The organism is Marinobacter gelidimuriae, assembly GCF_000372805.1.
In the GTDB taxonomy this organism is placed as follows: Bacteria; Pseudomonadota; Gammaproteobacteria; order Pseudomonadales; family Oleiphilaceae; genus Marinobacter; species Marinobacter gelidimuriae.
This window is the reverse complement of sequence record NZ_KB889897.1, coordinates 1-115,040: the sequence shown is the minus strand read 5'-3', so window position 1 is coordinate 115,040 and position 115,040 is coordinate 1. Positions and strand designations below refer to the sequence as shown.

Annotated in this window: 102 protein-coding genes and 3 pseudogenes; 57 read left to right on the top strand and 48 right to left on the bottom strand. The window is 55.0% G+C overall.

Annotation, left to right across the window (positions count from 1 at the left end; all coding sequences use genetic code 11):
* Window positions 1–173: 173 nt before the first annotated feature.
* Entirely contained in the window at window positions 174–635 is a 462-nt protein-coding gene (locus tag A3OI_RS0112205) for a universal stress protein (protein WP_018404554.1), read from the top strand.
* Window positions 636–696: 61 nt separating this feature from the next.
* The gene (locus tag A3OI_RS0112200) at window positions 697–2,196 is read left to right on the top strand and encodes an MFS transporter (RefSeq protein WP_018404553.1); all 1,500 of its coding nucleotides are present in this window, start codon (window positions 697–699) and stop codon (window positions 2,194–2,196) included.
* Between the two features lie 109 nt (window positions 2,197–2,305).
* On the opposite strand, the gene cysQ is transcribed toward A3OI_RS0112200, so the two are convergent.
* From cysQ to dctP, 5 genes are all read right to left on the bottom strand, one after another.
* Entirely contained in the window at window positions 2,306–3,091 is a 786-nt protein-coding gene (gene cysQ, locus A3OI_RS0112195) for a 3'(2'),5'-bisphosphate nucleotidase CysQ (protein ID WP_018404552.1), read from the bottom strand.
* Window positions 3,092–3,128: 37 nt separating this feature from the next.
* Window positions 3,129–3,818 carry a nitroreductase gene (locus tag A3OI_RS0112190; protein ID WP_018404551.1) on the bottom strand — a complete coding sequence of 230 codons (690 nt, stop codon included), beginning with the start codon at window positions 3,816–3,818 and terminating at the stop codon, window positions 3,129–3,131.
* Window positions 3,819–3,947: 129 nt separating this feature from the next.
* Window positions 3,948–5,258, bottom strand: a complete 1,311-nt coding sequence (locus A3OI_RS0112185) for a TRAP transporter large permease (protein ID WP_018404550.1) — start codon at window positions 5,256–5,258, stop codon at window positions 3,948–3,950.
* Window positions 5,255–5,800, bottom strand: coding sequence for a TRAP transporter small permease subunit (locus tag A3OI_RS0112180; protein ID WP_018404549.1), 546 nt, complete (start codon window positions 5,798–5,800; stop codon window positions 5,255–5,257). Before A3OI_RS0112180 ends, A3OI_RS0112185 begins: the two co-directional genes overlap by 4 nt.
* 90 nt (window positions 5,801–5,890) lie before the next feature.
* Window positions 5,891–6,937, bottom strand: coding sequence for a TRAP transporter substrate-binding protein DctP (gene dctP / locus A3OI_RS0112175; RefSeq protein WP_026224173.1), 1,047 nt, complete (start codon window positions 6,935–6,937; stop codon window positions 5,891–5,893).
* A 165-nt stretch (window positions 6,938–7,102) separates the two neighbouring features.
* Here dctP and A3OI_RS0112170 point away from each other — a divergent pair, with 165 nt between their 5' ends.
* Window positions 7,103–7,843: an enoyl-CoA hydratase/isomerase family protein gene (locus tag A3OI_RS0112170; protein WP_018404547.1), complete on the top strand. Its 741-nt coding sequence runs from the start codon at window positions 7,103–7,105 to the stop codon at window positions 7,841–7,843.
* Between the two features lie 6 nt (window positions 7,844–7,849).
* Here A3OI_RS0112170 and A3OI_RS0112165 read toward each other — a convergent pair whose 3' ends face one another.
* Complete coding sequence (locus A3OI_RS0112165) at window positions 7,850–9,451, bottom strand: class I adenylate-forming enzyme family protein (protein ID WP_018404546.1); 1,602 nt, start codon at window positions 9,449–9,451, stop codon at window positions 7,850–7,852.
* 157 nt (window positions 9,452–9,608) lie between these two features.
* Between A3OI_RS0112165 and A3OI_RS0112160 the strand changes: the two genes are divergently transcribed.
* The 8 genes from A3OI_RS0112160 (at window position 9,609) to A3OI_RS0112125 (ending at window position 17,507) form a co-directional block, all read left to right on the top strand.
* A complete protein-coding gene (locus A3OI_RS0112160) occupies window positions 9,609–10,403 on the top strand; it encodes an SDR family NAD(P)-dependent oxidoreductase (RefSeq protein ID WP_018404545.1) in 795 nt (264 codons plus the stop codon).
* Window positions 10,403–10,858: a PaaI family thioesterase gene (locus A3OI_RS0112155; RefSeq protein ID WP_018404544.1), complete on the top strand. Its 456-nt coding sequence runs from the start codon at window positions 10,403–10,405 to the stop codon at window positions 10,856–10,858. The genes A3OI_RS0112160 and A3OI_RS0112155 overlap by 1 nt, the downstream gene beginning before the upstream one ends.
* A 75-nt stretch (window positions 10,859–10,933) precedes the next feature.
* Window positions 10,934–12,136, top strand: coding sequence for an acyl-CoA dehydrogenase family protein (locus tag A3OI_RS0112150; RefSeq protein ID WP_018404543.1), 1,203 nt, complete (start codon window positions 10,934–10,936; stop codon window positions 12,134–12,136).
* 67 nt (window positions 12,137–12,203) lie between these two features.
* Window positions 12,204–12,971 carry an SDR family NAD(P)-dependent oxidoreductase gene (locus tag A3OI_RS0112145; protein WP_018404542.1) on the top strand — a complete coding sequence of 256 codons (768 nt, stop codon included), beginning with the start codon at window positions 12,204–12,206 and terminating at the stop codon, window positions 12,969–12,971.
* A 67-nt stretch (window positions 12,972–13,038) separates the two neighbouring features.
* A complete protein-coding gene (locus tag A3OI_RS0112140) occupies window positions 13,039–14,103 on the top strand; it encodes a phosphotransferase (protein WP_026224172.1) in 1,065 nt (354 codons plus the stop codon).
* Window positions 14,100–14,879, top strand: a complete 780-nt coding sequence (gene surE, locus A3OI_RS0112135) for a 5'/3'-nucleotidase SurE (protein ID WP_018404540.1) — start codon at window positions 14,100–14,102, stop codon at window positions 14,877–14,879. Before A3OI_RS0112140 ends, surE begins: the two co-directional genes overlap by 4 nt.
* A 25-nt stretch (window positions 14,880–14,904) precedes the next feature.
* Window positions 14,905–16,569, top strand: a complete 1,665-nt coding sequence (locus A3OI_RS0112130; RefSeq protein ID WP_018404539.1) for a long-chain fatty acid--CoA ligase — start codon at window positions 14,905–14,907, stop codon at window positions 16,567–16,569.
* Between the two features lie 2 nt (window positions 16,570–16,571).
* Entirely contained in the window at window positions 16,572–17,507 is a 936-nt protein-coding gene (locus tag A3OI_RS0112125) for a ketopantoate reductase family protein (protein ID WP_026224171.1), read from the top strand.
* 76 nt (window positions 17,508–17,583) lie between these two features.
* Here A3OI_RS0112125 and A3OI_RS0112120 read toward each other — a convergent pair whose 3' ends face one another.
* The 4 genes and pseudogenes from A3OI_RS0112120 to A3OI_RS0112105 form a co-directional block, all read right to left on the bottom strand.
* Window positions 17,584–18,039: a MaoC family dehydratase gene (locus tag A3OI_RS0112120; RefSeq protein WP_018404537.1), complete on the bottom strand. Its 456-nt coding sequence runs from the start codon at window positions 18,037–18,039 to the stop codon at window positions 17,584–17,586.
* A 12-nt stretch (window positions 18,040–18,051) separates the two neighbouring features.
* A pseudogene (locus A3OI_RS24455) lies at window positions 18,052–18,291 on the bottom strand (class II aldolase/adducin family protein); the annotation flags it as partial.
* 18 nt (window positions 18,292–18,309) lie between these two features.
* Window positions 18,310–19,452, bottom strand: a complete 1,143-nt coding sequence (locus A3OI_RS0112110; RefSeq protein ID WP_018404535.1) for an acyl-CoA dehydrogenase family protein — start codon at window positions 19,450–19,452, stop codon at window positions 18,310–18,312.
* 10 nt (window positions 19,453–19,462) lie between these two features.
* Window positions 19,463–20,659, bottom strand: coding sequence for an acyl-CoA dehydrogenase family protein (locus A3OI_RS0112105; RefSeq protein ID WP_018404534.1), 1,197 nt, complete (start codon window positions 20,657–20,659; stop codon window positions 19,463–19,465).
* A 327-nt stretch (window positions 20,660–20,986) separates the two neighbouring features.
* Between A3OI_RS0112105 and A3OI_RS0112100 the strand changes: the two genes are divergently transcribed.
* Window positions 20,987–22,111: a TAXI family TRAP transporter solute-binding subunit gene (locus A3OI_RS0112100; RefSeq protein WP_228702963.1), complete on the top strand. Its 1,125-nt coding sequence runs from the start codon at window positions 20,987–20,989 to the stop codon at window positions 22,109–22,111.
* A 98-nt stretch (window positions 22,112–22,209) separates the two neighbouring features.
* Complete coding sequence (locus tag A3OI_RS0112095; RefSeq protein ID WP_018404532.1) at window positions 22,210–24,195, top strand: TRAP transporter permease; 1,986 nt, start codon at window positions 22,210–22,212, stop codon at window positions 24,193–24,195.
* Between the two features lie 82 nt (window positions 24,196–24,277).
* Here the strand turns inward: A3OI_RS0112095 and A3OI_RS0112090 are convergent, their stop codons facing one another.
* Window positions 24,278–25,444 carry an acyl-CoA dehydrogenase gene (locus A3OI_RS0112090; protein WP_018404531.1) on the bottom strand — a complete coding sequence of 389 codons (1,167 nt, stop codon included), beginning with the start codon at window positions 25,442–25,444 and terminating at the stop codon, window positions 24,278–24,280.
* A gap of 21 nt (window positions 25,445–25,465) precedes the next feature.
* On the bottom strand, window positions 25,466–26,671 hold the full coding sequence (locus A3OI_RS0112085; RefSeq protein WP_018404530.1) for a 3-oxoadipyl-CoA thiolase: 1,206 nt from the start codon (window positions 26,669–26,671) through the stop codon (window positions 25,466–25,468).
* Between the two features lie 209 nt (window positions 26,672–26,880).
* On the opposite strand from A3OI_RS0112085, the gene A3OI_RS0112080 reads away from it, so the two are divergent.
* The 6 genes and pseudogenes from A3OI_RS0112080 to A3OI_RS0112055 all read left to right on the top strand — a co-directional run bounded on the left by A3OI_RS0112080 (window position 26,881) and on the right by A3OI_RS0112055 (window position 35,960).
* Window positions 26,881–28,242 (top strand): hypothetical protein, encoded by a 1,362-nt coding sequence (locus tag A3OI_RS0112080; protein WP_018404529.1) that lies wholly within the window; start codon window positions 26,881–26,883, stop codon window positions 28,240–28,242.
* A 243-nt stretch (window positions 28,243–28,485) separates the two neighbouring features.
* A pseudogene (locus tag A3OI_RS20030) lies at window positions 28,486–29,313 on the top strand (IclR family transcriptional regulator).
* A gap of 180 nt (window positions 29,314–29,493) precedes the next feature.
* Complete coding sequence (locus A3OI_RS0112070) at window positions 29,494–31,587, top strand: 3-hydroxyacyl-CoA dehydrogenase NAD-binding domain-containing protein (RefSeq protein ID WP_018404526.1); 2,094 nt, start codon at window positions 29,494–29,496, stop codon at window positions 31,585–31,587.
* A gap of 211 nt (window positions 31,588–31,798) precedes the next feature.
* Window positions 31,799–32,983, top strand: a complete 1,185-nt coding sequence (locus tag A3OI_RS0112065) for an acetyl-CoA C-acyltransferase (protein ID WP_018404525.1) — start codon at window positions 31,799–31,801, stop codon at window positions 32,981–32,983.
* Between the two features lie 60 nt (window positions 32,984–33,043).
* On the top strand, window positions 33,044–34,846 hold the full coding sequence (locus A3OI_RS0112060; RefSeq protein ID WP_018404524.1) for an acyl-CoA dehydrogenase: 1,803 nt from the start codon (window positions 33,044–33,046) through the stop codon (window positions 34,844–34,846).
* 133 nt (window positions 34,847–34,979) lie between these two features.
* Entirely contained in the window at window positions 34,980–35,960 is a 981-nt protein-coding gene (locus tag A3OI_RS0112055; protein WP_018404523.1) for an NAD(P)H-dependent flavin oxidoreductase, read from the top strand.
* Window positions 35,961–36,120: 160 nt separating this feature from the next.
* Here the strand turns inward: A3OI_RS0112055 and A3OI_RS0112050 are convergent, their stop codons facing one another.
* Window positions 36,121–37,713, bottom strand: coding sequence for an MFS transporter (locus A3OI_RS0112050; protein ID WP_018404522.1), 1,593 nt, complete (start codon window positions 37,711–37,713; stop codon window positions 36,121–36,123).
* 229 nt (window positions 37,714–37,942) lie between these two features.
* Window positions 37,943–39,097 (bottom strand): NnrS family protein, encoded by a 1,155-nt coding sequence (locus tag A3OI_RS0112045; protein WP_018404521.1) that lies wholly within the window; start codon window positions 39,095–39,097, stop codon window positions 37,943–37,945.
* A 166-nt stretch (window positions 39,098–39,263) separates the two neighbouring features.
* Here A3OI_RS0112045 and A3OI_RS0112040 point away from each other — a divergent pair, with 166 nt between their 5' ends.
* Both A3OI_RS0112040 and A3OI_RS0112035 read left to right on the top strand, forming a co-directional pair.
* Entirely contained in the window at window positions 39,264–40,226 is a 963-nt protein-coding gene (locus A3OI_RS0112040; protein WP_018404520.1) for a 2-hydroxyacid dehydrogenase, read from the top strand.
* A 142-nt stretch (window positions 40,227–40,368) separates the two neighbouring features.
* Window positions 40,369–40,932 (top strand): YIP1 family protein, encoded by a 564-nt coding sequence (locus tag A3OI_RS0112035; RefSeq protein WP_018404519.1) that lies wholly within the window; start codon window positions 40,369–40,371, stop codon window positions 40,930–40,932.
* 24 nt (window positions 40,933–40,956) lie between these two features.
* On the opposite strand, the gene A3OI_RS0112030 is transcribed toward A3OI_RS0112035, so the two are convergent.
* The gene (locus A3OI_RS0112030) at window positions 40,957–41,670 is read right to left on the bottom strand and encodes a Crp/Fnr family transcriptional regulator (protein WP_018404518.1); all 714 of its coding nucleotides are present in this window, start codon (window positions 41,668–41,670) and stop codon (window positions 40,957–40,959) included.
* A gap of 228 nt (window positions 41,671–41,898) precedes the next feature.
* Between A3OI_RS0112030 and A3OI_RS0112025 the strand changes: the two genes are divergently transcribed.
* On the top strand, window positions 41,899–42,816 hold the full coding sequence (locus tag A3OI_RS0112025; RefSeq protein WP_018404517.1) for an AEC family transporter: 918 nt from the start codon (window positions 41,899–41,901) through the stop codon (window positions 42,814–42,816).
* Here the strand turns inward: A3OI_RS0112025 and A3OI_RS0112020 are convergent.
* The gene (locus A3OI_RS0112020) at window positions 42,813–43,778 is read right to left on the bottom strand and encodes a cation diffusion facilitator family transporter (RefSeq protein WP_018404516.1); all 966 of its coding nucleotides are present in this window, start codon (window positions 43,776–43,778) and stop codon (window positions 42,813–42,815) included. The two genes, A3OI_RS0112025 and A3OI_RS0112020, sit on opposite strands and share 4 nt — an antisense overlap.
* 156 nt (window positions 43,779–43,934) lie before the next feature.
* Between A3OI_RS0112020 and A3OI_RS0112015 the strand changes: the two genes are divergently transcribed.
* Complete coding sequence (locus tag A3OI_RS0112015; RefSeq protein WP_018404515.1) at window positions 43,935–45,536, top strand: BCCT family transporter; 1,602 nt, start codon at window positions 43,935–43,937, stop codon at window positions 45,534–45,536.
* Window positions 45,526–46,017, top strand: a complete 492-nt coding sequence (locus tag A3OI_RS0112010) for a universal stress protein (RefSeq protein ID WP_018404514.1) — start codon at window positions 45,526–45,528, stop codon at window positions 46,015–46,017. The genes A3OI_RS0112015 and A3OI_RS0112010 overlap by 11 nt, the downstream gene beginning before the upstream one ends.
* Window positions 46,018–46,061: 44 nt before the next feature.
* Here the strand turns inward: A3OI_RS0112010 and A3OI_RS0112005 are convergent, their stop codons facing one another.
* Window positions 46,062–46,679 carry an SCO family protein gene (locus A3OI_RS0112005; RefSeq protein WP_018404513.1) on the bottom strand — a complete coding sequence of 206 codons (618 nt, stop codon included), beginning with the start codon at window positions 46,677–46,679 and terminating at the stop codon, window positions 46,062–46,064.
* Window positions 46,680–46,694: 15 nt separating this feature from the next.
* On the bottom strand, window positions 46,695–47,549 hold the full coding sequence (locus tag A3OI_RS0112000) for a cytochrome c oxidase assembly protein (RefSeq protein WP_018404512.1): 855 nt from the start codon (window positions 47,547–47,549) through the stop codon (window positions 46,695–46,697).
* A gap of 207 nt (window positions 47,550–47,756) precedes the next feature.
* On the opposite strand from A3OI_RS0112000, the gene A3OI_RS0111995 reads away from it, so the two are divergent.
* Complete coding sequence (locus A3OI_RS0111995) at window positions 47,757–48,545, top strand: CbbQ/NirQ/NorQ/GpvN family protein (protein ID WP_018404511.1); 789 nt, start codon at window positions 47,757–47,759, stop codon at window positions 48,543–48,545.
* Between the two features lie 28 nt (window positions 48,546–48,573).
* Entirely contained in the window at window positions 48,574–48,885 is a 312-nt protein-coding gene (locus A3OI_RS0111990; RefSeq protein WP_228702962.1) for a hypothetical protein, read from the top strand.
* 1 nt (window position 48,886) lies between these two features.
* Here the strand turns inward: A3OI_RS0111990 and A3OI_RS22000 are convergent, their stop codons facing one another.
* The 7 genes from A3OI_RS22000 to cadR all read right to left on the bottom strand — a co-directional run bounded on the left by A3OI_RS22000 (window position 48,887) and on the right by cadR (window position 55,174).
* Window positions 48,887–49,057 carry a hypothetical protein gene (locus A3OI_RS22000; RefSeq protein WP_018404509.1) on the bottom strand — a complete coding sequence of 57 codons (171 nt, stop codon included), beginning with the start codon at window positions 49,055–49,057 and terminating at the stop codon, window positions 48,887–48,889.
* Window position 49,058: 1 nt separating this feature from the next.
* Window positions 49,059–50,882, bottom strand: coding sequence for a nitric oxide reductase activation protein NorD (locus A3OI_RS0111980; protein WP_018404508.1), 1,824 nt, complete (start codon window positions 50,880–50,882; stop codon window positions 49,059–49,061).
* 27 nt (window positions 50,883–50,909) lie between these two features.
* Window positions 50,910–51,860, bottom strand: coding sequence for a 4Fe-4S binding protein (locus tag A3OI_RS0111975; protein ID WP_018404507.1), 951 nt, complete (start codon window positions 51,858–51,860; stop codon window positions 50,910–50,912).
* A 78-nt stretch (window positions 51,861–51,938) separates the two neighbouring features.
* Window positions 51,939–53,354, bottom strand: a complete 1,416-nt coding sequence (locus A3OI_RS0111970) for a cbb3-type cytochrome c oxidase subunit I (protein ID WP_018404506.1) — start codon at window positions 53,352–53,354, stop codon at window positions 51,939–51,941.
* Between the two features lie 10 nt (window positions 53,355–53,364).
* Entirely contained in the window at window positions 53,365–53,814 is a 450-nt protein-coding gene (locus A3OI_RS0111965) for a c-type cytochrome (protein ID WP_018404505.1), read from the bottom strand.
* Window positions 53,815–53,974: 160 nt separating this feature from the next.
* Window positions 53,975–54,622, bottom strand: coding sequence for a cation diffusion facilitator family transporter (locus A3OI_RS0111960; protein WP_018404504.1), 648 nt, complete (start codon window positions 54,620–54,622; stop codon window positions 53,975–53,977).
* An 87-nt stretch (window positions 54,623–54,709) separates the two neighbouring features.
* Window positions 54,710–55,174 carry a Cd(II)/Pb(II)-responsive transcriptional regulator gene (gene cadR / locus A3OI_RS0111955; RefSeq protein WP_018404503.1) on the bottom strand — a complete coding sequence of 155 codons (465 nt, stop codon included), beginning with the start codon at window positions 55,172–55,174 and terminating at the stop codon, window positions 54,710–54,712.
* Between the two features lie 200 nt (window positions 55,175–55,374).
* On the opposite strand from cadR, the gene hemN reads away from it, so the two are divergent.
* The 3 genes from hemN (at window position 55,375) to A3OI_RS0111940 (ending at window position 58,883) form a co-directional block, all read left to right on the top strand.
* Window positions 55,375–56,796, top strand: coding sequence for an oxygen-independent coproporphyrinogen III oxidase (gene hemN / locus A3OI_RS0111950; RefSeq protein WP_026224169.1), 1,422 nt, complete (start codon window positions 55,375–55,377; stop codon window positions 56,794–56,796).
* A gap of 187 nt (window positions 56,797–56,983) precedes the next feature.
* The gene (gene ubiU, locus A3OI_RS0111945) at window positions 56,984–57,979 is read left to right on the top strand and encodes a ubiquinone anaerobic biosynthesis protein UbiU (protein WP_018404501.1); all 996 of its coding nucleotides are present in this window, start codon (window positions 56,984–56,986) and stop codon (window positions 57,977–57,979) included.
* A gap of 13 nt (window positions 57,980–57,992) precedes the next feature.
* The gene (locus tag A3OI_RS0111940) at window positions 57,993–58,883 is read left to right on the top strand and encodes a U32 family peptidase (protein WP_026224168.1); all 891 of its coding nucleotides are present in this window, start codon (window positions 57,993–57,995) and stop codon (window positions 58,881–58,883) included.
* Here the strand turns inward: A3OI_RS0111940 and ubiT are convergent.
* From ubiT to A3OI_RS0111925, 3 genes are all read right to left on the bottom strand, one after another.
* Complete coding sequence (gene ubiT, locus A3OI_RS0111935; protein ID WP_018404499.1) at window positions 58,880–59,428, bottom strand: ubiquinone anaerobic biosynthesis accessory factor UbiT; 549 nt, start codon at window positions 59,426–59,428, stop codon at window positions 58,880–58,882. The two genes, A3OI_RS0111940 and ubiT, sit on opposite strands and share 4 nt — an antisense overlap.
* Window positions 59,429–59,520: 92 nt before the next feature.
* Entirely contained in the window at window positions 59,521–60,180 is a 660-nt protein-coding gene (narL, locus tag A3OI_RS0111930; RefSeq protein ID WP_018404498.1) for a two-component system response regulator NarL, read from the bottom strand.
* Window positions 60,181–60,206: 26 nt separating this feature from the next.
* Window positions 60,207–62,093 (bottom strand): histidine kinase, encoded by a 1,887-nt coding sequence (locus A3OI_RS0111925; RefSeq protein WP_026224167.1) that lies wholly within the window; start codon window positions 62,091–62,093, stop codon window positions 60,207–60,209.
* Window positions 62,094–62,249: 156 nt separating this feature from the next.
* Here A3OI_RS0111925 and A3OI_RS0111920 point away from each other — a divergent pair, with 156 nt between their 5' ends.
* The 14 genes from A3OI_RS0111920 to A3OI_RS0111855 all read left to right on the top strand — a co-directional run bounded on the left by A3OI_RS0111920 (window position 62,250) and on the right by A3OI_RS0111855 (window position 80,758).
* Window positions 62,250–63,575: an MFS transporter gene (locus tag A3OI_RS0111920; RefSeq protein ID WP_018404496.1), complete on the top strand. Its 1,326-nt coding sequence runs from the start codon at window positions 62,250–62,252 to the stop codon at window positions 63,573–63,575.
* Window positions 63,576–63,700: 125 nt separating this feature from the next.
* Window positions 63,701–67,444, top strand: coding sequence for a nitrate reductase subunit alpha (locus A3OI_RS0111915; RefSeq protein ID WP_018404495.1), 3,744 nt, complete (start codon window positions 63,701–63,703; stop codon window positions 67,442–67,444).
* Window positions 67,441–69,000, top strand: coding sequence for a nitrate reductase subunit beta (gene narH / locus A3OI_RS0111910; protein ID WP_018404494.1), 1,560 nt, complete (start codon window positions 67,441–67,443; stop codon window positions 68,998–69,000). Before A3OI_RS0111915 ends, narH begins: the two co-directional genes overlap by 4 nt.
* Window positions 69,001–69,010: 10 nt before the next feature.
* Window positions 69,011–69,763 (top strand): nitrate reductase molybdenum cofactor assembly chaperone, encoded by a 753-nt coding sequence (gene narJ / locus A3OI_RS0111905; RefSeq protein ID WP_018404493.1) that lies wholly within the window; start codon window positions 69,011–69,013, stop codon window positions 69,761–69,763.
* A 20-nt stretch (window positions 69,764–69,783) separates the two neighbouring features.
* Window positions 69,784–70,461 (top strand): respiratory nitrate reductase subunit gamma, encoded by a 678-nt coding sequence (narI, locus tag A3OI_RS0111900; protein WP_018404492.1) that lies wholly within the window; start codon window positions 69,784–69,786, stop codon window positions 70,459–70,461.
* Between the two features lie 24 nt (window positions 70,462–70,485).
* Entirely contained in the window at window positions 70,486–71,292 is an 807-nt protein-coding gene (locus A3OI_RS0111895) for a peptidylprolyl isomerase (protein ID WP_018404491.1), read from the top strand.
* Window positions 71,293–71,396: 104 nt separating this feature from the next.
* Window positions 71,397–72,149, top strand: a complete 753-nt coding sequence (locus A3OI_RS0111890; RefSeq protein ID WP_040475043.1) for a Crp/Fnr family transcriptional regulator — start codon at window positions 71,397–71,399, stop codon at window positions 72,147–72,149.
* A 25-nt stretch (window positions 72,150–72,174) separates the two neighbouring features.
* Complete coding sequence (locus A3OI_RS0111885) at window positions 72,175–72,576, top strand: hypothetical protein (RefSeq protein WP_018404489.1); 402 nt, start codon at window positions 72,175–72,177, stop codon at window positions 72,574–72,576.
* Between the two features lie 111 nt (window positions 72,577–72,687).
* Window positions 72,688–74,853 carry a transcriptional regulator NosR gene (nosR, locus tag A3OI_RS0111880; RefSeq protein WP_018404488.1) on the top strand — a complete coding sequence of 722 codons (2,166 nt, stop codon included), beginning with the start codon at window positions 72,688–72,690 and terminating at the stop codon, window positions 74,851–74,853.
* Between the two features lie 59 nt (window positions 74,854–74,912).
* Window positions 74,913–76,811 (top strand): TAT-dependent nitrous-oxide reductase, encoded by a 1,899-nt coding sequence (gene nosZ / locus A3OI_RS0111875; protein ID WP_040475047.1) that lies wholly within the window; start codon window positions 74,913–74,915, stop codon window positions 76,809–76,811.
* Window positions 76,812–77,024: 213 nt separating this feature from the next.
* The gene (locus tag A3OI_RS0111870) at window positions 77,025–78,323 is read left to right on the top strand and encodes a nitrous oxide reductase family maturation protein NosD (RefSeq protein ID WP_018404486.1); all 1,299 of its coding nucleotides are present in this window, start codon (window positions 77,025–77,027) and stop codon (window positions 78,321–78,323) included.
* Window positions 78,320–79,252, top strand: a complete 933-nt coding sequence (locus A3OI_RS0111865) for an ABC transporter ATP-binding protein (protein WP_018404485.1) — start codon at window positions 78,320–78,322, stop codon at window positions 79,250–79,252. The genes A3OI_RS0111870 and A3OI_RS0111865 overlap by 4 nt, the downstream gene beginning before the upstream one ends.
* Window positions 79,249–80,079, top strand: a complete 831-nt coding sequence (locus tag A3OI_RS0111860) for an ABC transporter permease (protein ID WP_018404484.1) — start codon at window positions 79,249–79,251, stop codon at window positions 80,077–80,079. Before A3OI_RS0111865 ends, A3OI_RS0111860 begins: the two co-directional genes overlap by 4 nt.
* A 91-nt stretch (window positions 80,080–80,170) precedes the next feature.
* The gene (locus A3OI_RS0111855; RefSeq protein ID WP_018404483.1) at window positions 80,171–80,758 is read left to right on the top strand and encodes a nitrous oxide reductase accessory protein NosL; all 588 of its coding nucleotides are present in this window, start codon (window positions 80,171–80,173) and stop codon (window positions 80,756–80,758) included.
* Window positions 80,759–81,128: 370 nt separating this feature from the next.
* On the opposite strand, the gene moaA is transcribed toward A3OI_RS0111855, so the two are convergent.
* Window positions 81,129–82,121, bottom strand: coding sequence for a GTP 3',8-cyclase MoaA (moaA, locus tag A3OI_RS0111850; RefSeq protein ID WP_018404482.1), 993 nt, complete (start codon window positions 82,119–82,121; stop codon window positions 81,129–81,131).
* 213 nt (window positions 82,122–82,334) lie between these two features.
* Between moaA and A3OI_RS0111845 the strand changes: the two genes are divergently transcribed.
* The 3 genes from A3OI_RS0111845 to A3OI_RS0111835 all read left to right on the top strand — a co-directional run bounded on the left by A3OI_RS0111845 (window position 82,335) and on the right by A3OI_RS0111835 (window position 83,327).
* On the top strand, window positions 82,335–82,550 hold the full coding sequence (locus A3OI_RS0111845; RefSeq protein ID WP_018404481.1) for a hypothetical protein: 216 nt from the start codon (window positions 82,335–82,337) through the stop codon (window positions 82,548–82,550).
* A gap of 73 nt (window positions 82,551–82,623) precedes the next feature.
* A complete protein-coding gene (locus A3OI_RS20025) occupies window positions 82,624–82,866 on the top strand; it encodes a DUF454 family protein (RefSeq protein ID WP_228702964.1) in 243 nt (80 codons plus the stop codon).
* 23 nt (window positions 82,867–82,889) lie between these two features.
* Window positions 82,890–83,327, top strand: coding sequence for an RrF2 family transcriptional regulator (locus A3OI_RS0111835; protein WP_018404479.1), 438 nt, complete (start codon window positions 82,890–82,892; stop codon window positions 83,325–83,327).
* Here the strand turns inward: A3OI_RS0111835 and A3OI_RS0111830 are convergent.
* The 5 genes from A3OI_RS0111830 to tmpT all read right to left on the bottom strand — a co-directional run bounded on the left by A3OI_RS0111830 (window position 83,320) and on the right by tmpT (window position 90,656).
* The gene (locus tag A3OI_RS0111830) at window positions 83,320–84,789 is read right to left on the bottom strand and encodes a WS/DGAT/MGAT family O-acyltransferase (protein WP_018404478.1); all 1,470 of its coding nucleotides are present in this window, start codon (window positions 84,787–84,789) and stop codon (window positions 83,320–83,322) included. The two genes, A3OI_RS0111835 and A3OI_RS0111830, sit on opposite strands and share 8 nt — an antisense overlap.
* A 132-nt stretch (window positions 84,790–84,921) precedes the next feature.
* Window positions 84,922–86,493 (bottom strand): SpoVR family protein, encoded by a 1,572-nt coding sequence (locus A3OI_RS0111825; RefSeq protein WP_018404477.1) that lies wholly within the window; start codon window positions 86,491–86,493, stop codon window positions 84,922–84,924.
* Window positions 86,490–87,785 (bottom strand): YeaH/YhbH family protein, encoded by a 1,296-nt coding sequence (locus A3OI_RS0111820; RefSeq protein WP_018404476.1) that lies wholly within the window; start codon window positions 87,783–87,785, stop codon window positions 86,490–86,492. Before A3OI_RS0111820 ends, A3OI_RS0111825 begins: the two co-directional genes overlap by 4 nt.
* Before the next feature lie 58 nt (window positions 87,786–87,843).
* Window positions 87,844–89,766, bottom strand: coding sequence for a PrkA family serine protein kinase (locus A3OI_RS0111815; RefSeq protein WP_018404475.1), 1,923 nt, complete (start codon window positions 89,764–89,766; stop codon window positions 87,844–87,846).
* A 230-nt stretch (window positions 89,767–89,996) separates the two neighbouring features.
* Window positions 89,997–90,656 (bottom strand): thiopurine S-methyltransferase, encoded by a 660-nt coding sequence (tmpT, locus tag A3OI_RS0111810; RefSeq protein ID WP_018404474.1) that lies wholly within the window; start codon window positions 90,654–90,656, stop codon window positions 89,997–89,999.
* Window positions 90,657–90,787: 131 nt separating this feature from the next.
* On the opposite strand from tmpT, the gene A3OI_RS0111805 reads away from it, so the two are divergent.
* The 4 genes from A3OI_RS0111805 to A3OI_RS0111790 all read left to right on the top strand — a co-directional run bounded on the left by A3OI_RS0111805 (window position 90,788) and on the right by A3OI_RS0111790 (window position 94,847).
* A complete protein-coding gene (locus A3OI_RS0111805) occupies window positions 90,788–92,287 on the top strand; it encodes a COG3014 family protein (RefSeq protein WP_018404473.1) in 1,500 nt (499 codons plus the stop codon).
* Between the two features lie 49 nt (window positions 92,288–92,336).
* Window positions 92,337–92,741, top strand: a complete 405-nt coding sequence (locus tag A3OI_RS0111800; protein ID WP_018404472.1) for a YcfL family protein — start codon at window positions 92,337–92,339, stop codon at window positions 92,739–92,741.
* Window positions 92,742–92,750: 9 nt separating this feature from the next.
* Entirely contained in the window at window positions 92,751–93,353 is a 603-nt protein-coding gene (gene lpoB / locus A3OI_RS0111795; RefSeq protein ID WP_018404471.1) for a penicillin-binding protein activator LpoB, read from the top strand.
* Window positions 93,354–93,509: 156 nt separating this feature from the next.
* A complete protein-coding gene (locus A3OI_RS0111790) occupies window positions 93,510–94,847 on the top strand; it encodes a YihY/virulence factor BrkB family protein (protein WP_018404470.1) in 1,338 nt (445 codons plus the stop codon).
* An 88-nt stretch (window positions 94,848–94,935) separates the two neighbouring features.
* Here A3OI_RS0111790 and A3OI_RS0111785 read toward each other — a convergent pair whose 3' ends face one another.
* The 3 genes from A3OI_RS0111785 to A3OI_RS0111775 form a co-directional block, all read right to left on the bottom strand.
* A complete protein-coding gene (locus A3OI_RS0111785; RefSeq protein WP_018404469.1) occupies window positions 94,936–96,165 on the bottom strand; it encodes a DUF445 domain-containing protein in 1,230 nt (409 codons plus the stop codon).
* A 117-nt stretch (window positions 96,166–96,282) separates the two neighbouring features.
* Window positions 96,283–97,017 carry a 16S rRNA (uracil(1498)-N(3))-methyltransferase gene (locus A3OI_RS0111780; RefSeq protein ID WP_018404468.1) on the bottom strand — a complete coding sequence of 245 codons (735 nt, stop codon included), beginning with the start codon at window positions 97,015–97,017 and terminating at the stop codon, window positions 96,283–96,285.
* A gap of 24 nt (window positions 97,018–97,041) precedes the next feature.
* Complete coding sequence (locus tag A3OI_RS0111775) at window positions 97,042–98,391, bottom strand: adenosylmethionine--8-amino-7-oxononanoate transaminase (RefSeq protein WP_018404467.1); 1,350 nt, start codon at window positions 98,389–98,391, stop codon at window positions 97,042–97,044.
* Window positions 98,392–98,596: 205 nt separating this feature from the next.
* Between A3OI_RS0111775 and A3OI_RS0111770 the strand changes: the two genes are divergently transcribed.
* Window positions 98,597–98,887, top strand: a complete 291-nt coding sequence (locus A3OI_RS0111770; RefSeq protein ID WP_018404466.1) for a type VI secretion system PAAR protein — start codon at window positions 98,597–98,599, stop codon at window positions 98,885–98,887.
* 45 nt (window positions 98,888–98,932) lie between these two features.
* On the opposite strand, the gene A3OI_RS0111765 is transcribed toward A3OI_RS0111770, so the two are convergent.
* The 9 genes from A3OI_RS0111765 to A3OI_RS0111725 all read right to left on the bottom strand — a co-directional run bounded on the left by A3OI_RS0111765 (window position 98,933) and on the right by A3OI_RS0111725 (window position 107,016).
* Window positions 98,933–99,307, bottom strand: a complete 375-nt coding sequence (locus A3OI_RS0111765) for a type II toxin-antitoxin system VapC family toxin (protein ID WP_018404465.1) — start codon at window positions 99,305–99,307, stop codon at window positions 98,933–98,935.
* A complete protein-coding gene (locus tag A3OI_RS0111760) occupies window positions 99,304–99,510 on the bottom strand; it encodes a type II toxin-antitoxin system VapB family antitoxin (RefSeq protein WP_018404464.1) in 207 nt (68 codons plus the stop codon). Before A3OI_RS0111760 ends, A3OI_RS0111765 begins: the two co-directional genes overlap by 4 nt.
* Window positions 99,511–99,712: 202 nt before the next feature.
* The gene (locus A3OI_RS0111755) at window positions 99,713–100,459 is read right to left on the bottom strand and encodes an amino acid ABC transporter ATP-binding protein (protein WP_018404463.1); all 747 of its coding nucleotides are present in this window, start codon (window positions 100,457–100,459) and stop codon (window positions 99,713–99,715) included.
* Between the two features lie 13 nt (window positions 100,460–100,472).
* Window positions 100,473–101,144, bottom strand: coding sequence for an amino acid ABC transporter permease (locus A3OI_RS0111750; protein WP_018404462.1), 672 nt, complete (start codon window positions 101,142–101,144; stop codon window positions 100,473–100,475).
* A gap of 85 nt (window positions 101,145–101,229) precedes the next feature.
* On the bottom strand, window positions 101,230–101,988 hold the full coding sequence (locus A3OI_RS0111745) for a transporter substrate-binding domain-containing protein (protein WP_018404461.1): 759 nt from the start codon (window positions 101,986–101,988) through the stop codon (window positions 101,230–101,232).
* 294 nt (window positions 101,989–102,282) lie between these two features.
* Complete coding sequence (metF, locus tag A3OI_RS0111740; protein WP_026224163.1) at window positions 102,283–103,152, bottom strand: methylenetetrahydrofolate reductase [NAD(P)H]; 870 nt, start codon at window positions 103,150–103,152, stop codon at window positions 102,283–102,285.
* A gap of 110 nt (window positions 103,153–103,262) precedes the next feature.
* Window positions 103,263–104,657, bottom strand: a complete 1,395-nt coding sequence (gene ahcY / locus A3OI_RS0111735; protein WP_018404459.1) for an adenosylhomocysteinase — start codon at window positions 104,655–104,657, stop codon at window positions 103,263–103,265.
* 26 nt (window positions 104,658–104,683) lie between these two features.
* A complete protein-coding gene (metK, locus tag A3OI_RS0111730) occupies window positions 104,684–105,874 on the bottom strand; it encodes a methionine adenosyltransferase (protein ID WP_018404458.1) in 1,191 nt (396 codons plus the stop codon).
* Window positions 105,875–106,014: 140 nt separating this feature from the next.
* Window positions 106,015–107,016, bottom strand: a complete 1,002-nt coding sequence (locus A3OI_RS0111725; protein ID WP_018404457.1) for a metalloregulator ArsR/SmtB family transcription factor — start codon at window positions 107,014–107,016, stop codon at window positions 106,015–106,017.
* Window positions 107,017–107,263: 247 nt separating this feature from the next.
* Between A3OI_RS0111725 and tkt the strand changes: the two genes are divergently transcribed.
* The 6 genes from tkt (at window position 107,264) to A3OI_RS22780 (ending at window position 113,789) form a co-directional block, all read left to right on the top strand.
* On the top strand, window positions 107,264–109,264 hold the full coding sequence (tkt, locus tag A3OI_RS0111720; protein ID WP_026224162.1) for a transketolase: 2,001 nt from the start codon (window positions 107,264–107,266) through the stop codon (window positions 109,262–109,264).
* Window positions 109,264–110,295, top strand: a complete 1,032-nt coding sequence (locus tag A3OI_RS0111715) for a type I glyceraldehyde-3-phosphate dehydrogenase (RefSeq protein ID WP_018404455.1) — start codon at window positions 109,264–109,266, stop codon at window positions 110,293–110,295. Before tkt ends, A3OI_RS0111715 begins: the two co-directional genes overlap by 1 nt.
* 77 nt (window positions 110,296–110,372) lie before the next feature.
* Window positions 110,373–111,539 (top strand): phosphoglycerate kinase, encoded by a 1,167-nt coding sequence (locus A3OI_RS0111710; RefSeq protein WP_018404454.1) that lies wholly within the window; start codon window positions 110,373–110,375, stop codon window positions 111,537–111,539.
* Window positions 111,540–111,581: 42 nt separating this feature from the next.
* Window positions 111,582–112,646, top strand: coding sequence for a class II fructose-bisphosphate aldolase (fba, locus tag A3OI_RS0111705; RefSeq protein WP_018404453.1), 1,065 nt, complete (start codon window positions 111,582–111,584; stop codon window positions 112,644–112,646).
* Window positions 112,647–112,805: 159 nt separating this feature from the next.
* On the top strand, window positions 112,806–112,979 hold the full coding sequence (locus tag A3OI_RS23185) for a hypothetical protein (protein ID WP_018404452.1): 174 nt from the start codon (window positions 112,806–112,808) through the stop codon (window positions 112,977–112,979).
* A gap of 180 nt (window positions 112,980–113,159) precedes the next feature.
* Window positions 113,160–113,789, top strand: a complete 630-nt coding sequence (locus A3OI_RS22780) for a PDDEXK family nuclease (protein ID WP_155903113.1) — start codon at window positions 113,160–113,162, stop codon at window positions 113,787–113,789.
* Here A3OI_RS22780 and A3OI_RS20020 read toward each other — a convergent pair.
* Both A3OI_RS20020 and A3OI_RS21995 read right to left on the bottom strand, forming a co-directional pair.
* Entirely contained in the window at window positions 113,757–114,581 is an 825-nt protein-coding gene (locus tag A3OI_RS20020) for an IS30 family transposase (RefSeq protein WP_018404451.1), read from the bottom strand. The genes A3OI_RS22780 and A3OI_RS20020 overlap by 33 nt on opposite strands.
* Window positions 114,582–114,587: 6 nt before the next feature.
* Window positions 114,588–114,812, bottom strand: a pseudogene (locus tag A3OI_RS21995) (transposase domain-containing protein); the annotation flags it as partial.
* Between the last annotated feature and the right edge of the window lie 228 nt (window positions 114,813–115,040).

Genomic DNA, 115,040 nt, shown 5'->3' with positions numbered 1-115,040 from the left:
GGCTTTTGCGTGGCAACAGGTGCAGGGGGGATAGAGTCTTGATTTCTCTGGTGGGGTAGGCGCCATTAACGTTGATACACGTCAATTATAAGCGCTGTTAAGTGTGGGCTAATGCACTCATAGACCACCGCAACGCCTGTAACGGTGCCGATGAATTCGCCGGGAAACTCCCTATGAAAATAATGATCGCCTACGATGGTTCGCGCAACGCCAAACTGGCACTGGCACAAACCATCACCATGTTTCACGAGCTCAAACCTACCCTCAGCCTGGTTGCCGTGGCCGAGAACCCGCGGGATATAACCGCAAGCAACGAGGACTTGTTTCAGGAAGAGCTGGCCAGTTTAAAAAAGGCCCTGCAAGACGCTTTGGAAATGTGCATCAAGGAAGGCATCAGCGCCGACTCCCTGTTACTGGAAGGAGATGCACGCAAGATGTTGCTCTACGCAGCCGAAAATAAAGTGCAGCCAAACATGTTGGTGATTGCTCGCCACAGTGAAGAGCCCGACGGCGGTTTTATCGCCCGTTCACTGACTTATTTCGTGGATGAGCTGGATTACATGACATTCGGTAAGGTCAGTTCGTTTCTGGCGCGCCGGGTGCAATGCCCATTGCTTATTCTGCCTAGCTGCTGATGGCCGCTGGTGCCCTGGCAACTGACAGAACTGTAAGAACTAAAAGCCCCCGGAGGCTTAAATGAAAGTCGCAGCTATATTCGGTTTTAAAAATCCAGAGATCAAAGCGCTGCACCTGACCTGGATTGCGTTCTTTATCACATTTTACGTGTGGTTCAACATGGCGCCGTTGGCGTCGAGCATGCTGAAAAGCGTGAACTGGCTGACCGCCGATGACTTGCGCCTGTTTGCCATCTGTAACGTGGCGTTAACCATACCCGCACGAATTATTGTGGGTATGGCACTGGACCGCTTCGGCCCCCGCCGGGTGTTTTCGATTTTGATGGTGCTGATGTCGATACCGGCGCTGACCTTCGCCTTCGGCAATACCATGACCCAGCTGCTAGTCAGCCGTTTGGTGCTCAGTTCTATCGGTGCCAGCTTCGTGGTGGGTATTCACATGACCGCCATGTGGTTCAAGCCCCGCGATATCGGCTTTGCCGAGGGCTTCTACGCCGGTTGGGGCAACTTTGGCTCGGCCGCTGCCGCGCTGACGCTGCCGACCATAGCCCTGCAAATGTACGGTGGTGATGATGGCTGGCGCTGGGCCATTGCCCAGAGTGCCATCGTGATGGCGCTGTATGGCGTGTACTACTGGTTTGCGGTTACCGATGGCCCGGTGGGAACCGTACATCGCAAGCCGCGTAAATCGAGTGCGATGGAAGTCAGTACCTGGGGCGACATGGTCAAACTGATTCTGTGGACCATTCCGTTGATTGGTGTGTTGGCTATTCTGGTGTGGCGTATTCAGAACATGGGTTACCTGAGCGTGACCGGTGCGGTAGTGGCCTATGTGGTGATCTGCGCCATCGTTTGCTATCAGATTGTGCAGATTCTGCGGGTTAACGTTCCTATCCTGAAAAAGGGCGTACCGGAAGACGACAAGTACCCGTTTAACAGCGTCGCCGCATTGAACAGCACCTATTTTGCCAACTTTGGTGCGGAACTTGCAGTGGTGTCCATGCTGCCGATGTTCTTTGAGGAAACCTGGGGCCTGGGCGCTGCCACTGCCGGATTGGCGGCTGCCTCTTTCGCCGTTGTGAACCTGGTTGCCCGGCCTATGGGTGGCATGGTGTCGGACCGCATGGGTAACCGCCGTTTTGTAATGCTGAGTTATATGTTTGGTATTGCGGTGGGCTTTGTGCTGATGGGCATGCTGAATTCTAGCTGGCCGCTGGTTATTGCCGTGGTTGTTACCGTGTTTACCTCGTTCTTTGTGCAGGGTGCAGAAGGCGCTACCTTCGGCATTCTCCCGTCCATAAAGCGCCGCCTGACCGGGCAGATTTCCGGTATGGCCGGAGCTTACGGCAACGTAGGTGCGGTGGTTTATCTGACGATCTTCACCTTTGTGACCCCCTCCCAGTTCTTCTACATTATCGCCGCTGGTGCGTTTGTAAGCTGGGTCCTGTGCTTTATGTGGCTGAAAGAGCCGGAATCGGGTTTCGCCGATGAATACGCAGTGTCGTCAGTGGACTTGCAGATCGAGGAAGAGGATCGAGTGCGCAAGGCTCCTCTTAGCTGAGACAGCCTGGCGCAAAGAAAAACCCCGCTGGGAGCGATTTCAGCGGGGTTTTTTTGGGGATAAGGGGCAAGGGTAGGGGACAGATTTGAAATCTGTCCCCGGTTTCCGTCTAAGATCTGTCCCCAGCCTTCAAGCCCCAGGCTGAAAAGTGCGGGTTGGCAAAGTTTGGCTTGCCGTACACCATGGGCTTGTTGTCCAGGGTAATCAGTCGGCCACCGGCTGCACGCAGCACAGCGTCACCGGCAGCAATGTCCCATTCCATAGTGGGCCCCAGTCGCGGATACACATCCGCTTCACCGGCGGCCAGCAGGCACAGCTTTAGTGAAGAGCCCGCACTGGTCTGGCTGGCCACCCTGGCACCGGCTAAAAAGCGCGCCAGAGCGGCCTCGTCGCCATGGGAGCGGCTGGCGACAACGGTTAACCCGGCCGCTGGCACCGGGCGGCACTGAATGGCCTTGCGCTCGCCGTTTTCCTCTATAAAAGCACCTAGCCCGCGGCCACCGGCGAACAGCCGCTTCAGAGCCGGCGCCAGAACCACGCCCAGTACCGGCACGCCGTTCTCAATCAGCGCAATGTTAACGGTGAACTCGCCGTTGCGGTTGATGAATTCTTTTGTGCCGTCCAGGGGGTCTACCAGCCAGAAGCGGTCGCCGGTTTTTGGTGTATTGCCGGCGGCAGCCTGCTCTTCCGCGACAATAGGAATTCTTCTGTCCAGTGCCTGCAGCGCCGGCAAAATGAGAGCTTCGGCCAGCTCGTCGGCTTCTGTTACTGGCGATGCATCGCTCTTCGTACGCACGTCAATATCGCCGGCGTAAATGCTCATTATGGCGTCGCCTGCTTGGTGCACGATGGGTAGAAGCTTTTCAAGCAAGGATGCGTAAGCGTCGTTCTTCATTGGTGTTTCGCCCGTTAAATTAAGTGATAATTTTAAGTTAACGATCTTTAAATATCGCCGTTTCACTGAGCGGTACGCGGGAAGTTCGCGTGTTATTTGCCTTGATTTCCGGATCCTCATAACCAAAACAGATACCAAACACCACGCCGATGTTTTCCGCCAGTCCGAATGCATCACGAACCAGGTCAGGATGGGATCGCAAACTACCCATAGCACAGGAACTGATGCCTTGTGCAGTCATTGCCAGCATCAGGGTTTGGGCATAAATGCCGACATCGACTGCGATGGTGGCACCAAAAGAGCGATCCATGCAAAGAAAGGCTACATGTGGCGCATCAAAGAACTCGAAGTTGCGCAGAGCCGCTCGGCTGCGACCGACTTTGTCGTCGCGGGCAATTTCCATTTCTCCGTACAGTGCTGCGGCGCAGTCAACTTGCCTGCCGCGATAAACGCCCTCAAATTTGCTGACGTAGCTAAAATCAGGTTCAGAGGGTGCCCCCGCCATTGCGCGACCGATAAACTGATCTCGCAATGAGTTACGTAGATCGCCCGAAGCAACCACGACATACCACGGTTGAGTGTTGCAGTTTGACGGTGCTTGCTGTGCCTGTTCGAACACGTTGCGCATGGTTTCTTCAGGAACCGTTTTTGGCAAAAAACCACGGACGGAGCGCCGCTGAAAAATTGCATCTACCAGAGACATCGCAGGCTTGCTGATTGCATTCATAGGAAGTTCCGAAATAATGAGTACGCGGTGTTGTTTTTTAGCCGTTTTAATTTTTTTATAACGTCGGTGTTTATGAACATCACGTCCAGACACAGTCAGAACGTGATGTTGAGCTCATGATTGAGCGGATCAGAAGAACACGTTTGGAAGCCAGGTAGCGATTTTCGGAAAGACCATAATGATGCCAATGGCTATGATTTCGATGATTACGAACGGAACGACGGAGGTGTAGATGTCCTTCATGGTAATGCCTGGCGGTACGACACCTTTCAGATAGAACAGGTTAAATCCGAAGGGCGGAGTCTTATAGCCGATTTCCATGTTGATCACGAACAATATGCCGAACCAGATCGGATCGAAGCCAAGGGATTTCACGATGGGCATGAACACCGGCAGAGTGATCAGCATGATGCCAACCGGGTCGAGCACCATGGCCAGGAAGAATATAATCACCATCATTGCAATGATGATGCCCCACGGACCGCCGGGAATGTGCTGCATCATGCCTTCTATCAGATCTTGAGCTCCCATGCTTTGGTATGCCGCGCTAAACGCGTGAGCGGCAAATAGGATCCACATGATCATGCCCGTAAGCTTGAAGGTACGGATAGCGGCTTCCTGCAGGATACTCCACTTAAACTGGCGATAGACGGCCGCCGAAATCAGCGAACCAAGAACACCCATGGCGGCTGCTTCCGTTGGCGTGGTAATGCCACCGATTATGGAACCTAAAACCATGAAAACAACGCCAATGGGCAGCAGCACGGCTCTTAATGCACGGAGCTTCTCAGGCCAGGTGCCACGTTCTTCTGGAGGCAGGGCCGGTGCCAGGTGCGGCTGGAGGGTAGAGCGCACGAGGATGTAAGTAACGGTCATTACCATCAGCAGAACGCCAGGCATGATGCCGGCAGCAAACATCTGGCCTACGGATACCCCGGTAATCAGCGCGTAGATAATCATCAGAATGCTGGGTGGTATCAGAATGCCCCAACCACCACCTGTATTGATGACACCCAGCGCCATTTTTCGATCATAGCCCCGTTCCAGCATGGAAGGCAGTGCGATGGTTCCCATTGCAACCACTGCTGCGCCACTGATGCCGACCATGGCCGCAAATACGGCGCAAATAACCAAAGTTCCTATAGCCAGGCCGCCGCGAAGGCCACCAAACCACAGCTGCATCATCCGATACAAATCCTTTGCGACACCGGTTCGCTCCAGCACCATGGCCATGAAAACAAACAGGGGTATGGCAACCAGGGTAAAGCTGCCCATGGTGCCCAAGATCTGCGTGGCCACCATATAGAAGGAATCGAATCCCCAGGTAAAATAAAGAAAGATCACAGAAACGCCACCGAGGACAAAAGCCAGCGGCAAACCCAGTAGCAATAAGAACAGCAGCGAACCAAAAAACAGCAGGGTCAGGACTTCAATACTCACGACTGCTCTCCTTCAGAAGCGCTGTGATCCGGGCGGTAGTAATCCAGGTTGAATGCAATGGCAATGTCTTCAAGGAGTTTTGCCAAGCCCTGCAGTACCAGCAGTCCTGTTCCGACAGGAATGGCAAGCTTGACCGGCCAGACCGGCGGGTTCCAGGCAGAGTAAGAAGTCTCCCAGCCGGCTATGGATTCGCTGGCCATATCAATACCAAACCACAGCAGGGCAAGAGTAAAAATGAAAAATATCAATGAGGTGACGATGTCCATAAACGCCCGCTTGCGAGGCGATAGCTGCGAGTGCAGAAGATCGACATTGACGTGGCCCCGATGAGCCATGATGTAGCCTCCGGACATCACCGCATAAACGCCGAACAGCATTTGAGTAAGCTCGTTGGTCCAGACTGTGGGTGCGTCAAGCAGATAACGGAAGCCCACTTCCAGCAGCAGGAACGCGAACATGGCAAAAACGAGCAGGGCTATCCAGCGCCCGACAAAATCATTAAGACGGGTAACCCCTCTTATGAATGCGGTCAGCACACTCATTGCATTCTCCAGGAGGATGTTGGGTTTTTCAGGGATAAAAAAGCCGGACGTCAAAGACTCCGGCCTGTATCACTTATTTAAACTCGCGGATCAGAGGTAGCCGAGCTCGGCCAGGTAGCCTTTCAGCATGTCCAGCGCCTTTTTGGCGTTGGGGCTACGCTCGCCTTCCTCGTCCCACATTGCCTGTGCGGCCTTTACCAGCTTGTCCTGAACTTCATCTGGCAGAACGTTCACCTGTACACCCTGTTCGGCGATGACCTTGGCCAGAGTTATGCGCTCCTTATAAAGGTACTCGTTGGTACGGATCCAGAATTGCTCGTCGAGCGCATCCTTGACGATCTTCTGCATGTCTTCCGGCAACTTGTTCAGCGCCTTCATGCTGACAATGATGACGTCAGTTCCCGCGATGTTCAGGGCCGGTTGAACGTGGTACTTGGCCACTTCATACAGGGCCATGCTGGCGGCACCCTGAGCTGCACCCCAATGGGCACCGTCAACGATGCCGGAGTCCAGTGCCGAGTAAAGCTCGCTGCCTGGAATATAAGACGCTGCAGCACCCGCTTCGGTCAGGAACCTTTGCAGAACACCGGAGGAGCGAATCTTCAGGCTGGTGAAATCTTCCCAGTTTTTGATGGGCTTTTTGACCACCATCTCGGTGGGATAAACCTTGTCGGTCGCCCAGTAAACGTCGTGCTCTGCCGCTTCGTCACGCAACATCTGCTCAAAGCCCATGCCCTGATGGAAGTATGCAGCTTCCCATACGTTACGGAATGCAAAGGGCAGGCCGGAGGCAATGCCAGCAAGGGAAACTTTGTCTTGAGCGTAGGCTGGAGAAATTGTGCCCATTTCCAGGATGCCGCGACTTACGGCGTTGAACGTGTCTTGGGCCTTGAAGAGCGCGCCGGCTTCATAAAGCTTAAGTTTCAGGCGCCCATCGGTGCGCTCGTCCAAAATTCGCTGAAGCCGGACCAGGCTATCTGTGTAAGAGCTGCTGGCACCTGGCCAGTGTGACTGCACTTTCCACGTAAACGTTTCTTGGGCCGCGGCAGGTGTGGCGGCAAGAGCGGCTGATAAACCAAGAGTAATGGCTGAAGCGTAAGTGGTTATGGTCTTACGTGTTTTGGCAAAGAGATTCATGACGGTGCCTCGTTCGTTGTTGTAATGGTACTTCTCTTCATTTCGCTCTGCAGAACTTACGGTTGCATGGCGAATTAACTGTACATGAAATCTATCACAAAAGCGGGCTTTTGCAATAGGATGTTCGATGTCAAAATAACAGAACATTCGTGAGGAAACAGTCCAATGATTGAAAGCCATCAGTTACAAGGTCTTGTACATCTCGTTATCAACCGTCCCGGGAAAAGAAATGCTCTCACCCGATCCATGTATCAGCAGCTCACTGACGCCATTACAAGCGCCAATCTTGATGAGACAGTAAACGCCATCGTTATCTCAGGAGCGGGAAACGTATTTACCGCTGGCAATGATCTGGACGATTTTCGCGCTCGCGCTACGGATGATCAGCCGAAGCCCTCGGCTGGGCTGGCATTTATTGAGGCGCTGATGAACTGTGACACGCCGGTCATAGCTGCGGTGGAAGGCATGGCAATCGGTATCGGCACGACTCTGTTGTTACACGTGGATGTCGTGGTGGCTGCAGAAAGTGCGAAATTCAAGACGGCGTTTGTGGATCTCGGGCTGGTGCCGGAGGCCGCTTCTACGGTCACCATGCCCCTGCATTTGGGTACTCGCAAAGCCACGGATCTCCTGCTCCTGGGTGAGGTGATCAGTGGCAGTGATGCCAGGGAATGTGGGCTGGTAAGCCGGATTGTGGATGATGGGCAGGCGTTGTCCGCAGCGTTGGCGCTTGCAGAGAGCTTGGCAAACAAACCCCGTGAAGCCCTGCGGGCCAGCAAGCGATTGATCCGCGCTCCCTGGCGTGAGCAGATAGAACAGGCGCTGGAGCGGGAGCGTAAGGTGTTTTCCGAGCGGCTTCGGTCGGAGGATTGCCGGGCCGCTCTGGACAAGCTGACCCGCCGCTGATCGGGATCAACGCGCGATCTTTTCCCAATAAGGTTCGCGCAGCTCCCGCTTCAGAACTTTGCCTATGGTGGAGCGGGGGAGCTCCTCGCGAAGCTCGATAGCGGAGATACGCTGGCTTTTGCCCAGCTGGCCGTTAGCCCATTCGAGTATCGTAAGCCTGGAATCCTGGTGCCCGGGTTTGAGAACCACCAGGCCCAGAGGCGTTTCACCCCAATGTTCGCTGGGAATGCCAATAATCGCTGCATCGTCCACAGCAGGGTGTGCCAGCAGCGCCTTCTCAAGATCGACCGCGTAAATGTTGAATCCACCAGAAATAATCATGTCCTTGCGACGATCGAGAATATGGATAAATCCGTCCTCGTCGATTCGCCCCATATCTCCGCTGCGATAAAACACGTCGCCCTCAGGGCTTTCCCACAGTATTTCTCGGGTCTGTTCAGGCCGGTTCACGTAGCCTCGCATCATCGAAATGGCGCGGCCCACCAGTTCGCCGGTTTCGCCTCTCGGAAGTTCACGACCATCTTCGTCGATCACGCGCACTTCCGCACCTTCTGTTGGTATGCCTACCGAGCTCCATTTGTTTGGGTGCGCGGCACAGTCGAGACTGGTAGAGATGCCGCCCTCTGTGAGGCCGTAAACCTCCCGTATGTTGCCTGGCCAGCGTGCCATGGCATCGGCTATCACGTCTGGTCTAAGGGGTGCGCTGGTGCAGAGTTTTAGCTTGAAGCTGGAGAGATCAAAGCGGTCAAATTCCGCGTCAGCCAGAATCCTCTGGTACTGCACTGGTACCAGCATGGCGTGGGTCACACGGTGTGTTTCGGCCAGCTCCAGAAACCGCCGGGCGTCGAACTTTGCCATGATTACCAGCGTGCCACCGTGGAACAGCGTGGGTAACACCGAGACCAGTGTGGTGTTGGAGTACAGCGGCGTTGAGACCAGGTTAATGGCATTGCAGTCCAGCCCATAAAGGCTCATGCGTTCCATCTGCCGCTGGCGGAATCGGTAATCGTGGAGAATGCCCTTCGGAGTGCCGGTGGTGCCGGAGCTGTAGATGATGTTAAAGGCGTCATCCAGCGATACGTCCGCTGGGCGGGCCCTGACTGAGGCATCGCCAAGCCAGTCTCTCAGAGTCTGGCCAATCCCTTCGCCGTCTTCATCCAGGGCAACAATACGGTCGTCCGGTAACCCCTGCAGCCCGGGCTGGAAGCTGTGAAGGAGGTCCCCATTTTTCTGCGACACAAACAGGAACTTTGCACGGCAATCGGACAGCATAAGACTCAGCGTTTCGGCGCTGGCCATACCTGAAAGCGGCACCATGCAGCCGCCGGCAGTAAGCACACCAAGATACAGAGCGACATAGTCAGCGCTGTTCTCCGACAGAGCTGCAACTGAGTCGCCCGGCTCAAGCCCCGCATCTCGCAGGCGGTTGGCGATCCGGTTAGTCTGATCCAGCAGGTCTCTCCAGCTCACCGTACCCTGTTTACTGATCAATGCCGGGTGGTCCGCACGGGTGATTGTAAACCTCTGTATCCGGTGGCCAATGGCCTCCATGGGTTCGTTCGGGGTCATGGGTGCGTACACCGGCATTTCGCTCAGGTTATTTTTCATTTTTGTGCCTTATGCTGCTATTGTGTTTTGACTAGTGAAATTTACTTCCGATTATATTGACTCAAAAGTAGAAGGCGTGACAAATTAATGCGAAAGCAAAACCGTTAGTGCTAATAAAACCCGCAATAATAAAACCAGAGACACAAGGAGCAGCGGAATGGGGCGTTTTGATGGCCAGGTGGCTATTGTTACCGGAGTAGGCAGCGGTATAGGTCGAGCAACCGCCTTGCGACTGGCGCGTGAGGGTGCCCAGGTAGTTATGGCTGATACTTCGGAGGCGGGTCTGGTTGAAACCGGGAATCTGATGCCCGAGGGCGCTGAGCACCTCCGCCGCCTTGTCAACGTTGCCGATGAGGCTCAGATCAAAGATTTGGTGAGCGACGCTATAAGCGCTTTTGGGAAAATCGACATCTTGTGCAACATCGCTGGCATTGCCAGTACAGGGAACGGCTATCCACCGGTAACCGAAAACGAGCGAGACGAGTGGGACACGGTGTTGGCGGTTAATCTGGTTGGCACCATGCTGCTCATCAAGCATGTCGCGCCGCACATGCAAGTTCGCAAACTCGGTTCCATTGTCAATACAGCCTCGGTTGCTGGTCTCCGCTCGGGCGCAGGAGGCAATGCCTATAGCGCCTCGAAGGCTGGAGTGATCAACCTTACCATGACCGCTGCGTGTGATCTTGGCGATCACAATATCCGGGTGAACGCTGTCTGCCCGGGCCTGGTTGAGACCGGTATGACACGAGTGGTGTTTGATTACGCCCGCGCCCATGAAAAAGCCCACAAGCTAGGCGGTCGCTGCGAACTGCGCCGCTACGGCGAGCCGGAAGAGATCGCAGCGGCTATTCTGTTTTTTGCCAGTGACGATGCCAGCTATATCACCGGTCAGGCGCTGCCTGTGGATGGCGGCAATACCGCGTCTTTGAATCTGCCAGGAATGAAGGTGTAATGAGCAAGCAAGAATCCCCTTATGTTGATGGCACATGCGTCGATGGTACAGAGCTGCCGGGCTTTCATAACCTGCTCGGCTACCGTCAGGCTCACTGGGAGGAAAATGAAGCGGTCATTGAGCTGAAGCTGCAGCCAAGGCATCTCAACCTTGGTGGTGTCATTCACGGCGGCGTGCTGACGTCGCTGCTTGATATTGCTATGGCCCAGGCCGGCACACACTGTGCCTTTCCGGGGCGGATGCGTAGAGCCATAACTTTGTCTTTGACCACGACGTTCACCGGCCAATGCTCCGGTGGCACCATTCGTGTGACGGGGCGCAAGCGGGCCGGTGGTGCGCGAATTTTTAACAGCACCGGCGAAGTTCATGACGATAAAGGCAATCTGCTTGCCATCGCCGAAGGCACGTTCCGAATCCGGTCTGGCAGTGACAAGCCGGAAGGCGTCCCTATCTGATTTTCGATGCATAAAACAAAAACCTGATTGGCTGCGAAGGCCGGTCAACGATTCAACAGTAAAGAGGAAGTCGACATGTTCAAGTTGTCTGACAAAGCAAAAAAACTGCAAGCGCAGTTAAACGAGTTCATGGATGCGCACATTTATCCTAACGAATCCATGCACCACCAACAGATTGAAAAGGCAGAAAATCGCTGGGCGCCGGTACCCATTACAGAAGAGCTTAAGGCGAAGGCAAAAGCCGAGGGACTCTGGAACCTGTTCCTGCCGGAAAGCAATTTGGGAGCCGGCCTGATCAACTTTGAGTACGCCCACCTTTGCGAAATCATGGGCCGTTCTGAAATGGCCCCGGAAGTGTTCAACTGCTCCGCGCCGGATACCGGCAACATGGAAACCATCGCTCGATACGGTAACCAAGAGCAGCAGGATCAGTGGTTGAAGCCTTTGCTGGCAGGCGAGATACGCTCCTGCTTTTCCATGACAGAACCGGATGTGGCGTCCTCTGATGCCACCAACATTGCCTGCGAGATTCGTCGTGAGGGCGATGAGTATGTGATTAACGGCAAAAAATGGTGGTCCTCCGGTGCCATGACCACCACCTGTAAAATTGCCATCGTAATGGGCAAGACCGATCCTACCGCGCCCAAGCATCAGCAGCAGTCGATGATTCTGGTGCCATTAGATGCGCCCGGTGTGAAATTAGTCCGCTCATTGACCGTGTTTGGTTACGACCACGCGCCCCACGGCCACGCGGAGATTCATTACGAAAACGTACGGGTTCCCGTTAGCAGCATTCTGTTGGGTGAGGGACGTGGTTTTGAAATCGCGCAGGGTCGTCTCGGGCCAGGCCGCATTCACCATTGCATGCGGACCATTGGCGTTGCGGAACGTGCGCTGGAGTTGATGTGTAAGCGTGCCAACGAGCGCGAGGCATTCGGCAAGCCGTTATCCAGCTTTGATTCTATTCGCAAGGACATCGCCCGCAGCCGAATCGAGATTGAACAGGCGCGGCTGTTAACTCTGAAAGCGGCGTACATGATGGATACCGTTGGTAATAAGGTAGCCCGTCAAGAAATCGCCATGATAAAGGTGATTGCTCCGAGCATGGCGCTGAAGGTGCTTGACCGTGCCATACAAGTGCACGGTGGAGCCGGCGTAAGTCAGGACACCTTCCTTGCGTCAGCCTGGGCCAAAGTACGGACGTTGCGGTTGGCGGATGGCCCGGATGAGGTGCATCTGGATTCCGTCGCCAAGATTGAACTGCGTCAGTATCGCTAATTAGGGCTAAGCCACGGGTGGACGCACTTTCCGCCCGCACCCAATCTTTGAGTATAAGGACCGAGTTATGAACAACCCACTTTTTGATATGACCGGTAAGGTGGCCCTGATCACGGGTTCCACTAAAGGCATTGGCCTGTCAATCGCCGAAGAAATGGCCCGTCTGGGCGCGAAAGTTGTTATCTCCAGCCGCAAGGTCGACGCCTGCGAGCAGGTGGCGAATGAACTGAAAGCCAAAGGCTATGAAGCCATCGCCATACCCTGCCACGTCGGCAAAAAAGACGACCTGCAGAACCTGGTGAACAAAACCAACGAAGCCTGGGGCAGCATCGACGTGCTCGTATGCAACGCCGCCACTAACCCCGTCTATGGCCCCACCTCCGAAATGACCGACGAGGCCTGGGATAAGATCATGGACACCAACGTTAAAGGCACCTTCTGGCTAACCAACATGGTGCTGCCGCAGATGGCAGAGAAAGGCGAGGGCGCCGTTGTATTGCTCTCCAGCATTGCCGGAATCCGCGGTAACACCACCATCGGTACCTACGGTGTATCCAAAGCAGCAGAAGCCGCACTGGCCCGAAACCTGGCCGTGGAATGGGGCCCAAAAGGTATCCGCGTCAACAGCATCGCCCCCGGCCTGATCAAAACCGACTTTGCCCGCACACTCTGGGAAGATCCGGTACGCGTGAAACGCGCAGAAGACAAAACCCCACTAAGAAGAATCGGCGACCCGGTCGACATCGCCGGCCTGGCCGTATTCCTGTCAACCAAAGCCAGCGCCTACATAACCGGCCAAACCATAGTAGCCGATGGTGGCGAAACCATCTGTTGAAGCACCCCCTCCCACAGACCGCCGCGCCCAACACAAGGCCGCCACCAAAAATGAAGGCAACAGAAAAATGAGCATAACCCCAGAGCTGGTAGACGCTCTCCCAGCCCACAAATTCGACGAAGCCAAGCTCCTGTCCTGGCTCCAGAAAGCCATGCCGGGTTTTGGTAGCCGCCTTGAGGTAAAACAGTTCCAGGGCGGCCAATCCAACCCCACATTCCTGCTGGATACCGACAGTGGTCGCTACGTTCTGCGTAAAAAACCACCCGGAAAAACCCTGCCTTCCGCTCATATGGTCGAGCGTGAATACAAGGTCATCCGTGCGCTCTCAGACAACACCTCCTTGCCCGTGCCCAAAGCCCGGGTGCTGTGCGAAGACAGCGACATTATTGGTACACCCTTTTACGTGATGGACTTTCTGGAAGGCCGCATCGTCAGCCACTCAGCCTTGCGAGCGCTGGATCGCAAAGAAAGATTGCCTGCCCACCACTCCGCCATCGACACCTTGGCAGAGCTGCATTCTGTTGATGTGAATGCAGTAGGCCTGGGGGACTACGGTCGCCCGGAGGGCTACGTGGCACGCCAGGTTTCGCGCTGGAGTAAACAGTACCTGGCGGCCAAAACCGACGAAATGCCTGCCATGGACAAGCTTATGGCATGGCTGCCCGAAAACCTGCCTTCGACCGATGAGTGTGCTATTGCCCACGGTGACTACCGCTTCGGCAACCTGATGCTGGCGCCGGACAAGCCCGAGGTGATCGCCATTCTGGATTGGGAGCTTTCTACGCTTGGGCACCCGCTGGCGGATCTGGCCTATTATTGTCTGCCATATTACCTGCCATCGGACATGCCGGGCATGCGCGGACTGCAGGGAGAAGACCTTGAAGCACTGGGCATCCCGGATGAGCAAGAAACCATTGCTCGTTACTGCGCCAAAACAGGCCGTGAAGGCATTACCGACTGGCACGTGTATCTCGCCTTTTCTCTATTTCGGCTAGCCTCTATCGTTCAGGGTGTCTACAAGCGCGCGCTGGATGGTAATGCCGCCAATGCCAATGCCCTGGAAGTGGGTAAGCGCGCCAGCTTGCTGGCCGAAACTGGCTGGAAAATCGCCAGTGCAGGAGAGCAGACATGACAGCACCCATCGTTCGGCGCATCCTCATTACCAACGACGACGGCATTAACGCCCCGGGGCTGGCGCGGCTGGAAAAGATTGCCCGTAACCTGGCGGAAGAAGTTTGGGTTGTTGCTCCTGAGCATGACCGCAGCGGTGCGGGCCAGAGCATCTCCATACATGATCCGTTACGTGTCTACGAAACCGGGGAAAAGCGCTATGCGGTTTCTGGTACTCCGGCCGACTGCGTGCTTTTCTCTCTCGCCCACTGGTTTAATGAAACGCCTCCGGATCTTGTGTTGTCTGGTGTCAATTGCGGTGCCAATATCAGCGATTCTGTGCAGTATTCGGGCACGGTTGGGGCGGTACTCAGCGCGCAGCACATGAACATTGCCGCTATTGCCTTGAGCCAGGCTTTTTTGTCGAGGGACGGTATTCAATGGGCGCCCGTCGAGCGTTTTGGTGAAGTAATAATACGCAGGTTGTGGCAACCGGGTGAAACACGGGCCTGGAACGTGAATTTCCCAGCGTGCGAAGTGGGGGAAATTAACTCTGCTCGCTGGTGTAAACAATCGAGCGGTTCTATTCAGCAAGCCAGCCTGCAGGCAGGCAGGGACGCCCGAAGCCTGCCTTATTGGTGGCTGGGATTTGATCGCAGTTCCAAGCACATCATAGCACCGGATTCCGATGTGGCCGTGCTGAGAGACAGGGCGATTGCCATTGCACCCTTGCGACACGAAGGTCCCCTGCCCGGGGATACCAAAGAATTTGATCTGTTCGCGATGTTGGCAGACTGATTTACACCTGGAGAGAACAATAATTATGTTCACACGCCACTATGCGGTCTGGCCGAAAGAGTTGCCCAAGACCATGACTCTGCCGAAAACCAGTGTTTTTACCAATCTGGAAATATCGGCCCTGCGCTATCCCGACCACACAGCCATCATTTTCTACGATGCATTCATCACATACCGTCAGCTGCTGGCGGAAGTAGAAGCTATAGCAGGCTACCTGCAGGCGCAGGGTGTGAGAAAGGGTGATCGGGTGTTGCTGTATATGCAGAACTCGCCGCAGTATGTGATCTCCTACTACGCGATTCTGCGGGCGGATGCCGTGGTGATTCCGATAAACCCGATGAACCGGGCCGCAGAGCTGGAACACTACATTGCGGATACGGGCTCGGCGGTATGCCTGGCGGGCCAGGAACTGGCTGAATACATTACGCCGCTGTTGGGAAACACCGATCTGGAACAGATCGTGGTGGCTTCCTACAACACCTACATCAAGCCTGATACCGACCTGGATCTGCCTGCAGAAGTCGCAAGCCCGGCCTGGTCAGGCGATGCTCCGGGCGTAGTGAGCTGGGAAAGCGCTATGGCGGCAGGCCTTAGCCCTCAAGAACACACCGCAGGCCCGGAAGACCTGGCAGTGATCCCCTATAGTTCGGGTACAACCGGCGCCCCAAAAGGCTGTATGCACACGCATCGCTCGGTGATGGCAACGGCGGTACACCGTGTGTTCTGGAATCTGAGCACTTCCGACAGCGTGCAGCTGGCCACCCTGCCATTTTTCCATGTGACCGGCATGACCGGCTCCATGAACGGGCCTATTTTCGCTGGCTCCACATCGGTGATTATGACGCGCTGGGATCGCACCACCGCATCAAGGCTCATTGAACGCTACAAGGTCACTGGCTGGACTAACATCGTTACTATGGCAGTGGACTTTCTCTCCAATCCGGATATAGGCAAATACGACTTCTCCAGCCTCAACATGATTGGTGGCGGAGGTGCCGCCATGCCCGGCGCCGTTGCGGAAAAGCTGAAAAGGCTGACGGGGCTCGACTACATTGAGGGCTATGGCTTGTCAGAAACCATGGCTGCAACCCACATCAATCCCAACGCGAAACCCAAAGCCCAGTGTTTGGGTATCCCCGTGTTTGATGTGGACAGCCGGATTATTGATGTTGATACCCTGGAAGAGAAAGGGCCGGGTGAAACCGGTGAGATCGTTTCCTGTGGCCCGCAGGTAACCATCGGCTACTGGAACCGGCCGGCGGAAACCGATGCGGCGTTCGTCGAAATTGATGGCAAGCGTTTCTTCCGCACCGGCGATCTCGCGTATTACGACGAAGAGGGTTACTTCTTCATGGTCGATCGCCTTAAGCGAATGATCAACGCATCCGGATTCAAAGTATGGCCTTCGGAAGTTGAGGGCATGATGTACCGACACCCTGCCATTCATGAGCTGTGTATTATCTCGGCCCCGGATCCCAAACGTGGTGAGACGGTGAAGGCCTGTATCGTGCTCACACCTGAAGCGGAAGGCAACACCAGCGTTGAGGACATTACGGGTTGGTGCAAGGAACAGATGGCGGCCTATAAAGTACCCGCCATTGTTGAATTTGTGAGTGTCTTGCCAAAGTCCCCCTCGGGCAAGTTGATGTGGCGAGCGCTTCAGGAAGAAGAATGGAAAGGAAGGGAGTGATCATGAATAATAAACCCAGTATTCTGATTGTGGGTGCCGGAGCTATTGGTAGCTTCTATGGTGCCATTCTAAAGAAAGCTGGTTGTTCCGTGAGCACCGTGTTGCGCTCAGACTATGACGCGGTCAGAGTCCAGGGTATTCGCATCACAAGCCCGCTCGGAGACCTGTCCTACGAGCCGGATCATGTCTACCGTGATGGTGACTTGCCTGAAGAAACGCCAGACTTTTTGATTCTGTGCGTGAAAGTTCTGCCCGGTGTGGATCGGGTTGCACTGGTTGCGCCCTGGATGGGGGAGAAGACCTGTCTGGTACTGATCGAAAACGGTCTGGATATCGAAAAAGAGCTGGCCGATGCCTATCCGCAGAGCTCTCTTATAAGCTGCTTGGCCTTCATTGCCGCAAGTCGCACAGAATCCGGTGTCGTTGAGCACAAAGCCTACGGCAAGTTAGTGATGGGGCGTTATCCGGACGGTGTTGATGAGAGCTGCCGCGTTTTGTCTCAACTGTTTATAGAGGGCGGTATCAAGATTGATTTGACTGAGCGTGTTGTAGGCGAGCGCTGGCGCAAATGCCTCTGGAATACTCCATTCAACCCATTGTCTGTTGTTGCCAACGGTGCGGATACCCGAACCATTCTGGATACTACGGGCGGCGAAGAGCTGATCCGGGCCATGATGCGCGAGGTGATGGCAGTGGCTGCGGCAGAAGGGTATCCAATGGATGAGGGGTTGATCGATCAGAACATTGAGGGCACCCGCAAAATGCCTGCCTACAAAAACAGCATGGCGCTGGATTATCTGAATGATCGCCCCATTGAACGGGAGGCCGTCTTGGGCAACGTGGTAGCGATAGCCAAGCGCCGGGGCATCGCAGTACCTCACCTGAATACCGTATTGGTTACTCTAAAGATGCGCGCAGCGCTGGAAGGGCGGGAATAGTGTTTAGAGGGTATTTAGAAGGTTTTTAGAGACTATTCAGGGTCCGCTTTCCGGGCCCTGAATAAAACAGTCTTGTTCAGATCACGTACATAGCGAGGTTTTCTGCTACACAGGCCGGTTTGTCCTGGCCCTTTATTTCTACCGTGGTTTTGTAAGTCGCCAAGATTCTTTTGTCGTCCACCGGTGTAACATCCACCAGTTCGACTTTCGTGCGGATATCCGAACCCACCGGCACTGCCGCTGGAAACCGCAGTTTGTTCAGCCCGTAATTGATAGTGGCCTTGGTGCCCGTTACCCGCAGAGCCTGAGGGTTGAGCCGGGAGATCAGGGACACTGTCAAATATCCATGGGCGACCGGGCATTTCCAGGGCGACTCGCATTTTGCCCGCTCTACGTCCACGTGAATCCACTGGTGATCGCCCGTGGCATCAGCAAACGCTCCGATCATGTTCTGGGTGATGGTAAGCCAGGGGCTGTAGCAACAAAGGCTCCCTTTATGGTCTGCCAGCTCATCAAATTGTATTTCCACCATAGTGAGCCCTTCTTATACCGCGTAACCGGGGTTTTTGCTATCGAGAAGCCGCAGCAGCGCCGGCCAGGTAAGCGCCGCTGCGCTACCTAGGGTTTTTGACTGTTCTGCAGTTGTTCGGATAGCTTGCTCGGAGGGCATATACACCGGGCCGCAACTCTGTGCTTTAACCTGTATCTCGCAGGCTTTCATCAAGAAGTACAGGTACGTGAAGGTTTCCGGTACGTCTTTGCCAGCGGTCAGAACACCGTGATTGCTTACTCATTAAGGAGTTTAGCTTGCCTGTAAAAGAAACGCATAGCGTTCCAGGTGGAAGTCATCATCACCGAGCTGGTGGTTGATCATGATCAAACGCTTGGCGTAATGGGCAAAATTGTATTCCCATGTCATGCCAATACCACCATGGGATTGTATGCCTTGTTCTGAAATGAACTGCCCACTGCGGCCAATGACATTTTTAGCAGCGGACAAAACGCGACGGCGCTCATTGCTTTGTTCTTCGTCTGCCACGCTGGCAGCCAGAATAGACATCGATCGGGCTTGCTCAAGTTCGGACATCATGTCGACCATGCGATGCTGTAGCACCTGAAACTTACCAATGGGGACGCCAAACTGTTTACGCTGTTTGAGGTAATCGAGGGTAAGCTCGTTGGCCACGTCCATAACACCGACTGCTTCTGCACATAATGCCGCAATTGCGCGACCTGCCTGGTACTCTATTATTTCGCTGGCGCCGCCTTCTTCGCCCAGCAGGGCGTTAGCGCCCACTTGAACATTGCGCAGCGTAATATCACAGCCTTTCGAACCGTCAATGGTCGGGTAAACACGGCGCTCAATGCCTGCCGTATCTGGATTTAAAGCAAACAGGCTGATGCCGTTAGCATCGCGGGCGTCGCCCGAGGTGCGAGCGGATACCACAATGAGCTCAGCACAGTGCCCGCCAATCACAACGGCCTTGTGTCCATTAAGCACAAAACCGCCATCTTTTTTCTCAGCGCGGGTTTGTACATCGTTCAGGTCGTAAAAACTTTGAGGCTCTTGTAATGCGACTGCCGCTTGCAATTCGCCGCTGGCAATACCGCTTAACCAAGCTTCTTTCTGGCTATCATTTCCGGCCTGGTTAATGAGGCCGCCGCCAAAAACAACCGATTGCAGGTATGGCTCAAGGCACAGGCCACGGCCCAGTTCGGTCATAACCGACTGTATTTCTACCCCGCCACCGCCGAAGCCGCCGAGCTCCTCGGGAAATGAAACCGCTGTTAATCCCAGGTCACTGAGTTGCTTCCAAAAATCCACGCTGAAGCCAGCTTCGGTTTCACTGAATGTCAGGCGCTTTTCAAAACTGTACTCACCGCGCACCAGGCGGGCTACGGTGTCCTGTAGCATCTGCTGCTCTTCATTGAGTTGAAAATCCATGGTCGCCTCCTTAAAGCCCGAGAATCATTTTCGACACGATATTTTTCTGGATCTCGTTGGATCCGCCGAAAATCGAGAGCTTACGGTTGTTAAAGTACTGCGCCGACAGTGGCGCAGCATTCTCGTCTGACAAGAACTCGCCTTCATAATCAAGGTTCAGCTCTTCTTCCACAAGGGGAATGGCATAAGGCCCAATGGCTCTGCGTGCAAGGTCGTTTATAGCCTGACGAATTTCTGTGCCCTTTACTTTCAGCATGGAACTTTCCGCACCGGGCATACCGCCGCCCTCAACCGCAGCAATAATGCGCAAGTTGCTGATGGTCGCCGCAGTCAGGTCAATTTCAACCTTGGCAATACGCTGGCTGAACGATGTGTCTTCAATCAGCGGGTGGCCATTTTTGATGCAACGCGATGCCAGGTGCTTCAAGTGAGACAACGCGGCTTTGGATAAGCCGATGCCGGCCAGGCCGGTGCGCTCATACGTCAGCAGGAACTTGGCGTAAGTCCAGCCTTTGTCTTCCTCTCCTACCCGATTTTCAACCGGCACTTTCACGTCTTGAAAGAAGACTTCGTTCACTTCGTGCTCGCCGTCAAGGGTAATGATCGGGCGCACGGTGATACCTGGCGTGTTCATGTCGATCAGCAGGAAGGAAATGCCTTCCTGTGCCTTCACCTCGGTATTGGTGCGCACCAGGCAAAAAATCATGTTGGCGTACTGGCCAAGCGTGGTCCAGGTTTTCTGGCCGTTCACAACGTAGTGGTCGCCTTCGCGCACTGCGCGGGTTTTCAGCGAGGCCAGGTCAGAGCCGGCGCCGGGCTCGGAATAGCCCTGGCACCACCAGTCTTCTCCGCTAAGGATGCGCGGCAGGTAAGTCTGCTTCTGCTCTTCGTTGCCAAACTTGATAATAACGGGCGCCACCATGTTCACGCCGAACGGAACAGAGCGGGGCACACCGTAGTGGCAGGATTCTTCATCCCAGATATGCTTTTGAACCGGTGTCCATTTCACACCGCCGTACTCTTCTGGCCAGTGCGTGGCGTACCAACCTTGTTTGCAGAGAATCTGCTGCCAGCGCTGGTGATCTTCTTTAGTCAGGTGACGGAAACCCTTCACTTTGGCGGCAATGTCTGCCGGTAGCGCCTGGTCCAGAAAAGCCCGGACGTCATCCCGGAAGGCGAGCTCCTCCGGCGTGTAGTTAATGTTCATGGGACAACCTCTCTGTTCGTTCTAGCGAAAACGCATACCGCATAGCAGAATAGGGTAAGAGTGAATGATCTGCCCTTTTCTGTCAATTCCTTGTAATTTGGTTAAATCACTCGTTTTTACGACGTTTGGCAGAATTTAGTTTTATAAGGTTGTTGTATTGAGTGACATTGCCTATATTCGTTCTACGGAAACTAATGTTGCAATGCGTAATGTAAAAAATATCAATACCGCAGTGCGAAATTACAGTTGCCGTTAATTAACAATCACAACGCGAGGTCTTCAGTGATAAAAACAACAATTTTCACAAAACGTCTGCTCATCGGTGTTTTGAGTACTGCCCCATTTTTTGCCCACAGCGCCGAGAACATTGACCTGCCCGGTACATTGGCCATGACGGCCTACGGTACCGGCTCTGCCGGTTACACCCAGATGGTGTCCATCGGCAACCTGCTGCAAAACGAATACGGTACCTCGGTGCGCATTTTGCCCGGTGAAAATGATGTATCCCGCATGACGCCGTTGCGGATGGGTCGGGTTCCTCTTTGCGCCTGCGGTATTTCCAGTTATTACGGTTTTGAAGGCGTATTTCTGTTTGCCGACCCGCAGTGGGGCCCTCAGTCTATTCGCCTGATAAGCACCTCTACGGCCAATTTTGGCCTGGGCGTCGCGGTTGCTGGTGATATCAATGTAAAAACGCCAGCGGATTTGAAAGGCAAGCGGGTGGCTTACATCCGTGGTGATGACGCGCTTAATGTTGGCACCGAAGCCTTTTTGGCTTTTGGAGGCCTGACTTGGGATGACGTTGAACGGGTCGAATTTCCGGGCTACGGTCGTTCTTTTGAGGGCATTGTGGCCAACCAGGCTGACGCCGCGTTTACCATGAGCGTGGCGCCGCCAGCGCAGCAAATGGCCGCCAGTCCAAGGGGTATCGTGTGGCCGGAGCTGGACCCAGCAGATAAAGAAGGCTGGCAACGGCTTCAGGCCGTGGCGCCGTATTTTCAGCCCCACAAAGTGACGTCTGCCGCCGGTGAGAACTATGGCAAGGACAGCCCGTGGATCGGCGCCACCTACCCGTATCCCATATTGGTCGGCGGTGAGAGCCTGGACGATAAAACCGCCAGAAATCTGGTCCGTGTGCTGATCGAGGACCACGATAAGTACAAAGACGCTGCTCCTGGCAATGCTGGTTACTCGCTAGAAAATCAGAACATGCAGTGGGTGATTCCTTATCACGATGCAGTTATTGAGTATTACAAGGAAATCGGGCATTGGACCGGTGCCATGCAGGCGCACCAGGATGGATTGGTCAAACGCCAGAAGCTCCTGAAAACCACGTGGGAAAGCTTTATGGACGCCAATCCACCGGAAGACAGGGACGCGTTTCGTAGCGGCTGGATGGAAGCCCGAGCCAAAGCGCTTGAAGCAGAAGGAATGAAGTCGGTTTTCCGTTAAGACCTGATCCATTACTCCGGCGTATTGTGAGTGTCTCGATAAACAATACGCCGGCGGTTTCCGTTTTCTATCATTATTGCGCCGGAATCTACGATCCTATGAGCTTGCCTCAGAAACAGCCCGTTAGTACGGGCGAAATATCCGGTATCCGCCAGTTGTCGGGCTTTTGGCTATGGGTGCCCCGAGTGGCGACTCTGGCGCTGACACTGCTGGCAATTGATTACCTGTTTAATCTTGGTCTGTTCACTGCGGTGACGTCGGTGGAAAGCCAGTTCTTCTATACCGTGGTAGCACTGATGCTGCCGCTGGTTTTTGTGCTTTGGCCAGCCTTTGGCAAAGCGTCGCGTACAAAAGTGCCTTGGTACGACGTGGCGCTGTTTTTGTTTGCGGTCGCGGTATGCGGCTTTTTCGTGTTTAACGCGGAACAGATTCTCGACCGGGGCTGGGAGTACGACGCGCCAGACTACGCCGTGGTAATGAGTTTCCTTTTTTGGGGCGTAGTGCTCGAGGCGGCGCGACGGGCCGGCGGTTGGCCGATCGGTCTTATTGTCGCGGTTGCAGGTCTTTATCCGATTTTCGCCGATGTCATGCCGGGGCCAGTTCAGGGTTTTCCGTCATCACCTTCCCAAACGGCCATTTACCATGCCATGAGCCGTGAGAGCGTCATGGGCATTCCGCTACAGGCGTTCGCCAATCTGGTGATCGGCTTTTTGTTGTTCGGCGTTGCGCTACAACAAACCGGCGGTGGCAAGTTTTTTATCAATCTGGCGTTTGCCCTGCTCGGTCATGTGCGGGGTGGCCCGGCCAAGGTTGCGGTATTCTCCAGCGGCCTGATGGGGTCTATGAGCGGCAGCGTGATCACCAACGTGCTGACCACCGGTGTACTGTCTATCCCGGCTATGCGGCGGGTGGGTTTTGGGCGGTCTTACGCCGCCGGTGTTGAAGCTTGTGCGTCTACAGGTGGCGTACTGATGCCGCCGGTGATGGGCGCGACGGCGTTTATTATGGCCAGCTTTCTGAATATTTCTTACGGCACGATTGCGCTGGCGGCAGCGGTTCCGTCATTCCTGTATTTCATGGGTCTGTTTATTCAAATTGACGCTTACGCTGCGCGCCACGAACTCAAAGGTTTGCCAGCGAATGAGCTGCCTTCCCTGCGCCAGACCTTAAAAGAAGGCTGGTACTTCATCTTTGTCTTTGCGCTGCTGATCTGGCTGTTGTTTTTCCTGCGGCGGGAAGCGATTGCGCCTTTCTACGCCACGGCGTTGCTGCTGGTGATCAATCAGGTGTTGCCATACCAACGTTGGGGCTGGGAGGATGTGAAAGGCTTTTTCTCCAGCGCCGGTAAGTTGTTTGCGGAACTGATTGCCATTCTGGCGGGCGTGGGCCTGTTGGTGGGAGCGCTGTCGGTAACCGGCATGTCTGGCACCATCGCCAATGATCTGATTTTCCTGGCCGGTGGCAATACCCTCGTACTGCTATTTATGGGGGCAGCGACCAGTTTTATCCTGGGCATCGGAATGACCGTCACGGCGGCCTATATTTTCCTGGCAGTGGCCCTGGCTCCGGCGTTGATTAACGGCGGTGGTATGGACCCGTTGGCGGTGCACCTGTTCATCCTGTATTGGGGCATGCTGAGCTTCATCACACCACCGGTGGCACTGGGTGCCTTTGCTGCTGCCACGGTGGCGGGTGCTCGGCCAATGGAAACCGGCTTTCAGGCCATGAAGCTGGGTAGCGTGATTTACTTTATTCCGTTCCTGTTCGTGTTGAACCCGGCGTTGATACTCCAGGGCTCCTGGGATGAAATCCTGGTGGTGCTGCCTCAGGCCATTGTAGGTGTGGCGCTGATTGCGGGCGGTATGCAGGGTTACCTGCTGGGCATTGGCAACCTTTCGCTTTATCGGGTGCTTCAGTGGCCTATCCGTCTGTCGTTGATTGCCGGCGGTATGTTATTGGCGATCCCCGGGGGCGGCCCGATACCCTTCACCAATCTGGAGTTGACGCTGATCAGTGCGGTGCTGATTGTGCCAGCTCTTGCGCTTGTGTGGTGGTCTAACCGGGTCGAGACAGTGGGGGTATAAAGGAAGCTTCTATATCGGGCGGATATAAAAAAGGCAGGGCCATGGAGCCCTGCCTTTTTTTGTTTCATCGTAAACGTCGGTGTTAACCGAAAGCGGCAATGCCGGTCTGTCCGCGGCCTAGAATCAGGGCGTGGATATCGTGAGTACCTTCATAAGTATTGACCGCTTCCAGATTCATCACGTGGCGGATGACATGGTATTCGTCTGAAATACCGTTGCCTCCGTGCATGTCACGGGCGACCCGCGCTATGTCCAATGACTTGCCGCAGTTGTTGCGCTTCAGCAGGGAAATTGCATCCGGAGACGCTTCACCTACGTCCATCAGGCGGCCAAGTTGCAACGCACCTTGCAGGCCAAGGGCAATGTCGGTCTGCATGTCTACCAGCTTTTTCTGGATAAGCTGGTTCGCGGCTAATGGCTTACCAAACTGCTTGCGCTCCAGGGTGTAATTGCGGGCCGCATGCCAGCAAAATTCCGCTGCGCCGAGAGAGCCCCAACTGATGCCATAGCGAGCTTTGTTGAGACAACTGAACGGACCTTTCAGGCCTTCTACGTCCAGTTTGTTCTCGTCAGGGCAGAACGCATCGTCCATAAAGATGGAGCCGGTTTCGGACGCACGTAAGGAAAACTTGCCTTCAATTTTTGGGGTATCCAGACCTTTGGCGCCGCGCTCCAATACAAAGCCGGTGACCTTACCGTCAAGTTTGGCCCAAATCACGAAGACATCCGCAATGGGGGAGTTGGTAATCCAGGTTTTGGAGCCGCTGACCAGATAGCCGCCATCAACTTTCTTGGCGCGGGTTTCCATGCCGCCAGGGTCAGAGCCGTGGTCGGGCTCGGTCAAACCGAAACAGCCAACCAGTTCACCGGAGGCCAGTTTTGGCAGCACACGCTTTTTCAGTGCTTCTTGGCCAAATGAGTAAATCGGGTGCATAACCAGCGAGGACTGAACGCTCAGAGCCGAGCGGTAGGCGGAATCCACACGCTCCACTTCCCGGGCAATCAGGCCATAACACACATGGTTCAGGCCAGCGCCGCCGTATTCTTCCGGTAAGGTAGCGCCGAGCATGCCCAGCTCTCCCATATCAGTGAATATGGAACGGTCGAATTTTTCGTGTCGGTTGGCCTCAATGATCCCGGGCATCAGGCGTTGGTCACAGAAACTGCGGATGCTGTCCCGAACCTGACGTTCGGTTTCATCCAGTTGCTTGTCAAACTGCAGCAGGTCATCCCACGGTGCGGAAGCCATGTTGTTTCTCCTCATTGAAAATCAGTTGTTAACTCGTTCAATCACAGCTGCAATGCCTTGGCCAACGCCAATGCACAGGCTGATAAGGGCGTAGCGCCCGCCGCTGCATTCCAGCTGACGGGTGGCGGTAAGTGCAATCCTTGCGCCGGATGCGCCAAGCGGGTGGCCAATTGCAATGGCCCCTCCGTTCGGGTTCAGCCGGGAGTCAGTGGGGTCTATACCCAGTTTAGTAGTACAACCGAGAACCTGGGCTGCAAACGCCTCATTAATCTCGATGACATCCATATCGTTAAGCGTCAGGCCAGCGCGAGCCAGGGCTTTTTCGCAGGCCAGAACTGGGCCCAGACCCATTACCCGTGGCGAAACACCTGCAATGGCGGCCGACACAATGCGGGCGCGGGGCTTTATTCCAGCGCGTTCGCCGGCTTCCCGGGAGCCGATGATCAGGGCAGCTGCACCGTCGTTAATGCCGGAAGCATTGCCCGCCGTCACTACGCCGCCTTCAACTAAGGGGCGGAGTCCTGCGAGCACCTCGGCGTTTGACTGGGGGCGTGGGTGTTCGTCTTCGCGGACTGTAAACGGGGGTTTTTTGCGGCCATTAGGCACATCAATACTCAGGATCTCGTCTTTATAGAAACCTGTGCGGCGGGCCTCTTCATAACGAGCCTGGCTCTGGGCAGCAAACTGATCTGTCAGCTCGCGGCTCAGGCCAAGATCGCGAGCAATGTTATTGGCGGTTTCAGGCATGGTGTCCGCGCCGAAAGCGCTTTCAATAAGCGGGTTCGGGAAACGTGCGCCAATGGTGCTGTCGAAGGCACGTAAATCCCTGCTGAAAGGAGTCTCTCCCTTGGCGATCACAAAAGGGGCGCGGCTCATGCTCTCGGTGCCGCCGGCCACAAACAATTCACCTTCGCCGCAGCGAACCGCCCGGGCAGCGTCTATGATGGCCGCCAGTCCGGAGCCACAAAGCCGGTTAATGGTCAGTCCGCCTGTCTCGACTGGAAGGCCTGCCAGCAGTCCAGCGTGACGTGCCACGTTGCGCGCATCTTCGCCCGCTTGGTTGGTACAGCCTGCAATGACGTCTTCATAGGCTTCCGGGGCGAACGCATTGCGCTCAACCAGTGCCCGGATAACGCTTGCCAGCAAGTCATCGGGCCGGACCCGGGAAAGAGAGCCCGCATGGCGGCCAAAAGCAGTTCTGAGACCATCGTAGATAAATGCACTCATCGTTCTTCCTCTGTGACATGCCAAGGTTCTCGGGTTAACCTTCGGCCCCGAGGGTAAAAGATCCCGGTCTGTCTTGTCATTTGTGCTAATATAGTTTCATCAAGCGAAACTGTGTTTTGTATTGGACTCGAAAAGACTAATCGGGGTGTGTGTGAAATGCAAGCAGAGACCGTCTCTGCTTGCGTGACTCTAACAAGGACAAAGCAGGTATGAGTGCTGCAGATCGCTGGCTATTGCCTTTGGCGGTTTTGATTGAGCTGATTGCTATATGCATGTCCAGCACTCAGCTCAGTGCAATCTCGGGCGTGTTATTTATTTTCTGTTTTCTGTGGGCGGGCGATCATCTTCAGACGTATGCCCGCACTCTGATGCTGGTTTCTCTGGCCGTCGCTGCGTGGTTTTCTGTCCGTGGCGAACTGGGCACGGACCGGTTGATCAAAGCTTCTGCTGATGCTGCATTTTATGCCGCATTTCTGGGAAGCCTTGGGATGATGCAGTGTCTGGTCAGGCGCTTTGAGGTGCTGCGTCGGATTCACGATGTCCTATTGGGTGGTCGTGCAGTCTGGCTGTATCCGAAGTATGCCCTGGTTAGCTGTAGCATAGCCTCTGTACTGAGCTTCGGCATGATGAACCTGCTGTGTGGCAGTCTTTCAGAGACTCTGCGAGAGCGTGGAATTTCCGGCGAGTCCCGCTTGCAGTGGCTGCGCAGTGTTCTGATCAGTACGCTTCGCGGTTTCGCTCTTGTTCCTCTGGTGGCGCCAACCAGTGTCGCCGTAGCCATACTGACCCGGGAGCTGCCCCAGTTAAGCTGGTCTATGCTTTTGCCCTACGGCCTTGCGGCGTCAGTGGTTCTGGTTGTGGTTGGCTGGATGCTGGAGCAGCATCGATTTCGGCAGGTCAGTAGCGAGCGTGTGGCCCTGGAACAGTGGCCGTCGGGTTCTTTGCAGCTGCTTGGGTTGGTCTTAGTTGTCTTTGTCGTAATGGCTGTTATCGTCGCCTTGACCGACTTCAAAGTGTCGGTTGCCGCCATGATGGCCGTGCCATCTGTTACTCTTCTTTATACGATGTGGCAGGAACGATCGTTCGGGGTGGTGCTCAAGGAGAGCGTGACTCAGGTTTCAGCCATGAATAATGAAATGGCAATTTTTGCCGCATCGGCGATTCTGGGGGTGTCCATTTCCAGCGTTATTCCAGAGGATGCCTTAAGTGGTCTTGCAACCTCCGCTGGTGGAATGTGGGTACTCGCTGTAGTCGGTATGCTGAGTCTGCCGCTGCTGTCAGCCATTGGGATTATCCCGATTACGGTGCTTAGCGTTCAAGCGGGTCTTCTGCCGCAGCTCATTGCGGAAGGCATGGATCCGCTTCTGATATCTGTAGCTATGGTTATCGGCTTTTCCTTGGCGATGATGCTTTCGCCGTTCGGGCCGGCTGTCATGCTGCTGTCGCGCTTTGGTCAGGTGTCGCGCTGGGTAGTGGCATTTCGCTGGAATGGCGTTTTTGTCTTAATAGTAGTGCCCCTATTGCTGGCGCTTCTGGCTTTAGAGATCGTCGTCTTGCCAGCAATTCTGTGAGGGAAGCTTTCGAGCGTTGCTTACCCTGTCAGGTAGAACGACATACCAATTATTCTTCATAGCTGGCAATTTCCCGAGTTTATGATGCTGCGTGAAAGGCAAGTGTTTCATTTCTGATGCGAGTTTTGATCTGAGTTTGTGGTACTTGCATTCATCAACGTTTAAAATGTCTTACACATTATATATATAGAATTTATAGCTCGGAAAACTGCAGCTAGTGACGTTGTTGGGGGACGCCAGATTATGTCAAAAGAAAAAGCTGCGTTACCGGAGCACATAGCTGCTTCCGGTGGCGACGGACCGGTGAAGCCGGAGAAAGATCGTAAGTTCGTCGAGGCGCTGTCTCGGGGTCTGGACGTGTTGCGTGCTTTTAGCTAAGGCTCTGTGATTCTTGGCAATCAGGATATTGCACGTCTTACAGGCCTGCCTAAGCCAACGATATCCCGCATGACTTACACTCTGACCCAACTGGGATATCTTAGCTACAATACTCAGCTGGAAAAATATCAGCTCAGTTCCGGTGTACTGGCGCTGGGTTATGCTTATGTATCCAATTTGAAGGTCCGTCAGTTAGCCAGACCTTACCTGGACGAGTTTGCGCGTCAGACTAATATGTCGGTTGGACTTACTTGCCGTGATCGTTTGCACATGATTTATGTCGAAAACCGGTTACCTCCTGAAGCGTCTTTACTGCGTATGGATATTGGCCTCAAGCTACCGATGGCAACAACCTCTGCTGGTCGCGCGTACTATTGTGCCATATCGGATAAAGGGCGCAAGGTTGTTGAAGATGCCATGGAAGTAAAGTACGGCGACGATTCCTGGCCCCAGAAAAAGGAAGGGTTAGACCGTGCCATGGAGGATTATAAAAAGTATGGCTTCTGCCTTTCCATCGGCGAATGGGATCGCAATATTAACTCTGCAGGTGTGCCTGTTCACTTGCAGGATGGCACGATCATGGCATTGACCTGTGCAGCGCCTTCTTATTTAGTACCCGCCGAAAGACTTCGAGAATCCATTGCTCGCCAACTGGCAATGCTGGCAAGCGATATTGAGTCTTTGGGCGTTTAGGCTCGTCCCGAGAAGCTGCAATAGCCAGCTTCATTGGCATTTCATTGAAACCGCAGGATTTGTTCTGCGGTTTTTTTGTCCAATTTTAAATGGTGGTTGAAACCCGGAGAAAATGCGTATTAAATCGGAGTTGCGTTTCGCTTGTTAAAATTAAATTCCATATAAATTGATGGAGGGTGTATGTCTGAGGTCGTAACTTACAGTCGTGAAGGCAATATTGGCGTTATTACAGTGAACTATCCGCCAGTTAATGCCCTCAGCCATGCGGTGCGCTCAGGCTTGATCGCCGCGCTGGAGCAAGGCCAGGAAGACTCCGAAGCCAAGGTGCTTTTGCTGGTGTGTGAAGGCCGTACCTTTATTGCGGGTGCAGACATCCGTGAGTTTGGCAAGCCCATGCAGAAACCGGGGTTGCCCGCAGTAGTCGAACAATTTGAAAACAGTGACAAGCCTCTTGTTGCAGCGATCCATGGCACGGCGCTGGGTGGCGGGCTGGAAATGGCTCTTGGTTGTCATTATCGGGTTGCACTAAACAGTGCCAAAGTTGGCCTGCCAGAGGTAAAGCTTGGCCTGTTACCAGGTGCCGGCGGTACTCAGCGCTTGCCTCGCCTGACCGGAGCGCAAATAGCGCTGGAAATGATTACCTCAGGTGAGTTTGTTGGTGCTAAAGACGCTTTTGCGTTTGGCATCGTAGATGCCGTTGACGACGGTAATGACGTGAAAGCTGCAGGCCTTGTCTACGCACAGCAGATTGCCGATGAGGGTAAGCCGGTACGCCGGGTTCGTGATTTGACGGACAAGATCGCGGCCGATAAAGGCAGCGACGTGTTTGAGCAGTTCCGTGCGGTGTTGCAAAAGAAAGCTCGTGGTCAGTTTTCTCCGTTCAAGTGTGTAGATGCCATTGAAACGGCGTTTAACTTGCCTTTCGCTGACGGCATGAAGCGCGAGCGTGAGTTGTTTATGGAGTGCATGGACTCTCCCCAGCGCGATGGTCTGATTCATTCGTTCTTTGCCGAACGTGAAGTTTCCAAAGTAAAAGGTCTGTCGAAGGATACGCCGGTACGCGATGTGAACAGCGTCGGTGTCATCGGCGCGGGTACCATGGGCGGTGGTATTGCCATGAACTTTGCCAACGTCGGTATCCCCGTCACCATCGTGGAGATGAAGCAGGCAGCCTTGGACAAGGGGCTGGGCATTATTCGTAAGAACTACGAAAACTCTGCGAAAAAGGGGCGCATCACTCAGCAGCAGGTCGAAGACCGGATAGCGCTGATCACCGGCAGTCTGAGCTATGACGATTTTAAAAGCGTGGATCTGGTGATTGAGGCTGTGTTTGAAAACATGGCGGTCAAAAAAGAGATCTTCGCAAAACTGGACGGTGTCTGTAAGCCCGGGGCCATTCTGGCCTCCAACACCTCTACTCTGGACATTGACGAAATCGCGTCCGCGACTAAGCGTCCGGAAGATGTTGTGGGTATGCACTTTTTCAGTCCGGCCAACGTGATGAGATTGCTGGAGAACGTTCGCGGCAGTAAAACCTCTGATGAGGTGAAAGCCACGGTGATGGCGGTCGCCAAGAAGATAAAGAAGGTGGGTGTGCTGGTTGGCAATTGCCACGGCTTTGTTGGCAACCGCATGCTGCACAGGCGTGGTGCTGAAGCCATGACTCTGGTCAATGAAGGCGCTACACCGCAACAGGTAGACAAGGTGCTGACGGATCTGGGCTATCCCATGGGGCAGTTTGCGATGTCTGATCTGGCGGGTATCGATGTGGGTTATCGGATCCGCGAAGAACGCCGCAATGCCGGTGAACAGGTAGCGCCTAGCTGGATGGATAAGCTTGCCGAGCAGAATCGCCTTGGTCAGAAAACGATGGCGGGTGTTTACAAGTATGAGGAGGGCAGCCGCAAGCCTGTTCCGGATCCTGAGGTGGAGCGGATCATTGAGGATTTCCGCAAGGAGCAGGGCATCAGGTCCCGGAAGATTACTGACCAGGAAATTCTTGAACGCTGCATGTATGTCATGGTGAATGAGGCAGCCAAGATTCTGAATGAGGGTGTTGCTGACAGGTCTCTGGACATTGATGTGGTCTGGATTTACGGCTATGGCTTCCCGGCTTATCGTGGTGGCCCGATGTTCTGGGCGGATCAGGTGGGTCTGGATGTGATTCTGGCTGCTGTGGAGAAGTATCACGGTGATGTGGGTGGAGAGCAGTGGAAACCTGCTGATTTGCTGAAGCAGTTGGTTGCTGATGGGAAGAAGTTCGGCGACTTGTAAGGCCGTTATTGGCTGGCCTCTTTTGCCTGATGCATAGGGGGCTGGCCCGATATGGGTCGCTTTTTCTTCTGGAAAAAACAACTCGCTTTGCTCAGACATCTTTTTTGGCAGAAAAGACCACCCGCACCAAGCCGGCTTAGCTACTGTATTTTCTTTCTTGCCATATTGCGGTGAGGGGTAAGTACTCCATCTTTATTTCGAGGCAATTTTTATGTCAGACGCCGTTATTGTATCTACCGCACGAACCGGTCTTGGGAAGTCTTACCGGGGCGCTTTGAATAACACCCACAGTGTGGATCTTGCCGGGCATGTGATCAAACACGCTGTTGCGCGTGCGGGTATTGATCCCGCTATCGTTGAGGATGTGATTCTCGGCGCAAGCTTTCAAGAAGGCGCACAGGGCAGGAATATGGCTCGTCTAGCGGCTATTCGTGGCGGTTTGCCGGTGACGACTGCAGGGTTGTCGATCAACCGTTTTTGCAGCTCTGGCCTTCAGTCTATTGCTATTGCGGCGCAGCGTGTGGTTTCGGAGAAGGTGCCGGCGATGGTGGCTGGTGGTGTGGAGTCTATTTCTTTGGTTCAGAACGATAAGTTCAACAGCTTTCATGCGACCAACGAATGGCTGATGAAGCATAAGCCTGAGCTGTACATGGCGATGATTGAAACGGCGGATATCGTAGCCCAGCGCTATAACGTGAGTCGTGAGTCTCAGGACGAATACGCTCTGATCTCCCAGCAGCGTACGGCTGCCGCGCAGGAAGCAGGCAGGTTTGACGATGAGATCGTGCCGTTCGACGCGACGATGCTGGTGAAGGACAAGGAAACCGGCGAAGTGAGTAAGAAAGACGTCACTCTCACGCGCGACGAGTGCAACCGCCCGAGCACGACGCTTGAAGCGCTTCAGGGTTTGAATGCGGTGCGTGGTGAGGGCAATTTTGTCACGGCAGGTAATGCCAGCCAGTTGTCTGACGGTGCGTCTGTGTGCACGGTGATGAACAGCACCTATGCCGAGAAAAATAATATCGAGCCTATGGGTATTTTCCGTGGTTTTGCAGTAGCAGGGTGTGAGCCGGACGAGATGGGTATTGGCCCGGTGTTTGCCATTCCGCGTCTGCTGGAGCGTAACGGCCTGACCATGGATGACATCGACCTTTGGGAGCTTAACGAAGCATTCGCGTCCCAGGTTGTGTACTGCCGTGATCGTTTAGGCATTCCGATGGAAAAACTGAATGTTAACGGTGGCTCTATTTCTATCGGTCACCCTTACGGTGTCACTGGTTCTCGTCTTGCCGGCCACGCCTTGATTGAAGGTAAACGTCGCGGCGCCAAATACGTTGTGGTGACCATGTGCATTGGTGGGGGCCAGGGTGCTGCAGGTTTGTTTGAAGTGGTTTGACGGCAAACAGCGCCCGATAGCTAACCGTCAAAACAATAAGCATTACGAGGGTGTCAAAACGTGCAGCAAAAGATCATCAACCCACAGGACTTGGCGTTCCAGCTCTACGAACTTCATAACGTAGAGCAGTTTCTAGTCTTTGCTCGCTATTCTGATCACAGCCGTGAAACCCTTCAGGCCGCGCTTGAGCTGGCATTAAAGGTTGCCGTAGAGGAGTTTGCTCCCCATGCGCGCCTGGTTGACGAGGAAGAGCCGCGCTTTGAAAACGGCCGGGTGAAGATGCGCCCGGAAGTGAAAAAAGCGTTGGGCGTGTTGAGAGACACCGGGTTGATGGCGGCTGGCCAGGATTACCAACGTGGTGGCATGCAGCTGCCGGCGGCCGTGGCTCAGATGTGTGTGGGGTTGCTGAAAGGCGCTAACGTTGGCACTCAAGGCTATGCCGGCCTGACAATTGCTGCGGCTAATCTGATTATGGTGCAGGGCTCGCGGGAACAGCAGGCCTGTTTCGCTGAGCCGATGATGGCCGGTCGGTTCTTTGGGACTATGTGCCTGACAGAACCTCAAGCGGGCTCTTCTCTCGGAGACCTGTGCACCCGCGCGGAGCCTCAGCCGGACGGAACCTATCGCCTGTTTGGCAACAAGATCTACATCTCCGGTGGCGACCACGAATTAAGCGAGAACATCATTCACATGGTGCTCGCTCGTTTGCCGGGCGCGCCCTTGGGTGTTAAGGGCATTTCCCTGTTTCTGGTGCCGAAAATTCTGGTTAATGAAGACGGCAGCCTCGGTGAGCGGAATGACGTTGCGCTGGCGGGTCTGATTCACAAGATGGGGTACCGGGGCACCACCTCCACCATGCTCAACTTTGGTGAAAAGGACGGTGCGGTCGGCTACCTGGTGGGCGAGGCCAACAACGGCCTGGCGGCTATGTTCCATATGATGAATGAGGCCCGCATTGGTGTTGGCTTAGGCTCTGTCATGCTCGGCTACACCGGTTATCTGCACGCGTTGGAATATGCTCGAGAGCGTCGTCAGGGCAGGCCCATCGGGGAAAAAGACCCGAGCGCACCGCAGGTGCCATTGATTCGCCACCCGGATATCCGCCGCATGCTGCTGGCTCAGAAAGCTTACGTGGAAGGCGGGCTGGCCTTATGCCTGCAGGGTGCGATGCTGGTGGATGAGAAAAAATTAGCCGCCACCGATGATCAGCGTAACCTGGCTGCAGGCCTGCTCGACTTACTGACTCCGGTGATCAAGTCCTGGCCTTCGCGCTATTGCCTGGAGGCCAACAGCCTGGCGATTCAGGTACACGGTGGTTATGGCTACACCCGGGAATACCCTGTGGAACAATTTTACCGGGATAACCGCCTGAACCCAATCCACGAAGGGACCCACGGTATTCAGGGCATTGATCTGTTAGGCAGGAAGGTTTCCATGGCTGGCGGCCGGTTTTATAAGGAACTGATGGCGCGCCTCGAAGCAACCATTGCTGCAGCCTGCCAGGAATCGCGGCTTGCAGAATCTGCTGATCGTCTTGAACAGGCGATGAAAGCAATAACGGAAGCCACAGACGTTATCAACGGCGAGAAAACCAATGGCGACAAAGAGAAGGCTCTGGCGAATGCCACGCTTTATCTCGATGCCTTTGGCCAAGTTGTGGTTGGTTGGCTCTGGCTTCGACAAGGGCTCACAGCCATTGCCGGGTTGGCTGGCCAAGGTGAGCAAACGGCTGCGTTTTGCGAAGGTAAAATTAAAACCTGCGAGGACTTCGCCCGCTACGAACTACCCGGTGTATTGAGTGCCGCAGAACTGCTGAAAGCGGTTGATACAACTGCGCTGGAGATTCTTGAAGATCAGTTCTAGATACCTGAACGGGATAATGGGAAAAAGCAGAAACTGTGGTCTGCCGGTCAAGATAGGTCGAAAAAAGCTGCCGGTAGAGTGAGCATCGGACCGGAGTTTAAATCCACTCTAACGACAAAAGAGGAAACCCGCTATGAAGACCCGAATCACTGAATTGTTTGGTATTCGCTACCCCATCATCCAGGGTGGTATGCACCATGTAGGTTATGCCGAGCTGGCCTCGGCTGTCTCCAATGCCGGTGGCCTGGGTATGATTACCGGATTGACGCAGCCTACGCCGGAAGATTTAGCGCGGGAGATTGCTCGCTGTCATCAGATGACGGATATGCCTTTTGGCGTAAACCTGACCTTTCTACCCTCATTTAACGCTCCTCCTTATCTGGAGTATATCGACGCTATTATTCAAGGTGGTGTAACGGCCGTTGAAACAGCAGGGCGTAGTCCAGAACAGTATATGCCTCAGCTTAAGGCTGCCGGGATTAAGGTTATCCACAAATGCACCTCTGTGCGGCATTCACTGAAAGCAGAAAAAATTGGCTGTGATGCTGTCAGTGTCGATGGTTTTGAATGCGGCGGGCATCCTGGAGAGGACGATATACCGAACTTTATCCTGCTACCCCGGGCAGCCGACGAACTGACCATTCCGTTTGTCGCTTCAGGCGGCATGGCCGACGGGCGAAGCCTGGTAGCTGCGATGGCTTTGGGGGCTGAAGGCATGAATATGGGCACCCGCTTTTTGGCGACCAAAGAAGCCCCAATTCACGATAACGTCAAGCGAGCGATTGTTGAAGCTGATGAGCTTCAAACCCGCCTGATTATGCGTAATCTGCGCAATACGGAAAGGGTCATGAACAATGCCGCTGTGCAGGAAATTGAGCGGATTGAAAAAGAAAAGGGCGAGTCTGAAACCATTGATGATATCCGTCATTTGGTGACCGGAGCCAAAGGTCGCTTGGTTCTTCAGGAGGGCCGGATGGATGAGGCGGCCTGGAGCTGCGGTATGGTTGCTGGACTGATTCACGATGTTCCGAGCTGTGATGAGCTGATTCAACGCATCATAGCAGAAACAGAGTCGATCGTGCGCCAGCGGCTAACCCGGTTCCTGGACAATTGAATGTGAGTGACTTGGAGAAATCGGCCTGATATCCCCGAAGACGGAGTTTTAACTCTGTAGAGTAAAGAAGTTTGCCCCCAGTCTAGGAAGTCTGCCTTATCGTTAAATAAGCGTTTCGACCTGTGGGGGCAACATCTGTTTTCGCTAAAAACAATCACATTTAAGGATTCTTGATATAAGCGTCCTTGCGCAAGTAGAACCACCAGTTCACCACCAGGCAAAGGGTATAGAACACCGCGAAGCCGTACATGGCGTACTCTGGGGTACCAGCCTGAATCTGCTGACCCAATAGCTTGGGCGCAATGAAGGCACCGTAGGCGGCGATCGCGCTGGTCCAACCCAGTACCGGGCCTTTCTGCTGCTGGTCGAAAATGTAGCCGATGCTGCGGAAGGTAGAGCCGTTGCCGATGCCGCTGGAGGCGAAGATCACCACGAACAGAATCATAAAGATCGCGAACAGGCTGTTGGGATCGGTGGAGTTGTAGGCCAGCATCATCACGTAACCGGTGGCCACGGATGCAATCACCATAATCACCGAGATGATCTGGGTAACAATGGAACCTCCGACCTTGTCGGAAATCCAGCCGCCCACCGGGCGAATTAACGCGCCTACCAGCGGGCCAATCCACGCCCAGGTAAGTGCACTTGGTGCATCAGGATTCACAATGCGAGTAACGGTGCCGTCTGCGGCCACATCCATCATATTGCCGAAGATGACGCTGATAGACAGGGGCAATGCGGCAGAAAAGCCGATGAAGGTGCCAAAAGTCAGGATGTACAGAACGGTCATTGACCATGTGTGCTTGTTACTGAAAATCGCGAACTGATTTTTGATGCTGGGCTTGATATCGCCCGGGATCAGTCGCAGCAGCACAACGGTCAGCACAATGGTCAGCGGCAGTGCCAGCCACATATTCATTACGCTCAACGCCCATACGCCCGCCACGGAGGTGGCCAAACCTACGCCATACAGGCCCAGAATTTTGCCAAAGGCAGACAGTGGCGAGCCCGGGTTTGGGGTAACCACCTTCAGGTTGTTCATGCCAAACCAGCCCAAAAACGCCAGCGGAACCAGAAACACCAGCCAGATAAAGCCGGCGTTCTGAATCCAGGTATCGGTGCCGGCCTCAATGCGGCCAATCAGCGTGCCGCTAGGGTTCTGCAGCGCCAAAGGGTCGCCGGCCAAGGCGCCAAAAATGCCCACGGTCATGACCAGCGGAATCACCACCTGCATGGTGGTTACACCAAAGTTACCCAGGCCGGCGTTCATGCCCAGGCCGTAGCCCTGCTTGCTTTTGGGATAGAAGGTACTGATGTTGCTCATCGAGCAGGCGAAGTTACCGCCGCCAATACCGGATAGCAGCGCCAATGCCTGAAACACAATGAACGGCGTATCCGGGTTCATCAGTGCAAGCCCGGTGCCGGCCGCCGGAATCATCAGCAGCGCGGTGGTCAGAAACACCGTGTTTCGGCCACCGGCAATCTTGATCATGAACGAGGCCGGAATGCGCAGTGTCGCGCCGGCCAGGCCGGCGATGGCCGTCAGGGTGAAGAGCTGGTCGATGGTAAAGGGGAAACCCAGGTTTTTCATCTGGGTGGTGATCATGCCCCACATCAGCCACACCGCAAAACCCATTATCAAGCTGGGGATAGAGATCCACAGGTTGCGCGAAGCAACGCTCTTGCCAGTCTGTTCCCAGAAGGTTTCGTTTTCGACATCCCAGTGTTCAATGTCGCCGTTGAGTTTGCCCATAATCGTGCTCCTTATGATACCCGGCCTGACGGCGCGCAAAAGCGCTAGCAGGTTACTTGGCACTATTGTGCAGAGAGCGGTGGGTAGTCAGACTTGAGAAAAATCAAGGATGAGGATCGGTATTCCGAGGGGTGTTTTCAAGAGACTTTTCAAGCCTGTTGGTGACCATTTTAGTGCATATAAATCATAGACTTGAAAGAGTAATACCTAGCGTTAGGTAGTTGCTGGGTCACGCTGGCGCAGTAGAGGTAGCCACTCGTTGCCGGGCCATTTTGCCCAGTCGCAGCAGTTCAAACGCCATCAGCAGCCATACTCCGGCCCACAAAGCAGCCGACCACCACAGTATCTGTGGATGACTGAAGGGTTCGGTACCAGCCGCAAAACGCAGTAAGGTGGCTGCGGCGATAGCAATAGCCAATGGCACTGTGCGGTTCGCTGGCGGCAATTGGCGACAGGCGCGCTGCCAGGCCAATTTCAGCATTACGCTGCCAGCCAGTGTGCCCAGCGCGCCAATGGTAATCAGGTGTAGGCGGGCGCTCATCGGGCGCCCGCTCAATAGCGCAATACCGGAGAGCAGGCCGCCGACCACCAACCAGCTGTAACCAACTGCGAACACCATCAGATCGGGCCGTTCCAGGCAGCGCCAGAGCTTCCAGCGTGCGAGCCTGACGGCGGTGATCAGGGCCGCTGCAACCAACAAGGCCCCGGCCGCGTGCCACAGCGGAGGTATCAGGGAAAAAGGCAAGGCTGCGGCCAACAGAATAATTAACGTGCCTTCCACCCGCGGTTGCAGGCGAGCACTCAAGGCAACGCCTTTTTTATCCAGTGTGTTGGCCACCGACGGCGCCAATATGCGACCGCCCATAAACGTCATCAGCAATAGCAGGCCAATAATGGCCGCGTGCATGATGCGAAATGGGCCAACCTCCGCTATTTCACTTTGCCAGATAGCGGTGCGGCTCAGGCCGAATGCAACCGCCATGATTGCCAGCGTGCCGATCAGTGGCCCTACCATTTTGTTGCGCCATTTTTTGGCGGCACGAAACCGCGGCAGCACCACCGCAGCCAGAGCCAGGGCAAACGCCGGGCTGAGTGTATTGGCTAACAGAGTACCTGGCATAAACCACCAACTGATTCTTGCCGCCAGCCACAAGGCAAACAACAGATACAGGCGCTCCGACGATTGCGGCCCCAAGGTGTAGCCGGCAATCAATGCCAGGGCAAAGCCAAAAATCATTTCGTGGCCATGGCCGGTATTCAGAAGCCCCGCAGGCCAGCCACCGCCGCCCAGCACCGCCCATACCGATAGCGGCACCGCGGCAGCGGCCAGAAGCGCTGCGGCAGGAAAAAACAGCCAGAAAGCCTGGGGGCGAAGGGTTGGCATTGGAACATCCACAAAGTATTTGGGAGCAAGTGCTAAGGTTACTAAAATTGAGCCGTTGTAGTCGAACTATCCGCCAAGTTGCTACTAGTCAGTAGGATAGGCGCAATGTTGCAGCCTCACTCTCCGCGGCTGATAATTCACGTTCTAACTTTTCAGGTATTCAACCATGTCTGCATTTAACGCGGTTTTTCTTGATGTTACATCTCTGAACCAGAACGATCTTGACCTGGAGCCTTTGCGCGCTGTGTTTTCAAAGCTTGAGTGTTACGAGCACACATCTTCCGCCGAAATCGTTCCGCGCCTGCAGGGCGCGCAAGTCGCGATTGTGAATAAAGTGGTTCTCAGTGCCGATGTGTTGAAGGCTTGCCCGGGTCTGAAACTGATTCTGGTGGCGGCCACGGGTTTGAATAATGTGGATTTGCAAGCCGCAGAAGAAGCCGGCGTTACGGTGTGTAATTGCCAGGGCTATGGCACCGCCACCGTTGCCCAGCACACCCTGATGTTGCTGCTGGCGATGGCGACACGCCTGCCGGACTATCAGAGCGCAGTTCGAGAGGGGCGTTGGCAAACGTCTACCCATTTCTGCTTTCTGGATTTTCCGATTGTGGAGCTGGATGGAAAAACCCTGGGTGTTCTGGGCAGCGGTGAGATTGGCAGCGCGGTCGCGCGCCTGGGCGAAGCTTTGGGTATGCGGGTGATTGCCGCCAATCTACCCGGCCGTCCGCCAAAAGCAGGACGGGTAAGCCTGGATGAGTTACTGCAGCAGGCCGATGCCATTACGCTGCATTGCCCGTTGAATGAAAACACCCGGCACCTGATCGGCGAGGCAGAGCTGGCGAAGATGAAGCCCCACGCATTCATTGTGAACACCGCCCGCGGCGGTTTGATTGACGAGCAGGCCTTGGCTGCCGCGCTGCGCCGGGGCCACCTGGGTGGAGCGGCAACGGATGTGCTGGTCCAAGAGCCCCCGGTGGATGGCAACGTGTTACTGGCGCAGGATATTCCACGGCTGATTGTGACACCGCACACTGCCTGGGGTAGCCAGGAGGCGCGGCAGCGGATCGTGGGTCAGGTGGCAGAAAATGCGTCAGCGTTTCGTTCCGGGAAGCCTGTGCGGCAGGTGGTTTAAGGGTTTATCGGTAATTATAGAAACGGGTGTCAGAGTAGGCGACTTGATCTAGGTCATCTCAGTGCCTTGCTGACAGCCGGTATACGGGTCTACATATATCTCAGATGCATCATACTTTGATGCGGTCACACGGAGATATCCCATGAACCTGACCATGCTTTTGCAGTTACCCTTTCACGGCAATGGCGCCTGGCATGAACTGCAGTGCCGTCAGCTATCCATTCCACTGTTGGCTTGGGCCTTGGTGCTGCCTTTATCCCTGTTGCCACCGGTGCTGCTGTATTACGCCGGCAGCCACTACGACGAACATTTTATGGCCGGCTTTGCCGGTAAAGAATGGCGCTTCATCACCACTATCCTGTTTCTTGCCGAGCTGCTGACCTTTTTCGTAATGGGCTGGCTGATTCATTCTGTCGTCGCCGGTAAAGACACGGCTATCAATTACGCAGACGCGTATCTGATCGCAGCCATTGCGCCTGTGCCCCTTTGGCTGTCTTCCCTGGCTTTACTGGTGCCGTCTCTGGCATTCAACGTGGTGGTCGTATTTATCGCGATGGGATTATCGTGCACGTTGATCTACCACGGGTTGAACGCACTGAGTAACCGTCCGGATACAGACGTCGAAGCCATGTCGGCTGCCTATACGGTGATGGCAGCGTCGTTTTTGGCTTGGGCGTTGTTGATGGTTATGGTGTGGGCTTTCTGATTGAACCAGCCGCGGTGATGTGCTCTAGCTGTTTTTACGGTGACCTGACGCCGCGCTTTTCAGGCGCGAGAAGGTAGCGGGTACAACCCCGAGCCAGGCAGCCAACTGGTTGTCTGGCACCCGTTTTGTGAGCTCCGGGTACTCTTCCTGCATCAGCGCATAGCGCTCGATTGCGGGCATGGTGTGTTTTCGAAACTCGCGCATACTGGTTAATTCGGCCAGTTCTTCTGTCAGTGCCAGCGCAAATTTGGGCCATTGGCCCTCACCGTGACTTTGCACTTCCGAGCGGAATGCGGCGAAATCTGCCACCCATGCGGTGACGGGAATACTGCTGTTCAGGCATAAGGTATTTCGCACGGTGCGGCTGCGACCGAACACCGGCCAAATAATATCGCCCTCCGAGAAAAAGTGATGAATGGCTACCTTGCCGCTCGCGGTTTCGCGAAACATACGCACCACGCCATGCTGAATCAGGTAAACATTGGCCCAAGGGCGGTTGTGTTTTTCCATCACAGTTTCAGCATCGATTCTGCGCACGGTGAATAAGCGGGCCAAATCACTCAGAAGCAGGCTTTCTGGCGCCGTCTTATTGTCACTCAGGCGGATACCAAAAACCCGGCTCAAGCTGTTAAGCAAAATCGTTTCAGGGGGCGAGTGCGGCAGCTTAGCCATATCCGGATGTTGCTCCGACAACAGACAAGGCGATGAGGACACATCAGGCCGAAAAATACTGTTCATGGCGTTGCCTCCTCCTCATTGATGTAATTACTCAAATAGCCTAACAGAAAACGTGTATTCAAAATGACTCTGATCATTAACGTTCGGTGATGCCATTTTGCTATTAATAATGATGTCTTAAATACGTAAAAATCCGCTAATAGTTCAGCTATGCATTGCTTTTCCGAGCTGTCTTGAGGTGCATGCGGTGCTAGACTTGCGCGCTTTACGAATCGGGATGAAACTTTCATGGCAGCGGCGTTGGCGCTTTTCTTCAAATTGACACCGCTCTACGTCACAGTGGTGCTGGGCTGGCTGGCCGGGCGCTATTTACAAGCCAGTGGCCGTCACATTGCCGGCATCATGTTGTATATCGTAACGCCATCTATCGTGTTTTCCGGCGTGATGGCGGCACCCTTGGCCCCCGAAATCATTTTGTTACCGTTTCTGGTGTTTGGTTTTTGCAGTTTTCTGGGCATTACCCACCAGGCATTGGCCCGGCGCTGGATTGGCGACAGCAGCGCCGCGATTATGCCGTTGTGTGTGGGCAGCCCCAACGCCGGCTATTTTGGCGTGCCGGTGGCCCTGCTGTTATTCGGCGAGGAAGGGCTGGCAATCTATATTGTGTGCATGCTGGGTACATCGCTGTACGAAAGCTCGGTTGGCTTTTATCTGGCGGCCCGCGGCCGTTACAGCGTGCCCGACGCGCTCAAACGGGTGGCGCGGTTGCCGTCTATGTATGCTTTTGCGCTGGCGGTAACGCTGAATCTGTCGGACGTTGGAATCCCGCAGGTGTTCGAACCGCTGTTTGATAATTTACGCGGCACCTACAGTATTTTGGGGATGATGATTATCGGCATGAGCATATCCAGCTTTCGCGGGCTGGCGGGCAATCTGCGCTTCACCGCTCTGGCCTTTTTCGGTAAGTTTGTATCCTGGCCGTTGCTGGCCAGTGCATTCTGGTGGCTGGATGTGACCCATATGGGCGTCTATTCAGATGCCGTGCATAAAGCCATTTTTCTGATTTCCATCACTCCGATTGCGGCCAATACGGTGGTAATCGCCACCATGCTGGACACATCGGTAAAACAGGCCGCCGGCACAGTGCTGTTGTCTACGGTAGTGGCCCTGGTAACCATTCCGCTAATGGTGGCGCTGGCGTTTTAGGCGTTGACGTCAACGTTTACGTTACTGACGCCGCCGCCATCAATGTCAACCTCGTTGGGGCAGCGGCTGTGGTTGCGTTCCCATTGAATGGTAACGTGAGCAATATTGAAATCCTGCGTCAGCATGCGGTTGGCTTGTTGGATGATATCGTCATCGTCGAGACTGTCGGGTTTTACCAGGTGCACAGTCAGCGCGTTTTCGGTGGTGCTTAAAGCCCATATGTGCAGATGGTGCGCAGACTCTACGCCGGGTAATTGGCTGAGCGCGTTTGCCACGTCGGCAGGGTTTATAGTCCGCGGAACGGCGTCTATGGCCAGACTGATAGAATCCTTCAGCAGTTGCCAGGTGCCAATGAAGATCACCGCGGCAATCACCAGGCTGACCACCGGGTCAATCCAGTTTGCGCCGGTCGCCATAATCAGCACGCCCGCAACCACCACGCCTACAGATACCACGGTATCTGCTGCCATGTGCAAAAACGCGGCACGTATATTCAGGTCGCCTTTCTGGCCCTTCAGAAACAGCAGCATGGTCACGCCGTTAATCAGCACGCCAATGCCCGCCACAACGATGACGGTCATGCCAGCCACTTCGGCCGGGTCGCCAAAGCGGCGTATGGCCTCCCAGGCTATACCGCCCACTGCAGCAATCAGAAACAGGGCGTTGAACAGGGCCGCCAGAATGGTGGTTTTCTTCAAACCATAGGTGTTGCGTTCGGTTGTTTTACGCCCGGCCAGCCAACTGGCGATCCAGGCCATGAGCAAACCCAGCACGTCACTCAGGTTGTGCCCGGCGTCCGCCAGCAAGGCCAGTGACCCCGACAGCACGCCAAATACCACCTCGATAATCACAAACCCCAGATTCAGCGCAACGGCTATGGCGAAGGCGCGATTGTGAGTGTTGAAATGGTCGGCGTGGCTGTGGCCATGACTGTGGCTGTGCGCATGATTGTGATTGTGCATGAAGTAGCTCTGTCGGTTGTGGGTAAGCCGATTGACGTGAGGTTATGGCAACACAGGTCCAGAGCCCTCAGGGGCAAGCAGCACTGGAGCTTTACACCTACTAGTCTATGGTAGGGTAGCTAGCAAAGCTTTGCACACGCCATAAGGAGAAACATCGTGCTAAACCGGCTGCAGCGCCTGCTGGGATTGCAGACCATTCCGGGGGTGTTCTTTACCTCGGCGGGTATTGCCGTGTTGTTTGTGGCTTTGGCTATTCCTTTTGATGAGGCGGTGGCCGGTTTCTTTGGCGGCCTGACGGCCTGGGTTGCGCGCAATCTGGGTTGGTTTTACATCGCCACCGTCAGTTTTTTGCTGGTGTTTCTGCTGGGTCTGGCGTTTAGCCGCTTCGGCTCGATTCGGCTAGGTGCAGACGACTCGCGGCCGGATTACTCCAATCTGACCTGGTTTACCATGCTGTTTGCCGCCGGTATCGGCACCATTTTGATGTTCTGGGGCGTGGCCGAGCCGGTGTCGCATTTTGCCAACCCGCCATTTTCGGATGTGCTCCCCGGCAGTGACCGTGCCGCCCGCGATGCGATGACCCTATCTTTGTACCACTTCGGGCTTCACACCTGGACGATTTTCGCCATGCCCGGTCTCGCCATCGCCTATTTTGCTTACCGCCATCACTTACCCATGCGCATCAGCAGTCTGTTCTATCCGGTTTTAGGTGATCGAATAAATGGACCTTTGGGCTGGGCAGTGGATGTAATTGCGGTGCTGGGCACTTTGTTCGGGGTAGCGACGTCGCTAGGCCTGGGTACGTTGCAGTTGAACAGCGGTTTGAATTATTTGTTGGGCGTGCCGGTATCCGGTTCTGTGCAGGTGATGTTAATTGCGATTATCGCCAGTATTGCCGCGGTGTCGGTGGCCTTGGGGCTGGATAAGGGTGTACGTCGCCTGTCGCAGCTGAATATCATACTGGCGGGTGTTCTGGTTGCGTTTGTGGCGCTAGTCGGCCCAACGGTGTTTATCGCCGAAGGCATGGTGCAAGGGGTAGGTGACTATTTAGACGCTTTGCCATGGCTGGCGTTCTGGACCCAAACCTTCAGTGAAACCGACTGGCAGCGCAAGTGGACTCTGTTTTACTGGGCCTGGACCATTTCCTGGGCGCCCTATGTGGGCATCTTTATTGCGCGAATTTCCCGCGGCCGCACCATCCGCGAATTTATTGCGGGTGTGTTGCTCGCCCCCACGGTGTTCACCCTGGTGTGGTTTGGGGTGTTTGGTTTGTCGGCCATCCACGTAGAGATGAACGGCCAGGTCGCGTTGGCTGCGCAGGTTGAGCAAAACCCTGCCGTGGCTATTTTTGCCTTTTTGCAGGCGCTGCCCCTTGCGCAGTTTTCATCATCGCTGAGCATCATCATCATCGTGATTTTTTTCACCACCTCGTCAGATTCCGCGTCGCTGGTGATTGACATGCTGACCCGCCGTGACGATCAGCCATCACTGGTGCGCCAGCGCATATTCTGGGCTGCAGCCCAAGGCGTGGTGGCAGCAAGCCTACTGCTGGCCGGGGGGTTAGATGCGTTGCAGAATGTGATTACGGCGCTGGGATTGCCGTTCTGCATTTTGCTGATTTTTATGGCGGTGTCGCTGTTCAGAGCGTTGCGCGCAGACAGCCGCGGTTATTCGGTTGATAAACTGGTGCAAGGCCGTGCCTACGACACAGTGTCATCTACCAAAGACGTTAAACAGGAGCATCACGATGTTTCATAAAATATTGTTGGCGATTGACACCGAAGACGACGACGAAGCCAAACGCACTCTGGCTGAAGGCGTTCGCTTGCTGGCTGAGGGCGGCGAGCTGCACCTGGCCAGCGTTTTCAGCCCGGGCGGGTCAGGCTTCTTTCCCCACGTGAGTGACGATACACCGGAAGACCGCGAGAAGGTGGTGCGGGACAAGTTGAACCTGCTGGCGCGTAAATATCTGCCGATGAACCAGGCAGCGCACTTACATGTGATGTGCGGCACACCCTCGGAAAAGCTGGTGGCCCTGGCGGCACAGGCTGAGGTTGATTTGTTGCTATTGGTATCTCGCGGCCCGGGGGGACTCTGGCCGCTGCGCCGGGCGACGGTGGAATACGTTACCGTGAATGCGCCCTGCGCAGTGCTGGTCATGCCGTTTGTAGCTGTGGCGGAAAGCGCCGGGGCCAACAATACCCCGTCTGGCAATGAAGAGGCTGAAGAAAACCGCTGAGCCTGTGTTTCAGAGCGCTTTTGGGGCCTGTTTCAGGCGCAGCTTCAGGACCGGCGCTCCTGGGCCAGGGCGCTAATGTCGTCACGAATCTGCGCCGCGGTCAGGTCGGGCCTTAGCAACAGCCGCGCCTTACCACGAGTATCGAATACATACACACCGGCGCTGTGAGACACATTATAGTTGTTGTTCTCATCCGGCTCGTCGTAACCGAAGGTGGTGCGATAGCGCTTTACCAGCTGTCGTAGCTGGGGTTCGCTGCCGGTCATGCCGGCAATCCGGTCACCGTAGAAACGGGTGTAGGCGGCAATCTGTTCAGGTGTGTCCCGGTTGGGGTCTACGCTGACAAACATTATGGTCACCCGTTCACGCTCGTTTTCCGGTAGCTTGCCTACGGCTTGGGATAGCCGTGCCAGCGTGGTGGGGCAAATGTCCGGGCAATGGGTGAAGCCAAAAAACACCAATCGCACCTGGCCGTCAGAGTCGCTGGCGTTGACAGCCTCGCCCTGGGTGTTTATAAGCTCGAATTCCAAAGGCGGCATTAAACCGCTGATGTCTTTGCCATGCCATTCACGGTCGCTCTGATCACAGCCCACCAGCGCAAAGGTAGCGAGCAATAGCGCGATTAGAGCGGCGGTTCTTGTGCCTGAAATAAAAGTCGGCATAACGGTGCGTTCCTCTCAGGTGTTCATGTGCCCGGATGGTTGGGCCAGCGCTGCGGCCTGTTTTGGGTAACGGCCATCTTCGTACATGGCCCGCCGTAAAATAATCAGAATACCCAGCACGCTCATCATCGCCGGCGGAATCCAGGTCAGCAAGCCGCCAAGTAGCTGGTCGGTCTCTGGCGCCAGCGGCCAAGCGCGGCCGCACACCTCGTAAACGTCGTACACCATGTCCCGTGAAAACACGATCCAGGCGCCTAGCAGCATTTGCGGAACCGCCACCAACGCCAGCAGCAGCATTCGTTTGCCGTAGCCCAGAGCGTTGGTTATGTAAGGGGAACGGGGATCGAGTATCAGCCACCAGAACAGCAGGCCATCTAACAGCATGCTCCAGTTCATGACCCAGTACAGCTGGCGGCTTAGCATGGCGTCGAAGTGAATGCTGGGCGACAGCCAGAAATAAACCAGGCCCACGAACAACACTGGCGCTACGACCGGATGTTGTAAAACGCGGTAGCTCAGCCGCACGGGCGCTAGCCACGGCAGCGCGCTGCGGGGGATTTTTCGGCCCCAGAAACGCATTACCGGTAACGGGTTAGACAGGGCGATCAGAAACGGGCCCAGGTGGTGCAGAATCAGATGCTGGCCCCGATGTACAAAAAACATGTATTGGGAATAGTAGTCGAAAGCGGTTTGCATCACCGCGTAACACAACATCACGCCGACCACGAAGGTGACAATGCGCCCGGGGCCAGGACGTTCGCTATCGGGCATGCGCAGAAGCGCCACGCCATAAAGCGCCAACACTAGCGCATAACTGGCGATGGTCAGGGGTGAAAAATCGTAAGGCAGCAGGGCTTTGACGCCGTTCATAAGTGCTACTCGAAATGGATCTGTTGCAAGCGCTGGCGCGAATTCGTTGTTTTCCTAGGTAGATTGTTGATCGCCGTTGTTTTTAATTCAAGTAGGCAGCCTACCTAACCTTAGGTATCACCAAAAATAGGTTGTGAAGAGCGGGCTTTTAAACCAATATTCAACATGAATTTTATAAATTGCGCCAGCCGCCAAGGATTTCTGCAGATGACGTTTTACCACCCTGTAGGTAGTGAAATTGAACTCTTCCACGCCGCCGCGAATAACGGCCTGCCGGTTCTGATCAAAGGTCCGACAGGCTGCGGCAAAACCCGCTTTGTTCGTTACATGGCCGAACAACTGAACCGACCGATTTATACCGTTGCCTGCCACGACGATCTGACGGCAGCTGACTTGGTTGGGCGGCACCTGATCGGCCCGCAAGGCACCTACTGGCAAGACGGGCCCTTGACCCGCGCGGTTCGTGAAGGCGGCATTTGTTACCTGGATGAAGTAGTAGAAGCGCGCAAAGACACCACGGTTGTACTGCATCCGCTGGCGGATGACCGCCGCGAGCTGCCGATTGAGCGCACCGGTGAGCTGCTGACGGCAGCACCGGGCTTTATGCTGGTGGTTTCCTACAACCCGGGTTATCAAAGTCTGCTGAAAGGCATGAAACCAAGCACCCGCCAACGATTTGTATCGCTGCGGTTTGATTACCCTTCGGCGGAGATAGAGCAAGCCATCGTGATGGAAGAATCCGGTTGCGACCGCGATCTTGCAAAGCAATTGGTTCGTTTGGCAACAGCGCTGCGCAACCTGAAAGACCACGATCTGGAAGAAGCCGCATCCACGCGGTTGCTGATTCACACAGCTCTGCTGATACGCGCAGGTTTGCCAACAGCGGTAGCTTGTCGCGCGGGCATGATCGAGCCGCTTTCAGACGACGAAGCAACAGTCAGTTCATTGATGGAGGTGGTATATGCAGTATTCGGGCGCCCAGACGAAACCCGCTAGCGGAGCGGTTGTACCGGTTATCTGGTACTTGCTGAATTTATTGGCAATGCCGGTTATCGGGTTTGTGATCTTGCTCTGGATGTATGTCGGAAGTTCCGGGGTTAACGAACTGCGCCGTGCTCACACGCGAGCTGCTCTTTATATGTCACTGATTGGTTTTATTTTGATCAGTTCGGGCGTTGCTATCGGCTGGATGTTCTTCGCCGATGTAGGGCATTTCGGAACCTTTGCCCTGGTGTGGGCCATCGCCTTGCATACTGGCTTTGTGCTCTGGGGAATGATTTCATTGGCGCAAGCCATGTCTGATAAGAGGCCTTTGTTTCCGGCTCGGTGGCTCTGACTCAGGAGCTGGAGGCGTCAGGGAAGGTGGCTGGGTCGAGACTGCGGGCGACGGCAAAACCGATGAGCATGATTCCGAATACCGCCAGCTCGGCGAAAATGAATAGCCATACGGCGATATCGCCGGGAAGCTGGTGTGGACGGGGCTCCGGCTCAAGAGTCAGGTCTGTCATATCACTGTGTCAGTTTCAGGTAGAGTTTGGGGAGCTGCAACGGCAGCTGTGCCGGGTCACGAATCACCACATAATTATTGCTACCGAAAACGTAAGGTAAGTACTCGCTAGCCTCGTCATCAATGGTGACACAAAACGGCGTCAGGCCAGCTTTAATGGCTTCCTGCACCGCCATGCGCGTGTCTTCAACGCCGTAGCGGCCTTCATAGATATCCAGGTCATTCGGTTTGCCATCGGTCAGCAGCAGCAGGACTTTTTGTTGTTCGTGGCGCGCCTCCAGCAATTTGGTGGCTTGGCGAATGGCGGCGCCCATGCGGGTATAAAAACCCGGTTCCAGCGCCTGAATCCGGCCCCGAATGGTGCTGGTATAGGCTTCATCAAAACCCTTCAGGTGATGGAAGCGCACGTGGTCACGCCGTCGTGATGAAAATGCAAACAGGGCGAAGGGGTCGCGGCTGGCCTGTAGGGCTTCGCTGAGCAGTTGCAGGCCGTCCCGGGCAATGTCGATGACTCGCTGATGGTTGTTTATATAGGTCTCGGTTGAGAGCGACACATCCGCCAGCACCAGGCAGGCAAGGTCGCGCTGGCTTTGTTGGCAGCGGCGAAACAGCTTCTGATCAATCGCCCCCTGGCCGCGCCGGTTCTGAACCTCCCGTTCCAGGCAGGCGTCCAGATCCAGCTCGTCTCCGTCCAGTTGCCTTTTTTGCCACTGCTTGAGGGGCTTTAGCGCGCTGAACTGGCGCTGCAGACGTTTGGCGGGTCGGCGCAGTGCTTCCGGAAGCTCCGCGGGCTCAGCGTCTTTTGCCAGCATAGGTTGCACGCAGCAGAAGGCTTCCCGGTAGCTCTGGCTGCGCCAGTCCCACTCCGGCAAATGAATACCCGGGCCAAGGCGCAGGTCGTCGTGTTCTTCCGAGGGCAGATCCAGGTCAAACTTGATAGACGACGACGTCTCCTTGCGGTCATTGGACACGGAGATCATGTCCATATCGTCTGCAACTGCCTCGGCATCTTCCTCTTTGGTGTCGTCCCCTGCTCGGTCAACCGGAATGAAGTCGGTCCAGGAAAACAGACTTTCCAGGCGGAAAATCATCAGCCCCTGATCGCGGTCGAAGGCTTCCACGCGCTCTGCCTGGCGGCGCTTGTTTTTCTTGGTCAGCCCCCCGGGGCTGGATTGAGTGTCCTCATCGCCGGTTACCGGTCCGTTAGCTTTTCCTTGTTCCAGAGCCGGGTATAACCAAAGAATGACCGGCCAGGGATCAGTTCCAGCGGAGGGCAGGGCAGGAACACTGCCCGGATGGATAAGCGCCTGGCGGATCGCCTGTTCACGGATGGCTTCCCCGGCCGAGAGGCCTTCTGGATCGGGACGCCAGCGCAGAACCTGTTGCACCAGGCGCTGGTAAACACGTTCCAGCCCCGGCCAACGCGCGATCACATCCTGAACCAGCGCCTGATTGCCGGTAAACCAGTCACAATCAGCCGGAGCCGGGTTAGCTGCGAGTGCGGCCAGCCATATATAGAGTTCCCGGTTCAGGCGTTTGGAAGGGAATTTAGCCACTTTTTCGGGCAGGCGCAGATTTTGTTCATCCCGCCAGGCCAGCTCAAATTTACGGTGTGTTCCGGCGATTTTGTGCAAAAACCGTCGGCGCAGTCGAAAGTGCCTGGGTTCTGCCGTCACCAGGCTGAGCGCCGGATCACCGCCGAAGGCGCGGAACACAATGCCGAGGCTGCGGGCTTCGTCTTTTAGATAAACGGCGTGCTCGGGGAATTCCCCCAGAGCCTGGCGGGTAATGTATTCGTGCCACTTGTAGCCGACCCACTCTTCCATCGTAAGTTTCTCTTATCTCAGACGCTGTTAAGCCCGCTGTCTGGCGGGTTTGCTGTCAAGCTGGTGGCTGGGAATCAGAACAGTCTGCCGGCTGGGCTCGCCCGGTTGCCAGTGCAACAGGCTGCCTTCTGGGTTGTTTTTTTGCACCTCACGGCAGGCGCTCACGCATTGCAGGCACTGGGTGCAGGAAAACTTTGCGCGTTTATGGCTGCGAGTAGGCAGGCGCATAGGGCAAGCCTCGTCGCAGGCTTTTGTGCAGTCGCGGCAGGCCTCGGCGCGGCTGGTGTCAAAGGTCACTAGCTGCCCGCGGCCATGGGCCATCCAGGCAATACTCTGTACGACGCCGAACACGCAACCGTATTTGCAAAAAAGATGGCGGGCAAACAGAAAGTCCAGCGTGAAAGCCGTGGTTGCTGCGGCGAGAAAAATGCTCGGGTAAAACGCCAGGTTGCCAGTGATCAAGTCCGTATATAACGGAATGGGTGGCAATAGGTAAGAAAGCAGAGCGAGGGCCCAAGAAAAACCAATCAGACCGCAAACTAGTGACAAGCCCGCCCAGTGTATGACCTTGCCGCGGCGGCCTTTTTTAAGGGCTTCCCAGAGTGTCGGGCGGCCGGTAATACGTGTCATCAATTGGTTGATGGTTTCCACTACAGAGAAATGCGGGCACAGCCAGCCGCAGTATATTCGTCCCCACTTCCAGGCAACCCAGAGTACAAGGGGAACCAGCACCAGAATGGGAAGAATGAACCACAGCAGTATCTGGCTGGCGACGTCCACAGGAGAACTTTGCACCACCCAGTCGAGATTCAGATTGAACGAGAGCGGAAAACCAAGTAATACAAACCGGGTCTCCGTCAGGTCATAGCGAAAGATATTCAGCACCGGTGCCAGCAGGAATAACCCGAAGAAAGCAGCACGGGTGATCAGCCGCTTGTCCTGAAGTGTGTCTTTGGGATTCGCTTGCTGCACGGTCACAATTGCGTTCCGGATAAGCAGGGCCGGAAACGTGTTCCGGCCCTATGGATTTACCCTATGGGTTTCAGGGTGGCGGGCTTACGCGTCCTGAAGTGCGGGGCCACGAACTTCGTCGTCAAAGGATGCCTGTCCCTTGATAAAGAAGCTGCAGAAGTACACCACCAAACCGCCTGAAAAGAAGCAGCCAGCGATCAGGCGCGCCCAGTAAAACACCGCGATCTTGTCCTGGGTGGCCATAAACGACAGTGCTTCACCGCTTTCTGGCATACGTTGCAGCCAGATTTGCAGGATGCCTGCACCCGTCAGGAACAGGGTGATGAACACCATGGAGATGGTCATCAACCAGAACCCCCACATTTCCACCACCTGGGCCTTGTTGCTGTTGCCGTAAGGCCGGCCCCGCATGATCGGCATGGCGTAGGAAATGATGGTGAGCACGATCATCACATAGGCGCCGTAGAACGCCATATGGCCATGGGCCGCCGTGATCTGACTGCCGTGGGTGTAGTAGTTTACCGGTGCCAGCGTATGCAGAAAGCCCCACACGCCTGCGCCCAGAAAAGCCATCACAGCAGTACCCATAGCCCACAGAGTCGCGGCCTTATTGGGGTGATTACGTTTGCGCCGATTGATCATAGTGAAGGCAAACAACACCATCATAAAGAACGGCAGGGGTTCCAGTGCCCCAAACACAGAGCCCAGCCACAACCAATACTCGGGTGGTCCGATCCAGAAGAAGTGGTGACCGGTGCCGATGATGCCGGTAATCAGCGCCATGGCAATGATGACGTACAGCCACTTCTCGATGACTTCGCGATCTACGCCGGTGATTTTAATCAGCACGAAGGCCAGGATGGCGCCCATGATCAGTTCCCATACGCCTTCAACCCACAGGTGTATGACGAACCACCAGTAATACTTGTCGGTGGTCAGATTTTCGGGGTTGTAGAAGGAGAACATCCAGAGCACGGTCAGGCCGATCAGGCCGGTGATCAGTATAATATTGACCACGGTTTTGCGGCCTTTGAGGGCGGTCATCAGGATATTGAACAAAAACCCGATGAACACCAGGGCCAGGCCTATTTTGGTAATCGTGGGTTGTTCCAGAAACTCCCGGCCCATAGTGGGCCACAGTTTGTTCATGGTGACTTCCGCCAGCGTGGCGTAATCCACAAACAGGTAACCCAGAATGGTCAGTGTGCCGGCAACCGCAAACACCCAGAACAGAATCCACGCAAGCAGCGGGCTGTATAGCTCGGTTTGCGCTTCTTCCGGTACCAGATAATAGGTTGCGCCCATAAAACCGAACAACAGCCAGACGATCAACAGGTTGGTGTGAACCATCCGGGCAACGTTGAAGGGTATTTCCGGGAACAGAAAATCACCCACCACGTATTGCAGGCCCAGAATCAGGCCGAACACGATTTGGCCGGCAAACAGAATCAAGGCAAAGATGAAGTAGGGCATGGCGACCCGTTGAGACTCGTATTTCATGTTTTCTCCCTTAGCCTTCGATGTTGGGTGGCCAGCCGTTATCGTCGATCTTGGACGTCCACTCGAGGAACGATGCGAGATCTTCGATTTCCTGGTCGGTCAGGTTGAATTGCGGCATTTGCCTGCGACCGGGCACGTTTGTGGGCATGGCGTTCATCCAGGCGTTCATGTACGCCTTGAACACGTCGCTGTTGCCGGCGCCGCGGCGGTCGAATACGTTGGCAAGCTCTGGTGCAAAATAAGCACCTTCACCCATAATGGAGTGGCAGCCGACGCAGTTGTTGTTTTCCCAAATGTGTTTGCCATTAACAACCTGCTTGGTGAGCTGGTCCCGGTTATCCCGCTCGGGCATCGCCCGCGATTGAGTGTCAAAAGTCAGAATCAGAAACAGCAGGATGAAGAAAGTGCTTCCCCCCAGATAGATGTTTCTGGCCATGCTTTTGGTAAAGCGTTCGGCCATTGGAATGCTCCCTTGGTTGATTTGAAATACCTGACGAGCTCACTAACGAGTCAATAAGGTGTATCAGTAATGAATATTATCGGTCGTTGTGGGGTTTTATGCCAGCAGGCAGGGGAGTTACCTCTAAAGAGGTATGCGGCAGGATTGATGGGTTTTTCGGTTAGCGGAACACCGTCTTTACTTCGGTGCCAACGGGGCTTTTGGCCTCAGAAATATCCATTCGAGCATGGCGCACAACGCTGATGCCGGCCGATATCGCCAGGGTGCCCATAATGGCGGCAACACTTAGGTCCGGCCAGGCGCTTCCCGTTCCGAACACGCCCAGAGCGGCTGCCATCACAGCCAGGTTGCCGATGGCGTCATTCCGGCTGCATAGCCAGACCGAGCGCATATCAGAGTCGCCATCCCGAAACCGAAAAAGCACAAATGTAACGCCTACGTTGGCAATCAGAGCCAGCAGCCCAATGGTGCCCATGGTAAACGGTTCGGGGGTAACGCCCTGTTCCATCACCCAAAGCGCACGGGCCCACACCACAATGCCGAACATCACCATGGTAATACCTTTCACCATGGCCGCGCGCCCGCGCCAGAGCATGCCGAGGGACAGAACGGAAAGTGACAGAATGTAGTTGGCGCTATCGCCAAAGAAGTCGATGGCGTCCGCCATCAGGGAAACGGAGCCAGATTGCAAACTGGCAGCACCTTCCACAAAAAACATGGCCAGATTAACCCAAAGGGCAATCCACAGTGCGCGACGAAAACCCGGAGCCGGGGATTTTAGTACTGGACCAGAGCAACCGCACGCCATAAACACCTCCTTTTATCAGGTAGGTGTGTATTAGAAACCCTGTAGTTACTACAGGGTCAATGTCCGGCAAGCTGTTTGGGCAAATTTTTAGTGGTTACCCGGTTTGTGGGTTCCGGGCACGTGATTGGGCTGGTCTGTGTTGTTGCCAGACAGGTCGCCCAGCTCTGAACTCAGGCCCCCCATAATGCCGCACTGCTCAACGGTGCCTGTCTTTGAGCAGGCCTGTTGCAGTTGCTGCAGAGCCGTTTCAAGATTCGCGAGTTCATTCAACCGGTCGCGCACGTGGCTCAAATGTCGGGCCAGAAGGGCGTCAACTTCATGGCAGTCTGCTTCGGGATTTTCGGACAGCCGAATTAACTCGCGGATTTCGTCCTGAGTCATATCAAGGTTACGACAGCGCTTGATGAACAAAAGACGGTTCAAGTGTGCGTTACGATAAACACGGTAACCGCTGGCGTCTCGATCCGGCTTTAGCAGCAAACCGATTTTTTCATAGTAGCGAATCGTTTCGACGGGAACGGATGCGTGCCCGGATACCTCACCAATTTTCATCGCATCGGGTTTCCTGACAGGGTGATTGTCCCAAAAGGAGTAGACAATATACGCAACAAGCGCAACAGCTGTGTTAGATCTGCCTTGATATACTGTTGCCTGGTTCACAGATGATTCGAATCAAGATGGCTGCGCTGAAACACGGTTACGATGCCGGTTTACAGCCTGCTCCATATTCAAGGCGCCCAGAGTTTTTAATTATGGCTTCCACAACCGCAGTTCCGTCTTCTGACACCATTATTCTGCCCGAGTTTACCTGGGATGACGCGCTGATTCGCCGCTACGATCTGAGCGGCCCGCGCTATACCTCTTACCCTACGGCGGTGGAATTCAATCAGACGTATCCGATTAACGATATGGTGCAGGCGGCCGCACGCAGCAAGGCCACCGGCCGACCGCTGTCGTTGTACACCCACATCCCGTTTTGTGCGCATCTGTGCTACTACTGCGCGTGCAACAAAGTGATCACCAAAAAGCGTAATAATGCCCAGCCTTATGTGCAACGCCTGCTGAAAGAAGCGGCCATGCAAGCCGAATTGTTCGGTGCAGACCGGCCGGTGAAACAGTTGCACCTGGGCGGCGGAACGCCAACGTTCCTGCCCCGCGATGTGATGCGCGAATTGATGCACGGCTACGGCGAACTGTTCAATCTGCAAACCGATGGCAGCCACGACTACAGTATTGAAATCGACCCGCGGGAAGTTGACCAAGACACCTTGTCCACCCTGTGGGAGTTGGGCTTTAACCGCATCAGCCTGGGCGTGCAGGATGTAAATCCCCAGGTGCAAAAAGCGGTCAACCGCATACAGCCTAAGGAAATGACCCGCGGGGTGTTGGATGAAGCGCGCCGCCTGGGCTTTGGTTCCATTAACCTGGACCTGATTTACGGACTGCCGTATCAGACCCCGGACAGCTTTGCGGCAACACTGGAAGAAGTGATCGACATGTCGCCAGACCGGCTGTCGGTGTTCAGTTACGCCCATCTGCCAGAGCGGTTCTACCCGCAAACACGGCTCAAGGGTGACACCATGCCCACGCCGCAGCAAAAGCTGAGCATTTTGCACAACACCATTAATAGACTGCTGGATGCCGGCTATGAATACATCGGTATGGACCACTTTGCCAAGCCGGATGACAGCCTGGCGCTAGCCCAGCGCGCCGGTCGCCTGCATCGCAATTTCCAGGGTTACACCACCCACTCGGATTGCGATCTGGTGTCGCTGGGTGTGTCGGCCATCGGCCAGACCGATGACGCATACTTCCAGAACAACCACGACCTGCCATCCTGGGAGGCCGCGATAGATTCAGGCCAGCTGGCGATCACCAAAGGCGTGAACCTGACCCGTGACGACCGTCTGCGGCGCTGGGTAATAGGCCAGCTGATCTGCCAGTTCCGTCTGGACCGTCAGCAATTTGCCGCCGAATGGAACGAAGACTTTGACCAGTATTTTGCCGATGAGCTGGCGCGCCTGAAGTCGATGATAGCCGACGAGTTGATTGCAGATAACGGCCGCGTGCTTCAGGTGCAGCCCGCCGGACGGCTGCTGATTCGTGCTATTTGCCAGATTTTTGATGCCTATCGCAAAGAAGGCGCCACTCAGCGGTTTTCGCGTATTATCTGATGTCTATCGGGGCAATTCTGCTCTGATAGGCCTGTTCTGATTCCCGCTAAAGCAATCTGGAACATTCTAGTTTCGTAATAGTACGCAGAGTATCTAGTCAGAAGTATTCGCTGAACCCCTGACAAAGGTCAATGCACTGCAGATTGCACGGCGTATGGTTTCGTAACTCTATGTATGGAAGACGTTTATGGAACTTGTATGTCCGGCTGGCAGCTTGCCGGCGCTTAAAGCAGCGGTGGATAACGGCGCCAACGCGGTTTACCTTGGCTTTAAAGACAGCACCAATGCTCGCCAGTTTAAAGGTTTGAATTTTAACGACAAACGCGCAGCAGAGGGTATTGAGTATGCCCACAAAAACGGCGCGCGGGTGTTCTGTGCAATCAACACATTTCCTCAGCCTCAGGGCTGGAAAACCTGGACTGCCGCGGTAGACCGAGCCGCAACGCTGGGCATAGACGCGATGATACTGGCAGACATGGGATTGTTGGATTATGCCGCCAGTCGCTACCCCCAAATAGACAGACATTTGTCTGTGCAGGGGTCAGCCACCAGCTACGAAGCTTTACGCTTTTATAAAGACAACTTTGGCATTCGCCGTGCGGTGTTGCCGCGGGTGCTATCGCTGGACCAGATTCGCGGCCTGGCGAAGCACAGCCCGGTAGAGCTTGAAGTATTCGCCTTTGGCAGCCTGTGTATTATGGCCGAAGGCCGCTGTTACTTGTCTTCTTATATCACCGATGAATCTCCTAACACCCGCGGTGCCTGCTCGCCGGCCAAAGCCGTGCGCTGGCAGGAAACTTCCCAGGGATTGGAATCGCGGCTTAATGGCATCTTGATTGACCGCTACGGCAAGGGCGAATCCGCTGGTTACCCAACCCTGTGCAAAGGACGCTTTGAAGTAGAAGGCAGCGTTTACCATGCCATAGAAGAACCGGTCAGCCTGAACACCATAGACCTGCTGCCGCAGTTGCAGGAACTGGGCATCAGCGCGGTGAAAATTGAAGGCCGCCAGCGCAGTCCTGCTTATATCGCCGACGTGGCCCGCACCTGGCGCCAGGCTCTGGACAGGCTTGAAAATAGCGCCGCTGAATTTGCGGTAGACCCGGCCTGGAATGCCACCCTGGCAGGTTTGTCAGAAGGCGGACTGACCACCATCGGCGCCTATCACCGCAAATGGAAATAAGGTGAAATATTCTATGCTCAAACTCTCATTAGGCCCTGTACTTTGGTTTTGGTCACGGCAAACTGTGTTTGATTTCTACGCCAACGCTGCGGAATGGCCGGTAGATACGGTGTACCTGGGTGAAACCGTATGCGCCCGCCGCCGCGAACTGAAACTCGCCGACTGGCTAGAAATCGCGGGCGTGCTGAAAGACGCCGGCAAGCAGGTGGTGTTGTCCACCCAAACCCTGATTGAATCCGAAGCTGATCTGCGCCTGCTGCGCCGCATTTGCAGCCAACAGGATTACCTGATTGAAGCCAATGACCAGAGCGCGCTTCAGCTGGCCAGCAACAACAATCTGCCCTTCGTAACGGGGCCGGGCCTGAACATTTACAACGTTGCGACGCTGAAGGTGCTCGCAAAGCGGGGCTTGAAGGGATGGAGCCTGCCCGTGGAGCTGGGCCGTGAAACTCTGATCGAGCTGATTGCAGAGTTAAAAGCCGAAGGCCTGGATCTGCCGGCAGAAGTGTTTGCCTGGGGTTTTTTACCTTTGGCCTGGTCGTCGCGCTGCTTTACCGCACGCTATTACAACCTGCCAAAAGACAACTGTGAATTTCGCTGCCTGCAGCATCCGGATGGTTTGGAACTGCGGTCCCGTGAAGCCCAGGAGCTGTTTCGCCTGAACGGCACATCGACCTTGTCTGGCGCCCGTTATGATTTGTTGCGAGAGCTTCCGGATATGGTCGCCATGGGTGTTGATACCGTGCGTTTGAGTCCGGAACACCAAGGTATGGCCGAGGTGGTGCAGCGTTTTGATCAGGTACGTCGGGGTGAAATACCCTATAGCGATCCATTAACCGTGAGGGAAGCGCCGCCGTGCAACGGCTACTGGTATGGTCAACCGGGTATGGATCAGCGGGCTTAGCCGCTGACGCCGATGCTCCACTCAAGGCTGTCCAGCAGGTTTTTCAGTGCCAGGCCCAGTTCAGTGTCACCCTCAATCACAATGCGGCGCTGGAAAAACAGCTGGTCTGGATCCTGACCCTGTTCGGCCAGAGTTTTGAAAGCGCTCAGAGAACCCCGAATGGTAGCCTCACCTGGGCCGTCTACAATGCGCAGCCTGCCCGCCCAGAACCCAAAGGTGACACCGGGCTGACCGCCATTCAGTTCCAGGCGAATTCTGCGCCCTTCAAAATCATCAAACTCGCCGTCGGTAATGGCCTCGGCAAACAAGCCATTCAGCGGCGCTTCGATGATCAACTGCTTCAACACCAGCGGAATTCGATGATCAATAGCGGCCAATAACGGAGAAGGCGAGGGCAGATACTCGTCCAGCAGCGCCAGCGAATTGGTCATTAACGGATTGGCGGTTAATTTCTGACTTACGGCCTGCATGCGTGACATGCCTGGCAGCGTATGAAATGCGGGTAGCGAAAGACGCGGCAAAAAAGTGGGCACGTGCAGGGCCATGAGTGTCTCCGTTGGTGATCAAACACGCCGCTAAGGGCGCGTCTGGAAACACCTACATTAACCAAGGCTGGCTCGTGCCGCGTTGATATAGCTCAGCTCTTGTGCAGACCCTCTTCCACCGCCCACACCGCGACTTCCACCCGCGAGCGTAAATTGAGCTTTTTCAGCAAGTGTTTTACGTGCACTTTTACGGTGCCGTCGCTGATGTCCAGCTTGCGGCCGATCATCTTATTAGACAGGCCTTCAGCGATGAGCTTCAGAATGTCTTTTTCCCTCGGAGTCAGGCTATCGAAGTCTGGCCGTGAAGGTTGTTGTTGTTTGTTGTTGCGCAGAGCTTCAGCTAGCAAGGAGGTAAGGCGTTCGCTAATAACGAGTTTGCCTACGGCTGCCTGGTGCAGCTGGTTAATCATATCCTCCGGTTCCATATCCTTTAGAAGATAGCCGTCGGCACCGGCGCGCAATGCTTCAACCACGTCGTCTTGCTGGTCTGACACCGTGAACATAATAATGCGCGAGCTGATGTTGTGGGCCCTTAACTGGCGCAAGGCTTCAATACCGCTCACATCCGGCATGTTCAAATCCATCAGGATTAGGTCTGGCTCCAGTTCCAGGGCAATGCGCACACCGTCTGTCGCGTTGCTGGCCTCGCCTGCTATCTCAAGATCTGGTTCCATTTCGATCAGTTGCTTGATGCCCTTGCGCAATAAAGGGTGATCATCTATCAACAATATGCTTGCAGGTGTATCAGACATGGCTCTCTCTTTATGGGGGTAAACCGTCAATTGGAATCCGCGGTTTGCGGATTATTGGCCGGTTTAACCGGGATTAGATTCCTGGCGTGGGGAATAAAATGCAAGCTTACTTCCACTCCTCCTTGCGGATGATTAGCGACCGTTAGCTGGCCGCCCAGTGAGCGGGCGCGGTCTTGCATAATGATCATGCCGTAATGGTTCTCTGGCTGACCTGAATCGGGTAGCCCGCGACCGTTGTCACGGATTTTAGCCTTAACCTGCGGAGACTCGAAACTGACGTCGACCCACACCGCTTCGGCTTTGCTGTGCTTTACCGCGTTGGCCAGCGCTTCGCGCACAACTTGAAGCGTGTGAATTTCTTCGTTCGGCGAAAGCGTTTGTGCGGGCAACTTGTACTCCAGATGAACGGGTTTGGCCATGCGTTCAGCAAATTCGTGCACGGTCTGGCGTAGTGCAGCGCCAAGGTCTGGTGTGTCCAGTTTCAAACGGAAGGTTGCTAACAGTTCCCGCAACTGACGATAGGCACTGCTTAGCCCCGTGCTTAGTTCGTCTAATACCGCGTCGTACCCCGTTTTTTGTGGGCCGTCCATGTTCATTCTGCGCAATCGAGTAACCTGGATTTTAAGGTATGACAAAGACTGGGCCAAAGAGTCATGAAGTTCGCGGGCAATAACGGTACGTTCTTCGGCCAGCGTGCGCTGCTGTTCCTCGGTAATTTGCCGTTCCAGAAATATGGCCGTGGCCAGCTGGTCGCTTAGAGTTTCCAACAGCCGTCGTGAGGTTTTGGACAAATCCTGTGAGGCCGGGTACCAGACTTCCAGAGTGCCCAGCAGTTGGCCAGGGGTGCGAATGGGTAGCAGCAAACGGCGGCCGTCATTGCCGGGCATTGGCAGCTCGTCGTGTTCCTCTTCGGTCACCAGGCAGGCGTTACAGCTGTGATCGCGGCAGTAAAATGGGCGTACTGTGGTGGCAGTGGTGACGGCTTGAATCGGCTCTGCAGAGGCTTTGTCGTGCAGGTACAGATTGATAGGGCCTATGCCGAGCATCTGCTCCAGCTGCTTCAACATGGGCACTGCACCATCGCACAAGCTGTGATTCGCAAACAGAGTGCGGCTGGACGAATGCAGTAATTCGAGCGCAGCGTGGCTTTTCTCCAGCTCTTCGGTTTTGGCTTTGACCTTGTTTTCGAGTTCGTAGTAGGTAAGCGCCAATTCGCTGGTCATTTGGTCAAACGCGGCCCCTAGCTGCGCCAGTTCATCAGAGCCGCTCAGCCCGGCCCTGTGGGAGAAATCCTGCTTGCTGACGGACTCTGCAATGGTGACCAGTTTTCGTAGCGGCCGCAGAACGCGGTTTTTCAAGTCCAGAAACAGCGCCAACACAATCAGAATAGCGAACACCAAGCTGATCACCTGCATCAGGTGAAGCAGACTGATACGGGCTTCGGTACGGTTTTCAAGCATAGACACCAGCACATCGACATTGTCTACGTAGCTTTGGGTGGTGTTAATCATAGAGCCGGTTAGCGAGTTTCCGGGCTGGTGTTGTGCCAGCATGGGGCCAACGCTGGAGTTCCACTGGTTGACTACGTCGCGGTAGCGTTGCGCCAGCGGGTGATCGGTTGTAAGTGGTAATGACTGGATAATATCAGCATGGACCAGGCGCTGATCGTAGCGGCTTATCATCTGGTTCAGGGCCTGGCGCGTATTGGCGGTATTCTGGTCTTCCAGTCGCGCTACCTGCGCCAGCAACTGAAACGCGCCCATACGCAAGGTGCCAGCCAGGTTAATGGCGGTGGCGTTACCGGCAATGCTTTGTGACACCCCCAAGGTGACCCCCATACTGACAATGGCGGTGAGTACCACCGCACTAACGGCGATTGCAATCCGGTTAACGAGTGAGCTTTTGGAGGTCATAGGGTATTTGTTAGGTGGCGAGTGGGTATCGATGAATGCCATCTACCTCTTTACGGATAGACAGCTACCCACGAGGTTATTAAGCCATCATAGTCTTTGACCGCCAGACAGGCAAAGTAAGACACTCAAAGGCACGTCTGCCAACAGGATAAAGCCATGAGTGTGGGGCCAGGGCCGTCCGAAATCCGAGCTTTACAGCTATCGGCCGACAGCACCGAACCGGATGACGAACGGGGCGAAGAGCGCTATGCATCGCTGTTGATAGTGTTACCACTAGCGCTGGCTGGATTCATTATTGCGGCCGCCTGCTGGACTCTATTTGCAGTGGTTGGCGTGACTCTGCGCAGCGATTTTCAGCTGAGCGAACTTCAGTTTGGCTTGTTGCTGGCAATGCCGATGGCGGTGAGCGCATTGCTAGCGGTCCCGGCAGGACTATTTGCGGGCATGTGGGGAACCAGAAAAGTCATGTTGTGGTGCCTCACAGGCCTGGCGTTAAGTATGGCGCTGGTGTTCTTTGCCGATAGTTTTGCTGGTTATATTCTCGCCGCTGGTGGTTTGGGCCTGGCCGGTGGTTTCTACAGTGCGGGCCTGCAATTTGTAACCATTCATTGCCGACCGCAACGGCTGGGGCTGGTGTTGGGTGTGTTTGGTGCGGGTATTACCGGCGCCGGTTTCAATTATTACCTGGTGCCGCTTCTGCACCGGGCCTACTCCTGGCAAGGCGTTCCTCTGGCTTATGTCATTGTGCTGCTGTTGATATTGGCACTGTTTCTGATGCTCACCGAACCCGACGACCAAACCGCATCCTTTGCGAGCAATGCCGCGGCCTGGCGCAAATGCTGTGCGCCAGGGGTTTGGCCTTTGTGTGGTTATTTTTCCGTTATTGCCGGTAGTTTTTTCGCACTGGCCTTGTGGTTGCCGGATTACCTGTCAGCCCGCTCGGGCCTGCCGGTAGGCTTGGGTGCGCATCAGGCCTTGTGGTTTGTAGTGCCGGGCGCTCTGGCACAAATTACCGGCGGTGCGCTGGCCGATCGTTTGGGTAGCAGTAGAGTGGTTATACGGGCTTTATTGTTGGCGCTGGCGGCGCTATTTGTGCTGTCGTACCCACCGATGACGCTCTCGGTTCAGGGTGTGGGGCGCTCTTACCATCTAGAGCTTTTTCTGCCGCGGGTGTGGGAAGGAGGAGTGATGATCGTGTTGGGAGCCGCGCTCGGCGCTGCAATGGGCGCGCTGCAACGGATGATTATTTTGGAAAGTCGTGAAACGGCTGCTGTCATGGCGGGAGTTTTACTGCTGGGTGCGTTCGCTGTGGCGTTCGTTTTACCCATTGTATTCGCCGCCATCAACGCCTGGCTGAATGTGCGCTCTGCCGTATTCATGTTGTTATTCGTGATGCTGGCGGTCTGTGTTTTATTGTTTGCCCGACAAAGCCGGCGACGTGAGCACCGGATACTCTCGTCTGCAAAGCCTAGGGCAGTCTGAGTGCCGTCTACCCCCCCTGGTGGTAGGGGCTGGTTAAGAGGTAGTAACCACGCTGCTTTCAGCATTAGGTTGTCACACAATAGTCTCAAATCGTTAACGCGATCCGGCAAACGGAGAGAGAGACCATGAGTCATTTGATCGACAAGCTGAGCTACTTCAGCAAAAAGCGTGAATCCTTTTCTGGCGACCACGGTGAAACCCATACCGAAAACCGTGACTGGGAAGACAGCTATCGCCAGCGCTGGCAGCACGACAAAGTTGTGCGTTCCACCCACGGCGTAAACTGCACCGGCTCTTGCAGCTGGAAAATCTACGTTAAAAACGGTCTGGTCACCTGGGAAACCCAGCAAACCGATTACCCCCGTACCCGCCCGGATCTGCCGAACCACGAGCCCCGTGGTTGCCCTCGTGGCGCGAGCTATTCCTGGTACATGTACAGCGCTAACCGCCTGAAATATCCGCTGATGCGTAAGCATCTGATGCAGCTCTGGCGCGCCGCCCGCATTCAGTTCAACGACCCGGTCGACGCCTGGGCTTCCATTGTCGAAGACCCGAAGAAAACCGCAGAGTACAAACCCCGCCGCGGTATGGGCGGTTTTGTGCGTTCAGACTGGAACGAAGTCAACGAACTGATTGGTGCGGCTAACGTTTACACCGCCAAAAAGCATGGCCCGGATCGCATCATTGGCTTCTCGCCCATCCCCGCAATGTCCATGATTTCTTACGCGGCCGGTAGCCGTTATCTGTCGCTGATTGGCGGCGTGAACCTGAGCTTCTACGACTGGTACTGCGACTTGCCGCCGGCTTCTCCGCAGGTTTGGGGTGAACAGACCGACGTTCCTGAATCTGCAGACTGGTACAACTCCAGCTACATCATTGCCTGGGGCTCCAACGTTCCACAAACCCGTACTCCGGATGCCCACTTCTTTACCGAAGTGCGTTACAAAGGCACCAAAACCGTTGCCATTACCCCGGATTACGCGGAAGTTGCCAAGTTGTCTGATGAGTGGCTGAACCCCAAGCAGGGCACGGATGCGGCTCTTGGCATGGCCATGGGCCACGTAATTCTGAAAGAGTTCCACATTGACAACCCCAGCCCTTACTTCACCGATTACGTGCGCCGTTACTCGGACATGCCGTACCTGGTGAAGCTCGACAAAATGGAAGATGGCCGCTACGTACCGGGCCGGTTCCTGCGCGCCAGCGATCTGGTGGGTGGGCTGGGTGAGGAAAACAACCCGGAATGGAAAACCATAGCTATTGATGAAACCACTAACCAGCTGACCGCGCCTAACGGCTCTGTCGGTTATCGCTGGGGCGAAAAGGGCAAGTGGAACCTGAAGCAGACTGCCAAAACTGAAGACGTGAATCTGCAATTGTCGATGGTGGAAAAGCACGACGAAATTGTAGATGTTGCCTTCCCGTACTTTGGCGGCATCAAGCACGAACACTTCAAATCCGTTGAAATCAGCGACACCCTGACCCACAAACTGGGCAGCCGTAAAATTGAACTGGCAGACGGCGAAGAAGCTTTAGTCGTCACCGTGTACGACCTGATGATCGCCAACTACGGCATCAGCCGTGGCCTGGGTGAAGACGACGGCGCTACCGACTACGACCAGATCAAGCCGTACACACCTGCCTGGCAGGAAAAGATCACCGGCGTACCCGCCCACAAAGTGACCCGCATTGCCCGTGAATTCGCCGAGACTGCCCACAAAACCAACGGCCGTTCCATGATCATCGTCGGTGCCGGTATGAATCACTGGTACCACATGGACATGAACTACCGTGCGCTGATCAATATGCTGATCATGTGCGGTTGTGTCGGCCAGAGCGGTGGCGGTTGGGCCCACTATGTAGGCCAGGAAAAACTGCGCCCACAGACCGGCTGGCAGCCGCTGGCGTTTGGCCTGGATTGGCAGCGCCCGCCACGCCAGATGAACGGTACATCCTTCTTCTACGCCCACTCTGGCCAGTGGCGCTACGAGAAACTGGATGTGAGCGAAATCTTGTCGCCGCTGGCGGACAAGTCCAAATTCGGTGGCAGCCTGATCGACTACAACGTACGCGCCGAGCGTATGGGGTGGTTGCCGTCTGCGCCGCAGTTCAACCGTAACCCGCTGGGCATTGCCGCCGAAGCGGAAAGCGCCGGTATGGACGTGCCAGCGTACGTGACTCAGTCCTTGAAGGACGGCTCACTGGCGTTTGCCTCGGAAGATCCGGAAGCCCCGGAAAACCACCCGCGCAATATGTTCATCTGGCGTTCCAACCTGTTGGGTTCTTCCGGCAAGGGCCACGAGTACATGCTGAAGTACCTGCTGGGTACGACGAGTGGTTTGCAGGGCAAAGACCTGGGTCACGATGGCGGCGTCAAACCGCAGGAAGTGAAATGGCACGACGAAGCGCCGCAAGGCAAGCTGGACCTGCTGGTGACGCTGGACTTCCGCATGTCCACCACCTGCCTGTATTCCGACATCGTTCTACCTACCGCCACCTGGTATGAAAAAGACGATCTGAATACCTCAGACATGCACCCGTTCATTCACCCACTGACTGCGGCTACGGATCCGGCGTGGGAATCCCGCAGTGATTGGGAAATCTACAAAGGCATTGCCAAGGCGTTCTCCAAGGCGTCTGAAGGCCACCTGGGTATCGAGAAAGACGTGGTTACGGTGCCGTTGTTGCACGACGCGCCCGCCGAGCTGGGCCAGCCGTTTGATGTAAAAGACTGGAAGCGCGGTGAGTGCGAGTTAATTCCGGGCAAAACTGCGCCTAACTTCATGACCGTTGAGCGGGATTACCCGAACACTTACGCGCGCTTTACGTCCCTTGGCCCCCTGTTGGACAAGCTGGGTAACGGTGGCAAAGGCATCAACTGGAACACCGAAAAAGAAGTGGCGTTCCTGGGTGAGCTGAACCACAAGCACCTTGACGGCGCCAATACGGGTCGGCCGAAAATTGACACGGCCATTGATGCCTGTGAAGTGATTCTGAGCCTGGCTCCGGAAACCAATGGCCAGGTCGCTGTGAAAGCCTGGGCTGCGCTGTCTGAATTCACCGGGCTGGATCACACGCACCTGGCACTGAACAAAGAAGACGAAAAAATCCGCTTCCGCGACATAGTGGCGCAGCCGCGCAAAATCATCTCCAGCCCGACCTGGTCTGGCCTGGAAGACGAGCATGTGTCCTACAGCGCCGGCTACACCAACGTGCACGAGCTGATTCCCTGGCGCACGCTGACCGGCCGCCAGCAGTTCTACCTGGATCACGAATGGATGCGCGCCTTTGGTGAAAGCCTGCTGGTGTATCGCCCGCCCATCAACACCAAAGCGGCGGCACCGCTGCTGAACGCCAAGCCCAACGGCAACCCGGAGAAGGCGTTGAACTTCCTTACACCGCACCAGAAGTGGGGTATACACAGTACCTACAGCGACAACCTGCTGATGCTGACCCTGTCTCGTGGCGGCCCCATTGTGTGGCTGAGTGAAGACGACGCCCGCGATATAGGTGTGGAAGACAACGACTGGATAGAAGTGTTCAACGCCAACGGTTCCTTGTCAGCGCGGGCGGTGGTTAGCCAGCGGGTGATGCCGGGCATGGTGATGATGTACCACGCTCAGGAGCGCATTGTGAATATTCCCGGCTCGGAAATTACCGGCAGCCGCGGTGGTATTCACAACTCGGTTACCCGAGCGTGCCCGAAGCCCACTCACATGATTGGTGGCTATGCCCAGTTCTCGTACGGCTTCAACTACTACGGCACCGTGGGTTCCAACCGCGACGAGTTCGTTGTAGTGCGCAAAATGAAGAACGTTGACTGGCTTGATGGCGAGGGCAGCGACACGGTTCAGGAGAGTGTGAAATGAAAATCCGTTCCCAAGTAGGCATGGTGCTGAACCTGGACAAGTGCATTGGTTGCCACACCTGTTCAGTGACCTGTAAAAACGTATGGACCAGCCGTGAAGGCATGGAGTACGCCTGGTTCAACAACGTCGAAACCAAACCCGGTATCGGCTACCCGAAAGAGTGGGAAAACCAGGACAAGTGGAAAGGCGGCTGGCTGCGCGACCCCAGCGGTAAAATCCGCCCCCGCATCGGTGGCAAGTTCCGGGTGTTGGCGAACATTTTCGCCAACCCGGATCTGCCGGAAATTGACGACTACTACGAACCGTTCGATTTCGACTATCAGCACCTGCACACCGCTGGCGACAGCAAACACCAGCCGGTTGCACGGCCGCGCTCGCTGATCACCGGCAAACGCATGGACAAAATCGAGTGGGGCCCGAACTGGGAAGACATCTTGGGCACCGAGTTTGCCAAGCGTCGCAAGGACAAAAACTTCGACCAGATTCAGGCCGACATTTACGGCCAGTTCGAAAGCACGTTCATGATGTACCTGCCGCGCCTGTGCGAGCACTGTCTGAACCCCACCTGTGTAGCCAGCTGCCCCAGCGGTGCTATCTACAAGCGGGAAGAAGACGGCATCGTGCTGATCGACCAGGACAAGTGCCGCGGCTGGCGCATGTGTGTATCAGGCTGCCCGTACAAGAAAATCTACTTCAACTGGAAAACCGGTAAATCCGAGAAGTGCATCTTCTGCTATCCGCGGATTGAAGCCGGTATGCCCACCGTGTGTTCGGAAACCTGCGTAGGCCGCATTCGCTACCTGGGTGTGTTGCTGTACGACGCCGATCGCATCGAAGAAGTGGCCAGCACCCCGGGCGAGCACGAGCTTTACGAGAAGCAGCTGGAAATCTTCCTCGACCCATTTGACCCCGAAGTGATTGCCCAGGCAACCAAAGACGGCGTGCCGATGAACGTGATCGACGCGGCCCAGCGCAGCCCGGTCTACAAAATGGCGGTGGACTGGAAACTGGCCCTGCCGCTGCACCCGGAATACCGCACCCTGCCCATGGTGTGGTACGTGCCGCCCCTGAGCCCGATTCAGTCAGCCGCCGAAGCCGGCCAGGTCGAGTTTGACGGCGTACTGCCGAAAATCGAAAGCCTGCGCATTCCGGTGAAGTACCTGGCTAACCTGCTCACCGCCGGTGACGAAAAGCCCATCGTACGTGCGCTAAAACGCATCATGGCCATGCGCTTGTACAAGCGTGCTGAAACCGTAGACGGCGTGGAAGACCTGCGGGCACTGGAAGAAGTCGGGTTGACCAAAGCCCAAGCCGATGAAATGTACCGCTACTTGGCCATTGCCAATTACGAAGACCGTTTCGTGATTCCTACCGGTCATCGCGAAATGGCGAAAGAAGCCTTTCCCGAGCGTGGCGGCTGTGGTTTCAGCTTTGGTGACGGCTGTAGCAGCAGCACCAGTGAATTCAACATGTTCGGCGGCAAAAGCCAGACCACCACCATGGTGCAAAAACTGACCACGGTGAAGCAGGTTGACCCGAAACAGCTGCAGGATTGAGGAGCAGATTATGAAAATTCTAAAAGTGATGGCGCTGTTGCTGGAATACCCGAACGCCGACCTGCAGCGTGGCCGCGATGAGCTGACGGCTGCGGTGCTGGAAGACAGCCGCTTGCCGCGCAAAAACAAAGAGCAGTTGCTGCGCTGCATTGACATGCTCTGCGACGGCAATCTGCTGGACTTGCAGGAAAGCTACGTAGCCACCTTTGACAGGGGCCGCGCTACCTCCCTGCTGTTGTTCGAGCACGTGCACGGCGAATCCCGCGATCGTGGGCAGGCGATGGTAGACCTGATGGAGCAATACAAAACCAACGGTCTGGAGATTGATGCTCGCGAACTGCCGGATTATCTGCCGCTGTTTATGGAGTATTTGTCTACCCGGCCATGGGAAGAAATCAAAAACTGGCTGGAAGATATTCACCACATTCTGGGCTTGCTGGGTGAGCGTCTGTACCAGCGTGAAAGCGTGTACCACGGAATAATGGATGCGCTACTGGAGCTATCCGGCCGCAAAACCGACCGCAAAGAGCTGGCGAAAATTGTGGCGTCAGAAGAGCGCGACGACACCCCCGAAGCGCTGGATAAAGTGTGGGAAGAGGAAATGGTGAAGTTTGTGGATGATCAGGGCAGCTCCTGCAGCACCGGTGGTGTGATAGGTCAGCGCCGCCGTGAGCTGGAGCAAACCCAGACCATTCACTTGAGCGACCAGCTGATGGCGGATGTCACACCTCGCCCGGCTCAACAACCGGTGAGCAACGCCTGAGCGCGTAGGAGGAGAGAACAATGTCCTATTTAAATACACTGGTGTTCGGGATTTATCCTTACATTGCCATTCTGATTATGTTGGTTGGTACCTGGGCCCGCTACGATAACAGCCAGTTTACCTGGCGCGCCCAGTCCAGCCAGATTTTAAGCAAGAAAAACATGGTGTGGGCCAGCGTGATGTTCCACGTGGGCGTATTGGTGATCTTCTTTGGCCACTTCGTGGGCTTGCTGACGCCGCACTTTGTGTATGAGCCCTTTATGAGCGCCGGCACCAAACAGGTAATGGCGATTGTCGTGGGCGGCATCGCCGGAATCATGGCGTTGATCGGTGGTGTCGCGTTGGCGGTTCGCCGCCTGACCAATCCGCGGGTTCAAGCTAGCAGTACTTTCTCTGACAATATGATCATTGTGATACTGATGGTTCAGGTTGCGCTGGGCATGCTGACCATTTACCCCACATTGGGCCATCTGGATGGCAGCACCATGTTGCTACTGGCGTCCTGGGCGCAGGGTATTCTGACCTTCCAGGGTGATGCCGCATCGCATATTGCCGGTGTGCACTGGATCTACAAGACTCATATTTTCCTGGGTCTGACCATCTTTGTGCTGTTCCCGTTTACCCGTCTGGTGCACATGCTAAGCGTGCCACTGGAGTATTTCGGCCGCAAGTACCAAGTGGTGCGTAAGCGGGTTTAGGTCCATCGTGAAGAGGGTAATACCATGCAATTGATTCCTATTGGTGATGCTGAACAACCCAGAAACCGGTTCCCGCCGGTCTACGTTGGCGACACGCTGATCAACGAAGACGATATAGCGCGGGAAATGCAGTATCACCCCGCCGAAGAAGCCGCGACGGCCTGGCACGACGCGGCCAAAAGCCTGGTAATAAGGCAGTTGCTGCTGGATCAGGCCAGGCTGTTGAAACTGCCTGAAGAGCTGGATGAAGAAGACCGTATCGCCAAAGTGCTTGAATCAGAGCTGGGTGTTCCAGACCCGACAGAGCAGGACTGCGAGCGCTTCTTTAACGCCAATCCCAGGCGGTTTTGCAGCCCGGTGGTAATGGCCGTGAGCCACATATTGCTGGCGGCGGCACCGGATGACGTGGCCGAGCTTATGCGCCAGGAAGAAGTAGGGGATCAGTTGCTGAAAGTGCTGTTTGAAGGTCGTTCACGGTTTGATGACCTGGCCAAGCAGTATTCAGCCTGCGAATCCCGCCACCAGAGCGGTAGCCTCGGGCAGATCAGTAAAGGCCAGACTGTAGACGAGTTTGAGCGCCCGGTGCTGAATTTGAAGGAAGGCCTGCATTCCGAGCTGATCGAAACCCGGTACGGCTACCACATTGTGCGCGTAGACCAGCGCATTGATGGCCAGCCATTGCCTTACGAGCATGTAAAACCAAAAATCCGCCAGTACCTGAGCGAAAGTGTGACCCGCCGCGCTTGCCGCCAGTACTTGCAGGTGTTAGCGGCCGAAGCCGGTGTTAAAGGGGTTGATCTGGAACTGCCGGATTCACCGCTGATGCAGTAATGGCTAATGGGTTACCTCCTAAGAGGGAGCGATTTTTGCAGTCGATCCCTCTAGTATTCATACATTGATTATGAATGCATGAACATGCCAAAGAGGACTTCATCATGGCGATGATACAGGCTGCCGATACCCCCATGAACTATGCCAAACCGGTTCTGATGGCGGTCAAATCCAGTGACCAAAAAGACAGCCTGACGCTGTTGCGCAACCACGCCATGTTCAGCGCTCTGGAAGAAGACGACCTGCAAGAACTTCTGCATCATGCCCGCCGCTTGCGGTTGGGCCATCACCAGTTGCTGTATCGCCAGGACATGCCGGCCCACCATTTCTTCTTTGTGTTGTCGGGCCGTTTGCGCTTGTACCGGCTGGATGCATCAGGCATCGACCGCACTCTGGACAGCATCGCGCCAGGCGACTGCATTGCCGAAGTGATGATATACGCCGATCCGGCCCGCTACGCCTGTTACGCCGAAGCCCTGAAAACCAGCGAAGTGCTGATGATTCCGGTGAAAGCGTATCAGGACTTGCTGGACACCAATCACAGCTATACCCAGGCCGTCTTGCGCCACTACGCGATGCGCGCGGTGACCCGTTTTCACGATCTTGAAATCATGACCGTGCAAAGCGCCCGCGATCGGTTGATTCGCTATCTGATGGATTTGTTGCCAGAAGGCAGCGAGCAGGGTGGTGAAGTGGAATTGCCACTGCCCAAATGCCTGGTGGCGTCGCGCCTTGCCATGCAGCCGGAAACTTTCTCACGTATTCTGGCGGAGCTGAAAGCCAACGGCTTAGTGCGGGTAAATCGCAGCCGGGTGTTTATTTCCGACCCGAGCAAGCTGATTCAGATAAGCCAATAGTCACCATTTTATAAGGATTTATGAAATGATCAGCAATTACCGCGAATTGATTGCCGCTACCGGGCAGGAACACGAACCCCAGCGCCTTTTGTTTGTGTTTTGCCGCGCCGAATTGCCAGACTCGGCCTCTGCAGAGGAGCTCGCAGCTTTTGAGCGGGGCGAGGGCGGCGCACTTACGCCGGTGGTCTGCGTGGATAAAACCCCTGCCGAAGTCGCAGATTTCAGTCAGCTGGTGGACGAGTCCCGCAACACGGGTCAGAACTGGGACGTTGTATTCGTGGCGGCTATGTCTGGCCGTGGCGGCGTGCCCCCGTCCAGCGACGAAGCACAGCAGCCCATGACCATGATGGTCGAAAGCATTCGCATGGGCCACGTCGGCAATTATCTGCCTTTAGACGTCAGCGGCGAAGCGGTTAGCCTCGGCTAATCAGAGATAGAGGAGGTATCAATAGCCTCCTAGGTGTATCCAGTAAGGGGTATTTTAATTACTTTTAAATAATCTAATCTGTGCAGCACCTATCGTCAGCGGGGACATGTTGTGAGTATCCGTTTCAGCAATACCGTAAATCTGATTGTAATGGCGTTGGTACTGGCACTGCTCGCAGGCGTCACCCATGTAAAAGCCGATCCTGTTGACCAATACCAGCCGGTTGCCGGTCGCCAAGTGATCACGCAAAACCTGCCCCAGGTAACCGAAGTGCGCCTCCGCGATAGCAATCGCGCCATTGGCGAGCTCTTCGCCGGCGAAGAGCTGGTGGGCTACACCTACCAAAGCCTCGATTTCGTGCAAACGCCCGCCTATTCGGGCAAACCCCTGAACATTCAGGTATTGATGAATACCGACGGCGAAATCCTTAAAACCCGCGTGATTCATCACTCCGAGCCGATTTTGCTGGTCGGTATCCCCGAGTACAAACTGCACGACTTTACTGACCAGTACACCGGTCTGAAAGCTGATCAGCGGGTTACTGTGGGCGGCAACACGAACGAGCGCAAAGTGGCAGTAGACGGCCTGTCCGGCGCGACCGTTACGGTGATGGTGGTGAACGAAGTCATCATGCGTACGGCCCACAGAGTCGGCGTAGAACTTGGCTTGGTGGAAGATGCGGGCGTAAAGCGACCACCCATTGCGGCGGTTAATAACGAGCAGTTTCAGCAAGCCAACTGGCAGCAACTGACGGACGATGGCTCCATTCGCCGCCTGCTGCTGACCCGTGGCCAAGTGGATGACTCGTTTAAAGGCACCGACGCGGAAGGCGTAGAGGCCGCCGCTCCCGATCAGCGTGAAGACGCATTGATAGACCTGTATACAGCCTATCTGGACGCCCCCACCATTGGCCGCAATCTGCTGGGTGAAAGCCAGTACGAATGGCTGAATTCTCTACTGAAAGAAGGCGAACACGCTATTGCGGTGATGGCCAGCGGCTCCTATTCGTTCAAGGGCTCCGGCTATGTGCGCGGCGGTATTTTCGACCGCATTCAGATTCGCCAGTTTGGTGACACCTTCAACTTCCGCGATCTCGATTTTTATCGTTTAAGCGATGTGTACAGCGAGGGAATGCCCGAATTTTCCGAAATGGCGATCTTCATTATCCGCCAACAGTACAACTTTGACCCGGGCACGCCCTGGACCCTCGAACTGACCGTAAAGCGCCAGACCGGCCCGCTGGACAGCAAATTCCAGGTGTTCCCGCTGGAGTACCAGCTACCCGAGCAGTATTACACCCGTGCGGACGTTGTGGTCAGCCAGGAAGAATGGCTGGAAACCCAACCCATGTGGGTGCAGGTGTGGTACCAGAAACAGTTCCAGATTGTGGTGTTGGGCGCGGGCATATTGGTGCTGCTGTTTGTCCTGTTTTTTCAGGACTGGCTGGTAAAGCGGCCCAATTTAACCCGCTGGATTCGCCACGGCTTTCTTACCTACACCCTGTTCTTTATTGGCTGGTACGCCTTGGGCCAGTTGTCCATCGTGAACGTGCTGACCTTTGTGCACAGCTTCATGTCTGGCTTTAGCTGGCAGACGTTCCTGATTGACCCGATCATGTTCATATTGTGGGCCGTGGTGGCGGGCATTGTGTTGCTCTGGGGGCGCGCGGTCTATTGCGGTTGGCTGTGCCCGTTTGGTGCGCTGCAAGAGTTGCTGAATGAAATCGCCCGCAAGCTAAAAATACCCCAGTACAACGTGCCGTTTGCCGTGCACGAACGCCTTTGGGCCATCAAGTACATCATTCTTCTGGTGCTTTTCGGGGTGTCGCTGGAATCCATGGCGATGGCCGAAAGACTGGCGGAAATCGAACCTTTCAAAACCTCCATTACCTTACATTTCGCCCGCACCTGGCCGTTTGTGCTCTACGCGGTGGTGTTGCTGGTGATCAACCTGTTCACCCGCAAGGTATATTGCCGCTACCTGTGCCCGCTGGGCGCCGCGCTGGCGCTGCCCACCAAGCTGCGGGTATTCGACTGGCTCAAGCGTCGCAAGGAATGTGGCACCCCCTGCCGTCTGTGCGAAAAAGAATGCGAGGTACAGGCCATTCACCCAGACGGCACCATCAATTTCATGGAATGCCACTACTGCCTTGACTGCCAGGTGACTTATTTCGACGACAACAAGTGCCCGCCGTTGATTGTGAAGCACCGCGGCAAGCGCCGTGGCCAAAATTCGCCGGGGCGCCCGGAACAGATTCCAGTCGTCGAAGTGAAATGAAAAGCAGTGCCATAACGAAAAAAGAACAACCCCCCAAAACTGAAACGGAGTTGAGCATCATGAGCAAAGACCATGAGCAAGGTCATAAAGAACTGGCGAAAACGGAACATCTCGGCCTGAGTCGCCGGCGTTTTCTGGGTGCCACCGCGGTGGCTGGCGTAGCCGGTGTGGCCGGTCTGGGCGGCGCAGTCATGAGCCGTGAGGCTTTTGCGGCCGCCGCCAAAGAAGCACGCAATAACATTGACGTGGGTCCGGGCGAGCTGGATGAGTACTACGGTTTCTGGAGTGGTGGTCAGTCCGGTGAAGTCCGGGTAATGGGCGTACCGTCGATGCGCGAGCTTATTCGCATTCCTGTTTTTAATCTGGACGGCGCCATTGGTTGGGGTATTACCAACGAGAGTAAAGATGTGTTGGGACATGACAACACATTGCTGAACGGCGATTCCCACCACCCGCATATTTCCATGACGGATGGCCGTTACGACGGCAAATATCTGTTCATTAATGACAAGGCAAACTCCCGCGTAGCGCGTATTCGCCTGGACATTATGCGCTGTGACAAAATCACAACTGTTCCTAACGTGCAGGCTATTCACGGCTTGCGTTTGCAGAAAGTGCCCTATACCAAGTACGTATTCTGCAACGCCGAATTCGTGATTCCGCATCCGAACGACGGCAGTGATTTCTCGCTGGAAAACAGCTTCACCATGTTTAACGCGCTAGACGCGGAGACCATGGAAATGGCCTGGCAGGTGATTGTTGACGGCAACCTGGACAACACCGACGCTGACTATACCGGTAAATACGCGGCATCTACATGCTACAACTCGGAAAAAGCCGGGGATTTGGCCGGTACCATGCGCAACGACCGCGACTGGGTGGTAGTGTTTAACGTTGAGCGTATTGAGCAAGCGGTTAAAAACGGCGAGTTCAAAACTCTGGGCGATTCCAAAGTGCCCGTGGTGGATGGCCGCGGTAAATCCAAGCTGACCCGATACATTCCGGTGCCGAAGAACCCGCACGGCGTGAATACCTCACCGGATGGCAAGTACTTCATTGCCGCCGGCAAGCTGTCGCCAACCTGTTCGGTGATTGCCATCGACAAGCTGGACGATGTGTTTAACGACAAAATCGAGCTGCGTGACGTGATTGTCGCAGAACCGGAGCTGGGTCTTGGGCCTCTGCACACCACGTACGACGGCCGTGGCAACGCCTACACCACGTTGTTTATTGATAGCCAGATCGTTAAGTGGAACATTGCCGACGCGATCAAGTACTATAATGGTGAAGACGTAAACTACCTGCGTCAGAAGCTAGACGTGCATTACCAGCCAGGCCATAACCACGCATCGCTGACCGAAACCCGCGATGCGGATGGTAAGTGGTTGGTGGTACTGTCGAAGTTCTCCAAAGACCGGTTCTTGCCAGTAGGGCCATTGCACCCAGAAAACGATCAGCTGATTGATATTTCCGGGGATGAAATGAAGTTGGTTCACGACGGCCCCGCGTACGCTGAGCCGCACGATTGCATTCTTGTGCGTCGCGATCAGATCAAAACCCAGAAAATCTACAGCCGCGATGACCCTTTCTTTGCCAGTGCCCGCGAGCAGGCGAAGAAAGACGGTGTCACGCTGGAAGGCGATAACAAGATAATCCGCGACGGTAATAAGGTTCGCGTTTACATGACGTCTGTGGCGCCGATGTTTAACACAACCGAGTTCAAGGTTAAGCAGGGCAATGAGGTGACGGTTTACGTTACCAACCTGGATACGATCGAGGACGTGACCCATGGTTTTTGCATGGTGAATCACGGGGTGCAGATGGAAATCAGCCCACAGCAGACATCGTCGGTGACCTTTATCGCTGATAAGCCAGGCGTGCACTGGTACTACTGCAACTGGTTCTGCCATGCGCTGCATATGGAGATGCGTGGACGAATGATGGTCGAAAAGGCCTGATGTAGTGTTTGGCCGGAGCCCCGTTTTGGGGCTTCGGCTTTTTACAATGTTTCGGAGGAATATGACACTGGAAGAACGCCTTTCAAAACACGCTTAAGCACATCCATGTGGCGCTTGAGCTCCGCCATCCATGGCTCCGCACAGTTTTGAAAGGCGTTCTTCCAGTGTCATACCCAACTTTGGCGACTGTTAGCCATATCGAGAACTGATTTGATGCACCACATTTTGCGTTTAGTGGCGGTTTTTACCGTCGCTTTGCTATCGCTAACCGCACAAGCGGATATCCAGCAACAGCTGGATGCGCTGGAACCGGGGGCGGTTTTTGAGCTGCCGCCTGAACAGCTTTCACCGATCGTTATCCGGGTGGCGGATGTGACGGTTCGCTGCCATGCCAATACGGTGATTGATGGCGGTGGTGAGGGCAGAACCGTTCATATTGTGGCGACAGGGGTGACGTTTAGCGGCTGCACGGTGCGTAACTGGGGGGCGGACCTTAATAAGCTGGACGCGGCGATTTTTGTGGCCCGTGAGGCTCAGGGCGTTACGGTCGCGGATAATAATCTGCAAGGTTCGGCTTTTGGGGTGTGGCTGGATGCTACGCCGGATGCGACGGTTATTGGCAATGTGATTCGTGGCGATGCCAGTATGCGTTCCAACGATCGGGGCAATGGCATTCATTTGTTCAACACTCAGGGCGCGTTGATTGAAGGCAATGACATTCGCCAGACTCGTGATGCGATTTATATTGAAACTTCCAACAACAACCGCATTCGCAATAATGTGATGGCCGATTTGCGCTACGGCATCCATTACATGTATTCGATGGATAACCTGCTGGAAAACAACGTTACCCGTAACACGCGCACCGGATATGCGTTGATGATGAGCAAGCGACTGACGGTGCTGAATAATCGTTCCGAGAACGATGAGAATTACGGCATTCTGATGAATTTTATTACCCAGTCTGAGCTGCGGGGCAATGTGGTTACCGGTGTGTCCAAGGGGCAGTTTGCCGGGGCGGCGATGTCGGGTGCCGAGGGTAAGGCGGTGTTTATTTACAACTCTTTGTACAACACGTTTACCGATAACGTGTTTGCCAACAGCAATATTGGTATTCACTTAACCGCCGGCTCGGAAGACAACACCATGTTCAACAATGCCTTCGTGAATAACCAGCGCCAGGTGAAGTATGTGGCCACCCGCACCCAGGAGTGGTCGAAAGACGGCGTGGGTAATTACTGGAGTGACTATCTGGGCTGGGATCGTAACCAGGACGGCATCGGCGACGTTCCTTACGAGCCTAATGACAACGTCGATCGTCTGTTGTGGACCTATCCGGAAGCCAAGGTGCTGATGTTCAGCCCGGCGGTGGATACCCTGCGCTGGGTGCAGGACGCGTTCCCGGTGATCAAGGCCGCCGGGGTTCAGGATTCCCATCCACTGATGTATCCACCTGAGCCTGAACGTGTTCCATCGGCTGTTTCTAACCCGAATTCTGCGGAGCCGCAATGAGCTGTTTTCGTCTTGAAAATGTCAGTTACCGTTACGACAAAGCCACCGTGCTGCAGGGTGTGGATTTGCGCCTGGAGCCTGGGGAAATTCTGGGCCTGTTTGGCCATAACGGTGCCGGTAAAACCACCACCATCAAGCTGATTCTTGGTCTTATGCAGCCGGTAGGGGGTTCTTTGTCAGTGCTGGATGGCAGTGCGGGCGATTCACAGGTAACCCGGCACATCGGCTATTTGCCAGAAAACGTCATGTTCTATCCGCAGCTGACCGGCCGTGAAATTCTGGCGCACTTTGCCCGCCTGAAAGGCGCGGACTTACGCCAGGTGCCAGAGTTGCTGACTCAGGTTGGGTTAGACGATGCCATGGACGGGCGGGTGAAAACCTACTCGAAAGGCATGCGCCAACGCTTGGGCCTGGCTCAGGCGTTATTGGGAAAACCCAAGCTGTTGATGTTGGACGAGCCCACGGTGGGGCTTGACCCAGTCGCGACCGCCGATCTGTACCGGCTGCTGCGCACCTTGTGCGATAGCGGAACCGGCATTGTGCTTTGTTCCCACGTGTTGCCAGGTGTGGAGCCTTACATCGACCGCGCGGCGATTCTGACCGACGGCGCCTTAAAGGCCACCGGCAATCTGGAAGCGCTGCGGCGCCAAGCTAATATGCCGGTCACTTTAATGCTGGAGTCAACGGGAACTCTGGATTCCCTGGAAAACGCCATTCGCCAGTGCAACGGCGTCACCAGACCGGTGATGAAAAACATCAACAACCGATTGCAGGTAGACGTACGCCCCGCCGATAAAATGCCACTGCTGACGGCACTGATGGCCTCCGGCGAAGTAGCGGACGTGGGCATTCATCAGCCCACCCTGGAAGACATTTACGTGCACTTTATTGGCTACGGTGGCCTGGCTCACCGCGGAGGTGTGCAATGAACAGCGTATGGACCATCGCCCGTAAAGAGCTTAGCGACAGCTTGCGTAACCGCTGGCTGCTGGCCATTGCCATGGTGTTTGCTGTTCTGGCCGTGGGCATCGCCTGGTTTGGTGCGGCTGCGTCTGGTCAGGTTGGCTACGCCTCCACCCCAGCGACCATCGCCAGCTTGGCCAGCCTGGGCATATTCCTGATTCCGCTGATCGCGCTGCTGCTGGCCTACGACGCTATTGTCGGCGAAGACGAAGGCGGCACTTTATTGCTGCTGATGACCTATCCCCTTAGCCGCGGCCAGTTGTTGTTCGGCAAGTTTCTGGGCCACGGCCTGACCTTGGCATTTGCCACGATTCTGGGTTTTGGCGTCGCGGGTATTGCCATTGCGGTGCTGGTAGAAGACGTAGGCATTACAAGCTTGGCACTGGCGATGCTGCGCTTTATTGGCTCTACCATTTTGCTGGGCTGGGGCTTTATTGCTCTGGCTTATGTGGTGAGCGTGCGCGCCAGCGAGAAGCCGGTTGCCGCGGGCCTGGCCTTGGCGATCTGGTTCTTCTTTGTGCTGGTGTTTGATTTGCTGCTACTGGGCTCACTGGTGGCCAGCGAAGGCAAGCTAAACCCGGAACTGCTGCCCTGGTTGCTGATGCTGAACCCGACAGATATCTACCGTTTGTTGAATATTCTGGCCTTTGGTGAGGGTCGTCAGCTCAGTGGCGTACTGAGTCTCGGCAACGACTTGCCCATCGGCCAAAGCGGCCTTTGGCTGGGGCTGGTGCTGTGGTGTGTTGCACCCTTGACCCTCGCCTGGGCGTTATTCCGTAAGCGCCGGATTTGAAATTCTGTGCATGTGTTTCTAGTTATCGTCTCTTAAAACGGCCATTTAAAATTGCCATTAAAAACTGTTTCTTAAAATGGAGTTTTGCCAAATGATTATTGATAACGACGGCCGCTGGTTTGCCAAGGTGCCCGCTCTGGGATTGTTGCTCTTGCTCGCGGTTTTTTTTGCGCTGACAGGTTGTTCCGAGCCGGAGCAGGTTGTCACCGAAAAGCCGGCGGCTGTGCACTTTGAAGATGGCGAAGAGTGCCATGTTTGCGGCATGGCTATTACGGCTTTTCCTGGACCTAAGGGCGAAGTAATCACCGAGAAAAACCAGCAAGTCCACAAGTTCTGCTCTACAAAAGACATGTTTTCATGGGTGTTACAGCCAGAAAATGTAAAGCGCGATCACACTCTGTACGTTCACGACATGGCGCAATCCGAATGGGACAGTCCGGATGATGCGGCGCTAATCGATGCCCGCGAGGCGTTTTACGTGATTGGCTCCGAGCGGAAAGGCGCCATGGGCCCCACGCTGGCGTCGTTTGCAGACAGCACGGCTGCCAACGGCTTTGCCGCTGAATTTGGTGGTCAGGTAAAAGCGTTTGCTGACATTACAATGTCCGACCTGAATGCTGCCAGCCCAGCTGCTATGGATCATGGCTCTATGGGGCAAGGCTCCCAAAACACGCCTTAAAACGTCCCTGTGCGGCTTGGGCTCCGCCATCCATGGCTCCGCACAGTTTTGTGAGGCGGCTCCAACCGTCCCCTTTCGGCCTCTGTGTTTTCACCATTTTTTACTGACAACAGCTTTGAAATGATTACCTCTGCTTAGATCTTTCCAGCAATACTCTGCGCAGCTCTTCGCCCGTTGAGTATAGGTCGGGCAGGTTGCCGACGGTTTTGCACAGGTCGTGGGTGTCGAAGCCGGCGGCGTTCTGCTCGAATGATTCTACCCGGTGGCCGCGCAGAATCTGCAGGTTCTCTGCTTTGGGGTGCTGTGTTAATGCGTCAGCCAGGGTGCCGGTAAGCAGACTGCCACCGAAGGCATCGTTGGCCTGGCCACCCTAGCCGCCGGTCATGTTCATAAAGCGCAGCACCTGCACCTCACCGTTGATGGAAAAGTGGTGTTTTTCCGGTTTCAGATCCATCGCCTGGGCGATGGCATCTTGCAGGCGTTGGTCAGAAATGGGGTTGGCGCGCAGCACTCGTCGCAGATCCACGGAGTGTTCGTTGCCCAGACACAGCAGAAGGCGGCCTTCCACAGTGATCCGCACCCGATTGCACGTGGAGCAGAAGTTGTGGGAATGGGGTGAAATAAAACCGACCTGAATCGGGCTGTCTGCCATGCGGTAATAGCGCGCCGGGCCACCGGAGTCTGCGGTGGAAGGAATCAGGTCGTGATGGCGGGTAATGATCTCGCGCACTTCGTCGCTGGTGCAAAGAGCTTCGCCGCGATCGTGTTCGGAAATCTCACCCAGGGGCATTTCTTCGATAAAGGTGATGTCTACCTGCTTGCGGCGGGCGTACTCAACCAGTTCGGGTACGTCCTGATCATTTCGGCCTTTCATCACTACCGTGTTCAGTTTAATGCCACGGAAGCCGGCCTCGCAGGCGGCGTCTATGCCGTCAAGCACCTTTGACAGTTTGCCTGTGCGGGTAATGCTTCGAAATTTTTCGGCGTCTAGCGAATCCAGGCTGATGTTCAGGCGATGAAGCCCTGCTTTGCGCAGTGGTTCTGCCATGGAAGACAGCTGGTTACCGTTGGTCGTCATGGCGAAATCACGCAGGCCATAACTACCGATTTCTTTCACCAGATCAACGATGCCCTTTCGCACCAGTGGTTCACCACCAGTCAGGCGGATTTTTTCGGTGCCCAGCTCCATAAAATTGCACGCCAGCCTGGCGATTTCTTCCAGGGTGAGTACCTGTTGGCGGGGCAGGAAGGTCATGTCTTCCGCCATGCAATAAACACAGCGAAAGTCGCAGCGGTCGGTCACCGATAAACGTACATAATTGATGGTGCGCCCGAAGCGATCTGTCAGCTTATTGTTGGACATCGGCACAGTTCCCGTAGCAGCCAGTTCGAATCTTTTATAAAGTTATAGCACAGATTATCGCAGACTGGAGCGTAAAATCCGATACCCCCAGCGGGGTAACTTTGCCTGACTTTTGAGTGCACATCACTTAGATCATTCGCAGGTCAGAAAAGATTGTGCTTTTCTTAAAGATAACTATAAAATAGATCTTTAAAGGTAGCCGAGGGTAAAAAGATGGAAAAGATGCTGTTTCGTGCCAATAGCGCAATTGTCTGGTCGGTGCTGGGTCTGCTGGTGACCGTTGTTCTAGCGTATCCTTTGGCGGGCCGGTTGCCAATGATGCTGCAGATTCTGGCCCACATTGGCACCTTGCTGTTCGCGCTGGGTATCAAAATTGCCTACATTGTGCGGCTGGTTTTTCTGAGCCGTTTGGGCAGACCGGTCCACTGATCAACGTTATACTGAAGCCATCGTTTAATGGTTGTGAGATCAGCACTATGAGTAACCATTATCGCAAAGCCGGATTCCGTATACTCGCGTATATCTCGACGCTTTTCGGTTAGATAATCATCCTAAGTTTGGCCCCGTTATTTTGCAGTGGCGCACCCGCCAAGCCGTTCCGGCCAGCGCCAAAGTGCTGGCCTGCTCGATGATGACGCTAAGCTGGGGGTTTTTGTTCTGGGGCGGCGCGAAGCCGTTGGTTTTGATGATAGTGGGGATTACGCTGGTGGCTGTTGCATGCTATTTGCTGACCCGTCCAACTTAGATGCACGCTAGCTGGAGTTGTTTATGCACATCACCCGTTACACCGATTATTCGCTGCGAGTGCTGGTTTACCTGGCGGCTTGTGGTGACCGGCTGGTTACCATTCAGGACGTAGCCGATGCCTATGATATTTCCAAAAACCACCTGATGAAGGTGGTGCACCAGCTCAACCTTAAGGGCTACATAGAAACAGTGAGAGGCAAAAACGGTGGTATGCGGCTGCGACGTCAACCCAGTTCCATCAATATTGGTGCTTTAGTGCGCGATACCGAGCCGGATTTCAATTTGGTGGAGTGCTTTTCCGCGAACAATCAGTGTTGCATTACCCCGGTTTGCGGTTTGCAATCGATGTTACGGGAAGCCTTACAAGCCTTTTTAGCGACCCTGGATACCTACACCCTCGCCGATATGGTGCGCCAGCCACAGCAATCGCAGTTGCTGCGGCTGCTGCAAATCAGCTAGCGTCGCTTTTCACCGCAGGCTTCTTTTTCGCGGCCGTTCTAGGTTTGCGTGGGCTGGGTTTTTTCTTTGGCGGTAACAGCAGAGCTCTGAGCTCTTCCAATGCTTCCCCGGTATACACCGCCAACTTCTGCATGCTGGGTAAGGTGTCGCGGCAACCGGTGAAACCAAAGTTCAACGATCCGGCATAGCTCAGGCAAGTAATGTTCAGCGCCCCGCCGTGGGTGATCAGCGACACCGGATACATGGCTTCCAGTTTGGCGCCTTCGTAATAAAGATCTTCGGTGGGCCCCGGAACGTTGGAGATGGTTACGTTAAATACTGGCCGCATGCGCCCGCCCAAACCAGACATCAGCTGCAATATGTAGGGCGACATCAGCATCATGGTGTATTGGGTCAACGCTTTCTTGGGCAACTTTTGCAAGTGCTCTTTGGCCTTGCACGAAGATTCCTTGATGTATTTCAGGCGCGTTAACGGGTCAGGTTCGTTGGTGGCCAGGGCGGCAATCATGAAACTGATCTGGGTGCCGGTGCCCTCGTCATCCGCCGGGCGAATGTTGACCGGTATGCCTGCTGTTAACGATGTTTCAGGCAAGTCGTCCTGTTCCAGCAGAAAACGCCGCAGCGCTGTGCCGCATAAATACAGCACAATGTTGTTCATCGAGCTGCCCGAAGCCCGGGCCATGGCTTTCATATCTTCCAACTGATATTGCTGGGTGGCGAAGCGGCGCTGGCCGGTAACCCGGTGATTGATTTTGGAAACCGGCCCGGTGAAGGGCGCTGTCAGGCCGTCTTCCGGATGGCGTACCGAGTGAATCAGGCGATTGCTGGCCTGCCACAGCCGCGGCGCCAAATCCAACTGCAGTTTAAGGGCTCCCATAGCTTGGGAGATGGCCCCCGGCACGCTGGCTTCGCTGTCGGTCTTGTTGCCGCGCCGGCTTTCCGGGCGTACTGACCAGGGTGGCAGCATGTCGCGCTCGTCGGGGGATTTGCTCAGCACCCTTTGCATCAGGCGCACGCCGCTGATGCCGTCAATCATGCAGTGGTGCATCTTTGTGTACAGGGCAAAACGGTTGTGTTCCAGCCCTTCGATCATGTGGCATTCCCACAGCGGCCGCGACAGGTCCAGTGGATTGGAGTGCAGGCGCGATACCAGTATCCCCAGTTCGCGTTCACCGCCGGGTTTTGGCAGGGCCGAGTGGCGTACGTGGTAATCCAGATCAATGTGTTTGTCGTGCTTCCAGGTGGGCGCCAGAACGCGGCCCAGAAAGCTTGGCCATACAAGCTTGCAGCCCCAGGGGAGCTCAACATTACCGGCTTGCTTCATGCTTTTGACCAAGTCGCCCGCGAATGTAGAAGGGGCGTTGTCGGGCAGGCTGAAAATTTGCAAGTTGCCCACGTGCATGGGGGTATCGTCAGACTCGACCGCTAGCCAAGACGCGTCCAATGTTGCCAGGCGTTTCATTCCGTGCGCACCCCTACTGTATCTGGAACATGAAAAAAGGGCGGAAAACCCTCACTCATCAGTATATGAGGTACTGTCACGATAAACGAATGCTGACACAAGAAAATTCTGCAGAAACGGCCAGCCTTGTCATCAACCACTTACTGCTGCCGCAGGACACTGATATTCATTCATCACCGTGCCTTCACTGACGCTTTGCAGGTGCACATCAAAGCCCCAAAGCCGGTGTATGTGGCGCAGCACTTCTTCGCTGTCGTCCGCTAACGGCCGACGTTCATTCACAATGTGGCGCAGGGTCAGCGAGCGGTCGCCACGCAAGTCCACATTCCACACCTGAATATCCGGCTCGCGACTGCTTAGATTGTATTGCCGCGCCAACTTTTCACGCAGTGTGCGGTACCCGGTTTCATCGTGAATGGCGGTCACCAGGTAAACGTCTTCTTCGTCGTCGTTTTCAATGGCAAACAGTTTTAAATCGCGCATCACTTTGGGCGACAGAAACTGCTGGATGAAACTCTCGTCTTTGAAGTTTTTCATGGCGAAATGCAGGGTTTCCCGCCAATCGGAGCCGGCAATGTCCGGGAACCATTCGCGATCTTCGTCTGTGGGCTGCTCACAAAGTCGGCGTAAGTCGGTGAAGATCGCAAACCCCAGGGTGTAAGGGTTTATGCCGGAATAATAGCGGCTGTTGAACGGTGGTTGGTACACCACCGCGGTATGGCTAGCCAGCAGTTCCAGCATAAAACCGTCGGTTACCAGCCCTTTGTCGTACAGCGCGTGAATCAGGGTGTAGTGCCAGAAAGTTGCCCAGCCTTCGTTCATCACCTGGGTTTGCCGCTGTGGATAAAAATACTGACCCAGTTTGCGCACAATGCGAATAATTTCCCGCTGCCAGGTTTCCAGCAAAGGCGCGTTCTTTTCAATGAAATACAGAATGTTTTCCTGGGGCTCCTCCGGGAAACGCTTTTTCTTACTTTCGGGGTCGCTGTCATCGGTGGGCAGGGGAATGGTGCGCCACAAATCGTTGATGCGGCGTTGCTGATATTCTTCGCGCTCGGTCTGGCGCAGCTTTTCCTCGCCGGCGGAAATGGGCGATGGCCGCTTGTAGCGATCCACCCCGTAGTTCATCAGTGCGTGGCAGGAGTCCAGCACTTCCTCCACCGCGTCTACACCGTGGCGCTCCTCACATTCAGCGATGTAATGGCGGGCAAATACCAGGTAATCAATAATTGCGCTGGCGTCGGTCCAGGTGCGAAACAGGTAGTTGCCTTTGAAGAAAGAGTTGTGGCCATAGCAGGCGTGGGCAATCACCAACGCTTGCATAGGCAGGGTGTTCTCTTCCATCAGGTAGGCAATACACGGGTCTGAGTTGATGACGATTTCATAGGCCAGCCCCATTTGCCCGCGCTGGTAACCTTTTGAGGTATTGAGGAACTGCTTGCCGAACGACCAGTGGTTGTAGCCTACCGGCATGCCCACAGAGCTGTAAGCGTCCATCATCTGTTCGGCGCTGATCACCTCTACCTGATTGGGGTAGGTGTCCAGGCCGAATTCAGCTGCACATTTTGCGATTTCTTCGTCGTAGCGCTGGATCAGGTCAAATGTCCATTCTGACCCGGTCGAAATCGGCTCCCGCACTTTTACCGCCTTGGGCGGTTCGGGCGGGCTGTCAACGCGCGGTGCGCGGTCGTCGTGTTCACTCATGCGGCTTTCCTCTCGAACAGCCGGCGGAAGACCGGGTAAATATCGCTGGCATCGGCAATTTGCTGCATCGCGAATGCGTGCGGGAAGCGCGCCAGAATCTTCTCGTATTCGTACCAGAGCATCTGGTGGTTCTGGGGCGTAATCTCGATGTAGGCGTAATACTGCACCAGCGGAAGCAGCCGGTCTGTTAACAGTTTGCTGCACACCGGGGAGTCGTCATTCCAGTTGTCGCCGTCGGATGCCTGGGCGGCGTAAATGTTCCACTCGGCCGGTGAATAGCGGCTGTCGATGATTTTCTGCATCAGCTTCAGGGCGCTGGACACAATGGTTCCGCCGGTTTCCCGCGAATAGAAAAACTCTTCTTCGTTCACTTCTTTGGCGCTGGTGTGGTGGCGAATAAACACCACGTCGATTTTTTTGTAGTTCTTCTGCAAGAATAGGTACAGCAAAATAAAGAAGCGTTTAGCGATTTCTTTGTGGGTTTGCGTCATAGAGCCTGACACGTCCATCAGACAGAACATCACCGCGCTGGTGGCCGGTTGCGGTTGCTTCAGGTGCTGGCGGTAGCGCAAGTCGATTTCGTCAATAAACGGAATGCGCTTCACGTTGGTTTTCAGCCGTGCGATTTCTTCTTCCAGAACCTGAATCTGGTCGGCGTGGCTGAACGCAGCGTCCAGATCATCCGGCGCGATTTTCAGTGCTGCGAGCTGCTCTTCCAGTTCGCGGATTTTACGTCGGCGGGCTCCACTTAAGCCCAGGCGGCGAGCGTGGGCCCCGCGTAGAGAACGAATAACATCCAGCTTGGCGGGCACCCCTTGGGTGCTGAAGCCAGAACGCACGTATTTGAACGATTCGGTGTCTTTCAGGCGTTTGCGCACCAGATTGGGCAGCGCCAAATCGTCAAACAGGAAGTTCAGGAACTCTTCCTGAGTAATCTGAAAGGCGAAGTCATCCATTCCCTCGCCATCTTGGCTGGCCTGGCCATTGCCTTGCCCCTGTCCGCCACCGTCGGGCGGTTTGGGAAGGGTGTCGCCTGCCAGAAACTCCTGATTGCCGGGGTGCACCACTTCCTGGCGCCCGCCCTGGCCGTGGTGAAAAATCGGTTCCTGAATGTCGCGGTTGGGAATGCTCACGCTTTCCCCGTGCTCCACATCGGTAATGGAGCGTTTTTTCACCGCTTCAGCCACGGCCTTCTTTATGTGATGGCGATAACGGCGCAGGAATCGTTCCCGATTCACTGCGCTTTTGTTTTTACCGTTCAGACGTCGGTCAATAATGTGGGTGCTTCCCATAACGCTTCCCTCTATGCAGTACGCTATGCAGTGCGCTATACAGTGCGTCCGCTATCGGTTAATGGGATTTGCGAACCCGCAGGTACCACTCGGCCAGCAACCGCACCTGTTTCTCGGTATAGCCGCGGTCTATCATCCGGTCAACGAACTGCTTGTGCTTTTTCTGGTCTTCGTTATTGGCTTTGGGATTGAATGAAATCACCGGCAGCAGGTCTTCGGTGTTCGAGAACATTTTCTTCTCGATCACACTGCGCAGTTTTTCATAGCTCAGCCAGGAAGGGTTGTCGCCCTGGTTATTGGCACGGGCGCGCAGCACAAAGTTGACTACCTCGTTGCGGAAATCTTTGGGGTTGCTGATGCCCGCCGGCTTCTCGATTTTCTCCAGTTCTTCGTTAATAGAGGCTCTGTCCAGAATTTCCCCGGTGTCCGGGTCGCGGAATTCCTGGTCTTGAATCCACAGGTCGGCATAGGTGACGTAGCGGTCGAACAGGTTCTGGCCGTATTCGCTGTAGCTTTCCAGATACGCAGTCTGAATTTCTTTACCAATAAACTGCACGTAGTGGGGCGCCAGGAATTCCTTGATGTAGCGTAGGTAGCGCTCCTGGATTTCGGGCTGGAACTGTTCCTGTTCAATCTGCTTTTCAATCACATACAGCAGATGCACCGGGTTGGCGGCGACTTCGTTGGTGTCGAAGTTGAACACTTTCGACAGGATCTTGAAGGCGAAACGGGTGGACAGGCCATCCATGCCTTCATTCACACCGGCCGCATCGCGGTATTCCTGAATCGATTTGGCCTTGGGGTCGGTGTCTTTGATGTTCTGGCCATCGTAGACCCGCATTTTCGAGAAAATACTGGAATTGTCCGGGTCTTTTATGCGTGACAGCACAGAGAACTGGGCCAGCATGTCCAGGGTGTCCGGCGCGCAGGGCGCACCCGCCAGGGAACTGTGTTCCAGCAGTTTGCGATAGATATCAACCTCTTCGGTTACCCGCACGCAGTAGGGCACTTTCACAATGTACACACGGTCCAGGAAGGCTTCGTTGTGTTTGTTGTTGCGAAAGGTTTGCCATTCGGATTCGTTAGAGTGAGCCAGGATAACGCCATCAAAGGGCACAGAACCCATGCCTTCGGTGGTGTTGTAGTTGCCTTCCTGGGTGGCGGTCAGCAGCGGGTGCAGAACTTTGATGGGCGCCTTGAACATCTCTACAAATTCAAGCAAGCCCTGGTTGGCTTTGCACAGGCCGCCGCTGAAACTGTATGCGTCTGGGTCATCCTGGGAATAGTCTTCCAGCATGCGGATATTCACTTTGCCCACCAGGGCGGAAATATCCTGGTTGTTGTCGTCGCCCGGTTCGGTTTTGGATACGCCTACCTGGTCCAGAATGGACGGATAACGTTTCACCACTCGGAACTGGCTGACGTCGCCGCCAAATTCGTGCAGGCGCTTCACGGCCCAAGGCGACATGATGCTTTTCAGATAACGCGGGGGGATGCCGTATTCTTCGTGCAGAATTTCGGTGTCTTCGGCTGGATCAAACAAGCCCAGTGGTGACTCGTTAACCGGGGAACCCTTGATGGCGTAAAATGGCACCTTTTGCACCAGGGATTTAAGCTTTTCTGCCAGTGACGATTTACCACCGCCTACCGGGCCCAGCAGGTATAAAATCTGTTTCTTTTCCTCTAGCCCTTGGGCGGCATGGCGGAAGAAAGACACGATGTTTTCCACCGCTTCTTCCATGCCGTAGAATTCGGAAAATTCCGGGTAGCGTTTGATCATTTTGTTGGAAAAGATACGCGACAACCGGGTATCGCGTGAGGTGTCTATCAGTTCGGGTTCGCCAATAGCCAGTAATAAACGCTCGGAAGCGCTGGCATAAGCGCCGGGGTCGTTTTTGCAGATCTCCAGGTATTCCTCTAGAGAAAACTCTTCTTCTTGAGTCCTTTTATAACGGTTTTTGTACTGTTGCAGAATGCTCATGGATGCCCCTCGCTTGCAATGGTTTAGCCGTTCGTAACGCGTATTCCTTATCAGTGTGTTGTTGCCGCCCGCCTGGGCCGGACTGCCCGCAGCTCGACGTGCGTGCTATGGCTAGTTATAGGGTTGTTTTTTGTTTTTGGCCTACTTATCGGAAGCTTAGTTTAACTTCGACGGTTTGGACAGTGGCTTAACGGTAGCGGTTCCGTGGCCAAAACGATAAATTCGCCCAATCAGCGTTTGTGTAGCCGGAACACACTTTCCGTGGCGCCACCCAGGCCTTTGCGTTTGGCGAAGGGGTCGTCTTTTGCCATGTTATCCTGGCGCAGGCGCTCAACGGCAAAGTCATCGCAGAACAGTTCGTACACCTCGTTGTCCGTCACGTTGAACGGCGGCCCGGTCATTTCACTGCCGTCGTAATCCAGGGTAATCAGCAACATGCCGCTGCCCTCAGGCAAGATGGCGCTCAGGTGGCTGGCATAGCGCTGGCGCATAGACGGTGGCAGGGCGATTAGCGCGGCACGGTCGTATACCCAGCGCACGTTTTCTACGTCCGCCGGGGATAGCTGAAAAAAGTCACCGCACCACAATTCCAGGGTGTCGTCATGGCGGAAGCGGGTAAACGGCGAACCGGGTGTTACCATTGCTTTTTCGCCGGCTTCTTCAAAAAAATCTTTGCAGGCAATGCTGCTGAGTTCTACGCCCAGAATGGGATGGCCGCGATCGTGAAGCCACCAGAGATCATGGGATTTACCGCACAGCGGTACCAGAACCTGGCTTTTTTCCGGCCCTGTCAGGTCTGGCCAGTGCTCGTGTAAATAGTGATTGACCGACTTTTGGTGGAATCCGATTTCTTTGCGTTCCCAGCGGGCATGCCAGAATTCATAATCCATAATCTTGCCTTTTGCGATTGGTTTTTGACGTGTGGAGCAGAATTTCGCCGTATGATGATATTAGGAATAGTATCAGTATAGGCAAAATCGGGCGGCCCCGGCCGCACCTTTTAAGCTCAAGGAGTGTTTGAGTGGAAGTTGTGTTTCGTTTTTTGGTGGCCGCTTTTCTAGCAACGCTGATGGCGGGGTGTTCTTCGTTCCAGCAAAAAAATCAGATGGACGCTTTTAATGATGCTTACGCGGTAGGCGATTATGACCTTGCGTTGCAAACGGTGAGTTTTAAAACCGCCAAGGGTAAGGCTGTAGATACCGATGAACATTTGCTGGACTTGTTGCATCAGGCCGAGCTATACCGTTTGTTGGGTCGCTATCAGGAGGCCACAAATACCTATGATTTGGCTGAAGAGGGTATGAAGAACCTGGACCTGGCTAATATCCTGGAAAAGTCTTCCACAGCTTTTATGGCGTTGATGGTGAACGACTCCGAGCGCGATTATCAAGCGCTGATGTCGGAGGCGATTCTCGTCAACACCTACAAGGGCCTGGCGTTTCTGGCTGAGGGCAATAACGAATTTGCACGTGTCGAGTTTAATCGGGCGGATGACCGCACACGGCGTGCGGTTGAATACTTCAGTAAGGAAATCGCCGAACAGCGGGAGGCGCTGAACCAGCAGGCGCAGAGCGGGCAAAACACGGCCGCCATGGTTCGCAACAGCCTGAATAACCAAAGCCTGCGCAATGCGGTGTCGCAGCGCTATGAGGTAGAGTCTGAGTGGTCGGTGCTGCCCGAGTTTATTGTGCCGGCCAGCACCTATTTGCATGGCATTTACTTCCTGGCCAACGCCAGTAGCCGTGCCGATTACGAGAAGGCCGCCACGTCCCTCACACGTGTTGCCGCGATGAACAGGGCAAGCGATGTTCTGCAGCGTGACGCCAAACTTGCCGAGGCGCTGGCCGCTGGCAGGCAGTCGATGGCTGAACTGGCCCCACAGGTGTGGGTTCTTTATGAAAACGGCCTGGGCCCGGTATTGGAAGAGACCCGGATTGATGTGCCTTTGCTTATATTTCATGGTAGCCAGCAGGCACCCGCTTACTTTGGCATTGCACTGCCCAGATACAGAGGTCGCGCGGCTGTTCCGGGGAGCCTCGGCGTACTTGCCGGCGCTGACATCGCTGTGCAAACAGAACGTATATCAGACATGGGGTCGGTGATTCGCACTGAAATGAAAGAGCGGTTCCCCGGTGTTCTGGCACGGGCAGTGTCGTCTGCCGTGATAAAAGCGGTCATCCAGAACGAAGCCGCAGAAAAGTTTGGCGTGTGGGGTCAGCTCGGTGCTGCCGCGCTGACCATTGCCACAACCCAGGCTGATTTGCGCAGCTGGCAGGCCTTGCCCAACCACTGGCAGGCCGCTCGGATCGATCGCCCCGAGAGTGGTAAACTAACGCTAACAGGCACAAATGGCCATTCTTTGGGTACTATTATGATACCTGACCAGCCGTTTACTCTGCTTTACGTTAAACGGCCCACTTTGGCTGGCCCAGCCAGTGTCGTCGCGCTTGATTTGCAAGGGCGTAACCCGGCATCAACGGTGCAATTGTCGGGGAAGGATTTGCTGACAGCCACTTACTGAGCCCAGTCAGGGCCGAGCCATGAGAATCCAGGCTATGAGGACCCAAGCTATGAGATTTCAAAAACAGATCATCGCCTTTAGTTGTGCGCTGGTATTGGCCGGTTGTGCTATCCAGCCACCCGCCGAAACAGCGGCTGCAATCGACCGCGAGCAACTTCAGATCGACCCGGAAGTAAACTATTTTGTGGCCGTAACAGAGCTGCTAAGCCAGCGCATTGCTCAGCCTGGCGGAGAGACCCTGTTGCAAATCCAGTACGCTGTTGAGGCACGCTCCAACGGCGATCTGGCTTGGAAAGTGACCTGGTTTGATCCCAACGGCATGGCCGTAAAAGGCGTTGGCGAGGGCTATCGAAAAGTCTCGCTATTAACCGGTCAAACCCGTTATTTCACCGCAACGGCGCCCCACGCCCGCGTTACCGATTATCAGCTCCATCTTCGTGAGCCTCAGCAATAAGGATTCTGTATGTTCAAACTTCCCATTGTGTTTTGTGTCAGCATGCTCATGCTTGCCGGCTGTGCGACGCCTACCCGATATATCGACCCGGCTGCTGACGATGGCCCTGTGACCATGACCATGGATTACCGGGATTTCGAAAAAGCGGCCACCGAGGCCGTTGATGACATGCTTGCCAGCGGCGCCGTTAGTAAACCCAATGGCGAGCGTTACATCATGGTGGTCAGTCGCGTTACCAATGACACCATGCAGCGTATCGACACAGATCAGCTCACCAAGAAGATCCGTGTGGCGCTGCTGCGCTCCGGCAAAGTTGTGACCACTACAGCGGTAGGCCTTGATGGTGCTGAAGATGAAATGAGCGCGCGCGTGCGCGAGCTGCGTGATTCTGAAGAGTTTGACCAGACGGGTGTGCAACGCAAAGGCACTTTGATAGCGCCAGACCTGAGCCTGTCGGGCAAAATTCTGCAGCGCAATCACAAAGCAGGTAAAGAGCAGCAAGTGGAATATTACATTCAGCTGTCACTGACCGAACTGGCTACCGGCCTGGCAACCTGGGAGGTAGAAACGCCCATTATCAAGCGCGGACCCAATGACGCCGTTTCCTGGTAAACGGCTGCGGCTGAAGGTGCCGTTTCTTGTGCACCAGCGGCCGGTTTTCCCCCCGGCACTCATTTGAGCCATACTTGAATCTGCATGCCCCTGCTTCAGGCATGGGCGCTTTCACACTCTGGTACACGCCGGCACATTCTGGCAACGGGACGACAAGTGGCTTCTCTTCAGATACAAGAACGTCTTGCCGCTGCTGGAAAATGGATACTGGCAAATCCTAATCCGCCGCAAAACTGGCCCTGGACCTGGCTCTATAAAACCGGGCGTTCGCTGTACGCGCTGATTCGTGACTTTATCAGCGGCCAGCTTACTCTTCACGCCATGAGCTTGGTTTACACCACGTTATTGAGCATTGTGCCGTTGCTGGCGCTAAGCTTTTCGGTGTTGAAGGCTCTGGGCGTGCATCAGAAAATGGAGCCATTCCTGTACCAGTTTTTCCAGCCGCTGGGGCCCGATGGCATCGAAATGGCAGAGCGCATTTTGGGCTTTGTGGACAATATGAAAGTGGGAGTGCTGGGCTCGGTGGGCCTGGCAATTCTGGTGTACACGGTGGTGTCGCTGGTGCAGAAAATAGAGCGCTCGTTTAATATGATCTGGCGGGTGCCACAGATGCGCTCTCTGGCGCAGCGCTTCAGTAACTATTTAAGCGTTATCATGGTGGGGCCGTTGCTGATGGTGTCCGCTATTGGTATCAGCGCCACCATTTTTTCCTCATCGTTTGTGCAAACCCTGATTGAGATAGAACCTTTCGGCTCGCTGATTTTACTGCTCAGCCGTTTTATACCGTTCTTCTTGGTGGTGGGAGCCTTCACGTTTGTGTATGCGTTTATTCCCAACACACGAGTGAAGTTACGTTACGCGTTTCTGGCAGGCCTGATTGCGGGTGTGTCCTGGCAGGCGGCCGGGATGCTGTTTGCGTCGTTCGTGGCCGGGTCTGCCAAATACGCCGCCATTTATTCCAGTTTTGCCATCGGCATTATCATGCTGATCTGGATCTATCTGAACTGGATGATACTGCTGCTGGGCGCCAGTTTGAGCTTTTACTTGCAGAATCCGGGCTCTGTGGCCAAGCGCCATCAGGTGCAGCTGGCGCCGGAGTTGCAAGAACATGTCGCCTTGGCGTTGATGTGGATGGTGGCCAAACCGTTTCACGAGGGCCGGCCCGCGCCGCGGCAGGAGGTGGTTGAGCATGAACTCCGAGTTCCGGGGGAGGTCACCCGTAATGTCAGTGACAAACTGATCCGCGCCAAACTGCTGACGCTGGCAGGTAGCCAGGGCGACTGCCTGCACCCGGCCAGGTCGCTGGAACGAATTTCAGTGGGCGACGTGCTGAAGGCCGTGCGTAACGATGAAGACAACGTGGTGGCCCGGTTGCCGGCGCTGCTGCCGAAAAGCCTGTTTGGCCGATCCACGAAGGGCGACGAGCTTACCTTCGCTGAACTGCTCGCTGGCGAATATGGCCAGCACCCGGTAACGCCGGATCAAGCAGTATAAATTGGCATTCAGGTTCCCGACCATCGTTTCTGTGTCTTCCACTGTCCCCCACATAGGCACTCAGCGTTTACCACTTTTGCGGGGTGGCCTACGCCAAGGCCTGCCCAAACACCAGAATCAGCTGGCCAATACCGGCCAACATACCCAGCGCCGCACCCACCAGAATCAGTTTGATTTCATCCTCCTGAAAGCACGGTCGCAGCAACTCCTGAAACTCGCCAGAAGACAACGTCATCATGCGCTCGACCATAATGGATTCAATGGCTCGCGCACGGTCTTTCTGAAAAGCCGGCTGGCTTAAGGAGCTGCGGGACAGCTCGACGGCTTTGCTTTCCAGCTGGTTGCGTAAGCTGGCTGCGGCAGCGGGCCCCAGGGCCATGTGAGCCAGAGTTTGATTGACCCCAGCGTCTGCGTTCAGCAGCGGCCGTAAATGCGCTTTGATGATGTCCAGCGCCTGCCCGCCCCGGGGGCCATCCAGTATGGCCTCTATAATACTGCCCACCGTGAGTATGTCGTGGGCCACAATGTGGCAGAAGGATTCGGCCACCTCTGGTTGACGTTTCAGAAACAGCCCCTGAATGCGCCAACGGCCAATTCGCACTGGGTACAGCGGGCGGAAAATAACGTTCAGGGCAATCCAGTTGGTGGCAAAGCCCACCAGCAAACCGCCCAGCGGTAGCACCCACCACACCGGAAATACGTACCACAGCAGCATCTGTAACAGGCCAAAGCCAAAACCCAGATACAGGCCTGACGTCACAATAAAGTGGAACTCACGGTAGCCGCAGGTCAGGAATATGCGGTTCAGTAGGGTTTTGTCGGCGGTGAGCCGGTCTATTACCATGGTTTTGATGTCTAACAGTTGTTCCGCGTTTTGTGCTATGTCGTCCATTACCTGCATCACCAGTGCGGGCAAGGCTTTGCGGGCGCGCTCGTACACCAGCCGTTTGGCTGGGCCTGGCAAGCTTTGCCACAACGCCGGCGACTCGCGCATCATCAACTCGTCTACGTAGCCTTCAAGTCGCGGGTTTATGGTGTGGATCAGTTGGGTGGCGAGTACGTTGGGGCCCAGCTGCTGAAAAATTTCTGGCACGGTGCCAATCTTGGCGATGGTGGCGTCTACGCTGATGAGCGCCATTTTGCGGGCTTTGGAGGGAATAATGCCTTGCCAGCCCAGGTACGGTGGCCAGCCGAAAAATTCGATGGGGTAAAAAGTCATCTTGATGGCCAGCCAGTTGGTGCCCCAGCCGATACAGGCCGCGATTACCGGGATACTGAGGTACTGCAGGAGTTCGATGGACGTGGTCAGGCCTGTCATCGGTGCATTTTACTTTTTTGACGTGTTCTGGGTATTTCGAATTTGGGAAAGCGCCTACGAGTTATCCGAAGAGTAAAATCAAAGACTTTTGCTGGTGATGAGCAAATCAGAGCTTGGTTAAACACCAAAATCACCCCAGAGCCACTGACATAAGGCCATGGCGGCAACCGGCGCGGTTTCCGTGCGGAGCACTCTCGGGCCGAGAGCAACCGGGAGGAAGCCGGATTTTTCGGCCTGGGCAATTTCGTCGGCGCTCAGGCCGCCTTCGGGGCCTATCATCAGGGCAACGCTGTTGGGTTTGGCCAGAGAATCCAGTGACTGTTCGGTGCGGTGGTGGAGCACCAGGCGCAGATCGCAGCGTTGGCTGTGTTCCAGCCATTCGGTGATGTTCATCACCGGCAGGATGTCTGGCACTCGTGCGCGGCCGCATTGTTCGGCGGCGCTGATGGCTACCGAGCGCCAGTGGCTCAGGCGCTTGTCTTCGCGGTCGCCTTTCAGGCGTACATCGCAGCGTTCGGTGGAAAGAGGCACGATTCGGCTAACGCCCATTTCCGTCGCTTTCTGCACTGCGTAGTCCATGCGGTCACCCTTTGACAGGGTTTGCCCGAGCACTATCTCCAGCGCCGATTCACTGCTGTTTGCAGTGGGTTGCTCCACCTGAACCGTCACGTTTTTCTTGCTGGCGCTGGCAATCAGCGCGGGGTAGTCCTGGCCATCGCCGTTGAACAGGCTTAATGCCTGGCCAGGTTGCATGCGCAATACCCGGCCTACATGTTGCGCGGCGTTGTCGTCCAGCTGCGCGTCTGCGCCGGCCTGTAACGGGGTGTCGGTGTAGATTCGTGGTATTCGCAACGCAGTCTTCCTTAAAGGCGCGACTCAGTCGCGCACAGCGATGTTAATGCCCTCCGTGGCTACCCGGGCCAGATGCTGAATCTGATCTTCGGTGATCACATAGGGCGGCATAAAATACACCACATTGCCCAGCGGGCGTAACAAGGCCTGGCGGGTGAGCGAGTGCTGGTACACTTTCAAACCGCGCCTTTCCTTCCAGTGGAAGGGCGTTTTGTCGGCTTTGTTTTTAACCATTTCAATGGCCAGCGTCATGCCGTGTTGGCGAATATCACCCACGTTGGGGTGATCCGCCAAATGAGCGACCGACTCAGCCATACAGGCCGACAGGCGCCGGTTATTCTCGATTACCCGATCATCACGGAAAATGTCGAGAGTTGCCAGTGCTACGGCGCAGCCAATGGGGTTGCCGGTGTAACTGTGGCTGTGCAAAAACGCCCGCATGGTTTCGTAATCGTCGTAAAACCCGTTGTAGACGGTATCAGTGGTCAGCACCACAGACAATGGCAGGTAGCCTGCGGTCAGGCCTTTTGACAAGCACATGAAATCCGGTGTGATGCCCGCCTGCTCGCAGGCGAATAGGGTACCAGTGCGGCCAAAGCCCACGGCAATTTCGTCAGCAATCAGATGTACGCCGTACCGGTCACACGCTTCGCGCAGTTTGGTGTGGTAAATCGGGTGGTGCATGCGCATGCCGCCGGCGCATTGAATGAGCGGCTCTACCACGACCGCAGAGATTTCATGGTGCCTTTCTGCCAGCAGCGCTTCCATCGCCTCGAACTGGCGCAGGGCGAAGGCTTCGTCGGTTTCACCGGGCTCTTTCAGGTAGGCGTCTGGTGAGGGCGCAGTAATCACCTCCATCAACAATGGCTGGTAGGTGTTTTTGTAAAGCGCCACATCACCCAGCGCCAGCGCGCCCAGGGTTTCACCGTGATAGCTGTTGGCCAGATTCACGAAGTACTTTTTGTTCGGCTGGCCCTGGTTCTTCCAGTAGTGAAAACTCATCTTCAGCGCCGCTTCGATAGCCGACGAACCATTGTCGGCGTAAAAGCACTTGTTCAGTCCTTCCGGCGTTACCTCAATCAATCGCTCTGACAGATTCACCACCGGCTCGTGGCTGAAACCAGCCAGAATCACGTGTTCCAGCTGGCCGATCTGTTCGATAATAGCGTTGTTGATGCGATCGTTGGAGTGGCCAAACAGGTTTACCCACCAAGAGCTGACCGCGTCGATATAGCGGTTGTTTTCGAAGTCTTCCAGCCACACGCCTTTGCCTTTTTTAATCGGGATCAGCGGCAGGCTTTCGTGGTCTTTCATCTGGGTACAGGGGTGCCACACGGACTTAAGATCGCGGGCGACAAGATCGGCATTGCGCATTGAGGAGCTCCGGACAGACAAAGTGTTGGGTTGCGATAAATCAGCTGTTAACCTTTTGGAATTTTACAGTTAACAGCCGGTTCAGGCTACCGCTTTGCAAGAAGCACTGAAGGCGATAACATAAGCGCACGCGTTTGTTGGGCCAGGATTGCTCGCGGCGCGTGGAAGGAATCAATAAGGACGAACACAACGCAAAGGATGCGACATGAGCAAAGCAGTTGTACTTCTCGGAGACCTGGGCTCCGACCACGAAGGTTTCCCGCCGACACCGGTGATTGCCGGTTCCCCCGATGTGCTGATTGACGGCAAACCCGTTGCCCGCCTGGGTGACCCGTTAGCGCCGCACTCAAAACCCAAGCATTCTCCCCATCCCCGTACCATTGCTGGCGGTTCTTCCACCGTTGTTATTAATGGAAGTCCGGCCGCCGTAACGGGCAGCGCGATTTCCTGTGGGGGCGTGGCTATTGGGTCTGGTTCGGTGGTGATTGGGGAATAGCCCGCTAGCTTTAATCAGGGAGGACAGGGCTTGAAGGTTCAGCCGTCATAACACGGAATACTGCATATCAAAGCGTTCCGCCAATTTTACCAGGCGCTTATCTAAGGTCCATAGCTGGGCGCCTGGTGTAATCAACGTTGACGCGAGAAGTGCAATATCTACCAGGCCACAACCTAACCCGTAGAGCTTTTCCTGTTCAATCAGAATCCGCACTTCGGCAATACTTGCCTGGTTCGCCGGTTCCAGTAGACCGATATCAGAGAGTGTTTGTGTGCGTGGTGAGGGCGGCGTGCCGCAAGCGAGTTCGGCAACCACCATGGGGTGTGTCAGAACTCTGTCTGAGAGCAACAGCTTGGCAAGCGTTGCATTGCGATGACGAAAGTGCCCCGCCCAGACGGACGTATCAACCAGTACATTCATGACGCTGGAGTGTCTTCATGGCGGCGAGAGATGTCCTGCATTTCGGGTGCGGTACCACCCAACGCCTCTAGGCGTTTGGCTGCGCGAGTTCTTACAAACACTTTTATTGCTTCCCGAAACAGTTCCGCCTTGTCCATGCCGGGATCAGCCATGCTGAGCGCCTGCTGATATAACTCGTCGTCGATGGTTACGGTTGTCCGCATGACGCCTCCTGATCTTTAATTTGATGACTATATGCATCAAAATTAGCATCAACAGATGGCACGTTCAAGTAAGGTTTGCCCGAAGTTCCTGCTGGCTACGTCGACCAGGCCAGTGAGCGCGACTTAAAACGACAAAGCCCCCGAATACGGGGGCTTTGTCGTTACTCTTTAATTAACTCTGTCACTCAACGTCAACAACCCATCAGTGCGCCAGCACCCGTGACAGAAACGCCTGGGTACGTTCGTTCTGAGGATTGTCGAACACGTCGTCGGGTTTGCCTTCTTCCACAATCTGGCCTTCGTGGATGTAAATCACCCGGTCGGCTACTTCGCGGGCGAAGCCCATTTCGTGGGTCACCACCATCATGGTCATGCCTTCTTTGGCCAGTTCGCGAATGACGTCCAGCACTTCGCCAACCATTTCCGGGTCTAGCGCCGAGGTGGGTTCGTCAAACAGCATTACCCGCGGTTCCATCGCCAGGGCACGGGCAATGGCTACCCGTTGCTGCTGGCCGCCAGACAGCTGGCTGGGATATTTGTCGGCCTGATCGCTGATGCCAACGCGCTCAAGCAAGCGATCTGCAGTGGCATTAGCAACGATTTTATCGGCACTTTTAACCTTCATCGGCGCCAGCATGATGTTCTTCTTCACCGACAGGTGAGGGAACAGATTGAACTGCTGGAATACCATGCCCACTTCTTTGCGGATTTCAGCCAGGGATTCCTGGTTGCCGCCTTTGGGCGCCAGTTTATGGCCGTCGACTTCCAGGTGGCCAGATTCGTATTCTTCCAGGCCGTTAACGCAGCGGATCAAGGTGGATTTACCAGAGCCGCTGGCGCCGATAATCACCACCACTTCGCCGGCCTCTACGGCCAGATCAATATCTTTCAGCACGTGAAGCTTGCCGAAGTACTTGTTCATGCGTTTGAGCTGCACAATATGAGTCATCAGTCAGTTTCCTTCACACAGAGGCCCGGCCGCGCTTTTCCATGTAGCGCAGAACCATAGACAGTGACAGGGTTATAGCGAGGTACATAAGGGCCACTACAAAGTACACTTCAAAGGCGGTGAAGGTATTGGCAATGTACACCTGGCCCTGGCGAACCAGTTCACCCACGCCGATAACAGAAAACAGCGAGGTGTCTTTAATGCTGACGATGGCCTGGTTACCGAGGGGTGGAATCATCCGGCGAAACGCCTGGGGCCACACAATCGACCAAAAGCTTTGGGTACGGGACAAACCCAGTGACAGGCCAGCCTCGGTTTGGCCGCGGTCAATAGACTGCACGCCACCACGAACCACTTCGGAAATATAGGCACCCGAATTCAGGGCGATAGCCGCAATGCCGGCGACAAGCGGATCAATCGGGCCGCCAATAAGGTCGGGCAAACCGTAAAATATGAACAGCACTTGCACCAAAATGGGCGTGCCGCGGAATATTTCAATATAAGCCGTTGCCGGCCAGCGCAAATACCAGTGTTTGTTAATGCTTAACAAGCCAAACAAAATGCCCAGCAGAAAACCAATAACAAGGCCGCCGAACGAAATCATCAACGTGTAAGGAATACCCTTCGCCAGGAAGGGTATGGAATCTATGGCGGCTTGCCAGTCAAATTGGAACTGTGATTCCACAGTGAATGTCTCCGCAGGAGTAAGCGAGATAAAACACCGGGGCTCGTGGCCCCGGTGCAGTAGAACAGATCGTTAAACTCCGAGCTTACTTGGCTTCGGGCAGAGGGCCAAACCATTTTTCATAAATGATTTTGTAGGTGCCGTCTTCGCGGATTTCTGCCAGAGCAGTGTTTACTTCGTCTACCCATTCGCTACCGGCCTTCAGGGCAATACCGTACTGCTGACCTTCATACAGGGCACCCACGGTTTTTACTTTGCCTTCGCCTTTGGTACGGGCGAAATAGGCCACGTTGGGGGCGTCGTAGAACACAGCATCAACAGAGCGGGACATCAGCGCCAGGTACATATCTGCGCTGCCGGGGTAGGGCGTTACGCCGGCGCTATCTTCCAGATTGCCGGTCAGGTAGTCGTAGCTGGTGCTGCCGATTTTGGAGCCGATCTTTTTGCCTTCAAGATCTTTGAATTCCAGAATGTCGTTGTTATCAACGCGTACCAGAAGGCGCAGGCCCGAATCGTAGTACGGGTCAGAGAAGTCGACGATTTTCCCGCGAGCTTCAGTGATGGTGATGCCCGCCATAGCAATATCGATACTGCCCGTCTGCAGGGCCGGAATAATGCCGTTGAAATCCATGGTGTTCATGTCGTATTCAAAGCCAGCCCGTTTGGCAACTTCGGCGATGATTTCCATGTCAAAACCGATCATTTCACCGGTTTCTATGTCGAGCATTTCGAAGGGTACAAAGCTGGGGTCGGTCGCAATTTTCAGTTTTTCTGCGCTCACAGTGCCAGCTGCTGCGGTCAGAACCAGACCCGCAGTCAGTGTTTTCAGCCATTTTGTGCTCATGTTTTCTCCTTGGTTTTTATAGAACCCCGGCTGTCGCAATATGAACGGTTTTCCGAGCCGATAAGGGCAGGGGATAACCGGAGCGAATTGTCGGGGCTGTGTTATGAATTGCGCTAAGAGCTACGTATAAGAGCTGTGTTGAAAACTATGCTCAGAATCGCATTAAGTACACTCTAGACTATTACTCAGACTGCGGTGCAAAATCAAATGCGTGACACTCGGAAAGGCTTTTTCGAAGCAAAAAAATACCCGTATTAGCAGATGGTTATAAGCTCTTACGGGTGTTTTTGTCGGTTAAAACGGTATTTTTTCGCGCTCGCCCAACCCAAGGTTTTTCCAGATGCCGAGGCTGGGTTCAACCTGGTTCAACGTGTAAAAGTGCAAACCGGGCGCGCCGGCTTTCAACAGCCTTTCACACATGCGGGTAACCACTTCTTCGCCAAACTGACGAATGCTTTCGCTGTCGTCGCCGTAGGCTTCCAGCTGCTTACGTATCCAGCGTGGAATTTCGGCGCCGCACATGTCGGAAAAGCGCACCAGGCTGGAGAAATTAACGATGGGCATAATGCCGGGAACCACAGGAATGGTAACGTCTGCTTTTTCAAGCCGGTCAATAAAATACAAATAGCTGTCGGCGTTGAAGAAATATTGGGTAATAGCGCTGTTGGCGCCGGCTTCTACCTTGCGTGTGAAGTTCTTCAGGTCTTCCTCGGCGCTGCGGGCCTGAGGATGAAACTCCGGGTAGGCGGCCACTTCCAGATTGAAATAATCGCCGCTGTGCTCGCGAATAAAGCTCACCAACTCGTTGGCGTAGCGCAATTCACCGGCTGCACCCATTCCTGAGGGCAGGTCGCCGCGAAGCGCCACAATGCGATTAATGCCCTTTTCTTTATAGGTGTCGAGCAGTTCGCTGATTCCTGCCCGTGTGCCACCCACGCAAGACAGGTGCGGGGCGGTAGAAATGCCCTGTTGGTGCAGGCTAAAAACGGTTTCCAGTGTGCGGTCCCGGGTCGATCCACCGGCACCAAACGTCACTGAAAAGAAATCCGGGTTTACGGCCGCTAGTTCGTCGCGAACGCCTTGCAGTTTTATTTTGCCCTGTTCGGTCTTGGGCGGGAAGAACTCAAAACTGAACCGCCGCTTGAATTGTTTTTGGGATTCCATGTTGTTGTCCAGAATGTAGGGTTGGAACCGGGCCAGCCGAAGCTGGCCCGTGATCACATCCGCCGTGGCGGCTTAGTGCTTGTACAAGTACCTGTAGATAGCCTTTATAACTAGTACTTGTAGCTTTCCGGCTTGTACGGGCCTTCCACCGGAACACCGGTGTAGTTGGCCTGCTTTTGGGTCATTTTGGTGATTACGCCGCCAAAACCTTCGACCATGGCACGGGCCACTTCTTCATCCAGGTGCTTGGGCAGAACCTGCACATACACGCCTTTAGCGCGGGCTTCTTCCGGCAGGTCAGCAAACTTGCGCTCAAACAGGTACATCTGAGCCAGCACCTGGTTGGCGAAAGAACCGTCCATGATGCGCGACGGGTGACCGGTTGCGTTACCCAGGTTCACCAGACGGCCTTCAGACAGCAGAATCAGGTGGTCGTTGGCCGCTTTGTTGCGGTACACAATGTGAACCTGCGGCTTAACCTCGTCCCATTCCCAGTTCTTACGCATGAACGCGGTGTCAATTTCGTTATCGAAGTGACCGATGTTGCACACAACCGCACCAGAGCGCAGAGCCTTCAGCATGTTGGAATCGCACACGTCGTAGTTACCGGTGCTGGTGACCAGAATGTCGATTTTAGACAGCAGGGCTTTGTCGATGCTGGCTTCGGTGCCGTCGTTCTCGCCATTGATGTACGGTGAAACCACTTCAAAACCGTCCATGCAGGCCTGCATGGCACAAATGGGGTCGGCTTCGGTGATCTTTACGATCATGCCTTCCTGGTTCAGGGAAGCAGCAGAACCTTTGCCCACGTCGCCGTAACCGATAACCAGTGCTTTCTTACCCGACAGCAGGTGGTCGGTGGCGCGCTTGATGGCGTCGTTCAGGCTGTGACGGCATCCGTATTTGTTGTCGTTCTTGGCTTTGGTGACGGAATCATTCACGTTGATGGCCGGAATCTTCAGGGTGCCGTCGCGCAGCATTTCCTGAAGGCGGTGTACACCGGTGGTGGTTTCTTCGGTCACGCCGTGGCAGTTGGCCAGAATCGCCGGGTATTCTTTGTGCAGCAGTTCGGTCAAATCACCGCCGTCGTCCAGAATCATGTTGGGCGACCAGCCTTCCACGTTTGCGCCGACGGTTTGATGCAGGCACCACTCGTATTCGTCGTCGGTCTCGCCTTTCCAGGCAAACACCGGGACGCCTACGGCGGCAACGGCAGCTGCGGCCTGGTCCTGGGTAGAGAAGATGTTGCACGACGACCAGCGCACGTTGGCACCCAGCTCGATCAGGGTTTCAATCAGCACGGCTGTTTGAATGGTCATGTGGATGCAGCCAAGCACGTTAGCACCCGCCAAAGGCTGTTCCGCTTTGTACTTGTTGCGCAGCGCCATCAATGCCGGCATTTCGCCTTCGGCGATGTTGATTTCCTTACGGCCCCAAGCGGCCAGCGAGATGTCACGTACTTTAAAGTCTTCAACGGTGTTCATTTTTTCTGCGGGAGTACTCATTCAGGTGTTCTCCAGTTCATTATCGATTAAATGCCGGCTGCGTCTTTCAGAGTTGCCGCGCGATCGGTTTTTTCCCATGGGAATGTGGTAAATGTTTCGCCATTTACGGTGACTTGTTGCGGCTCGCGGCCGAAGTGACCGTAGGCTGCTGTGGCCCGGTACATTGGGTGCAGCAGGTCCAGCATGTTGGTAATAGCGTAGGGGCGCAGGTCAAAGTTCTGGCGTATCAGTTCAATGATCTTGTCGTCGCTGATCTTGCCAGTACCGAAGGTGTTTACGGAGATAGACGTGGGTTGCGCCACACCAATCGCGTAAGAAACCTGAATTTCGCATTTCTCGGCCAAACCGGCAGCCACCAAGTTCTTCGCCACATAGCGGCTAGCGTAAGCGGCGGAACGGTCAACTTTTGACGGATCTTTGCCGGAAAAGGCACCGCCACCGTGGCGTGCCATGCCGCCGTAGGTGTCTACGATGATTTTACGGCCGGTCAGGCCACAGTCACCGACCGGGCCACCGATCACGAATTTGCCGGTGGGATTGATGTGGAACTGGGTGCCTTTGTGCAGCAATTCTGCTGGCAACGCGTGCTTCACAATCATTTCCATCGCGGCTTCTTTCAGATCGGCCTGGCTGACGTCTGGGTCGTGCTGGGTAGACAGCACCACCGCATCGATGCCCACAACCTTGCCATTTTCATAGCGGCAGGTTACCTGGCTCTTGGCGTCCGGGCGCAACCACGGCAGTACGCCATTTTTGCGGGCTTCGGCCTGGCGCTCTACCAAACGGTGAGCGAAGGTGATGGGGGCGGGCATCAGCACCTCGGTTTCATTGCTGGCGTAGCCGAACATCAGGCCCTGATCGCCGGCGCCCTGGTCTTCTGGTTTTTGGCGGTCTACACCTTGGGCAATGTCCACCGACTGTTTGCCGATGATGTTGATAATGCCGCAGGTGCCGCCGTCAAAACCGACGTCAGACGATGTATAGCCGATGTCTCTAATCACGCCGCGCACCAGATCTTCCAGGTCTACCCAGGCGTTGGTGGTTACTTCACCACCAATAATAGCCACACCGGTTTTCACCATGGTTTCACAGGCAACACGGGCGTGCCGGTCTTCGGTAAGGATGGCGTCTAGCACGGCATCCGAAATCTGGTCTGCCAGTTTGTCCGGATGGCCTTCCGAAACGGATTCGGAGGTGAAAACACTGTAGTCAGACATTAACGGTGGCTCCTTTTATGAGCGATCTAAAATTATGTGAGCGGTCCAAAATTGTACTGTTGACCAGGTATACGTAATAACACTTACATCTATATCAAAGTTTTTTGATATTTATCTTCAATCCCCTGCAAGGCCGGTGTTTACCGCTTTGCAGTGGTCTTCCAAAACTCCCGAACCTGCACTTGAAAACCGTTGCGCAGGCCAATAAATATGCATTCGCGGGATTGCAGGCCCGCATCGGCGGCCCAGGCGGTTAACTCTTCAGGCTCAAAACCCAGCCACAGGTCACCGCAATTCTCCCGCGCCCAGACCTGATCGTGGCGGCACAGCTCGCTGATAATCAGGCAGGCGCTGTTGTTCATAAGAGCTGCAGCGTCTAGAAAGATATCCGCAGGGCTAGGTACGTGGTGCAGCACCATATTGGCCACTATCAGGTCAAAACCATCGCCGCGGGCCAGCAGGGTGTCGGTTACGCCTTCAATCAAATCCACATTGTTCAGCTTTTCATCAATACAGGTCTGCTGCGCTTTAGCCAGCATGTCACCGCTGTTATCCAGCGCCACCAGGTGATGGCATAGCGGCGACAACACCGGCAAGAAGCTGCCATCCCCTGGGCCGATTTCCAGCGCAGTTGGCCAGCTTTTTTTAGGCGCACGTTGGCGTATCAGCCTTGCCGCGGGCTTGGCGTAAAGCTCGAACGGTGCAATCAGCTCCTGCTGCTCGCGGAATTGCGCCGCGTGGCGGGAGAAAAACACTTGGGACTGATCGGCCCGCTGGCCGCGAATCACGTCGATTTTCTCCTGCAAATGTAAGGGCAGCGGCACCTGATCAACGGTGGAGAACACCTGGCGAAGGGTCTGCCCCGTCAGGGTGTTCACGGTCAGGTTTAACGGGCGGCGGTAAAAAATAGAATTGCCTTCGCGCTGTGGTTCCACCAGGCCGGCCTTGTGCATCACCTTCAAGTGATGGCTCATGCCCGACTGGCGCATATCAAACAGTTGGCTCAACTCCAGCACGCCAAACGTGTCCCGCCGTAATACCCGCATAATTTCCAGGCGCAAAGGATCACCGCTGGCCTTATAGATAGTGGCCAGGGCGTCCGCCGGAGCGGAGTCGGGAATGGCAGTGCCGGTGTTTGTCATAGGGATGGAGTGTAAGGAGCTTTTTTGGGCTAGGCAAGTGCTATATCAAAGTTTTTTGATATAGATTGTTAATGCAAAGTCGATTTGCCCCCACCCACCGTAATCGGCGAAAATATGCGCCTTATTTTTGAGCGTTCTGTTGTCGCTTTATTGTCGCGCTGTTGTAACGCTGTTATGGCAGTGCGGACACGCGGCCAGCAGACCGGGATTTATCTCTACTTCCTTGAAAAACATTGGAGAAATGTTGATGCCCTCTCGTAAAGATCTCGCCAACGCCATTCGCGCGCTGAGCATGGATGCGGTTCAGAAAGCCAAATCCGGCCATCCGGGTGCGCCCATGGGCATGGCTGATATCGCCGAGGTGCTGTGGAATGATTACCTAAGCCACAATCCTGCCAACCCGCAGTGGGCCAACCGTGACCGTTTTATGCTGTCTAACGGCCACGGTTCCATGTTGCAATATTCGCTGCTGCACTTGAGCGGTTACGACGTTTCCATTGATGACATCAAAAACTTCCGCCAACTGCACTCCAAAACTCCGGGCCACCCGGAATACGGCTACACCCCGGGTGTTGAAACCACCACCGGGCCTTTGGGCCAGGGCTTGGCTAACGCCGTAGGTTTTGCCCTGGCTGAGAAAACCCTGGCGGCGCAGTTCAACCGCCCGGGCCACGACATTGTTGACCACTACACCTATACTTTTGTAGGCGATGGCTGCCTGATGGAAGGCCTCTCCCACGAAGTGTCGTCGCTGGCCGGCACTCTGGGGCTGGGCAAGCTGATCTGCTTCTACGACGACAACGGCATCTCCATTGACGGCAAAGTAGACGGCTGGTTCACCGACAACACCCCGCTGCGTTTTGAAGCTTACGGCTGGCAGGTGATTGCCGATGTAGACGGCCACAACGCCGACGCTTTGAGTGCGGCCATTGAAGTCGCCCGCGCCAACGCCGATCAGCCCACGCTGATTTGCTGCAAAACCGTGATTGGCTTTGGCTCGCCCAACAAACAGGGCAGCGAATCGGCCCACGGCGCACCGCTGGGCGAAGACGAAATCGTTCTGACCCGCGAAGCACTGGGCTGGAAACACGGCGCCTTTGAAGTGCCGGAAGACATTTACGCCAAGTGGAACGGAAAAGAAAAAGGCCAGACCGCCGAAAGCGCCTGGAACGACACCTTCGCCGCGTATCAGAAAGCCGAGCCGGAACTGGCCGCAGAGTTCAAACGCCGCATGGCCGGTGACCTGCCCGCCGACTTCTCTGGAAAAGCCCAGGCTTACATCCAGAGCGTTCAGGACAAAGGCGAAACCATCGCCAGCCGTAAGGCGTCCCAGAACAGCTTGAACACTTATGGCCCGATGCTGCCGGAACTGTTGGGCGGCTCTGCCGACCTGGCCGGTTCCAACCTGACCATCTGGAGTGGCTGTAACACCGTCACCAAAGAAGACGCCAGCGGCAACTACATTAATTACGGCGTGCGCGAGTTCGGCATGGCCGCCATCATGAACGGCCTGACCCTGCACGGCGGATTCGTACCCTACGGCGCCACCTTCCTGATTTTCATGGAATACTGCCGCAACGCGGTACGCATGGCCGCACTGATGAAGCAGCGCGCCATCTATGTGTTCACCCACGACTCCATCGGCCTGGGTGAAGACGGCCCCACGCACCAGCCCGTGGAACAGCTGGCCAGCCTGCGCACCACGCCCAACATGAGCACCTGGCGCCCGGCCGACGCAGTAGAATCCGCCGTTGCCTGGAAAGCCGCGCTTGAGCGCACTGACGGCCCCACTGCCTTGGTATTCAGCCGCCAGAACCTGCCCCACCAAAACCGTTCTGCGCAGCAACTTGCCGACGTTGCCCGCGGTGCCTATGTGTTGTCAGACAGCGAAGGCACGCCAGAGCTGATTCTGATTGCAACAGGTTCCGAAGTTGCCTTGGCTCAAGACGTAGCCGCCAAGCTGCGCGAGCAGGGCAAAGCCGTTCGCGTGGTGTCTATGCCGTCGACCGACACCTTTGATGCGCAAAGCGCCGACTACAAGCAGCAGGTATTGCCGCTGGACGTCACCAACCGCATCGCGGTGGAAGCCTCCATTGCCGATTACTGGTTCAAGTACGTCGGCCTGGACGGCCGCATTGTGGGCATGACCACCTTTGGTGAATCCGCACCCGCTGGCGAACTGTTCAAGGAATTCGGCTTTACCGTCGATAACATCCTGGACGTGGCCGCCGAGCTATTGGAAGCTTGATGACCCAGCCCGCGCTTTATCGTGTCGCCATCAACGGTTACGGCCGCATCGGCCAGTGCGTGCTGCGGGCGCTGTATGAAAACGGTTATCGCGACCACTTCCAGGTGGTCGCGATTAACGAGTTGTCAGACATCGACACCATCGCGCATTTAACCCGCTACGACTCCACCCACGGCCGCTTTCAAGGCACGGTGGCGGTAGAAGGCGACAGCCTGTGGGTGAATGGCGATGTTATCCGCGTTTTAAACAGCACCGACCCGGCTGAATTGCCCTGGCAACAAATGGGCATCGACCTGGTATTGGAATGCTCCGGTGCGTTTTCTGACCGCGCGACGGCGGAACGGCACCTGGCCGCTGGTGCTAAACGCCTGTTGTTCTCGCAGCCGGCCGAAGCCGATGTAGACCGCACCGTGGTGTACGGCATCAATCATCTTGAACTGTTAGAGAGTGATCGCATTGTGGCTGCCGGTTCTTGCACCACCAACTGCCTGGTGCCGATGATCAAAGTGCTGGACGATGCGCTGGGCATAGAGCAGGGCACTACCACCACCATTCACGCGGCGATGAACGACCAGCCGGTGATTGACGCTTACCATCATCAGGATTTGCGACGCACCCGCAGCGCGCTGCATAACATCGTACCGGTAGACACCGGCCTGGCCCTTGGCATTGAACGCTTGCTGCCCCACATGAAGGGCCGCTTCAGTTCCGTTGCCATGCGCGTGCCCACGCTAAACGTGTCTGCCATTGATATGGTGCTGAACGTACGTACGCCGGTGACCGTCGCCAACGTTAACGGCATACTGCAGCGGGCGGCGACTACCTTACCGTTGATGGGCATATTGGGTTACACCAACGAACTGCTGGCAAGCTCCGACTTTAACCACGACTCCCGTTCCGGCGTGGTCGACGGCGGCCAAACCCGAGTTACCGGGGAAACCATGGTGAAAGTGCTGTGCTGGTTTGATAACGAATGGGGCTTTGCCAACCGCATGCTGGATGTCAGCCGGCACTGGCTGGCTGCGCACTGACTTATGATCTGATTCACGATCTGACGAACAACCTGATTCACATTTGACGCTGACGAACTGTTGAAGGGCAAAAGAGTATGGCCATCAAAAAAATGACCAACCTGAATCTGGCAGGCAAGCGCGTACTGATTCGCGAAGACCTGAACGTACCGTTGAAAAACGGCCGCATCACCAGCGACGCCCGCATCCGGGCCGCGCTGCCCACCATCAAAGCGGCTGCAAGCGCCGGCGCCAAAGTCATGCTGATGTCGCACCTTGGCCGTCCGGAAGAAGGCGTGTATGACCAAGCCGCTTCCCTTAAGCCCGTGGCCGAGCACCTGAGTGAAGCCCTGGGCCAGAACGTACGCCTGATCAAAGACTACCTGAACGGCGAAGACCTACACCTGGCCGATGGCGACGTGGTGCTGTTCGAGAACGTGCGCTTCAACAAAGGCGAAAAGAAAGACGACGAAGCCCTGGCCAAGCAATACGCCGCGCTTTGCGATATTTACGTGATGGACGCCTTCGGCACCGCACACCGCGCCCAGGCCTCTACCCACGGCGTAGGCAAATTTGCCCCCGAAGCGTGTGCTGGCCCGCTGCTGGCCGGTGAACTGGAAGCCCTGGCTAAAGCTCTGGATAACCCGGCCCGGCCCGTGGTTGCCATTGTTGGCGGCTCCAAAGTCTCCACCAAGCTGGACGTACTCAACGCTCTGGAAAAAGTCTGCGACCAGATTATTGTGGGTGGCGGCATCGCCAATACCTTCCTGGCCGCCGCCGGTCACCCAGTCGGCAAGTCACTGTGCGAGCACGACTTGATAGACGCCGCCAAAGACATCGCTTTCCGCGTTGAAATTCCGCTGCCGGTTGACGTAGTCGTTGCCAGTGAGTTTTCTGAAACCGCGACAGCCACCATTCGCAACATTTCAGACGTGACCGAAGATGACATGATTCTGGACGTAGGCCCCGAAACCGCCGGCCAGTTTGCCGAGCTGCTGAAAAATGCCAAAACCATTTTATGGAACGGCCCGGTCGGTGTATTTGAATTCGACCCGTTTGAAAACGGCACCAAAGTGCTGGCCCACGCCATTGCCGACAGCGCAGCATTTTCACTCGCCGGCGGCGGTGATACTGTGGCGGCCATTGACAAGTACGGTGTAAATGAGAAGATTTCCTATATCTCTACCGGTGGCGGTGCCTTTCTGGAATTCGTAGAAGGCAAAACCCTGCCCGCAGTCGCCATGCTGGAAGAGCGTGGCGCGTAAAACGCATTTAACCAATCGTATAATTTTTAAGGAGACAACCTAATGGCCCTGATTTCGATGCGGCAAATGCTGGACCACGCCGCCGAGCATGGTTACGGTGTGCCAGCCTTTAACGTGAACAACCTGGAACAAATGCGCGCAATTATGGAAGCGGCGGACAAAACCGACTCACCGGTGATTGTTCAGGCCTCTGCCGGCGCCCGCAAATACGCCGGTGCCCCCTTCCTGCGCCGCATGATTCTGGCGGCCATTGAAGAGTTTCCGCACATCCCGGTGGTTATGCACCAAGATCACGGCACCAGCCCCGCCGTGTGCCAGCGCTCTATTCAGCTGGGCTTCAGCTCCGTAATGATGGACGGCTCCCTGGGTGAAGACGGTAAAACACCGACCGACTACGAATACAACGTAGACGTTACCCGCCGCGTAGTAGAAATGGCCCACGCCTGTGGCGTATCGGTAGAAGGCGAGCTGGGTTGCCTGGGCTCCCTGGAAACCGGCCAGGCCGGCGAAGAAGACGGCATTGGCGCCGAAGGCACTCTGGACATGAGCCAGATGCTGACCGACCCCGAAGAAGCTGCCGACTTCGTGCAAAAGACCCACGTAGACGCACTGGCCATTGCCATCGGCACCAGCCACGGCGCTTACAAGTTCAGCCGCCCGCCCACTGGCGACACCCTGGATATCGGGCGAATCAAAGCCATTCACAAACGTATTCCAGACACCCACCTGGTGATGCACGGCTCTAGCTCTGTACCCCAGGAATGGTTGAAAATCATCAACCAATACGGCGGCCAAATCCCCGAAACTTACGGCGTACCCGTCGAAGAAATCGTGGAAGGCATCAAACACGGTGTGCGTAAAGTCAACATAGACACCGACCTGCGTCTGGCAAGCACCGGCGCCGTTCGCCGCTTCCTGGCCGAGAACCCAGCCGAATTCGATCCACGCAAATTCCTGAAAGCCACCATGGTGGCCATGTCAGATATTTGTATTGCGCGTTATGAAGCGTTTGGTTGCGCGGGTAACGCCAGCAAGATTAAGCCTATTAATCTTGAACGCATGTATGAGCTTTATGACACTAGGGCGCTGGATCCTAAGGTGCGGTAATTTGGTGTTGAGGTAGGCAGTGTTTTGATGAAGAGCCTTCGGTGAGAGCCGGGGGTTTTTTGCGTTTTTGATCATTTGGGGGAAGTCATAAGGCTAAAAAGGGTCTAGTGTGTACGTATTAGTACGATGTGCGCACCCACTTGTTAAGGATGACAGCCGATGATTTCTTCTTTACTGATTCTGTTTTCTCTTGGCTTTGCGCATCCTGTAGCAACTACATCGTTGGCCACTGATTTTTATTTTGTGATTCGTGGTGAGTTTGCCCGGAATTCTGCTCGAATGGGGCGTGTGTTTGAGATGCAGGGTGTGGAGCATTCTTCGTTATTGCAATAACGAAGCGGTCAAACGATTACAGAGAGCTGTTTAGCTGTAATTTTTTAAGAAATTGTTATTTATGGGGAAAAGTAAAAATTTCCCGTTACAGGATTGCGTGTTATGTGGCGGTCAGTTTTTCGCAATAATGAAGAGCGCTATCTAACACGCTGTTAGCTTTACAAGAAAATAAGGACATTTATGGCAATTTATGACTTTACTGATAATTCATTGAATAAAGTTGAAATAACAACATTCAATGCGGAAGGTATTTTGGAGCGTCAGCACTTACAGTTAGCTATAAAGCACCAAATTGAGGTAGTTGCTCCTAATTGTTTGGTAATATCAGAAGAGTTTTCAGAGTGGTCAGAATCAAAAAGACGAATTGATTTATTAGCCATTGATAAACAAGGGAATTTAGTTGTTATTGAGCTAAAACGGACAGAATCAGGAGAGCATATGGAACTTCAAGCACTTCGTTATTCTGCAATGGTCTCTACGTTAACATTTAGTCGAGCAATTGAAATTTATCAAAAGTATCTTACTTCTATCAGCAGTGAAGAAAATGCTGAGAGCAATTTGCTTGAATTTCTTGATTGGGAAGAACCTCAAGAAGATGATTTTGCTTTAGATGTTCGAGTGGTATTAGTTTCAGCGAATTTTTCAAAAGAACTTACAACATCAGTTATGTGGCTAAACCAACGTAACCTTGATATTCGTTGTGTCAGGCTAATTCCCTATAAATATCAAAATCAAATATTACTTGATGTTCAGCAAATAATCCCTTTACCCTTGGTTTCAAGCAATAAGTGCAGCACCGCTCGTTTCTAACGCTCCAGAGTACTCCCCAAGAAATATCTCCGCGGGTGTGCGGAATCCGAGTCGTACTCTGGGGCGATTGTTCAATGCATTCTCAACCTTTCTGATGTCTGATTTCCGGAGCTGAGCAAAGTCGGTGCCCTTCGGAAAGTACTGCCGGATCAGGCCGTTTGTGTTCTCGTTGGTGCCGCGTTGACACGACATATAGGGGTCGCAGAAGAACGCTTTCGCTGTCAGTGCTTTGCTCACCATTTCATGAGCAGCAAACTCAGATCCATTATCAAAAGTGATCGTCTTGACTGCACCTCTGATTGGCGCAAGCAGTCTGACAATAGCCTTCGCCGTGTTGTTCGCACTCATGGTCTCCAGTATCGCCATCTTCAGATACCCACTGCGGCGCTCGACCAGTGTCACCAGCGCAGAGTCCTTGTGTCCCTTCAGTACCGTGTCTCCTTCCCAGTGGCCGATGGTCAGGCGGTGGTCGACAGCCTCGTCTCTTGCGGCAATGCCTACGCGGTTCGGGATCTTGCCCAGGCCCGCTGACTTGGCCAGCTGCCGCCGATTTCTGCGGCTCACAGGCAGGCGGCAATAGGTCCATAGATCGCCGCCATTGACCTTGTCTCGGTAGATCAAGTCATAGATCCACTGATGGCTGATCTGTATTCCTGCCTTACAGAACCGGCGCATAAAACCCGTTATCTGTTGCGGGCTCCATGCGTGACGAATCCGCTCCTTGATCCACATAATGACGCCAGCATTGCGCTTATTGGCCTTCAGGGCGTAAGCGCCCTTAAATCGACCCACTTGTCCTCAGTCGAACTGCGACACATTTTTTGAGATTCGTTCCAGATCCACGCTCCATGGCAGCAGTGCCTCCAGCTTTTCCAGCGTGTCAGCGTCAGCAATGCGCGCCAGCACATGCTGTATGTAAGCCGAGGGTTCCAGGCTGTTGGTTTTAGCGGTCTCAACCAGGGAGTAACACGTTGCACTCGCCCGTGCGCCCTGCGAGGTATCTGCAAAAAGCCATGCTTTTCGGTTATGCGAAGCTTTGCATAACCGAAATTATCCGCACCCGATAATTATGCAAGGTTCGTCGGAGCACAAGCGGTGTTTTCAGGGGCGGAGCGCGAGCGGAGGCTTGCATAGTTTTAGAGACTTTCCAGAAACTGGAGGAGTGCGTCCGTCGGGCGGTAGCGCTTGTGCTGGGTCGCAGGTGGGGTGATGGCGGCAAGGGCCCGCTCCTTCATGCCCATGTCCGCTTCG

What these genes read in the sequence shown, in the direction of transcription:
- A3OI_RS0112205 (WP_018404554.1), top strand. Translation starts at nt 174, where the DNA reads ATGAAAATAATGATCGCCTACGATGGTTCGCGCAACGCCAAACTGGCA.
- A3OI_RS0112200 (WP_018404553.1), top strand. Translation starts at nt 697, where the DNA reads ATGAAAGTCGCAGCTATATTCGGTTTTAAAAATCCAGAGATCAAAGCG.
- cysQ (WP_018404552.1), bottom strand. Translation starts at nt 3,091, where the DNA reads ATGAAGAACGACGCTTACGCATCCTTGCTTGAAAAGCTTCTACCCATC.
- A3OI_RS0112190 (WP_018404551.1), bottom strand. Translation starts at nt 3,818, where the DNA reads ATGAATGCAATCAGCAAGCCTGCGATGTCTCTGGTAGATGCAATTTTT.
- A3OI_RS0112180 (WP_018404549.1), bottom strand. Translation starts at nt 5,800, where the DNA reads ATGAGTGTGCTGACCGCATTCATAAGAGGGGTTACCCGTCTTAATGAT.
- dctP (WP_026224173.1), bottom strand. Translation starts at nt 6,937, where the DNA reads ATGAATCTCTTTGCCAAAACACGTAAGACCATAACCACTTACGCTTCA.
- A3OI_RS0112170 (WP_018404547.1), top strand. Translation starts at nt 7,103, where the DNA reads ATGATTGAAAGCCATCAGTTACAAGGTCTTGTACATCTCGTTATCAAC.
- A3OI_RS0112165 (WP_018404546.1), bottom strand. Translation starts at nt 9,451, where the DNA reads ATGAAAAATAACCTGAGCGAAATGCCGGTGTACGCACCCATGACCCCG.
- A3OI_RS0112160 (WP_018404545.1), top strand. Translation starts at nt 9,609, where the DNA reads ATGGGGCGTTTTGATGGCCAGGTGGCTATTGTTACCGGAGTAGGCAGC.
- A3OI_RS0112155 (WP_018404544.1), top strand. Translation starts at nt 10,403, where the DNA reads ATGAGCAAGCAAGAATCCCCTTATGTTGATGGCACATGCGTCGATGGT.
- A3OI_RS0112150 (WP_018404543.1), top strand. Translation starts at nt 10,934, where the DNA reads ATGTTCAAGTTGTCTGACAAAGCAAAAAAACTGCAAGCGCAGTTAAAC.
- A3OI_RS0112145 (WP_018404542.1), top strand. Translation starts at nt 12,204, where the DNA reads ATGAACAACCCACTTTTTGATATGACCGGTAAGGTGGCCCTGATCACG.
- A3OI_RS0112140 (WP_026224172.1), top strand. Translation starts at nt 13,039, where the DNA reads ATGAGCATAACCCCAGAGCTGGTAGACGCTCTCCCAGCCCACAAATTC.
- surE (WP_018404540.1), top strand. Translation starts at nt 14,100, where the DNA reads ATGACAGCACCCATCGTTCGGCGCATCCTCATTACCAACGACGACGGC.
- A3OI_RS0112130 (WP_018404539.1), top strand. Translation starts at nt 14,905, where the DNA reads ATGTTCACACGCCACTATGCGGTCTGGCCGAAAGAGTTGCCCAAGACC.
- A3OI_RS0112125 (WP_026224171.1), top strand. Translation starts at nt 16,572, where the DNA reads ATGAATAATAAACCCAGTATTCTGATTGTGGGTGCCGGAGCTATTGGT.
- A3OI_RS0112120 (WP_018404537.1), bottom strand. Translation starts at nt 18,039, where the DNA reads ATGGTGGAAATACAATTTGATGAGCTGGCAGACCATAAAGGGAGCCTT.
- A3OI_RS0112110 (WP_018404535.1), bottom strand. Translation starts at nt 19,452, where the DNA reads ATGGATTTTCAACTCAATGAAGAGCAGCAGATGCTACAGGACACCGTA.
- A3OI_RS0112105 (WP_018404534.1), bottom strand. Translation starts at nt 20,659, where the DNA reads ATGAACATTAACTACACGCCGGAGGAGCTCGCCTTCCGGGATGACGTC.
- A3OI_RS0112095 (WP_018404532.1), top strand. Translation starts at nt 22,210, where the DNA reads ATGAGCTTGCCTCAGAAACAGCCCGTTAGTACGGGCGAAATATCCGGT.
- A3OI_RS0112090 (WP_018404531.1), bottom strand. Translation starts at nt 25,444, where the DNA reads ATGGCTTCCGCACCGTGGGATGACCTGCTGCAGTTTGACAAGCAACTG.
- A3OI_RS0112085 (WP_018404530.1), bottom strand. Translation starts at nt 26,671, where the DNA reads ATGAGTGCATTTATCTACGATGGTCTCAGAACTGCTTTTGGCCGCCAT.
- A3OI_RS0112080 (WP_018404529.1), top strand. Translation starts at nt 26,881, where the DNA reads ATGAGTGCTGCAGATCGCTGGCTATTGCCTTTGGCGGTTTTGATTGAG.
- A3OI_RS0112070 (WP_018404526.1), top strand. Translation starts at nt 29,494, where the DNA reads ATGTCTGAGGTCGTAACTTACAGTCGTGAAGGCAATATTGGCGTTATT.
- A3OI_RS0112065 (WP_018404525.1), top strand. Translation starts at nt 31,799, where the DNA reads ATGTCAGACGCCGTTATTGTATCTACCGCACGAACCGGTCTTGGGAAG.
- A3OI_RS0112055 (WP_018404523.1), top strand. Translation starts at nt 34,980, where the DNA reads ATGAAGACCCGAATCACTGAATTGTTTGGTATTCGCTACCCCATCATC.
- A3OI_RS0112050 (WP_018404522.1), bottom strand. Translation starts at nt 37,713, where the DNA reads ATGGGCAAACTCAACGGCGACATTGAACACTGGGATGTCGAAAACGAA.
- A3OI_RS0112045 (WP_018404521.1), bottom strand. Translation starts at nt 39,097, where the DNA reads ATGCCAACCCTTCGCCCCCAGGCTTTCTGGCTGTTTTTTCCTGCCGCA.
- A3OI_RS0112040 (WP_018404520.1), top strand. Translation starts at nt 39,264, where the DNA reads ATGTCTGCATTTAACGCGGTTTTTCTTGATGTTACATCTCTGAACCAG.
- A3OI_RS0112035 (WP_018404519.1), top strand. Translation starts at nt 40,369, where the DNA reads ATGAACCTGACCATGCTTTTGCAGTTACCCTTTCACGGCAATGGCGCC.
- A3OI_RS0112030 (WP_018404518.1), bottom strand. Translation starts at nt 41,670, where the DNA reads ATGAACAGTATTTTTCGGCCTGATGTGTCCTCATCGCCTTGTCTGTTG.
- A3OI_RS0112025 (WP_018404517.1), top strand. Translation starts at nt 41,899, where the DNA reads ATGGCAGCGGCGTTGGCGCTTTTCTTCAAATTGACACCGCTCTACGTC.
- A3OI_RS0112020 (WP_018404516.1), bottom strand. Translation starts at nt 43,778, where the DNA reads ATGCACAATCACAATCATGCGCACAGCCACAGTCATGGCCACAGCCAC.
- A3OI_RS0112010 (WP_018404514.1), top strand. Translation starts at nt 45,526, where the DNA reads ATGTTTCATAAAATATTGTTGGCGATTGACACCGAAGACGACGACGAA.
- A3OI_RS0112005 (WP_018404513.1), bottom strand. Translation starts at nt 46,679, where the DNA reads ATGCCGACTTTTATTTCAGGCACAAGAACCGCCGCTCTAATCGCGCTA.
- A3OI_RS0112000 (WP_018404512.1), bottom strand. Translation starts at nt 47,549, where the DNA reads ATGAACGGCGTCAAAGCCCTGCTGCCTTACGATTTTTCACCCCTGACC.
- A3OI_RS0111995 (WP_018404511.1), top strand. Translation starts at nt 47,757, where the DNA reads ATGACGTTTTACCACCCTGTAGGTAGTGAAATTGAACTCTTCCACGCC.
- A3OI_RS22000 (WP_018404509.1), bottom strand. Translation starts at nt 49,057, where the DNA reads ATGACAGACCTGACTCTTGAGCCGGAGCCCCGTCCACACCAGCTTCCC.
- A3OI_RS0111980 (WP_018404508.1), bottom strand. Translation starts at nt 50,882, where the DNA reads ATGGAAGAGTGGGTCGGCTACAAGTGGCACGAATACATTACCCGCCAG.
- A3OI_RS0111970 (WP_018404506.1), bottom strand. Translation starts at nt 53,354, where the DNA reads ATGAAATACGAGTCTCAACGGGTCGCCATGCCCTACTTCATCTTTGCC.
- A3OI_RS0111965 (WP_018404505.1), bottom strand. Translation starts at nt 53,814, where the DNA reads ATGGCCGAACGCTTTACCAAAAGCATGGCCAGAAACATCTATCTGGGG.
- A3OI_RS0111960 (WP_018404504.1), bottom strand. Translation starts at nt 54,622, where the DNA reads ATGGCGTGCGGTTGCTCTGGTCCAGTACTAAAATCCCCGGCTCCGGGT.
- cadR (WP_018404503.1), bottom strand. Translation starts at nt 55,174, where the DNA reads ATGAAAATTGGTGAGGTATCCGGGCACGCATCCGTTCCCGTCGAAACG.
- hemN (WP_026224169.1), top strand. Translation starts at nt 55,375, where the DNA reads ATGGCTTCCACAACCGCAGTTCCGTCTTCTGACACCATTATTCTGCCC.
- ubiU (WP_018404501.1), top strand. Translation starts at nt 56,984, where the DNA reads ATGGAACTTGTATGTCCGGCTGGCAGCTTGCCGGCGCTTAAAGCAGCG.
- A3OI_RS0111940 (WP_026224168.1), top strand. Translation starts at nt 57,993, where the DNA reads ATGCTCAAACTCTCATTAGGCCCTGTACTTTGGTTTTGGTCACGGCAA.
- ubiT (WP_018404499.1), bottom strand. Translation starts at nt 59,428, where the DNA reads ATGGCCCTGCACGTGCCCACTTTTTTGCCGCGTCTTTCGCTACCCGCA.
- narL (WP_018404498.1), bottom strand. Translation starts at nt 60,180, where the DNA reads ATGTCTGATACACCTGCAAGCATATTGTTGATAGATGATCACCCTTTA.
- A3OI_RS0111925 (WP_026224167.1), bottom strand. Translation starts at nt 62,093, where the DNA reads ATGACCTCCAAAAGCTCACTCGTTAACCGGATTGCAATCGCCGTTAGT.
- A3OI_RS0111920 (WP_018404496.1), top strand. Translation starts at nt 62,250, where the DNA reads ATGAGTGTGGGGCCAGGGCCGTCCGAAATCCGAGCTTTACAGCTATCG.
- A3OI_RS0111915 (WP_018404495.1), top strand. Translation starts at nt 63,701, where the DNA reads ATGAGTCATTTGATCGACAAGCTGAGCTACTTCAGCAAAAAGCGTGAA.
- narH (WP_018404494.1), top strand. Translation starts at nt 67,441, where the DNA reads ATGAAAATCCGTTCCCAAGTAGGCATGGTGCTGAACCTGGACAAGTGC.
- narJ (WP_018404493.1), top strand. Translation starts at nt 69,011, where the DNA reads ATGAAAATTCTAAAAGTGATGGCGCTGTTGCTGGAATACCCGAACGCC.
- narI (WP_018404492.1), top strand. Translation starts at nt 69,784, where the DNA reads ATGTCCTATTTAAATACACTGGTGTTCGGGATTTATCCTTACATTGCC.
- A3OI_RS0111895 (WP_018404491.1), top strand. Translation starts at nt 70,486, where the DNA reads ATGCAATTGATTCCTATTGGTGATGCTGAACAACCCAGAAACCGGTTC.
- A3OI_RS0111890 (WP_040475043.1), top strand. Translation starts at nt 71,397, where the DNA reads ATGGCGATGATACAGGCTGCCGATACCCCCATGAACTATGCCAAACCG.
- A3OI_RS0111885 (WP_018404489.1), top strand. Translation starts at nt 72,175, where the DNA reads ATGATCAGCAATTACCGCGAATTGATTGCCGCTACCGGGCAGGAACAC.
- nosZ (WP_040475047.1), top strand. Translation starts at nt 74,913, where the DNA reads ATGAGCAAAGACCATGAGCAAGGTCATAAAGAACTGGCGAAAACGGAA.
- A3OI_RS0111870 (WP_018404486.1), top strand. Translation starts at nt 77,025, where the DNA reads ATGCACCACATTTTGCGTTTAGTGGCGGTTTTTACCGTCGCTTTGCTA.
- A3OI_RS0111865 (WP_018404485.1), top strand. Translation starts at nt 78,320, where the DNA reads ATGAGCTGTTTTCGTCTTGAAAATGTCAGTTACCGTTACGACAAAGCC.
- A3OI_RS0111860 (WP_018404484.1), top strand. Translation starts at nt 79,249, where the DNA reads ATGAACAGCGTATGGACCATCGCCCGTAAAGAGCTTAGCGACAGCTTG.
- A3OI_RS0111855 (WP_018404483.1), top strand. Translation starts at nt 80,171, where the DNA reads ATGATTATTGATAACGACGGCCGCTGGTTTGCCAAGGTGCCCGCTCTG.
- moaA (WP_018404482.1), bottom strand. Translation starts at nt 82,121, where the DNA reads ATGTCCAACAATAAGCTGACAGATCGCTTCGGGCGCACCATCAATTAT.
- A3OI_RS0111845 (WP_018404481.1), top strand. Translation starts at nt 82,335, where the DNA reads ATGGAAAAGATGCTGTTTCGTGCCAATAGCGCAATTGTCTGGTCGGTG.
- A3OI_RS0111835 (WP_018404479.1), top strand. Translation starts at nt 82,890, where the DNA reads ATGCACATCACCCGTTACACCGATTATTCGCTGCGAGTGCTGGTTTAC.
- A3OI_RS0111830 (WP_018404478.1), bottom strand. Translation starts at nt 84,789, where the DNA reads ATGAAACGCCTGGCAACATTGGACGCGTCTTGGCTAGCGGTCGAGTCT.
- A3OI_RS0111825 (WP_018404477.1), bottom strand. Translation starts at nt 86,493, where the DNA reads ATGAGTGAACACGACGACCGCGCACCGCGCGTTGACAGCCCGCCCGAA.
- A3OI_RS0111820 (WP_018404476.1), bottom strand. Translation starts at nt 87,785, where the DNA reads ATGGGAAGCACCCACATTATTGACCGACGTCTGAACGGTAAAAACAAA.
- A3OI_RS0111815 (WP_018404475.1), bottom strand. Translation starts at nt 89,766, where the DNA reads ATGAGCATTCTGCAACAGTACAAAAACCGTTATAAAAGGACTCAAGAA.
- tmpT (WP_018404474.1), bottom strand. Translation starts at nt 90,656, where the DNA reads ATGGATTATGAATTCTGGCATGCCCGCTGGGAACGCAAAGAAATCGGA.
- A3OI_RS0111800 (WP_018404472.1), top strand. Translation starts at nt 92,337, where the DNA reads ATGAGATTTCAAAAACAGATCATCGCCTTTAGTTGTGCGCTGGTATTG.
- lpoB (WP_018404471.1), top strand. Translation starts at nt 92,751, where the DNA reads ATGTTCAAACTTCCCATTGTGTTTTGTGTCAGCATGCTCATGCTTGCC.
- A3OI_RS0111785 (WP_018404469.1), bottom strand. Translation starts at nt 96,165, where the DNA reads ATGACAGGCCTGACCACGTCCATCGAACTCCTGCAGTACCTCAGTATC.
- A3OI_RS0111775 (WP_018404467.1), bottom strand. Translation starts at nt 98,391, where the DNA reads ATGCGCAATGCCGATCTTGTCGCCCGCGATCTTAAGTCCGTGTGGCAC.
- A3OI_RS0111770 (WP_018404466.1), top strand. Translation starts at nt 98,597, where the DNA reads ATGAGCAAAGCAGTTGTACTTCTCGGAGACCTGGGCTCCGACCACGAA.
- A3OI_RS0111765 (WP_018404465.1), bottom strand. Translation starts at nt 99,307, where the DNA reads ATGAATGTACTGGTTGATACGTCCGTCTGGGCGGGGCACTTTCGTCAT.
- A3OI_RS0111760 (WP_018404464.1), bottom strand. Translation starts at nt 99,510, where the DNA reads ATGCGGACAACCGTAACCATCGACGACGAGTTATATCAGCAGGCGCTC.
- A3OI_RS0111755 (WP_018404463.1), bottom strand. Translation starts at nt 100,459, where the DNA reads ATGACTCATATTGTGCAGCTCAAACGCATGAACAAGTACTTCGGCAAG.
- A3OI_RS0111745 (WP_018404461.1), bottom strand. Translation starts at nt 101,988, where the DNA reads ATGAGCACAAAATGGCTGAAAACACTGACTGCGGGTCTGGTTCTGACC.
- metF (WP_026224163.1), bottom strand. Translation starts at nt 103,152, where the DNA reads ATGGAATCCCAAAAACAATTCAAGCGGCGGTTCAGTTTTGAGTTCTTC.
- ahcY (WP_018404459.1), bottom strand. Translation starts at nt 104,657, where the DNA reads ATGAGTACTCCCGCAGAAAAAATGAACACCGTTGAAGACTTTAAAGTA.
- metK (WP_018404458.1), bottom strand. Translation starts at nt 105,874, where the DNA reads ATGTCTGACTACAGTGTTTTCACCTCCGAATCCGTTTCGGAAGGCCAT.
- A3OI_RS0111725 (WP_018404457.1), bottom strand. Translation starts at nt 107,016, where the DNA reads ATGACAAACACCGGCACTGCCATTCCCGACTCCGCTCCGGCGGACGCC.
- tkt (WP_026224162.1), top strand. Translation starts at nt 107,264, where the DNA reads ATGCCCTCTCGTAAAGATCTCGCCAACGCCATTCGCGCGCTGAGCATG.
- A3OI_RS0111715 (WP_018404455.1), top strand. Translation starts at nt 109,264, where the DNA reads ATGACCCAGCCCGCGCTTTATCGTGTCGCCATCAACGGTTACGGCCGC.
- A3OI_RS0111710 (WP_018404454.1), top strand. Translation starts at nt 110,373, where the DNA reads ATGGCCATCAAAAAAATGACCAACCTGAATCTGGCAGGCAAGCGCGTA.
- fba (WP_018404453.1), top strand. Translation starts at nt 111,582, where the DNA reads ATGGCCCTGATTTCGATGCGGCAAATGCTGGACCACGCCGCCGAGCAT.
- A3OI_RS23185 (WP_018404452.1), top strand. Translation starts at nt 112,806, where the DNA reads ATGATTTCTTCTTTACTGATTCTGTTTTCTCTTGGCTTTGCGCATCCT.
- A3OI_RS22780 (WP_155903113.1), top strand. Translation starts at nt 113,160, where the DNA reads ATGGCAATTTATGACTTTACTGATAATTCATTGAATAAAGTTGAAATA.